Annotated in this window: 86 protein-coding genes and 5 tRNA genes; 56 read left to right on the top strand and 35 right to left on the bottom strand. The window is 52.0% G+C overall.

The window, feature by feature from the left end:
• Positions 1-124 precede the first annotated feature (124 nt).
• From HMPREF0636_RS07950 to HMPREF0636_RS08565, 7 genes are all read left to right on the top strand, one after another.
• On the top strand, positions 125-1,087 hold the full coding sequence (locus HMPREF0636_RS07950; RefSeq protein ID WP_044169660.1) for an ROK family protein: 963 nt from the start codon (positions 125-127) through the stop codon (positions 1,085-1,087).
• Between the two features lie 101 nt (positions 1,088-1,188).
• Positions 1,189-1,731, top strand: a complete 543-nt coding sequence (locus HMPREF0636_RS07945) for an NUDIX domain-containing protein (protein WP_044169658.1) — start codon at positions 1,189-1,191, stop codon at positions 1,729-1,731.
• A gap of 3 nt (positions 1,732-1,734) precedes the next feature.
• Positions 1,735-2,634, top strand: a complete 900-nt coding sequence (locus HMPREF0636_RS07940) for a bile acid:sodium symporter family protein (protein WP_044169656.1) — start codon at positions 1,735-1,737, stop codon at positions 2,632-2,634.
• A gap of 241 nt (positions 2,635-2,875) precedes the next feature.
• Positions 2,876-5,962 carry a glycoside hydrolase family 2 TIM barrel-domain containing protein gene (locus HMPREF0636_RS07935; protein ID WP_044169718.1) on the top strand — a complete coding sequence of 1,029 codons (3,087 nt, stop codon included), beginning with the start codon at positions 2,876-2,878 and terminating at the stop codon, positions 5,960-5,962.
• 1,059 nt (positions 5,963-7,021) lie between these two features.
• The gene (locus HMPREF0636_RS07930; protein WP_044169655.1) at positions 7,022-7,333 is read left to right on the top strand and encodes a hypothetical protein; all 312 of its coding nucleotides are present in this window, start codon (positions 7,022-7,024) and stop codon (positions 7,331-7,333) included.
• Between the two features lie 167 nt (positions 7,334-7,500).
• Positions 7,501-8,841: a hypothetical protein gene (locus tag HMPREF0636_RS07925; RefSeq protein WP_044169653.1), complete on the top strand. Its 1,341-nt coding sequence runs from the start codon at positions 7,501-7,503 to the stop codon at positions 8,839-8,841.
• Between the two features lie 12 nt (positions 8,842-8,853).
• Positions 8,854-8,979 (top strand): hypothetical protein, encoded by a 126-nt coding sequence (locus tag HMPREF0636_RS08565; protein WP_282705274.1) that lies wholly within the window; start codon positions 8,854-8,856, stop codon positions 8,977-8,979.
• A gap of 207 nt (positions 8,980-9,186) precedes the next feature.
• Here the strand turns inward: HMPREF0636_RS08565 and HMPREF0636_RS07920 are convergent, their stop codons facing one another.
• The 5 genes from HMPREF0636_RS07920 to HMPREF0636_RS07905 all read right to left on the bottom strand — a co-directional run bounded on the left by HMPREF0636_RS07920 (position 9,187) and on the right by HMPREF0636_RS07905 (position 13,282).
• Entirely contained in the window at positions 9,187-10,869 is a 1,683-nt protein-coding gene (locus HMPREF0636_RS07920; protein ID WP_044169651.1) for a ComEC/Rec2 family competence protein, read from the bottom strand.
• Positions 10,805-11,473: a ribulose-phosphate 3-epimerase gene (gene rpe / locus HMPREF0636_RS07915; RefSeq protein WP_044169650.1), complete on the bottom strand. Its 669-nt coding sequence runs from the start codon at positions 11,471-11,473 to the stop codon at positions 10,805-10,807. Before rpe ends, HMPREF0636_RS07920 begins: the two co-directional genes overlap by 65 nt.
• Before the next feature lie 16 nt (positions 11,474-11,489).
• A complete protein-coding gene (locus HMPREF0636_RS08560) occupies positions 11,490-11,618 on the bottom strand; it encodes a hypothetical protein (RefSeq protein ID WP_282705273.1) in 129 nt (42 codons plus the stop codon).
• Positions 11,619-11,815: 197 nt separating this feature from the next.
• Entirely contained in the window at positions 11,816-12,799 is a 984-nt protein-coding gene (locus HMPREF0636_RS07910) for an SPFH domain-containing protein (protein WP_005468005.1), read from the bottom strand.
• Positions 12,800-12,817: 18 nt separating this feature from the next.
• Positions 12,818-13,282, bottom strand: a complete 465-nt coding sequence (locus tag HMPREF0636_RS07905; protein ID WP_052328799.1) for an NfeD family protein — start codon at positions 13,280-13,282, stop codon at positions 12,818-12,820.
• Between the two features lie 590 nt (positions 13,283-13,872).
• Here HMPREF0636_RS07905 and HMPREF0636_RS07900 point away from each other — a divergent pair.
• Entirely contained in the window at positions 13,873-15,138 is a 1,266-nt protein-coding gene (locus HMPREF0636_RS07900; RefSeq protein ID WP_044169647.1) for an S-adenosylmethionine:tRNA ribosyltransferase-isomerase, read from the top strand.
• A gap of 129 nt (positions 15,139-15,267) precedes the next feature.
• On the opposite strand, the gene HMPREF0636_RS07895 is transcribed toward HMPREF0636_RS07900, so the two are convergent.
• Entirely contained in the window at positions 15,268-17,001 is a 1,734-nt protein-coding gene (locus HMPREF0636_RS07895) for a hypothetical protein (protein WP_044169646.1), read from the bottom strand.
• A 734-nt stretch (positions 17,002-17,735) separates the two neighbouring features.
• On the opposite strand from HMPREF0636_RS07895, the gene HMPREF0636_RS07890 reads away from it, so the two are divergent.
• From HMPREF0636_RS07890 to HMPREF0636_RS07880, 3 genes are all read left to right on the top strand, one after another.
• On the top strand, positions 17,736-20,021 hold the full coding sequence (locus HMPREF0636_RS07890; RefSeq protein WP_044169645.1) for an outer membrane beta-barrel protein: 2,286 nt from the start codon (positions 17,736-17,738) through the stop codon (positions 20,019-20,021).
• A gap of 926 nt (positions 20,022-20,947) precedes the next feature.
• Positions 20,948-21,634, top strand: coding sequence for a M15 family metallopeptidase (locus HMPREF0636_RS07885; protein ID WP_044169643.1), 687 nt, complete (start codon positions 20,948-20,950; stop codon positions 21,632-21,634).
• Positions 21,635-22,083: 449 nt separating this feature from the next.
• Complete coding sequence (locus HMPREF0636_RS07880) at positions 22,084-22,671, top strand: nitroreductase family protein (RefSeq protein WP_044169642.1); 588 nt, start codon at positions 22,084-22,086, stop codon at positions 22,669-22,671.
• Between the two features lie 300 nt (positions 22,672-22,971).
• Here HMPREF0636_RS07880 and HMPREF0636_RS07875 read toward each other — a convergent pair whose 3' ends face one another.
• The 8 genes from HMPREF0636_RS07875 to HMPREF0636_RS07840 all read right to left on the bottom strand — a co-directional run bounded on the left by HMPREF0636_RS07875 (position 22,972) and on the right by HMPREF0636_RS07840 (position 34,484).
• A complete protein-coding gene (locus tag HMPREF0636_RS07875) occupies positions 22,972-24,195 on the bottom strand; it encodes an ROK family transcriptional regulator (protein ID WP_044169640.1) in 1,224 nt (407 codons plus the stop codon).
• Positions 24,196-24,253: 58 nt separating this feature from the next.
• Complete coding sequence (locus tag HMPREF0636_RS07870) at positions 24,254-25,543, bottom strand: DEAD/DEAH box helicase (protein ID WP_044169639.1); 1,290 nt, start codon at positions 25,541-25,543, stop codon at positions 24,254-24,256.
• 50 nt (positions 25,544-25,593) lie between these two features.
• Positions 25,594-26,436: a 4-(cytidine 5'-diphospho)-2-C-methyl-D-erythritol kinase gene (ispE, locus tag HMPREF0636_RS07865; RefSeq protein ID WP_081748438.1), complete on the bottom strand. Its 843-nt coding sequence runs from the start codon at positions 26,434-26,436 to the stop codon at positions 25,594-25,596.
• A gap of 65 nt (positions 26,437-26,501) precedes the next feature.
• Positions 26,502-26,585, bottom strand: a tRNA-Leu gene (locus HMPREF0636_RS07860).
• 40 nt (positions 26,586-26,625) lie between these two features.
• Positions 26,626-26,708 (bottom strand) — tRNA-Leu (locus HMPREF0636_RS07855).
• A gap of 342 nt (positions 26,709-27,050) precedes the next feature.
• Positions 27,051-30,287, bottom strand: coding sequence for a S41 family peptidase (locus tag HMPREF0636_RS07850; protein ID WP_044169638.1), 3,237 nt, complete (start codon positions 30,285-30,287; stop codon positions 27,051-27,053).
• A 44-nt stretch (positions 30,288-30,331) separates the two neighbouring features.
• Positions 30,332-33,091, bottom strand: coding sequence for a DNA polymerase I (gene polA / locus HMPREF0636_RS07845; protein WP_044169637.1), 2,760 nt, complete (start codon positions 33,089-33,091; stop codon positions 30,332-30,334).
• 412 nt (positions 33,092-33,503) lie between these two features.
• Positions 33,504-34,484, bottom strand: coding sequence for an Acg family FMN-binding oxidoreductase (locus tag HMPREF0636_RS07840; protein WP_044169634.1), 981 nt, complete (start codon positions 34,482-34,484; stop codon positions 33,504-33,506).
• Between the two features lie 964 nt (positions 34,485-35,448).
• Between HMPREF0636_RS07840 and HMPREF0636_RS07835 the strand changes: the two genes are divergently transcribed.
• Complete coding sequence (locus tag HMPREF0636_RS07835) at positions 35,449-36,462, top strand: peptidoglycan DD-metalloendopeptidase family protein (protein WP_044169716.1); 1,014 nt, start codon at positions 35,449-35,451, stop codon at positions 36,460-36,462.
• 172 nt (positions 36,463-36,634) lie between these two features.
• Positions 36,635-40,345, top strand: a complete 3,711-nt coding sequence (gene purL, locus HMPREF0636_RS07830; protein ID WP_044169633.1) for a phosphoribosylformylglycinamidine synthase — start codon at positions 36,635-36,637, stop codon at positions 40,343-40,345.
• A gap of 95 nt (positions 40,346-40,440) precedes the next feature.
• Here the strand turns inward: purL and HMPREF0636_RS07825 are convergent, their stop codons facing one another.
• The 14 genes from HMPREF0636_RS07825 to HMPREF0636_RS07760 all read right to left on the bottom strand — a co-directional run bounded on the left by HMPREF0636_RS07825 (position 40,441) and on the right by HMPREF0636_RS07760 (position 57,755).
• Positions 40,441-40,893 carry an energy transducer TonB gene (locus HMPREF0636_RS07825; RefSeq protein ID WP_044169631.1) on the bottom strand — a complete coding sequence of 151 codons (453 nt, stop codon included), beginning with the start codon at positions 40,891-40,893 and terminating at the stop codon, positions 40,441-40,443.
• A gap of 220 nt (positions 40,894-41,113) precedes the next feature.
• Positions 41,114-43,495, bottom strand: a complete 2,382-nt coding sequence (locus HMPREF0636_RS07820) for a TonB-dependent receptor (RefSeq protein WP_044169630.1) — start codon at positions 43,493-43,495, stop codon at positions 41,114-41,116.
• Positions 43,496-44,094: 599 nt separating this feature from the next.
• Positions 44,095-44,682 carry a hypothetical protein gene (locus HMPREF0636_RS07815; protein WP_044169628.1) on the bottom strand — a complete coding sequence of 196 codons (588 nt, stop codon included), beginning with the start codon at positions 44,680-44,682 and terminating at the stop codon, positions 44,095-44,097.
• Between the two features lie 188 nt (positions 44,683-44,870).
• Positions 44,871-46,100, bottom strand: a complete 1,230-nt coding sequence (sufD, locus tag HMPREF0636_RS07810) for a Fe-S cluster assembly protein SufD (protein ID WP_044169626.1) — start codon at positions 46,098-46,100, stop codon at positions 44,871-44,873.
• A gap of 7 nt (positions 46,101-46,107) precedes the next feature.
• Positions 46,108-46,860, bottom strand: coding sequence for a Fe-S cluster assembly ATPase SufC (gene sufC / locus HMPREF0636_RS07805; protein WP_044169625.1), 753 nt, complete (start codon positions 46,858-46,860; stop codon positions 46,108-46,110).
• 59 nt (positions 46,861-46,919) lie between these two features.
• Positions 46,920-48,365 carry a Fe-S cluster assembly protein SufB gene (gene sufB / locus HMPREF0636_RS07800; protein WP_044169624.1) on the bottom strand — a complete coding sequence of 482 codons (1,446 nt, stop codon included), beginning with the start codon at positions 48,363-48,365 and terminating at the stop codon, positions 46,920-46,922.
• Positions 48,366-48,564: 199 nt separating this feature from the next.
• Positions 48,565-50,148, bottom strand: coding sequence for a ribonuclease Y (gene rny / locus HMPREF0636_RS07795; RefSeq protein ID WP_044169623.1), 1,584 nt, complete (start codon positions 50,146-50,148; stop codon positions 48,565-48,567).
• Between the two features lie 89 nt (positions 50,149-50,237).
• A complete protein-coding gene (locus tag HMPREF0636_RS07790; protein ID WP_005468050.1) occupies positions 50,238-50,573 on the bottom strand; it encodes a cell division protein ZapA in 336 nt (111 codons plus the stop codon).
• Between the two features lie 48 nt (positions 50,574-50,621).
• Entirely contained in the window at positions 50,622-50,924 is a 303-nt protein-coding gene (locus HMPREF0636_RS07785; RefSeq protein WP_005468051.1) for a hypothetical protein, read from the bottom strand.
• Positions 50,925-51,061: 137 nt separating this feature from the next.
• Positions 51,062-53,422, bottom strand: coding sequence for a TonB-dependent receptor (locus HMPREF0636_RS07780; protein WP_044169622.1), 2,361 nt, complete (start codon positions 53,420-53,422; stop codon positions 51,062-51,064).
• Between the two features lie 67 nt (positions 53,423-53,489).
• Positions 53,490-53,816 (bottom strand): hypothetical protein, encoded by a 327-nt coding sequence (locus HMPREF0636_RS07775; RefSeq protein WP_155807315.1) that lies wholly within the window; start codon positions 53,814-53,816, stop codon positions 53,490-53,492.
• A 477-nt stretch (positions 53,817-54,293) separates the two neighbouring features.
• Positions 54,294-55,181 (bottom strand): ACP S-malonyltransferase, encoded by an 888-nt coding sequence (gene fabD, locus HMPREF0636_RS07770; RefSeq protein WP_044169620.1) that lies wholly within the window; start codon positions 55,179-55,181, stop codon positions 54,294-54,296.
• Positions 55,182-55,221: 40 nt separating this feature from the next.
• Positions 55,222-56,676, bottom strand: a complete 1,455-nt coding sequence (locus tag HMPREF0636_RS07765) for an aminoacyl-histidine dipeptidase (RefSeq protein ID WP_044169618.1) — start codon at positions 56,674-56,676, stop codon at positions 55,222-55,224.
• 38 nt (positions 56,677-56,714) lie between these two features.
• Positions 56,715-57,755 carry a lysylphosphatidylglycerol synthase transmembrane domain-containing protein gene (locus HMPREF0636_RS07760; protein WP_044169714.1) on the bottom strand — a complete coding sequence of 347 codons (1,041 nt, stop codon included), beginning with the start codon at positions 57,753-57,755 and terminating at the stop codon, positions 56,715-56,717.
• A gap of 118 nt (positions 57,756-57,873) precedes the next feature.
• Here HMPREF0636_RS07760 and rsmA point away from each other — a divergent pair, with 118 nt between their 5' ends.
• Together rsmA and HMPREF0636_RS07750 are read left to right on the top strand one after the other, a co-directional pair.
• Complete coding sequence (gene rsmA / locus HMPREF0636_RS07755; RefSeq protein ID WP_005468060.1) at positions 57,874-58,656, top strand: 16S rRNA (adenine(1518)-N(6)/adenine(1519)-N(6))-dimethyltransferase RsmA; 783 nt, start codon at positions 57,874-57,876, stop codon at positions 58,654-58,656.
• Between the two features lie 20 nt (positions 58,657-58,676).
• Positions 58,677-59,168, top strand: a complete 492-nt coding sequence (locus tag HMPREF0636_RS07750; protein WP_044169616.1) for a GNAT family N-acetyltransferase — start codon at positions 58,677-58,679, stop codon at positions 59,166-59,168.
• A gap of 155 nt (positions 59,169-59,323) precedes the next feature.
• Here HMPREF0636_RS07750 and HMPREF0636_RS07745 read toward each other — a convergent pair whose 3' ends face one another.
• Together HMPREF0636_RS07745 and HMPREF0636_RS08470 are read right to left on the bottom strand one after the other, a co-directional pair.
• Positions 59,324-60,367 (bottom strand): NAD(P)-dependent alcohol dehydrogenase, encoded by a 1,044-nt coding sequence (locus tag HMPREF0636_RS07745; protein WP_044169614.1) that lies wholly within the window; start codon positions 60,365-60,367, stop codon positions 59,324-59,326.
• Between the two features lie 565 nt (positions 60,368-60,932).
• Positions 60,933-61,085 carry a hypothetical protein gene (locus HMPREF0636_RS08470; RefSeq protein WP_155807314.1) on the bottom strand — a complete coding sequence of 51 codons (153 nt, stop codon included), beginning with the start codon at positions 61,083-61,085 and terminating at the stop codon, positions 60,933-60,935.
• A 108-nt stretch (positions 61,086-61,193) separates the two neighbouring features.
• On the opposite strand from HMPREF0636_RS08470, the gene HMPREF0636_RS07740 reads away from it, so the two are divergent.
• Positions 61,194-64,307 (top strand): SusC/RagA family TonB-linked outer membrane protein, encoded by a 3,114-nt coding sequence (locus HMPREF0636_RS07740; RefSeq protein WP_044169612.1) that lies wholly within the window; start codon positions 61,194-61,196, stop codon positions 64,305-64,307.
• Between the two features lie 14 nt (positions 64,308-64,321).
• Entirely contained in the window at positions 64,322-65,782 is a 1,461-nt protein-coding gene (locus HMPREF0636_RS07735; RefSeq protein ID WP_248616902.1) for a RagB/SusD family nutrient uptake outer membrane protein, read from the top strand.
• Between the two features lie 271 nt (positions 65,783-66,053).
• Here the strand turns inward: HMPREF0636_RS07735 and HMPREF0636_RS07730 are convergent, their stop codons facing one another.
• The gene (locus tag HMPREF0636_RS07730; RefSeq protein ID WP_044169609.1) at positions 66,054-66,905 is read right to left on the bottom strand and encodes an AraC family transcriptional regulator; all 852 of its coding nucleotides are present in this window, start codon (positions 66,903-66,905) and stop codon (positions 66,054-66,056) included.
• A 1,159-nt stretch (positions 66,906-68,064) separates the two neighbouring features.
• Here HMPREF0636_RS07730 and murD point away from each other — a divergent pair.
• From murD to HMPREF0636_RS07695, 7 genes are all read left to right on the top strand, one after another.
• Positions 68,065-69,444, top strand: coding sequence for a UDP-N-acetylmuramoyl-L-alanine--D-glutamate ligase (gene murD, locus HMPREF0636_RS07725; RefSeq protein ID WP_044169607.1), 1,380 nt, complete (start codon positions 68,065-68,067; stop codon positions 69,442-69,444).
• 1 nt (position 69,445) lies between these two features.
• Positions 69,446-70,687 (top strand): FtsW/RodA/SpoVE family cell cycle protein, encoded by a 1,242-nt coding sequence (locus HMPREF0636_RS07720; RefSeq protein WP_155807313.1) that lies wholly within the window; start codon positions 69,446-69,448, stop codon positions 70,685-70,687.
• 6 nt (positions 70,688-70,693) lie between these two features.
• Positions 70,694-71,791, top strand: a complete 1,098-nt coding sequence (gene murG, locus HMPREF0636_RS07715; RefSeq protein WP_044169605.1) for an undecaprenyldiphospho-muramoylpentapeptide beta-N-acetylglucosaminyltransferase — start codon at positions 70,694-70,696, stop codon at positions 71,789-71,791.
• 647 nt (positions 71,792-72,438) lie between these two features.
• A tRNA-Gln gene (locus tag HMPREF0636_RS07710) sits at positions 72,439-72,509 on the top strand.
• A gap of 51 nt (positions 72,510-72,560) precedes the next feature.
• A tRNA-Asp gene (locus HMPREF0636_RS07705) sits at positions 72,561-72,637 on the top strand.
• Positions 72,638-72,695: 58 nt separating this feature from the next.
• A tRNA-Pro gene (locus HMPREF0636_RS07700) sits at positions 72,696-72,770 on the top strand.
• A gap of 192 nt (positions 72,771-72,962) precedes the next feature.
• Positions 72,963-74,585, top strand: a complete 1,623-nt coding sequence (locus HMPREF0636_RS07695) for a THUMP domain-containing class I SAM-dependent RNA methyltransferase (protein ID WP_044169603.1) — start codon at positions 72,963-72,965, stop codon at positions 74,583-74,585.
• A gap of 111 nt (positions 74,586-74,696) precedes the next feature.
• Here HMPREF0636_RS07695 and recG read toward each other — a convergent pair whose 3' ends face one another.
• The 3 genes from recG to xseB are packed head-to-tail and all read right to left on the bottom strand — an operon-like array spanning position 74,697 to position 77,739.
• Positions 74,697-76,790, bottom strand: coding sequence for an ATP-dependent DNA helicase RecG (recG, locus tag HMPREF0636_RS07690; RefSeq protein ID WP_044169601.1), 2,094 nt, complete (start codon positions 76,788-76,790; stop codon positions 74,697-74,699).
• A 5-nt stretch (positions 76,791-76,795) separates the two neighbouring features.
• Positions 76,796-77,497, bottom strand: coding sequence for a 2-C-methyl-D-erythritol 4-phosphate cytidylyltransferase (locus tag HMPREF0636_RS07685; protein WP_044169599.1), 702 nt, complete (start codon positions 77,495-77,497; stop codon positions 76,796-76,798).
• 26 nt (positions 77,498-77,523) lie between these two features.
• Positions 77,524-77,739 (bottom strand): exodeoxyribonuclease VII small subunit, encoded by a 216-nt coding sequence (xseB, locus tag HMPREF0636_RS07680; RefSeq protein WP_005468078.1) that lies wholly within the window; start codon positions 77,737-77,739, stop codon positions 77,524-77,526.
• Between the two features lie 820 nt (positions 77,740-78,559).
• Between xseB and HMPREF0636_RS07675 the strand changes: the two genes are divergently transcribed.
• The 31 genes from HMPREF0636_RS07675 (at position 78,560) to HMPREF0636_RS07515 (ending at position 112,032) form a co-directional block, all read left to right on the top strand.
• Positions 78,560-81,583 carry a SusC/RagA family TonB-linked outer membrane protein gene (locus tag HMPREF0636_RS07675; protein ID WP_248616901.1) on the top strand — a complete coding sequence of 1,008 codons (3,024 nt, stop codon included), beginning with the start codon at positions 78,560-78,562 and terminating at the stop codon, positions 81,581-81,583.
• A gap of 25 nt (positions 81,584-81,608) precedes the next feature.
• Complete coding sequence (locus HMPREF0636_RS07670; protein ID WP_044169713.1) at positions 81,609-83,066, top strand: RagB/SusD family nutrient uptake outer membrane protein; 1,458 nt, start codon at positions 81,609-81,611, stop codon at positions 83,064-83,066.
• A gap of 26 nt (positions 83,067-83,092) precedes the next feature.
• Positions 83,093-83,857, top strand: a complete 765-nt coding sequence (locus tag HMPREF0636_RS07665; RefSeq protein WP_162147898.1) for a DUF4843 domain-containing protein — start codon at positions 83,093-83,095, stop codon at positions 83,855-83,857.
• Positions 83,858-83,862: 5 nt separating this feature from the next.
• Positions 83,863-85,353 (top strand): hypothetical protein, encoded by a 1,491-nt coding sequence (locus HMPREF0636_RS07660; protein WP_044169594.1) that lies wholly within the window; start codon positions 83,863-83,865, stop codon positions 85,351-85,353.
• 326 nt (positions 85,354-85,679) lie between these two features.
• Complete coding sequence (locus HMPREF0636_RS07655; RefSeq protein ID WP_052328797.1) at positions 85,680-88,340, top strand: zinc-dependent metalloprotease; 2,661 nt, start codon at positions 85,680-85,682, stop codon at positions 88,338-88,340.
• A 21-nt stretch (positions 88,341-88,361) separates the two neighbouring features.
• On the top strand, positions 88,362-91,052 hold the full coding sequence (locus tag HMPREF0636_RS07650) for a zinc-dependent metalloprotease (protein WP_052328796.1): 2,691 nt from the start codon (positions 88,362-88,364) through the stop codon (positions 91,050-91,052).
• Positions 91,053-91,621: 569 nt separating this feature from the next.
• Positions 91,622-94,669, top strand: a complete 3,048-nt coding sequence (locus HMPREF0636_RS07645) for a SusC/RagA family TonB-linked outer membrane protein (RefSeq protein WP_081748435.1) — start codon at positions 91,622-91,624, stop codon at positions 94,667-94,669.
• A gap of 14 nt (positions 94,670-94,683) precedes the next feature.
• Positions 94,684-96,339 carry a RagB/SusD family nutrient uptake outer membrane protein gene (locus tag HMPREF0636_RS07640; RefSeq protein WP_044169710.1) on the top strand — a complete coding sequence of 552 codons (1,656 nt, stop codon included), beginning with the start codon at positions 94,684-94,686 and terminating at the stop codon, positions 96,337-96,339.
• A gap of 1,460 nt (positions 96,340-97,799) precedes the next feature.
• A complete protein-coding gene (locus HMPREF0636_RS07630; RefSeq protein WP_162147897.1) occupies positions 97,800-98,276 on the top strand; it encodes a hypothetical protein in 477 nt (158 codons plus the stop codon).
• Positions 98,239-98,814, top strand: a complete 576-nt coding sequence (locus HMPREF0636_RS07625; RefSeq protein ID WP_052328795.1) for an ImmA/IrrE family metallo-endopeptidase — start codon at positions 98,239-98,241, stop codon at positions 98,812-98,814. The genes HMPREF0636_RS07630 and HMPREF0636_RS07625 overlap by 38 nt, the downstream gene beginning before the upstream one ends.
• Positions 98,814-99,923, top strand: a complete 1,110-nt coding sequence (locus tag HMPREF0636_RS08375) for a beta family protein (protein WP_081748434.1) — start codon at positions 98,814-98,816, stop codon at positions 99,921-99,923. The genes HMPREF0636_RS07625 and HMPREF0636_RS08375 overlap by 1 nt, the downstream gene beginning before the upstream one ends.
• Before the next feature lie 37 nt (positions 99,924-99,960).
• Positions 99,961-100,548 (top strand): sce7726 family protein, encoded by a 588-nt coding sequence (locus HMPREF0636_RS07615; protein WP_248616900.1) that lies wholly within the window; start codon positions 99,961-99,963, stop codon positions 100,546-100,548.
• A 243-nt stretch (positions 100,549-100,791) separates the two neighbouring features.
• Entirely contained in the window at positions 100,792-101,199 is a 408-nt protein-coding gene (rpsL, locus tag HMPREF0636_RS07610) for a 30S ribosomal protein S12 (protein ID WP_005468095.1), read from the top strand.
• A gap of 252 nt (positions 101,200-101,451) precedes the next feature.
• Complete coding sequence (gene rpsG, locus HMPREF0636_RS07605; protein WP_005468096.1) at positions 101,452-101,928, top strand: 30S ribosomal protein S7; 477 nt, start codon at positions 101,452-101,454, stop codon at positions 101,926-101,928.
• 15 nt (positions 101,929-101,943) lie between these two features.
• Positions 101,944-104,067 (top strand): elongation factor G, encoded by a 2,124-nt coding sequence (gene fusA, locus HMPREF0636_RS07600; RefSeq protein WP_044169589.1) that lies wholly within the window; start codon positions 101,944-101,946, stop codon positions 104,065-104,067.
• Positions 104,068-104,087: 20 nt separating this feature from the next.
• Positions 104,088-104,393 carry a 30S ribosomal protein S10 gene (rpsJ, locus tag HMPREF0636_RS07595; RefSeq protein WP_005468099.1) on the top strand — a complete coding sequence of 102 codons (306 nt, stop codon included), beginning with the start codon at positions 104,088-104,090 and terminating at the stop codon, positions 104,391-104,393.
• Positions 104,394-104,414: 21 nt separating this feature from the next.
• A complete protein-coding gene (gene rplC / locus HMPREF0636_RS07590; protein WP_005468100.1) occupies positions 104,415-105,035 on the top strand; it encodes a 50S ribosomal protein L3 in 621 nt (206 codons plus the stop codon).
• The gene (rplD, locus tag HMPREF0636_RS07585) at positions 105,036-105,671 is read left to right on the top strand and encodes a 50S ribosomal protein L4 (RefSeq protein WP_044169588.1); all 636 of its coding nucleotides are present in this window, start codon (positions 105,036-105,038) and stop codon (positions 105,669-105,671) included.
• A gap of 10 nt (positions 105,672-105,681) precedes the next feature.
• Positions 105,682-105,978, top strand: a complete 297-nt coding sequence (gene rplW, locus HMPREF0636_RS07580) for a 50S ribosomal protein L23 (protein WP_262501576.1) — start codon at positions 105,682-105,684, stop codon at positions 105,976-105,978.
• Between the two features lie 8 nt (positions 105,979-105,986).
• Positions 105,987-106,811 (top strand): 50S ribosomal protein L2, encoded by an 825-nt coding sequence (rplB, locus tag HMPREF0636_RS07575; protein WP_005468105.1) that lies wholly within the window; start codon positions 105,987-105,989, stop codon positions 106,809-106,811.
• 20 nt (positions 106,812-106,831) lie between these two features.
• Complete coding sequence (gene rpsS / locus HMPREF0636_RS07570; RefSeq protein ID WP_005468106.1) at positions 106,832-107,101, top strand: 30S ribosomal protein S19; 270 nt, start codon at positions 106,832-106,834, stop codon at positions 107,099-107,101.
• Positions 107,102-107,146: 45 nt separating this feature from the next.
• Entirely contained in the window at positions 107,147-107,551 is a 405-nt protein-coding gene (gene rplV / locus HMPREF0636_RS07565) for a 50S ribosomal protein L22 (protein ID WP_005468107.1), read from the top strand.
• Between the two features lie 5 nt (positions 107,552-107,556).
• Entirely contained in the window at positions 107,557-108,309 is a 753-nt protein-coding gene (gene rpsC / locus HMPREF0636_RS07560) for a 30S ribosomal protein S3 (RefSeq protein WP_005468108.1), read from the top strand.
• A gap of 22 nt (positions 108,310-108,331) precedes the next feature.
• Positions 108,332-108,766, top strand: coding sequence for a 50S ribosomal protein L16 (gene rplP, locus HMPREF0636_RS07555; RefSeq protein ID WP_005468109.1), 435 nt, complete (start codon positions 108,332-108,334; stop codon positions 108,764-108,766).
• 8 nt (positions 108,767-108,774) lie between these two features.
• Entirely contained in the window at positions 108,775-108,972 is a 198-nt protein-coding gene (gene rpmC / locus HMPREF0636_RS07550) for a 50S ribosomal protein L29 (protein WP_005468110.1), read from the top strand.
• Positions 108,973-108,984: 12 nt separating this feature from the next.
• Positions 108,985-109,242, top strand: a complete 258-nt coding sequence (gene rpsQ / locus HMPREF0636_RS07545) for a 30S ribosomal protein S17 (RefSeq protein ID WP_005468111.1) — start codon at positions 108,985-108,987, stop codon at positions 109,240-109,242.
• Positions 109,243-109,245: 3 nt separating this feature from the next.
• Complete coding sequence (gene rplN / locus HMPREF0636_RS07540; RefSeq protein WP_005468112.1) at positions 109,246-109,611, top strand: 50S ribosomal protein L14; 366 nt, start codon at positions 109,246-109,248, stop codon at positions 109,609-109,611.
• 20 nt (positions 109,612-109,631) lie between these two features.
• Positions 109,632-109,952 (top strand): 50S ribosomal protein L24, encoded by a 321-nt coding sequence (gene rplX / locus HMPREF0636_RS07535; RefSeq protein WP_044169585.1) that lies wholly within the window; start codon positions 109,632-109,634, stop codon positions 109,950-109,952.
• Entirely contained in the window at positions 109,952-110,512 is a 561-nt protein-coding gene (gene rplE / locus HMPREF0636_RS07530) for a 50S ribosomal protein L5 (RefSeq protein WP_005468114.1), read from the top strand. The genes rplX and rplE overlap by 1 nt, the downstream gene beginning before the upstream one ends.
• Positions 110,513-110,518: 6 nt before the next feature.
• Positions 110,519-110,788: a 30S ribosomal protein S14 gene (gene rpsN / locus HMPREF0636_RS07525; protein ID WP_005468115.1), complete on the top strand. Its 270-nt coding sequence runs from the start codon at positions 110,519-110,521 to the stop codon at positions 110,786-110,788.
• A 674-nt stretch (positions 110,789-111,462) separates the two neighbouring features.
• Positions 111,463-112,032, top strand: coding sequence for an acyltransferase family protein (locus HMPREF0636_RS07515; RefSeq protein WP_044169581.1), 570 nt, complete (start codon positions 111,463-111,465; stop codon positions 112,030-112,032).
• Between the two features lie 117 nt (positions 112,033-112,149).
• Here the strand turns inward: HMPREF0636_RS07515 and HMPREF0636_RS07510 are convergent, their stop codons facing one another.
• Positions 112,150-112,959 carry a Cof-type HAD-IIB family hydrolase gene (locus tag HMPREF0636_RS07510; RefSeq protein WP_044169580.1) on the bottom strand — a complete coding sequence of 270 codons (810 nt, stop codon included), beginning with the start codon at positions 112,957-112,959 and terminating at the stop codon, positions 112,150-112,152.
• Between the two features lie 224 nt (positions 112,960-113,183).
• Between HMPREF0636_RS07510 and uvrC the strand changes: the two genes are divergently transcribed.
• On the top strand, positions 113,184-115,028 hold the full coding sequence (uvrC, locus tag HMPREF0636_RS07505) for an excinuclease ABC subunit UvrC (protein WP_044169579.1): 1,845 nt from the start codon (positions 113,184-113,186) through the stop codon (positions 115,026-115,028).
• The last annotated feature ends 315 nt before the right edge of the window (positions 115,029-115,343 follow it).

The following is a 115,343-nucleotide window of genomic DNA, read 5'->3' as shown; positions in this document are numbered from 1 at the left end:
CCGCTGGTGGTCTTTGGACCATGCCTCTCGTTGATTTACTTGTGCTTTGCTCAGATCTCTAATGTAAAACTATTATCTTTGTCTATGAGACATTGCTAGTTACACATCGTAATAGATAAAAAGAATGGAAAAGCCCTATGTAATAGGTGTAGACCTCGGAGGTACTAACACCGTCTTCGGCGTAGTAGATGCCCGTGGGAACGTCGTCGTTAGCGCCTCAATCAAGACAGGTACGCATAATGACATCGAGCTATATCTCAGCGATCTCGTGAGTGGTCTGAATATGCTCATTGAGCAGGTCGGAGGGAAAGATAAGATCCGAGGTATCGGTATCGGCGCTCCGAACGGGAACTATTTCAGCGGATCAATTGAGTTCGCTCCAAACCTCCCTTGGAAGGGCAAGATTCCCTTGGCACAGATGATCCAGGATCGTATCGGTATCGGGGTCGTACTGACCAATGATGCCAACGCTGCTGCTATCGGTGAGATGACCTATGGTGCTGCTCGTGGGATGAAGGACTTCATCGTCATCACACTCGGTACAGGTGTAGGTAGTGGTATCGTCGTCGGAGGGCAACTCGTCTATGGTCATGATGGCTTCGCTGGTGAGCTGGGGCACATGATCGTACGACGTAATGGACGTATGTGTGGCTGTGGTAGACAGGGCTGTCTAGAGACTTATACCTCGGCTACGGGGGTAGCACGTACGGCTCGTGAATACCTTACCATTCGCTCCGATGAGAGCCTACTTAGGAGCATCGATATAGACGCAATTACCTCTAAGGATGTGTATGATGCGGCTGTCAATGGCGATGCACTGGCCTTGGAGATATTTGAGAGTACAGGGGCTATCCTAGGTGAGTCTTGTGCGGACTTTGTTACCTTCTCTTCACCCGAGGCCATTATCTTCTTCGGTGGTCTGACGAAGGCTGGTGACCTCATCATGAACCCCATCCGTCACCACATGGAGAAGAACCTCCTGACTATCTACAAGGGGAAGACGAAGCTCCTCTTCTCACAGCTGAAGGAAAGTGATGCTGCCGTACTCGGGGCAAGCGCACTTGGCTGGGAAGCAAAGGAGCTCTAAGCCTCATCCCATCACAATAAAAGCGACAAAAGAGTCAGCTAAAGGACGCACAAAGAAGCGTATCCTTAGCTGGCTCTTTCCCTTTCTATCTAAGAATACTAATGAAGAGACAACATCCTCTCTCTAGCTTCCTCTTCTGTCCTCGTTGTGGAGAGGCAGGTCTGGAGCATGTGCATGAGCGTGCGATCCACTGCACGCATTGCGACCTCACCTATTTCCATAATGTAGCCTCTTCGGTAGCGTGCTTCGTACTGGACAAGGATGGGCAAATCCTTACTGTGCGCCGAGGCAGAGAGCCTGCGAAGGGTACACTCGATTTGCCTGGAGGCTTCGTTGATCCTGAGGAGGGTGTAGAGGAGGCTGTCCGCAGAGAGCTGCTGGAGGAAACAGGGCTGAGGGTGCAAAGTATGCGCTACGCCTTCTCGATACCGAATATTTATCCTTACTCTGGCATTGATGTCTACACGGCTGATACTTTTTGGGTCGTACGAGTAGAGAGCTTCGAGGGCGCAGTAGCACAAGACGATGCAGAGGGGCTTGTCATTTGCTCCCCCGAGGAGCTACGAGCAGAGGACTTTGGGCTTGTATCGATACGAGCCTCGATTGAGCGACTGCTTGCTGATCGCTCTGTGCTAGATGACTAGCTCATGACCATCCCGTTTGATCGCCTCAGAGGGTATGCACCGCTGTGCTTCATCACAGCGGGGATTTTACTCTGGCGTATTACTTCACCCTTCTCTAGTATCCTACCGTGGATCATCGCCTCGATGCTCTTCTTTGCGATGCTGAATATGCCTCCGAGGGAGATGCGTCCAAGGCGTCAGCATTTGTTCTTGCTCCTCCTGCAACTAGGTATCGGTGGAACACTTTATGCCCTCCTCTCGCTGTGGGATCAGCGTATTGCATGTAGTCTCTTCATGTGCTTCCTTGCACCAGCAGCTACAGCTGCAGGGGCGATGACCAGTCTGATGGGGGGGGATGTAGGCTTTGCCACGGGCTATACCCTACTTACGCATACGCTTATCTGTTTCCTTGCGCCGTTGCTATTGCCCCTATTGGATGCAACCAGTACGCTTCCCTTCTGGACGCTCTCCGGACAAATTGCCCTGCTGGTAGCACGCATGGTGATTCTCCCAATCGCTCTGGCGTGGCTTGTGCGGGCATTCATGCATCGCTTAGGACGAAAGCCACGACCGCAGAAGAAGCTGACCTATTGGCTCTGGCTCTCATCGCTTATCTTCATCCTTGGGAAGGCGGTGGACTTTGTCGCTAAAGAAGGAGGGGAGAACGTTGTACTACTTCTTGCTTCGTTTGCCGTAGGCTTCTTGGCATGCTTCATCCAGTTCACACTCGGTAGGTTACTTGCTCGGCGGATTGGTATTGAGGAAACAGCTTGTCGTCAGGCTATGGGACAAAAAAACACTGCGCTCGTACTCTGGCTCTGTATATCCTTCCTTCATCCGCTTGTTGCCCCGGGTATTGCAGGCTACATTGCTTGGCAGAACTTCTTTCTTAGCTACTATATGCGCAAGGGGCAAACGGTGTGAGGGGCGAGCCTCTCTCTTGTGTGAATATACGCCAAGTATCTTGTGTTGAATTCGTTGGAACAGCCTCTTAAATCTAATAAATATCCCAGATGATATAATGAAAACACTCTGGAGCTTCAATATTTGCAATATACTGCTTGCGTATGCTCAGGATATGATGAGTAAGGGTGGTGAATATGCTCACCTCTCTACATAGATTATACACACGATATAATAAGATAAACAACATATACACAACATGATGAAGAAATACTTTGCACTACTATTACTTCTTTCAGGTAGTCTCACGCTTGTGGGGCAAGGTCGAGGGAAAGAGCCTTGGCAAGATCCAGAGGTGAATGCCATTAACCGGTTGCCTATGCACACGGCTTTCTTTGCGTTCAAGCAAGGGGAGCAGGCAATGGATAAGCATCAGAGTGAGCATTTCCTTTCGCTCAATGGTCAGTGGCGTTTCCACTGGGTGCGTAATGCCGATGAGCGTCCTCGGGACTTTGGTAGTCTTACCCTCAACGATAAGGGATGGGGGACAATGCCCGTACCTGGTATCTGGGAGATCAATGGCTATGGAGAGCCACTCTATGCCAATACGTTCTACGCTTGGCATAATCAGTTTAAGAATAACCCTCCTTTTGTCCCTACCGAGAATAACCATGTCGGTAGCTACCGACGTCAGATCTATGTACCTGCCTCTTGGCGAGGGAAGAAGGTCATCGCACATTTTGGCTCAGTGACATCGAATATTGATCTATGGGTCAATGGTCGCTCCGTTGGTTATAGCGAGGACAGTAAGCTCGAGGCAGAGTTTGATCTCACACCCTATCTAAAGTTTGGGCAAGAGAATCTAATTGCTTTCCAGACCTTCCGCTGGTCAGACGGGACGTATCTAGAGTGCCAAGACTTCTGGCGTCTGAGTGGTGTCGCCCGAGATTGTTATCTCTATGCTCGTGAGCCTCAGCATATCGAGGATGTGCGTATCATCTCAGATGTTGATACCACGGGCTACACAAAGGGGACGCTGGCTCTTGAGCTACGTAAGACGACACCATCGCTGCCCGTACAGGTCTCGCTACGTGACCGCTCGGGGAAGTCTATTCTACTCGATAAGACCTTCACTGGGAGAAGTGCAACCTTCACAGTTGAAGGTATTCACCTTTGGTCTGCAGAAGATCCATACCTCTACACTCTGGAGCTGGTAGCAGGTGGTGAGGTTATCCGCCAGCGTGTAGGCTTTAGGAATGTGCGTGTGGCGAACGGACAACTGCTCGTCAATGGTCAGCCTATTCTCATTAAGGGAGCAAATCGTCATGAGATGGATCCTGATGGAGGCTATTATGTCTCTCGTGAGCGTATGCGTCAGGATATGCTGGTGATGAAGCAGCTGAACATGAACGCTGTGCGTACCTGCCACTACCCCGATGATGACTACTGGTATCAGCTCTGTGATGAGTACGGACTCTATGTTGTGGCGGAGGCTAATCTGGAGTCTCATGGTATGGGCTATGGGAAGGAGACCTTGGCCAAACGTAAGGACTTCCTTCGGGCGCACCTAGAGCGAAACGAGCGCAATGTAGAGCGTAACTACAACCACCCCAGCGTCATCATTTGGTCACTAGGGAATGAGGCTGGGCACGGGGATAACTTCTGGGCAGCCTATCGTAGAGTTAAGGCTCTTGATCCTACACGCCCCGTGCAGTACGAACGCTCAGGGCTAGAGGCAACCGATATCTATTGCCCGATGTACCGCCAGCCTCATGAGGTCATTCGCTATCTAGAGAGCAAGCCTAAGATGCCTCTCATCCAGTGTGAGTATGCTCATGCGATGGGTAATAGCGAAGGGGGCTTCGACGAGTACTGGGAGCTGATACGTAGGTATCCTCAGTACCAAGGTGGTTTCATTTGGGATTTTGTCGATCAGAGTATCCGCTGGAAGGGTCGTGATGGACGGAGCTTTTATTCCTATGGTGGCGACTTTAATCGCTATGATTACTCTGATAATAACTTCCTAGATAATGGTTTGATTAGCCCTGACCGTAGGCTCAATCCACATGCTCATGAAGTCCGCTATGTGCAACAGAGCCTTCGTCCAGAGCTCATCGATGGTAAGGCAGGGAAGATACGTGTCTACAATGAGTATTTCTTCATTGACCTTGGTCGCTATGATCTCCGCTGGGAGGTCTCGGTGATGGGTCGCCCTGTACAGTCGGGTGTGATTGCCATGCCTGCGATTGCTCCACAGACGAGAGCAGAGCTGAAGCTCCCCTATCGGTTCCCTGAGGCTTCACCATACGAGGATGTGACGCTCCAGCTTTATTTCACTCTACGGGAAGCTGATGGTATCCTGCCTGCTGGTGAGCAGGTGGCTCATGAGCAGTTCGTCTTGCAGCGAGGAACTCTTGCTCCACTTGAGCTGAATACGCTCAGGGCTCAATCTGCTCCTCGCCTTATGACCAATGATACGCGCTATCTAATCATCACGGGTACAGACTGGCGTGTTGATATAGATAGGAATACAGGGTTTATTGCCCGCTATGATGTGGCTGGGCTCTCGCTCCTTGATGAAGGGCATCAGTTGAGCCCGAACTTCTGGCGTGCCCCAACGGACAACGATATGGGAGCAGGGCTACAGCGCAAGTATGCCGAGTGGAGATACCCAGAGCTGAAACTTAGAAGCCTTAAGATGCAAGAAGAGGCTAATCAGGTTATTCGGATAGAAGCGAACTATATCCTCCCTAGCGTTGGTGCAGAGCTCACGCTCCGCTATGGTATAGATGCCTCGGGTCATCTGCTCTATGAGCAAACGATGCACCCTGGGGCAAAGAAAGATGTGCCGAACCTCTTCCGCTTCGGTCTGCGCATGGAGCTTCCTAAGACCTTCAATCAAGTAGATTATTATGGACGAGGTCCAGTAGAGAGCTACCCTGATCGCAAGCTCTCACAGCATGTTGGGCATTATATGGGTACAGTAGAGGAGCAGTTCTATCCCTATATCCGCCCCCAAGAGACGGGGCTAAAGAGTGACCTTACCTTCTTCCGTGTCCTTGATCAAGGAGGGCGTGGGCTTGAGGTGCGCTCTGATTGCTATTTCATGGCCTCAGCCATGAATAGGAGCATGGAGAGCTTAGATGGTTACCCCAAGAAGACCCAGCAACACTCTGAGCTCATCCCTGTAGCTCCATTCACGCAGCTACTCGTTGACTCGGAGCATATGGGGCTGGGCTGCTATGATAGCTGGGGTGCGCTCCCACAGAAGAAGTATCTCCTCCCCTACAAGGAGTATTCTCTGCGCCTTCTCTTTTCTCCAATTATCCCTCTACGCCCAGCCCTCTAAGCTCTACTAACCGCAGTTACTCTCAAAGAAAGGATAGCTGGTATACAAAAGAGCAAGGCACATCGTATCTGATACGGTGTGCCTTGCTCTTTTGTGTCTTGTTAGCTGGTATACTTTGCGATGTGTCTCCTTTGGGAGTATAAGATATAAGCGGTGGATTATCCCATGCTGTAACAGGTTCTTTCTATGTTGTTTATGCGGGAAAGAGACGAGTTACCATAAGTTGTCTCGGAGACTTACCATAACTCTCTGCGACGACTTACCATAACTCGTTCGCACGAGTTACCACAACTTGTTAAGGCGAGTTACCATAACTCGTAGTAGGCACTTTTGGCGTGATATGTAAACGGTTGATTTATAGCTGTATGTGTCTCTTCCTCTAAGGGGGGCTAGAGTGGAGCCCCATCAATCGCCCATGCCATGGTGCTCTAAGGGGAGATAGTGTAAGCTCAACTAGCCAACAAGCTCCGTTCACTATCTCTGCTAAGACAGGTGATATATGCCAAGAGAGGTTGTGTTTAGCACGCATATATGTTATTTGTACATGCATCTCTAGGGTGCTTTGATATAGAGTTTGTTAGAGGGGTGATTTTATTTGGCTGATAATTGGAGGTATGTGTGGTCGGAGGAGGGGTGTTGGTTGGGCCTGATGAGGTGTACTCTGATCCAGAGATGGGCTACATGTTGGTGATGAGTGAGGCTGGTAGGGGCAAGTGTATGATGTGAGGGTGTCATCTGTGCTGTGGAGAGTGGTATTTTATGGCTAGTAATTATTGTGGATGTTTGAATATTATATGAATAATAGTATATAATTATTAAATTATTCAGAATGAGCACGATATTGAGTTATTTTGATATATCTTTGTATCGGAAAAAGATTACTCAAAGTCATGTTCATGGGGTAAGTACCCCATCATAAATCTACCCGCTTCTCTTGGTATTCCCCATTTGGGGATGAAGGGCTTTCCTTACAACATTGGGTGTAAACCCAAAGTAGGTCTAAGGGCCCCCTTAACTATGACTTTCACAATTCACATCCATTATCTCTTAATTTTTAGAATGAGACGTTTTACCATCTCCATCCTCTCCCTGATTACACTGCTCCTCTCGGCGTGTACGCAAAAGGACAATCAGGGCTTAGACAAGCAAAATAAAGTGCAATACCTGCGTATCTCAGCCGAAGTAAAGGCTCCGGATGCGCGCTCCATCGACTACAAACTCGTTTCAGACCGAGTAAGGTACTCTCTAGGGAATAAGACGACGCTCCCCGTCTATACCTGTATCTATGAGGGCTCAAGACTGCTCTTCAATGAGAGGCTCAACTGGACTGAAAGGATGATAAGAAGACCCTATCCTTCGATGGTGATATAAACTTTACCGCTAGCGTAACAAACCCTAGCAGCCTCCGGATACTAGCTGTCATCGGAGACGCCACAGGGACGCCAACAGACCTAACACTTGCGCCTGCCTACAGTGAGGGTCAGGTCATCCCCTTGCTCTCTACCACGACGCCTACTACCATCAATGTCCCCTACATTATGGAGGCAAAGCTCGCAAGAGACCTCGGGGGACACTGGATACCGCAAGGTGAGAATAAAACCTTCAAGCCCTATGGTCATCTACTCCGTGTGCGTATGATCAATAAGACAGGAGCCGCTGTAACTGTCACGGGTGTATCTAGCAACAGAGTACTGGCAGATGGTATCCAATTTCATCCTCGCCTTAGAGAGCTGAAGAGGAAAGAGTATAATACACCTCTGAACCTCAAGCTCTCTAGGGAGGTGACAATCGCAAATGATCAGACAGCCGGTGAGACATTCCTCCTTTGGGTGCCTCGTCTGGATGAGAATGGTACATATCATCGCCTAGACCTAACCCTAAAGAATACAGAGGCCTCTCGTCTATACACTACGATGAGGATTCCCAAGGGAACGGTAGACTATATGGATGGTGTGATCTACAAGGCTGAGGTGACACTCTACAAGACGGCTATCCCCAACCCTCTGAGCCTCCTCTCTGAGGATGTGATAAACAAGGAAGGTACAGACTTCGTCAATCTGCGTAATACATTCCAGATTGATAATCTCGCAACTTATAATGGAGCTGGGAAGGTCGGTTACTTCAAGCACGCCGATGCTATTAATCGCTTCTGTGTCGAGGATACCTATCCCAGCACAGGGGGTATCAATTGGCACCTACCCGACTTCTTCGAGTGGAATACCATCCTCTATGACCCACGAAATGCTGCAGGAACTGGCTATACCGATAGAGAGGAACGGGTGCGTGTGAAGGTCGGGGTCGGCTCACAGGCAAGTCTGCGAAGTGCATATAGCTACTGGAAAACGATCTCGTATAAAGTCCACATCCCCAATGATGCAAAGGGTACTTATGTCCAGAAACCAGGTGACCCAGCAAGACCTACAATCAAGACAGGGAAGTCCTTCTATGTACTCTCTTTTGCTTTGGCTAATGAAAAGCTCCCAGATGATAAGACGCCCCATCGCTTCCCACGTGAAGAGACGAATATCAACCGCTATGCATTCCGCTATACCCTGCATGAGGATCGCTTTGTAATCACCTGTGTACCAATTGGTATTCAGAACATAGCGGTGACGGATCTTCCTAACCTACCTGCGCTCTTCTCAAGTAAGGCTGCTGTAAGTCGGATTATCCCCTTCTACGGTATCTCAAATGCGTCACCCTTCACCTACAAGGATAATACAGCTGGTAACCGAAGAATCATTGACTACGTAACCAATACGCGCGATGAGACGGGAGAACGTATTATTGCAGCCTTCAGTGCTCCGACCAATAAGGTACTCCCCTATCCGCTTGACATTGCGTTCCCCGTCGCCCTCTTCAAGAAAGTAACAGAATAAGCATAAGCCATCATGAAGAAAGAAGAATATCAGCGCCCCATAATGGAGGTCCTCAAGATAAGTAACCGCCTAGATCTCCTCGTCAACTTCTCTGCTGGTGGTGAGCTGGGGGAATGGGAAGAAGATAATACGCCCTAGTAGCATCGGTTAGCGTCAGCTACAATAGTAAATCTCTGCCGTCTGTATAGGCTCTCTATGAGGCCTTACGAGACGGCAGAGATTTCTTTTGTTGCCAGTAAGAGGCTTCTCATATCGTCAGTAAGAGTGTTCTTTTATGGTCGGTAAGAGGTTCCTTTTACTGCTGGTATCAGTGTAGGCTCTCGGTTCCCTCTTTTTCTCGCTCCTTTACCAAGTCTTCTGCTTCTCTCGGTGCAGGCGTAGAGCAATGAGCCCGAGGATAAGGAGGGTGTAGATGAGCAAGAGCTGAGGGAGAGTGAGGGTGTAGTGAATCTGGAGGAAGGGCAACGAGGAATAGGCATTTGCGAGGCTGTGCATCATCTGGGTGGCCCATTCGAGCAAGGAGAGGCATGGCTGTGCGATGGAGAGACCTAGAGCTAAGAGGAGTAGTACGATGAGGAAGGTTGGGATGAGGAGTGAGGCAAGCAGTGTCAGAGGGAGTGCTGTGAAGAGGAAGGAAAGTGAGCTATACCCAAAGAGATAGAGCGATAGCGGAAGGAGCAGGGGCTGTACAGAGAGGGTTAGGGCAAGTATCCCCCAAAGGGTCCCGATGAGTTTACTTCTGATCTTCCCTACACTGAGGTAGATCGGGCGGTAGAAGAGGTGTATACTGAGGATGGCTAGATAGGTTAGAGGCATGCTTGCCGATAGGATACTCATGGGGTTGAGGAGTAGCTGAAAGAGAGCAGGGAGGGCGATGATCTCTGGAAGCGAAGCTGGGCGACCAAGCATCCTCGCCCCATAGTAGAGGCTGAGCATCGCTGCGGCACGTACCGTTGGGATGGCACAGCCCGTCACGAGCGTGAAGCACCAAGCACAGAGGAGCAGGATTACCCAGCATAGTCGTTGCCTTCTTCTGATTCCTGGTAGATGAGAAAGTATGTAGCCTATCGCCCCGACTACCACAGCCAGATGAAAACCACTCACTGCAAGTAGATGAGCCACACCACCAGAGGTAAATTCACTCCGTAGCTGTTTGCCTGCATCGTCCCGAGGTATATATCCCAGAGTAATCCCTACGAGGAGCGTCTCTGCATAAGGCGATAGACGAAGCTCATGTACGTGCTGAAGAAGTAGCTCTCGGTAACGAAGAAAAAAGAGTGAAGTATGAGAAAAGAATAGCTTACTCGACCCCGTAGCGCGAAGGGAAAGGATGCTTGTGCGACCCGTGGCAACGATGCCCTGACTAAGGAGATAGCTTTGGTAACTATGCTGATTGCTGTATGAGGTGAGTGGACGTAGTCTCTCTAGGGAAAGCACAAGGGTATCTCCTATCGAGGGATGCAGATGTGTTTGGGTGTAGAGCCGAAGTGTCTTGCCTTGGTGTGTCCCAGAGACAAGTTGCACGTCCCAACCTTCCCTTTCGGTCGCTGTCCCTAAGCGTTGTAGTAGGACGGCTTTCTCTTCTTGCTCCAAGGAGAGAGAGGGAGGCATGAGCGTGTGCTCCGTCTCCTGATAGTACAGCCTCGAGGTAAGGCATAGCAGAGCGCAGACGCTTGCCACGAGTAATCGGCTACGAAGGAGTATCGGTATGAGTTCTCCTACCCGGTGTATGCGCTGCAGGAGAGCTAGGACAAAACATGTTCCCCCGAGGATGGTAAGAGCAAAGCTTACCCACCCTTGGGGGAACATGCGTGCTGAGGCATAGCCTGCGAGCACAATGAGGAGGAAGAGAAAGAGGGGGCTACGTAGCCAGCGATTTCGGCTTGTGGCAAGACCTCCCTGTCTCCAGCTGTAGCGAGCGAGATCGATGCACCTCTGGAGTCGTCTGCCGTCTAGGGTTACACTACGGACGCGATAGCTCCTTGAGGCTGTGGATGGCTGCCTTAGGATCGGGATGCGAAAAGACATAGCTCCCAGCCACGAGGGCATCAGCCCCTGCCTCGACGAGTAGGGCTCCCGTTGAGGCATTGACACCGCCATCTACTTCGATCAGGGTATGTAGGCCTCGCTCTTGAATCATCGCTTTGAGGCGTCGTACCTTATCCACCGTGCGAGGGATGAATTTCTGCCCACCGAAGCCAGGGTTTACGCTCATCAGGAGAACCATATCGAGGTCATCCAGCACATCGCTGAGTAGCTCTACGGGAGTATGAGGATTGAGTGTGACCGCAGCCTTCATGCCAGCAGACTTGATTGCGCCTATTGAGCGATGCAGATGTGGACTCACCTCGTAGTGCACATTCATGGTGTCGACCCCGAGTGCAGCGAACTCTCGTACGAACTTTGTGGGCTCCACGATCATCAGGTGCACATCCAGAGGCTTCTGGATGATGGGGCGTATAGCCTCTAGGATAGGGAAGCCAAAGGAAATGTTGGGTACGAAGACGCCATCCATGACGTCTATGTGTAGCCAATCCGCTTCACTCTCATTGACCATACGGATTGCCTGCTCGAGATGGAGGAAGTCCGCCGAGAGGAGCGAGGGAGCTACGATTGTGGTCTGGGCACTCATGTCTTAGTGGTGTAGGTTAGATGATGGAGCCCAGTAGGCGTAGACGGCGCAGAGTCTCTTGGTGGCGTGAACGCGTACGTTCGTAGGCGGCTCGTGCGATGAGGTTAAGTTTTTCTTTTTCTGTACGCGGGTAAACTTGCATCATAAGCAGGATACGTAAGTAATTATAATGACCTAAGACAGGGAGTAACACTCCCTACAGAGGAATAACGAGCGGTCTGGCTCGTCTATTATCTTTTTTGTAGGAGCTAGAAGACCTAGTCTCCCTAGAGCCTCTGGTAGCACTATTGCTAGGCTATCTCGGGGCTCTGAGGGGGGCTAGGTCTGCTAGGTTATGTGAGACTAAGACTGCTTGAGCAGCTCCTTGATGCCTCCGAGGGATGATAGTACGCCGGAGGCTTCGTAGGGGAGGTAGACAGTCTTGTTGTCCTTACCTGAAGTCATTTCCTTGAGGGTCTCTAGGTAGCGGACAGCGATGAGGTACTGGGCGGGGTTAGCACCAGAGCCTTCGACGGCCTGTGCGATTTTGCGGATAGCTTGTGCCTCTGCCTCTGCAGTGAGGAGTTTGGCTTCTGCCTCAGCCTTTGCATGGAGTACCTGAGCTTGGCGTTCCCCTTCGGCGTGGTTAATCGCCTGCTGCATGCGTCCCTCCGACTCACGGATGGTTGCTTCCTTCTGCCCTTCGGCATTGAGGATCTGAGCACGCTTGTCTCGCTCAGCACGCATTTGCTTCTCCATCGCATCACGTATATCGCGAGGAGGGTTGATGTCTTGTAGCTCTACACGATTGACCTTTACGCCCCATTTATTCGTTGCTTCATCGAGGATGATGCGGAGCTTGTTGTTGATCGTATCACGACTTGTCAGGGTCTCATCTAGATCCATCTCACCGATGATGTTACGTAGGCTGGTCTGGGTGAGCTTCTCGATGGCATCGGGTAGGTTTTGGATCTCATACATGGCACGCATGGGATCGACGATTTGGAAGTAGAGGATAGCGTTAATCTCGGTGACGACGTTGTCCTTTGTGATCACGCTCTGGCGAGGGAAGTCGTAGACAGTCTCACGCAGGTCAATGTTGGTGATCTCGGTGAAGCGCACATAGGTCTGTCCATTGGGCCCAGGCATCGTGTAGCGCCAGCGCATAGGCCGAGGGCGGTCGATGAAGGGGATGATGATGTTTACCCCTGAGCTGAGTGTGCGGTAGTACTTCCCTAGACGCTCGACGATGACTGTCTGAGACTGCTGTACGATGCATAGCCCCTGGTAGATCGTGATGATTACGAGTAGGGCGATGACGATTGGGATAATCAGTTCGATTGGCATTTGTATTCTTGTTTTGAGTTAGTGATCATGTTCGATAGGCTCTACCTCGAGTACGAGGCTTTGGTGTCCACGGATGCGTACCTCTGTACCTGCTGGGATGTTGCCAGCTGTACCTACGGAGACGGCACGCCAGCTGTCTCCATCTACAGCCACTCGTCCGCCAGCATCTCCGGGGAGAATTTCTTCGCTGACGAAGACTCGGCGACCGATGAGGGCATCCATTCCTGTCCGAGCATCGTGTGACTTAAACCATTTGCACATCAAGGGCTGGAGAAGCCATAGTGCAAGGAGACTCCCCACACAGAAGCAAATGACCTGCACGAGCCAACTTAGCTCGAGTAGTGCCGCTGGGATTGCGATAAGTGCACCCACACCAAAACAGGCTAAGATGAAGCCAGGCGTGACAACCTCTAAGGCAAAGAGGATGAAGGCAACTACGAGCCAGAGCTGCCAAACGGGTATTTGATTAATGAACTCCATCATACGTGAGTGAGCATCTTAAAGGGTTACACAATATATCTCCCGCAAAGTTATGCATTAGACACTACTTTTCCTACACCTATCAGGGGGGAATACTATAAGCACATAAAAGCTCATACCTAAGGGATGGGAAAGTATCTTCACATGTCATACGCCTACGTCAATAGGCGAGCCCTTCATCGATACGCTGGGGTGTATGGTAAGTGTTCGTTTATCAGCTAGATACGAGTGTGCTAAAACAGACCTCTGCGAGTTGTGGTAACTCGTCTCCACGACTTACCACAACTCGCTTACACGACTTACCATAACTCTGTCTAATGAGTTACCATAACTCGCTAAGACGACTTATGGTAACTCGTTGGATGGGTTTGCTAAAGGGTTGAAGATGTGAGTTTTGCGAAGGAGGATTTTGGGGCTTTTATGTGTAAAAAGAAGGTCTTTTATATGCTATCGAAGACAGACTCGAAGGAGCGGGATTTCCCTATCCCCTACCTCTCTACCATCCTTTGCCATAAGGCTTTTTGTATCTTTGCTGGGCAAGAAAAGAGCCTCTTTTCCCGAAGAATAACGTCTCAGCAACAAGCGGAAGCAATATGCCCAGCACGAAGCCCCAAGATATAGCAATAGCAGATTACGACTACGACTTGCCTGACGAGCGCATCGCTCGTTATCCCCTCTCTGAGCGAAGTAGCTCGAAGCTCCTCGTCTACCGCTCGGGGGAGATAAGCACGCATACCTTCCGAGAGCTACCTGATCTCCTTCCCGAGGGAAGCCTTATCGTACGAAATAATTCTAAGGTCATCCGTGCGCGTCTCATCTTCCACAAGGATAGCGGTGCTCGCATCGAGATCTTCTGCTTAGACCCTGCTCTCCCTGAGAGCTATGAGCTATCCCTCTCCTCGACACAGGGCTGTAGCTGGCACTGTATGCTGGGGAATGCCAAACGCTTTAGGCTTGGGACTAGCCTCTCCGCACCTCTCTCTGGGGGGAAGGGGGAAGTTACCCTACAAGCCTGTCGTATAGGAGAGGGGGAGGTGTCCTTCACCTGGGATAATGAGTCCTATACCTTCGGTGAACTGCTGGAACTGATGGGCATTCTACCCATTCCCCCATATCTTGACCGAGAGACTGAGGAGCGAGACCTCGTGACCTACCAGACGGTCTACGCCGAGCGTGAGGGATCGGTGGCAGCTCCCACGGCAGGGCTACATTTCACGCCCGAGGTGTTTGAGGCTCTTCGTCATAGGGGGATTGAGACGCTGGATGTGACACTGCATGTCGGGGCAGGTACATTCCGCCCTGTCAAGGCTGACCACATTGGGGAGCATGAGATGCATGCAGAGCTTATCAGCGTCTCTCGGGAGGCAGTGGAGAAGCTCCGTAAGCGACTTGGCTCAATAATCGCCATAGGTACGACCTCAGTCCGTACGTTGGAGAGCCTGTATCATCTAGGGGCTTCCCTGCTCAAGCATCCCGATACTTCACCTGAGACCCTACATGTTACCCAGTGGCAACCCTATGGAGATGTGGAGGGCGAGCTTCCCCCAGCACAGAGTGGAGAAGCACTGAAAGCCTGCGTGTCCTCCCCGAGTACAGAGGAGGCCTTCGCTGCCCTCATCGATTACATGCAACGCTGGGAACTCACACAGCTGGTCTTCCCTACAAGTATTATCATTGCTCCTGGCTATCGCTACCGAGTTATTCGAGGGATGGTTACGAACTTCCACCAGCCACACAGTACACTCCTCTTGCTGATCGCTGCACTCGTGGGCAGTGATTGGCGACGGATCTATGACCATGCGCTCACTCATGACTTCCGCTTCCTCAGCTATGGAGATAGCTCGCTCCTGCTACCTTGAGATAGCGTAACCCCTCACTGTAACGAGCCGATAAGCCTAAAGGCACGAGACAAAATAACCCCACCGCCTCGCTTGGGACAGCCCAGGGAGACGGTGGGGTAACTTTATGAAGGGATGTGGGTAAGAAAGCTAGCCTTCGTTAATCATGCTGAAGAGTTCCTCTGCTGCAGCTCGGGGCCCAGTCTTGCTCTGACCCTCTACGGCAAGTGAGGTGTGCATTTCCCCAACCTTCACGCCAGTGCTGTAGAGAGCAGCGAAGTACTTGCGGACAAGACCTTCGGCAAGCTCACGCTCCTGCACTGGGCCAAACGGATTGGCAAAGTACGAGGTGACGAGTCCTGTCTCTGTGGTTGTCCCCTTAGCACGACGTGCGCCATCCTCGAAGGTCTTGATGGCGTCATCCATGTTCTCGAAGAGCGAGATCTTTTGAGCTACATCCTCGTAATTGTTTGCGTAGAGGAAGTAGTCAACAGGGAAGCCCTTTGATATGACCTCGTAGGTGGAGATTGGTATAGTTACTCGGGCATTGATCTTGTCAGGGTTGGTGTAGATCCCTCGGTCCAGCTGAGAGAACGCATACATAGGATCGAGGTCATCGGTACGTACGAAAGCTCCAATCTCTGTACCATAGGCACGGATAGAACCATCCTCACGGAGCTTGAGGTAACCCATGTCATCGAAGATCACACGCATGTGGCGGATGTACTTCTCGTTTAGTGTACGGAAGGCTTCGAGGCTCTCGCTCTTACCTGCGCCACTGTCCCCCATGATGATGATGTTTGCCACCCGACTATTCTTCAGCACGATATTGACCATAGCACCATGGATAGGCAGGTTCCCTCGCTCCATTTGTTTGATATTATGCAGCGTGAGAAGCATCTTCTTCATGTAGCCGAAGTAGTCGATCTCATCGCTGTAGTTAGCGTAGCCGATGAGGATGTCGTTCTTACGGTCTTTGTGGTAGAAGGTACGCTTCTCTTCATGACCATCTTCGTAGCCGAAGATATAGATCATGTCGGGCTTCTTGCCAATGTATTCATTAGGCTTGGCGAGCTCGAATAGGTTAGCCAGCCCCAGCCCATGACACATAAAGTCCTTGTGGAAGTACACGAAGGCTAGGAGGTCTCCTACCTTAGCTGGATAGAGGAACCATTCGTCCTCGCTAAGGATCATGTGCGAGACAGGATTGGAGATGTGCTCCTGGAAGATTCCATCACGTGTGTTCTTCTTCGTATAGGAGACGTATGGAGGGTTGATGATGATGGAGTCGATGAAGGGGATCGAGGAGAGTCCCTTATACTCGATGGGGCAGTTCCAAGGGGCATCGTTGAGGATAAGCCCTGCATTCACGCCGGCAGTTGTCTGTCGGTAGACATGGCTAGCGAAGCCATTGACCACCTCCTTGGTACGGCGATAGATGGAGAGGATGAGCTCGTTGAAGAGTTCGTAGGCCTGCACGAAGCGTACGTTTTGTAGTCCCTCACCCTGACGCTGGTTGTGTACGACAGCGATGCGCTCCATACGCCGCCAGTAGTGATAGAGTAGCTCTACAAGCTCGAGGAAGAGGTCACGATCCTTGAAGAACGGAGCGTACTTATTGTTTGTCGCTAGGAGTTCGTCTACATCGCAGACACTCAAGAAGCGAATCACCTCCATAAGAGAGTTGATGAGGTTATCATCTGTCTTGAAGTCTTCGATGAAGGCATCATAGATGATCGGGTTGTCCTTCTTCAGATGAAGGATGAAGGACTCTACCACACGCCCATAGGCATAACTGCTGAGGATCTTGCGACGATTATCGCAATACTTCGAGGTAAAGTTAATGATCGCTCTACCGCGATTGAGGGTGAATTCCTGTAACATTTCTTACGGTTGGATTAATAGATATGCTAGAATGCCTAACACAGGGGCAAATATAGCTTAAATATAATGAATAAAGAATTTTTTAGTCTATATACCTATAAATGGTGACACTGCTCTATCGACTAAGCAAATGAAAAGGCTAAGTATATCCTGTCCCGCTCTCTCTAGATACGTAGCTCTCCCCTATCCGTAGAGCCTAACTATTTGCTTTGGTGTGCTCCTGCCCCTCCGCTCCAGAAGTATGTAAAGACAGTGTAAAGGAAATCGAGAGAGTTACCATAGATCGTACCCCAACGACTTACCATAACTCGTCGTAGCGATTTGCCACAACATTTTGCGACGAGTTACCATAAGTCTTTTTAGCGAGTTACCATAACTCGTCATGACGAATTATGGTAACTCATCAAGGCCTTTTGTGGGCCGTCTGTAAAATGCTATTTACTAGTTAGTTAAATGAGTCTCTTGTGATGTGTGTTTAACCTCTCCTGCTCTTGCCACATTTCACTTTTCTTAATAGGTGTTTTACGCATGCAGAAGAGGGAGAGGTGGAGAATTGAGGGGAGGAGATGGTTTTTCATCCACTGATTGCTAGGCCTTTATCGGACTTTACCCTCACGATGAGGCATGGTGTGAGGTGTTGTTGTAGGGGAAAAACTATTAGTACATTTGCCTGTGTATACTCATTCACTAACGATAGAGGAACATAGTTACCTAACAATACAAAGCATCATCATATGAGACACATCTTACTCGCTCTGCTCCTCACCCTCGTGGGGGGAGTTGCCCTAGCTCAGGGCGTAGATGAGGCATGGCTAGAGGGGACGCTCGTTAGCAAGACGGACAAGAGCCCCCTTGTGAACGCCCTTGTCGCTCTGCGTACAGCCGAGGGGAAAGATACCAGCTTCCGCACGATTACCGATGAAAAGGGCTACTTCCTATTGAAGGCAATACCTGGGAAGTACCTCCTCGGTGCCTCCTTCGCTCAGCAACCGATTGTCCTTCGCCCCTCTCTAGAGCTTCGCTCCGGTAGATTACAGCTGGGCGTCCTTCCTGTAGAACTGACACGTGAGTTATCCTCTGTCGTCGTGCAGCGTCGTGCTCCCCTCGTTCGCTACGAGGGTACCACCCTCATCTTCGGCGAGGCTGCCTTTGCTCATGCTCGTGGCGGTAGCGTACTAGACGGACTGAAGCTCATCCCAGGTCTCCAGCTGGAGGGGGCTAATACCCTCAAGCTCTATGGACTATCAGAGGTCACCGTCTACATCGACGGCCGACAGCAGCGTATGACTAAAGATGAGGTGATTGCCTTACTGCAGAGCATGTCTGTCAGCGAGCTCTCTAGTGTTGAGCTCATCCGTGAGCCGGGTGTGGAGTATGGCGGTGTGACTTCCCCGATCCTCAACATCAAGCGTAAGACGGTTTCTGAGGAAGGCATCAAGGGCTTCACCAGTGCTATCGGGACATACCAATACCTCGTCTCGGAGCAACTCTCCACGAGAGTGAACCTTAGCTCTGGGAATAGCCGCTCCTACATCTCCTATGCCTTCGGTGACAGACGTAAACGGGAGACTACAACCTTCTCCACGGGGTATACGGATGATCTGCGTACCGACTCGCGTCTCTCTCATCAGGTAGGTCTCGGCACAGACCTTACGCTGGGGAAGAGGAATACTCTCGGCGCACAGATCCTATGGAACTACGCTGATGAGAACCTCAAGTTCACCGAGCGTGTGAGTAACACCCTGAAGTGGAAGAATGCCTACGGTACGATTTATCATACCTATCGTGCCGAGAGGTGGGTGCTCCAGACCACAGGTGAGGCTTCGCAAGGGAGCTCCGATATTCGCCGTGGTAATCCCGTGGTGGGCGTGTCAAACAAAGACGATAACCACTTCCTGCGCCTTGCCCTTGCCTACGCTATGCAGCTCTCAAAGGTCTTTACTCTCTATGCTGGAGCAGAGGCAAGCCATGTAGCCATAGACTCAAAGCGGACACTTGCAACGGATAAGTCAACCCTTCGTGAATGGGATATCGAGGGCTATGCTAGTTTGCGCTTCCGTACCCCTCGGCTCTTTGGTAATGCAGGTCTACGCGTCGTAGGTGAAGATCGTACAGGGAATCTAGGGACGGGGATAGGGAGCTTTTCCCATTCAGGGATGGAGCTGCTCCCCTACGCTTCACTAGCTTATCAGCCTGCTCAGGGACATCAAGTGTCGTTGACGCATACCTCAAGTTATACTCGTCCGAGCTATAGAGATCTCCTTGGCTATACCTCAACGGCCTCAGGCCTCCTGACTCGTGGAGGGAATACCCAGCTTGCCACCTCCTATCGTCGAAGTCTCACACTGAACTACAGCTACCTGCGTGCTGCCCAATTGGAGCTGAGCTATGTTGATACCAAAGATCCTGTTGTGGAGGCGATCACTGCCGACCATGGCACCTATGCTCTCCAGCGAATAAATCTCGACTACAGTCGTTACTTGCGTGCGCTTCTCATCCTCCCTATCCCGATTATTCATCATGGAGAGCTGAGCTGGACGGCCTCTACTTATCTTGCTGCCCAGCGTCAGTGGGATGCAGGGAGGGTTGCCTCTGTCGACTATAGCAAGACCTTTAACGCCTACTATGCTCAGCATAAGCATAGCCTTGGCACTCCCTCGGGTTGGACTGCAGAGCTGGGTGTGACCTACTACAGTAGCCTGATGTATGGTCTCTATGCTATGCAACGCCAGTGGTGGGTAGATGCTTCGCTGAGCAAGAGATTCGGAGATCTACGTGTGGCCCTCGCTGCTCATGACCTCTTCAATACGAATGTTGCTCGGGGGGCGTATGAGCTTTTCTCTCCTGCCTTCACCTTCGAGCGCAACTGGCACAGCCCACGCCTACAGCTCACGCTCTCCTATAGCTGGGGTAAGAAGTCTCTGAAGACGAATGAGGAGCGCACTCGCCACGATGATACGAAGCGTCTCTCGACAGAGGCGAATGAAGGGCTGAACCTCTCTACGCAGTCAGCTCAGTAGTTCTTTGGGAGGGGCTTGCTTGCTCTTGTCCAAGGGTATGCCTGCTTTGCTGAGCTCTTGATCCTCTTTCGCTGAAGCTGCCTAATTGCTCTCGTTGCGGCTCTTGGCGTACTTTTTCTCTTGCCTCTGGTACGGTGGTTTATGCATCGAGGGAGAGGGTGGCGGTATGGATTCGCCATCCTCTCCCTCTCCCTTTGTGTGGGCGGTGCAAATGGATTGCGGAGGTTTGCGATGAGCCCATCCTAACGACTTACTATAACTCGCGACAACGACTTACCATAACTTTTTGTGACGAGTTACCATAAGTCTTGACAATGAGTTACCATAACTCGTGACGGGCGAGTTATGGTAACTCGTTCTGATATGTCTCGGATGTTCTTAATGGTTTACTAATCAGCTTGTTATATCTGTCTTCTGGGGTTTAGGTGAGGGCTCCCAGCTGGTGCGCCTCCCCTTGGCGGGGTATACCCCTGTGGGGTTTGAGGGCTGGGGATAGTACGGGTTGTTATAATCCCTGTGGTTTGTTCCATGTGGAACATTGGGGTTTGGCTTGTATTCCTTCTGTTGGGTTGTGGGGTAGAAGGGTTATCTTTGTTGGGTGTCCCTTGTGGTGAGAGTTGAGAGGTCTGGCTGTGTTTTCCCTGCCTTTCTTTGTCGAGGTGGTGCCGTCCTGGGCCTGCTACTTGTGGCTTTTGTGTTCTCCGTTGTGGGGTGCTGTTCTTTTTGGTACTTTGGTGTTGCCTCTTTGCTTTTTATTGCTGGTGCATGGCATGCCTTCTGGTGGAAGGGTGGGTTGATTTGGTGCAGTTTGTCTGCGGTGTTTGTGTTGGGTGTTCTGGGGGTGGTGTTGGGGTTGCTCATGTGCCTCACATGAAGTCTTCCTTTGTTTTGGCTTGTTTCCCAGGGGTGTACTTAGTTTGTTCTATATGTCAAGGTTGTTGCGAAAGTTTGTCGTGTTCCCCTTTGTGGCTCTCTGTGCCTCTGCGGTGGCGTCTCTGAATGCTCAGGGGTATGACTCTCTAATGCGTGCTCATGGGCTTGTAGACGTGCAGTCTGTTGCTCCACGTGTGCAAGTGTCGTTGAAATATGCTACGACGGATAACTTCATGGGGGCAAACGTGTATGGAGATCTGCGTAGAGCCTATCTGCACCCTAACCTTGCGAAAGCCCTCGCTCGTGCTCAGGTGTTATTGGAGAAGGCGTGCCCTGGTTATCGCTTTCTTGTCTATGATGCTGCCCGACCGCTGAGTATGCAGCGGCGTATGTACGAGTGGGTAGCAGGTACGCCAAATCGCATCTATGTGGCAAAGCCTCATCGTGGTGGTCGTCATAACTATGGGGCGGCTGTTGACTTGACGATCGTGGATGATCGGGGGCGTGTGCTTGATATGGGTAGCTCCTTTGATCATTTTGGTGCTACGTCTCATCTCGGTAGGGAGCGCGAGCTTGTGCGTTCGGCGGTCTTTGCTCCCGAAGTGCCACGGAATAGGGCGCTGATGAGGCGTATCCTTGGTCAGGTCGGGCTTCGTCCCTATGCTAAGGAGTGGTGGCACTACCAAGAGCGGATGCCGATGCCCGAGGTGCGCCGTCGTTACCGCCTTCTTGACTTTTAGTCTATCTGATAGGTTGAGGGGTGTGGTTCTTCTTTTCTATCTTAGAGAGTGGGGCTCCTAGGGCGGACGGGCTTCGTTCATCCATTGTTATGATAAGCTTTCTCTCTTGTCTAGATAGCAGAGCTTTGGGGAGGGTAAGACTTCTGCGGTGAGATGCTTTTGTGGAAGGTTGTTAATTGGGACTTTTGCGACTCTTCTAGGGCACCGTTTATATCGTATCGAGAGAGTGATGACGAGTTACCACAACTCTCCTTGAAGAGTTATGGTAACTCGTAGCAAAAGGTTATGGTAAGTCGTTGTGAAGAGTTATGGTAACTCGTAGAGGTAGACTTATGGTAAGTCTTGATGGTCAGTCTTACCCGAGATTTAGATGAAGGTTCAGGGGGAACTTTGGCTTGGGTGTTTTGTTTCCTTGAGGAAGATGATTAAATAAATATTAGACCAATGTTATGGATGTCCTAAAGATCTTACGGGAGCGTTATACAACGAAGCTCTATGACTCTGGGTATAGACTGCAAGTAGAAGAGATCAATCAAATTAAAGAGATACTCCGCCTCGCCCCGAGCTCCATCAACTCCCAGCCATGGGCTTTTGAAATCATTGAGGATGATGTAATAAAGGAGCGACTCTCTGAGCATTCTATGAATAACAGTGAGCGTGTGAGGGCGGCAAGTCATGTTATTGTGTTCCACGTGTATCGGAGTGTTGAGGTTTTTGAACGGGAGCGTATCGGTCGCTTAGCTGAGGGGGCACAGGGCTTCTATCGAGGCTACGTTGCCTCGCGTGGAGAGGTGGCTGTCCGGGCATGGATGGAGCGACAGGTATATATTGCCCTAGGTGTGTTGCTGGCTGCTCTCCCTGTCCTAGGTGTTGATAGTACACCAATGGAGGGGATTGATCTGGAGGCGTATGATGGGATCCTTGGGCACGAGAAATATCGTCCGATTGTCGCCGTTGCACTTGGTCGGCGTGATCCCAAGGATGAAAATCAGCCCTCTATAACGCCTAAGAGTCGCCGTACAGATGTGTTCCTCTAAAGAAAAAGCGGGCAGAGGATAGCAGGCTACACCAAGGTCAAGATGTGTGCAACTCTGCAAAGTGAGTGAACCCTCTACTAGGGCTTAGTACTTGTTCTCAATAGATAGGTATGGTTTTTATAGTAAAATGTCCCTCCAGTAGCTCATTAGAGTCATGGAGGGACATTTTAATTGTCCTTAATCGTTTACCTTGTCTCGTCTTGCTCCCCTACCCTATTTGTCCTTTAGGCGATATAAAAAAGCTACCAGACCAGGTGAAGCCCTGCTGGTAGCTGTGTAATCAAGAGTGAGGGATGAGGGCTATTTGGAGCGCTCTTCGAAGCGTCGTGTGCGAGCAAGCATACATGCACCGATGAGCCCCGCCTTGTCCCCTAGGGTCGCCGTCTCGATGCGCGTATCTTTCGTGACAACGCTCATCGAATAGGTGCGTACAGAGGCCTCGATGTGCTGAGTGAGGAAGCCGTTGGAGTCCGCTAGGCTACCACCAACGATTACCAGCTCGGGGTTGAAGACATTGATCAGATTAGCTATTTGCTTGCCGAGCTGTAGACCCATTTCACTGAGTACCTCGAGGCAAAGCATGTCTTCCTGTGAGCATGCTCGGATGAGGTCTGACATCTTGAGGTCTTCTCCTCGTAAGACAGCTGGCGTGAGGACGGAGTTCTCTCCCCCACGTATGCGAGCCTGTACCTTGCGACACATTGCCTGACCACTTACCTCCGTTTCAAGGCAACCCTTCTTACCGCAGTGGCAGAGTATCTGGTTGTTATAGACGGAGATATGCCCAAGTTCGCCAGAGAAACCTGACTTGCCAAAGTAAATCTGACCATCAAGGATCAGCCCAAGACCTAGCCCCCAGCTGACATTGACGTAGAGGGCAGAGTTCACACCGAGATCCTTTGCACAGCCCTGTGTGAATTCCCCGAAGGCCATGCCACGAGTATCGTTGTCAATAGAGACACGTGTGCCGATCCGCTCACTGAGGATGGACGCTAAGGGGCGGTCAGGGAAGAAGTTAAAGAGATTGTAACTGTGCCCCGTGACGGGATTGATGCGCCCCGGGATATTGACATTGATGTTGAGTATATCTCGTTGCTTTAGCTCGTGGCGCTCGATGAAAAGGAGTATCTCTTCGCAGATGACCTCCAGTGCCTCAGGAGTGTTCTCTAGGCTGTAGGGAATGCCGTAATCTTCATGGGAAATCAGCCCACTCAGATCAATAAGTCCGATATTGATGTAGCTACGCTTTACGTCTACACCAATGAAGTAACCTCCCTTGGGATTTAGCCCAAAAAGTACGGGGAAGCGACCAATACCTATCTCGAGCTTTCCTTGCTCCTGGATGCAGCCTCCCTCCTGTAACTCCTGGAGAATCTTGGCCGCAGTGGGTATGCTGACATATAGCTCCTTGGCGATGTCGGTCATCGTGGCAGTCTGATGGGCAAGCAGGTAGTTGATGACGTGGAGCTTATGTTGTCCTTTCTTGGTCTCCTGCGCGATGTCTTCGAGTAACTGCGGTGTCATGCGGGGGATGGATGTAGTAGAGTTAGTGTATATGTAGTGTAATTAAGTAGGGGTATTCCTAGTGAGTAGACGATGGTTTATTCTGTTGGGGTTTACCTCGTCGTTGCCCTCGTGATCCCCCACGAGAGCTTGTTCTCTTCCCTGAGCCAGGCGAGGGTTTCCCTCCTCGCCTATCGGTGCGTACTCGCAGCTCTGGGTGGTACTCAGGTGTTGGCCCAAACGATGGATCGACAGGGATCTTATAAATGACTTTACCTAGAAACTCTTCGATACGTCCAAAGCCTGGTTGCTCCTTCTCGCTGATGAATGTAATGGCTAAGCCTTCGTCATTCCCCCCACGAGCCGTACGACCTATTCTGTGTACATAGTCCTCGGGGTCATGTGGAATGTCGTAGTTGATGACCATGCGGATGTTGTCGATGTCGATACCACGGGCTACGACGTCCGTTGCTACGAGAAGGTCAATATTGCCTGCCTTAAACTGGCGCATCACCTCTTCGCGCTTCTCTTGTGTTAGGTCAGAGTGCATCTGCTCGACACGTATTGAGAGGCGGTGCATAGCTGCTGCTAGCTCCTTTACCTTCATCTTCGAGGAGGAGAAGATGATGGTGCGTGTAGGCGGTGTCTCCTCGAATAGATGAGTGAGGATACGCATCTTCTGAGCTTCATAGCAGACGTATGCACTCTGGATGATGGTCTCAGGTGGCCGTGAGATGGCTAGCTCTACCTCGGCGGGGTTGGATAGAATGGTACGAGCAAACTTCTTGATTTTCGGTGGCATCGTTGCGGAGAACATCACTCGCTGTGATCTCTTCGGGATGGCATTGTTGATCTGGAGAATGTCCTCCTGAAAGCCCATGTCAAGCATACGATCTGCCTCGTCAAGGACGAAGTAGCTCACGCCAGAGAGGTCTGCATGCTGTAGGTTGATCAGTGAGAGTAGTCGCCCAGGTGTGGCGATGATGATGTCTGCACCCTTTGCGAGGCCTCTGCGCTGTTGTTCCCAAGTAATGCCATCTGTCCCGCCATAGATGGCTACAGAAGAGATGGGCAGGAAGTAGGAGAAGCCCTCTACCTGTTGCTCGATCTGGATAGCTAGCTCACGTGTTGGAGCCATGATGACTGCATTGACCATCTCTTCATCCCCTTCTCCTCGGCTGAGCCTATTGATAATGGGCAGGAGGTAGGCAGCGGTCTTGCCTGTCCCTGTCTGTGCACAGGCAATCATATCCCGTCCCTCTAGAAGCAAAGGAATCGTTGCCTCCTGTACGGGTGTGGTCTCATAGAAGTTCATCGCCTCGAGGCCATCTAGCACTTCATCCTCTAGGTCTAGTTCATCAAAATACATATCCAGAATATCGAATTATAGGCAAATGTACCGCTTTTTCTCCAACTTTCTTAGGTAAGAGGGAGCTTCTCCTGCCAAATAAACCGCCTTGGAGCCTCTAGTTTTGTCAGTGGCAGTGGCTCGTAGGAGAGCGCATAGAGTGATGAGCCTGAGCCAGAGAGCGAGGCAAAGGTTGCCCCTTCAGCATAGAGTAGGTCTTTGATTTCCTTTAACTCTGGATATTTAGGGAAGAGGCTATACTCAAAGTCATTGATGAGCCGATCCTGCCAGTCTGCCACTGGTGAGGTGAGTACTTCCTCTATCGTGTAGGGCTTGGGGCCGACGGAACGTAAGCCTTGGAAGGCTTCTGCCGTAGCGATGTGTAGGTCTGGCTTTATGATTGTCAGGTAGAGCCCTCGCAGGTGTGAGACATCTATCGGTGAGAGCTGCTCCCCTACCCCACGACCTACCTGTGGCTTATTCTGTATGAAGATGGGACAGTCAGCTCCGAGTCTGAGGGCGATACGCTCCAACTCCTCTAGAGAAAGGTCTAAGTCGCAAAGCTCACAAATAGCACGGAGTGTAAAGGACGCATCTGCTGATCCTCCACCTAGTCCTGCGCCCGAAGGGATGACCTTTTTCAGACGAAGGTGGAGAGCGGGGAATGTATGCTCCTCACGTAAGGCGCATACAGCACGTAGCACTAGGTTGTTGCGTATGGTGCCCGTTTCTACTCCGCCTGAGATCTCCAGCACCTCCTCCCTACCCTCAGCATAGTTAATCTCGAGGGTGTCGCAGAGAGGGACAGGCAGGAAGCCTGTCTCAAGCAGGTGATAGCCATCCTCTCGTCTTCCGACGATGAAGAGACCAAGGTTAATCTTCGCATTGGGGTGAACGATCATAACGAAGTCCATTAAGGGATAAAACGAGAGCGAGACTCGCTAAGATTACTCTTAGATGAGTCTCGCTCTAAATCGTGTACGCGGGATGAGATTTGAACTCACACGCCGTAACCGGCACTACCCCCTCAAAGTAGCGTGTCTACCAATTTCACCACCCGCGTATTTGAAGTCTTGCAAACGATAGACTCTCTTCTTCAGGAGTGCCCAGGACAGGAATCGAACCTGCACGTCTTTTGAACACTCGCACCTGAAACGAGCGCGTCTACCAATTCCGCCACCTGGGCTGACCCGTTTGCCCTGCAAAGGTACAACAAAATCTGATACTACCAAATCAGAGGATCAAGCATCCTCCGCGCGCATCTCGGTATAGGCTCCACAACCTTTTCAGAGGGAAGAAAATACGAAGGGTGAAAAACAGAGAAGAGACGAGTTGCCATAAGTCGTCATAAAGAGTTACCACAACTCGCTCAAACGAGTTATGGTAACTCGTCGAGGAGAGTTGTGGTAACTCGTTTGAGCGACTTATAGTAACTCTTTGATTCCCCTCTTATATCCCCCGTGTCTAGGGCGTTTGTAAGGGGGGCAAAATCTGTATGTGGGAGGGGTGAGCTCAAAAGGTCGAGAGGCTACTTCTTCACTTCACTCAGCAAGACCTCTACGGCTCGCTCGAGCTGTGTGTCGTGTCCCTGCAGTACCTTGTGTGGCTCTAGTGGCACAACGACATCTGGGATCATCTCGGTATTCTCCAGATACTTACCATCAGCAGTCAGATAGCCTACGGCTGGGATCCCATAGTAAAGTGCTGGGTCTAGGAGGGTATCCCAATTGACGCTCGTCATAGTGCCTGGTACGGGCATCCCTACGACCTTCCCTATGCCCTGGTGCTGATAGACCCAAGGCGAGCCGTGAGCATTGCTATAGTCGGCTTCGCAGGTAACCATTACGGAGGGGTGGTTCCATCGTCTGCTAGGCATCTCACAGTAGTCCTTACCACGGACGACCTGCTGGAGATACTTCTTACCCGAGAAGAACACCTCAATATCCTCGTGGAGCCTTCCCCCACCATTGTAGCGGATGTCTATGACGATCCCCTTCTTACCATAATACTTACCCAAGACATCGGAATAGACGTTACGGAAGCTGGGGTCTCCCATCGAAGGGATATGGACATAGCCTAGACGTCCACCCGAGAGACGCTCGACCTCGCTAGCACGCTGACGGATCCAACGCTTGTAGAGGAGCGAGGAGAGCGCACCCTGAGAGATGGGGCGGATGACTTCCTCGATGGTCTCTCCCCCTGCCGTACAGAACGTGATAAGTACACGCTTACCTACCTTGTCATTGAGCAGTGGGAAGTAGTCCTGGCCTTCCTTGATTGGCGTGCCATCGATCCCGATGATGAGCGCACCAGCTCGGAGCTTGCTCCAGGAGACATCAAAGGGACCTCCTGCTACGACCTCGTCCACACGTAGCCCATCCCCTCGGCTGGGCGAGGAGAGGAAGAGCCCTAGCTCTGCCGTGGGGAAGCCAGGGCCCGATGCACGATAGCGTCCACCCGTGTGCGAGACATTCAGCTCGCCAAGTAGCTCGCTAAGCATCTCGGCGAAGTCTTGGCTCGTGGTGATGTGGGGGAGGAACTGGCGGTAGTGCTTCGTCAGTTGTGCCCAGTCCACACCATGCATATCTGTACGGTAGAAGCGAGCCGCCTCCTCACGTACGACTTCCTCGTACATCGCCTCACGCTCCTTAACGCGGTCGATGGAGCGAGAGCCCGAGATCGTGATCGCCTTCAGTGCGTCGTTCTTCGGGTCGAGCTTCTGGGGACTGCTGCCGAGGATGAAGAGCGTCTTACCCTCCTTGTCCTTGTCAAAGAAGGGAGAGCTTAGGTCGAGCTTCTTCTGTAGCTGGGTCTTGTGCTTGAGGAGGTCATGTACCCAAAGGTCATAGCCCCCTTCGTGCGAGGCAAAGTAATAGAGCTTCTTCCCGTCGGGAGAGAGAATAGCGTCTGCGAGCGAAGAGGAATTAGGAGTAAGGCGGACAATGCGATCCTCTATCCCCTCTAGCTCCAGCTGGACAGGTTCGGGCTTGGCCTTAGTGGTCTTGGTAGAGTCGGTCTTAGCCTTTGCCTTGGCCTGCTTCTCTGCTTCGTCCAGGAGCTCACGCTCCTCGTCGGTCATGCGGTAGCGTTCGTACCCCTTGCGGGTGAGGAAGACGATCATCACGTCATTCTCCGAGCCCCATGAGGCGTGGTTACGCATCCCATAGCGGTCGGTCATATAGGTAAGCGCCTTGCCATCCTGCGACCAACGAGGGGAGGTGTTGAAGTAGCCGCTATTGGTGATGTTGAAGACAGGCTTACCTCCCTCTGCGCTGACAATCCCTATATCACTATAGGGGGCATGTGCCCGAGCGACATACTGCAGAGCGAACCAATGTCCATCAGGAGACCAAGTGTAGTCTATGCCTCCCGAACGTTCGTGGTGCTGGGAGCCGTCGGTGATGGTACGCAGCTGCTTCGTCTGTAGGTTATAGACCATAAGTTTGGAGCGATCCAGCACAAAGGCGAGCTCCTTGCCATCGGGAGAGAACTGAGGGTACATCTTCTCTCCCTTCACCCCGAGGGAGAGCTTCTCCTCGATGATATTCGTTGCATTGGGGAAGTTGGGATCCTCACTACGTCCGATGCGTGCCCGATAGAGTTCCCAAGAGCCCTCCTTCGTAGAGGCATAGACCAGTGTGCGGTTGTCCGCACCGAAGGTCATCCCACGACCCGTGAACGAGCCATGAGTCACCTGCTTCGTCGTGCTATGGTCTGCCGAAGTGACGAATATATCCCCACGTGAGAGGAAGGCGATCTGCTTCCCATCTGGTGAGACCGCCGAGGAGCCTAGGGAGCGAGACATAGAGAGGTGGAGCTGCTCGTCACTCTCCCTGTCCTTGGTGATGCGCACAGAGATGCGTTGGGGTTCCTTGCCTGGGGTGAGGGTATATAGCTCACCAGCGTAGCCGAAGGCTAGTAGCCCCCCCTTCGACACAGATAGGAAACGTACGGGATCACCTTTGAGGCGAGTCAGAGCCCTGGCCTCGGTGCTCCCTGCCGAGAGGTCTCCCTCATAGACGTTCATCGAGCCTCCACCTCGCTCACTGAGGAAGTAGAGCTTCTTCCCATCAGGAGCATAGAGTGGGTTGCGATCCTCCGCGGGGTGCTGTAGGACGTAGCGGTAGGTCTTCTTGTCCAGATCATACTCCACGAGGTCACGAGCCACAGAGGAGGTATGATGCTTGCGCCATTCGTTCTCAAAGCCCTTGATGTCCTGATAGAGGATGCGCCGACCATCCCCACTCATGCTGATCGCCTCTGCGGGCGTAGCTAGTAGGAGCTCGGGGCGTGCTCCTCCTCGGACGGATACCCGATAGACCTCAGTCAAGATAGAGGTAGGGAAGAGGGCGGAGTGGGCAGGATCCTGGATATGTGCCTTGAAAAGCACATGCGTGCCATCGGGTGTGAAGGCATAGGGGATCTCCGTCCCCGAATGGGTCGTCAGCTGGCGAGCTTCGCCCCCGGTGGCAGGGATAATGTAGATGTTCGTCCCGCTGTTATTTCGGTCACTCGTGAAGGCGATCTGCTTCCCGTCAGGCGACCAGACGGGGTGGCACTCGTAGGCACTACCCGAGGTAAGCCGCAGGGCATCGCCCCCAGAGGTAGGGACGGTGTAGAGGTCACCCTGATAGGTAAAGGCAACCTTTGTCCCATCGGGCGAGATCGCAGGGTAGCGAAGCCAAAGGGGACGCTCCTCTCGGGCTAGGCTCACGAGCGACACCGAGCTAAGGAGCGTAAGAGTAAGGAGGATCTTTCGTGCCATAGTATGATGTGTCATTTAGTTGGGATCTAGGGAAGGGGGAGGCCTTAGTGTGCCTCGAGCCAGTTGGCACCATGCCCGATACTTACCTCGAGGGGCACACGTAGGTCGGGATAGACGGACTCCATCACCTCACGTACGAGGGAGGTCATCTCGGGGAGCTCGGAGAGGGGGACGTTGAAGTTCAGTTCGTCATGTACCTGCAGGATCATCCTACTGCGAAGGCCTCGCTCACGGATGGCCTGCTCTAGGCGAATCATCGCTATCTTGATGAGGTCGGCAGCGGAGCCTTGTAGGGGAGCGTTGATTGCATTTCGCTCCGCATAGCCACGTACCACTGCGTTGGCGCTATTGATGTCGGGCAGGAGACGGCGACGGCCGAGGAGGGTCGTCACATAGCCTCGCTTCTTAGCCTCCTCGACGACCTCAGTCATATAGCGGGCTACACCTGGGTAGGAGGCGAAGTAGCCATCAATCAGTTCCTTGGCCTCTCGCCGTGGGATGGAGAGACGTTCGCTCAGCCCAAAGGCGGAGATGCCGTAGATGATCCCGAAGTTGGCTGTCTTAGCCCTTCGGCGCATATCTGCCGACACCTCGCCGTGGCTCAGGCCGTAGATCTTGGCAGCTGTCGCCTGATGCACGTCTTGACCCGAACGGAAGGCCTCGATCAGTGCAGGGTCTTCGCTGAAGTGCGCCATCAGACGAAGCTCGATCTGCGAATAGTCGGCACTGAGGAACGTACAGCCCTCCTCGGGGACGAAGGCTTCACGGATGGCTCGTCCCTCGGGGGTACGGATGGGGATATTCTGGATGTTAGGATTACTGCTGGAGAGACGACCCGTAGCCGCAATGGTTTGGTTAAAGGATGTGTGGATCTTCCCATCTGGGTAGACCAGCTCAGGGAGCGCCTCTACGTAGGTACTGAGGAGCTTCTTCACTCCTCGGTAGTCGAGGATCTTCTCTACCACAGGGTGCTTGTCTCGGAGCTTCTCCAGCACCTCTTCGCTGGTGGTATAGCCACCAGTCTTTGTCTTTTTGGCCTTCTCCACAATCTGCAGTTCGTCGAAGAGGGCTTCGCCTACCTGCCGACTGCTATTGACATTGATGCTATGCCCGAGCAGGAGACTGATCTCACCCTCGAGACGAGCCAGCTCCCCTTGTAGCTCACCCGCCTGACGGTCGAGGCAGGACTTGTCTAGCCTTACCCCCTCTCGCTCCATCCCTAGGAGGACCTTCACCAGAGGCATCTCCACCTCTGTAAAGAGCTTCATGAGCCCAGCCTTCTCCAGTCGCTCATAGAGGTACTCGTAGAGTAGGTAGGTGATGTGCGTGTCCTCGGCTGCGTAGAACTGGAGGCGAGCGGGCTCAACCTGACGTAGATCAAACTGCCGAGGGCTCTGTGGGGCGATCATCTCCTCAAAGGACATCATCTTATACCCGAGGAACTTGTCCGCCAGCTCGTCCAAGCCGTGACGCATATCGGGATAGAGGAGATAGTGGGCGATCATGGTGTCGAAGAGAGGCCCCTCGACCTCCACACCATACGAACGGAGTACCTGCAGGTCATACTTGAGGTTTTGCCCTACCTTGAGGGTGCTCGCTTGCTGAAGGATCGGGGCAAGTTGCCCCAGTAGCTCGCAAGCCTCCTCTCTTCCCTGAGGGACATCGAGGTAATAGGTAGTCTCAGCATCGAAGGCAAAGGTAACGGCCACCAGCTCTGCCCTCAGAGCATCGACACTCGTCGTCTCGGTATCTAGGGTAAGCACCTTCGCCCCTCGTGCTCGCTCTAGGAAGGCAGGGAGCGTCTCGGCACGAAGTACCTCGATCCGCATTGGGGGGATCGTCGTCGGGGCTGGAGTGTCAGCTTCCTCCGTCTCCTCTAGGCTGGCAAAGAGGTCATCTGGGGGAAGGGTGGGCTTAGCCTTGGCGGGCGCAGGCGACTTGCCAAGCACCCGACTCAGGAGCGTGCGAAACTCTAGCTCCTCGAAGAGGCGACGCACGGCCTCCTCATCCTTCTCTGCCCTCTGATAGTCTCCTGGGGTGTAGTCCAGGGGCACATCGGTGCGGATGGTAGCCAAGTAGTAGGATAGGCGAATGTCTGCCTCGCCCTCTAGGAGCTTCTTACCCGTAGCCCCCTTGATCTCGCTAGCGTGTGCTAGGAGGTTCTCCACCGAGCCATATTCAGCTAGGAGTTTCTGCGCTCCCTTCTCCCCGATGCCTTTGCACCCAGGGATATTATCCACCTTGTCCCCCAGAAGGGCTAGGTAGTCGATGACCTGCTTGGTAGAACTGAGTCCGAACTTCTCCAGTATCTCCTTCTCCCCCCACACCTCGTAGCCACCGCCCTGCATCGGGCGATACATCCGGACGTGCTCCGTGACGAGCTGGCCGTAGTCCTTGTCGGGGGTGACCATATAGACCTCTCGCCCTGCACTCGCTGCCCTATGGCTCAGTGTCCCGATGACGTCATCGGCTTCGTAGTCTGCCACCTCCACAGTGGGGATGCGGTAGGCCTCTAGGAGCTGGCGGATGATGGGTACGGCGATACGTATCCCCTCGGGGGTCTCCTCTCGCTGAGCCTTGTAGTCGGGGTACTCTCTGTGGCGGAACGTCCCGCCCGCAGGGTCGAAGACCACGGCGAGCTCATCGGGCTGTTCCTTCCCCAGCAGGTCCTCCAGCATCAGCACGAAGCCAAAGATAGCACTGGTATTTCGTCCCTGGCTATCGATACGAGGAGCCTTGATGAAGGCATAGTATGCCCGATAGATTAGGGCGTAAGCATCGAGTAGGAATAGTCGCTGTGGCATGAATATGTAGGGTAAAAAGTGGAAGAGAGGGCTGTATGGAGTTTTGTTCAATAGCTACTTCTATGTGAAAAGTGTACTCTAGTCTCCGTCTACACCCCATCACAAAGATACGAAAGCCTTAATTCTCCATTCTGTCGTCGGGGTGGTGGCTACTATGACTTGTGTTGAGATACTGCCCAACTCTAGATGGCCCTATAAGAGAAATGAAATTACCCTATAGGACAACTTTCGTTCTCTTATAGGGTAATTTCATTTCTCCTATAGGATAATACAGTTTCTCCTATAGGGTAATTTTAGGTCTCTTACGGCGGTCAAGCATTGGCCTTTGCGAGAAAGGGTTGATCGTTTGTCTTGCGCTGGGGTAGGGGAGGGGGCGGCTGATGGTAGACACTCCTTAGGTGCTTGGAGAGGCTTAGCCAAGAATACAGGATTCTATAGCTCTTCTCAATGAATACGGCATCTTTTTCCCATAGCCGACACGGATGAGTATGGTGGGATATTCATTGGGGATGCCGAGCTTTTGCGCCATTTCCAAGGCCAATTCGCTGGATTCGTTCGGCTGGTTCAGGTAGGCGTGTGCAATGCCCATTTCGGTGGTCTTCAGTAGGATGCGCTCTAGAGTCCTCCCTAAGTTTACCCACTGCTCAATCGTGTTGTCCGAAGTCGTGAGTAGAATAAAATGAGAAGAGGATGCTATTTTCTTCCGGTCTGTTTTGTTCTGGGACTTCTCATTGATGATGCTACTGATGATTGGCTTGGCGATGAAACGGGGGATGTTGGGTGCTCCGAAGACAGCGTAGCTCAACCCATCGTACGTTGCGTCCTGGTGCTTTTTGTTGTAGCGCATCCAGTGTTGCAGTTCTCGCTTAAACGCTCTGTTGTTTAATTGCAGGCTATTTCCCCGATACACCATATTGGAGATGATCTCATATTCTGGTGAGCCAATCCTAAAGAAGTGTACGCTCACGTCAGCCTCTGTATCGATGCTCTCTAGTGAAGCTATATCATCATCGGGTATGATTTGCCCATTATAGAGGCTTCGATTTGTTTGCCGTATCGGTATTTGGGGAAATAAGGAGGAAGGCTCGTTGGGCGTGGAGTCTTGCGAAAGCATGATTTTTATGACGCCACTTCCAGTAACCACCACATGGGTGCTATATCCTTTGTGGCTGGCTGCTATACATAGGTTCTCGACTGCGCAACCAAGGCTGACGAAGAGCTCTCGGTTGTCTGGGTCTACGACGGGTAGTGCTCTTGTGAAGTCAGGATAAATATCTATCTCTGATTCACTAATTTTAAATGACCATGGCTGGGTATTATGCCCAGATGGGGCTTTTGTCGCATGTCCTATCATGAATAGATAGTCTGCGTTTTGGGCGAATACGTTGCTCATTGTTTTTGTGAAATATGATAAATGTTACAGATATATCTCTCATTGCTGAATATCGCTTATCCATAAGTCTATTATCTATCCCCTTGCTATCCGCTCCCTCTGCTATCGTGTGTAAATCCTAAGAATTACAAGCGAAAGATAGTAAGAATATTGTACAGAAGTAAAGGCAACCTTGATCGCAATCGTGCCTCTGCCACGATGCCCCTCTTTTTCTCTCTGTAGGTGATGGTATAATGCGTTTTTAGTCAGAGGTTTATGCGATCTGATAAAAGTACCTACTGCGAGTTACCATAACTCGCTTCAACGAGTTATGGTAACTCGTTCAAACAAGTTGTGGTAAGTCGCTACGACGAGTTATGGTAAGTCATTGAAACGAGTTATGGTAACTCGTTGACTCCCCTTGTAAACGTAATAAACAGAGGTTGTTACGTCAGAGGTCTCGAGCCTATACCTTTGCCCTCCAAGGGTAATATATAGTCAATGTAACTTACCGATAATTGAACTCGTGGCTATGTGCCTAAGGCTATTGCGTTATCCCCTGGAATTATCCCCTACCTGTCTCTATCTGGTGAAGAAGGTGAGATGATTAATGTATAGAGTTTTAGCCTGTGAATTATCCGAGCCCCTTTCCCTCCCTTCATGCGATTTTATGATGCTGAGTAGGAGAGGGAAGGGCTCTGCTGATCGATAGAACTTGAAGGGCGAAAAGTATATAGAGTGTAATACTTTCTTAATTCTTGCGTTCATTGTTTGTATGCAGAGAGCATCCACTTAGCCCTTCTCTCTATGGGGTATAGACCAGCACAAATGTGGAAATAATGTGCAGGTGTTGCTATTATAAGTATTTGATTATCTTTGCATTCGTCCGTGGTCATTAATTGTGGTGAAGATGGACAACGTGAGAGAAGCGTTCTCACGCCTTTTTAGTGATAAGCAAGCAGATTTTAAGCACTCAAAAGCTGGTATGACAAGTAAAAAAACGCAACTGTTATGCGCATCTCTGTGTCTAGTAGCCCTCAGCCTCACGAGCTGGCGTACGCCTAGTGAGAAGGCTCAGACACCAAGGAAGGAGACACGCACGACAGCCGGTCAGCAGAGCTCCCAGATTCAGTCGGGTGAGCACCTGCTACTAGCCGACCGACTAGAGATCAAGAGCCGACTGCTCAAAGAGAAACAACGCCGGACGGCTGATCTCAAGGCAAGCAAAGAGAAAGAAGATCTCGAAGCCCCTGCCGCCGAAATCTACGGCGAAGACTCCTGGGGAAGCCACGTGAATCCCTTCGCTGGGATGGCAGTGGATATCCCCGACAGGCAGGATATCGACCTACAAGAGTTCGTGATGCCTATTGGTACACGACAGGTAACATCTAATTATGGTTACCGTCATAGCTTCGGGCGTATGCACTACGGTGTGGACCTGAAGCTCAGTACGGGAGATACGATACGTGCAGCCTTCTCGGGCAAGGTCCGTATCCGTTCGTACGAAGGACGAGGCTATGGTAACTACATAGTCATTCGCCACCCTAATGGTCTAGAGACCGTATATGGTCACATGAGCCGAGCCATCGCCCGTGAGGGTACTGTAGTCAAGGCGGGTGATCCCATTGGACTTGGTGGGAGTACAGGACGCTCCACAGGGCCACATCTTCACTTCGAAGCCCGCTTCATGGGTATTCCTCTAGACCCTACGGATCTCTTTGACTTCGTTGCTGGTGTCCCTCGCTTTGACGTCTTTGCCTTCGTTAAAGGTGCTTATCAGACGCCCCGCTCCTTCGCCGTGGCACGTGCAGTAGCCAAGCCAAAGAAGAGTGGAGAGGCAAACGAAGAGCAGTTTAAGACACATCGCATCAAGAAGGGCGAAACAATGTCTACAATCGCTCGTCACTATGGGGTCAGCGTCTCGAAGCTCTGTCGTACCAACGGCATCTCATCCAAGCAGAAACTGAGTATAGGACGTACCCTTCGCATCCCTAGCTAAGGGTGCTATCCTCTCTCCTAAGAGATAATAGATAGATATTAGGCTTCACAGACTACAGAGTAGCAAAGACTCTAGTCTGTGAAGCCTTGCTTTTTAGCTATCTTTGCGCAGAGCTTTGCTAGAGCTCTTAATAGGTATGCTTTCTCGTACATTATCACTATAACCTATCAGAATGATTACCCTCTTCAGAAGGCCAAACACATCACTTCTTTATATTGTCGAGAGCCATAGCCCGCTACGGGCAGAGTGGCTAGAGCGTCTGTCGTGGCTCTTTGGTGGAGCCCTACCTCTCGATGAGATGTCGCTCTCGGGCTACTTCGTCGGTACACGGCGTGAGCTAGTGACGCCATGGAGTACCAACGCTGTGGAGATCGTGAGGAATATGAATATCACGGATGTCATCCGTATTGAGGAGTTCACAGAGGTGAAGGGTGTAGATGCACCCTTTGACCCGATGCTGCAACACCTTTACGAAGGGATTGATCAGAGCGTCTTTGTTACACAGCATGAAGCAGAGCCTATTCGTCATATCACGGATATTCGAGCTTATAGTGAAGTAGAGGGCTTAGCCTTGAGTGAGGAGGAAATCATCTACTTGGAGAAGCTAGCAGAGCGACTAGGGCGACCTTTAACCGACAGTGAACTCTTTGGTTTCTCACAGGTCAATTCAGAGCATTGTCGACATAAGATCTTCGGTGGTACGTTCGTCATTGATGGAGAGGAGCAGGAGGCTTCACTCTTCTCCATGATTAAGGATACAAGTGCAGCGAACCCCAACCACTTAGTCTCTGCCTACAAGGATAATGTAGCGTTCATCGATGGCCCTAAGGATCTGGAGCAATTTGCTCCCGCCTCTGCTGATCGCCCAGACTACTATGAACGAAAAAGCGTAGATAGCGTGCTGAGCCTAAAGGCTGAGACACATAACTTCCCCACAACGGTAGAGCCATTTAATGGTGCCGCTACGGGTACCGGAGGGGAGATACGTGACCGTATGGCAGGTGGTCGTGCTAGTGTCCCTCTCGCCGGTACTGCAGTCTATATGACCAGCTATCCACGCCTCGCAGGGGAGCGTGCTTGGGAGAAGCACTTCCCCGCACGCCCTTGGCTCTATCAGACGCCTCAGCAGATACTCACGAAGGCTTCAAATGGGGCAAGTGACTTTGGTAATAAGTTCGGTCAGCCCTTGGTCTGTGGCTCAGTGCTGACCTTTGAGCATAAAGAGGAAGGCGAAGCAGTCGGCTATGGCTTTGATAAGGTTATAATGCTCGCGGGCGGTGTCGGCTATGCACGACGCTCCGATGCTCAGAAGGGAACACCTGAGCCCAATGAGAAGGTGGTCCTACTCGGTGGTGATAACTACCGGATCGGTATGGGGGGTGGTGCTGTTAGCTCGGTCAATACAGGTCAGTATGCAGGAGCCATAGAGCTGAATGCCGTACAACGCTCCAATCCCGAGATGCAGAAGCGTGTGGAGAATGTTATCCGAAGCCTAGCTGAAGCAGAGGATAACCCCATCATCTCTATTCATGACCACGGGGCAGGGGGACACTTGAACTGTCTATCCGAACTTGTTGAGACGACGGGTGGGCATTTCGATCTATCCAAGTTCCCGATTGGAGATGAAACGCTTTCCTCTCGTGAAATCATTGGCAACGAAAGTCAGGAGCGTATGGGGCTACTTGTCAAGGAAGAAGCCCTAGAGCGCATTGCTCGCATTGCCGAGCGTGAGCGTGCTCCGATGTATGTCGTAGGGGAAACGACAAGTGATATGCACCTTACCTTCGAGGAGAAGGGTGGGGATAAGCCTATTGACCTTGCTCTCTCGGATATGTTTGGATCTGCTCCGAAGACTTACATGTATGACAAGACGGTAGAGCGGCAGTATGCCCCACTAGCCTATGAGTCTACAAAGCTAGAGGAGTACCTCGACCTTGTCCTCCAGCAGGAGGGGGTAGGCTGTAAGGATTGGCTGACAAACAAGGTTGACCGCTCTGTGACGGGGCGTGTAGCACGCCAGCAGTGTCAGGGTCCTATCCAGCTCCCATTGAGTGACTGTGGTGTAATGGCTGTGGATTTCCGTGGGCAGGCAGGGATAGCAACTTCCATAGGTCATGCACCAGCAGCGGCGCTTGTTGATCCTGTTGCTGGCTCACAGCTTGCCATCGCTGAGGCTCTGACGAATATAGTCTTTGCGCCCCTTACCTATGGGCTGGAGGGTGTTTCGCTTAGTGCTAACTGGATGTGGCCCTGTCGGAATGAAGGAGAGGATGCACGCCTTTATGACGCTGTGGAAGCAGCTTCTGCTCTGGCTATTTCGCTAGGAATTAATATCCCCACAGGGAAGGACTCCCTCTCGATGACACAAAAGTATCCCGATGGTACAAAGGTGCTTAGTCCAGGTACAGTAATTATCAGTGCCATTGGTGAGGTGTCGGATGTGAAACAGGTACTCTCACCTGTTCTTGTCCCTAAGCCAGAGTATCCACTTTATCATATTGACTTTAGCTTTGCTCCACTTGCACTCGGAGGCTCGGCCTTTGCTCAAGCACTTGGTAAGCTAGGGGATGAGACTCCTTACATTGGTGAGCCCGAATACTTCCGTGAGGCATTCGCTGCTGTCCAAGAGTTGCTACAACGTGGAGTGCTGGTTGCAGGGCATGATATTTCGGCAGGAGGTATGGTGACAGCTCTTCTAGAGATGTGCTTTGCTAATGAAGAGGGAGGCCTTCAGGTGGATCTAAGTGCTATACCAGAGCCTGACCTTGTTAAGCTTCTCTTCGCAGAGAACCCCGGTGTACTAGTTCAGACCTCTGCTCCCGAGCTGCTCGAAGAGGTGCTGACAAGTGCTAGTATTGGCTTTGCTCGTATTGCTACTCCTACTGTCTCTGGGCGTACACTGGAGATACATCAAGGAAAGCAAGTACTCACACTCAACATTGATGAGAAGCGAGATCTTTGGTATCGCCCATCCTTCCTCATGGATCAGTACCAGAGTGGGGAGAGCCTGGCTAAGGAACGTTATACAAATTATAAGAAGCAACCTCTTCGCTACGTCTTCCCTGAGGGCTTCACAGGAAAATTCAAAGAGCTCCATGCCGATCCAAATCGTACGGCCAAAGCACCAGTCCGTGCAGCCATCCTTCGAGATAAGGGAACGAATGGCGAGCGTGAAATGGCCTATGCACTCTATCTCGCAGGTTTCGATGTCAAGGATGTACACTTGACTGATCTCATTGCTGGGCGTGAGACACTGGAGGATGTACAGATGATTGTCTTCTGTGGAGGGTTCTCAAACTCTGATGTCTTAGGCTCTGCAAAGGGATGGGCAGCAGGTATCCTCTACAACGAGCAAGCAAAGGCTACGATTGACCGCTTCTATGCACGGCCTGATACACTGAGCCTAGGTATTTGCAACGGGTGTCAGCTTATGGCAGAGCTTGGACTTCTCTACCCAGAGCATGAGCAGAAGCACCGTATGGAGCACAATGATTCGCATAAGTTTGAGAGCGCTTTCGTCAGTCTTACAATCCCAGAGAACAGCTCAGTGATGCTGGGTAATCTCTCGGGTACAACTCTTGGTGTCTGGGTGGCACATGGCGAAGGAAAGTTTGCTCTACCTTATGAGCAAGATCGCTACCATGTTATCGCTCGCTATGCATATGATGCCTATCCTGCGAACCCGAATGGATCACCGAGTGGAATCGCAGGGCTATGTAGTGCAGATGGTAGGCATCTGGCTCTAATGCCTCACCCTGAGCGTGCTATCTTCCCTTGGCAGTGTGCGTATTATCCAGATGCTCTCTGCTCTGAACACGAAGCTACTCCTTGGTTGAAAGCTTTCCGCAATGCTTACGACTGGTGTATGAGTCATAAAAACTAAGCCAGAAGGGGCTAAATCATAAAACTAAGTGAGGGGGAACTAGCCAAATAGCTAGCTCCCCCTCGCTTTTTATTTTGACTAGTAGCAGTCCTATTTTAGAGGCGGAAGACTACTGGGAGTATGAAGCGACAGCGTACAGCTTTATCATCCTTTTTCCCAGGTGTCCAACGGGGCATGGAGCGCACGACACGGATAGCCTCTGCGTCTAGTAGTGGATCGGCACCTTGGCGGACACCAATATCCCCTATGGTGCCATCACGTTCAATGACAAATTGTAAGATTACCTTCCCTTGAATCTTACTCTTGACTGCCTCTTTGGGATACTGGATGTTATTGGCTAGATACTTCATGAGAGCCTTAAATCCTCCTGGGAAAATGGGTGACTCGTCCACTGATTCATAGATTTTCTCTGGATCATCTTGGCTTGAGGCAGTCATTTCCTTAGTGGGCTGTGATTTGGTTTGGGCATAGCTCATCGTCATCCCTATGAAGAGGAAAAGGGATGCGAGTATTAAGCGGATGCCTAGGTGACTTTGTTTCTTATCCATACGTTTGATGTGTTTGTGATTAATAATGATTCAAATGTAGCGAAAAAGATATAAATGAATCCAAATCGTGTTTCTTGTCCATGTGTATGGGTTTTTTGTAGATCCTTAGTGTGTAATGTCAATAAAAGAACGACCAACGATTGAGCAAGGTAATAGAAGAGAAATAGGGTAGGGAGGCCCTCAATGCAGCAGGGCGTAGTAGACGATACACATGCTCCTGCTAAATCTTGATGATCAGCCCCAGAGTCGGGAGTACAAGCTTGCTATAATAGTCTAGCTTCCGTAGCTGATGACGGCTGGGATCGGTGGGGTCATCCATCACACGACCCGAAGTATCGAGGTTGGTATAGATAGGGGCACTGACCGAACTGCTCAGATAGGCATTCTGTACATCGACGTAGAGGTTGAGCATCCAGTGCTTGAAGTAGAACTCCTTGTCGAGGCGCAGGTCGAGCTGGTGCTTGTCGGGCAGTCTCAGCGTATTGAAGCGTTCGTAGTCTGGATAGGCACGATGTGTGACAGCCCAAGCGTCTTTATTTGTCGATAGCTCCATATCAATCGGGGTATAGGGTGCTCCACCGATGTAGCGCCAGCGTGCCGAGAGGAACCAGCTCTTGCCCAGACGATAGCTCACTAGGAGGTTGAGCATCTGCCTCGTATCCCATGACGAAGGGCGGTAGATACCCGAGATGTCGGTGAATTCGCTCCTAAACATGGTGTAGGTCGCCGTCGCAGAGAGCTGATGCCAAGGCATCAGGCGTGCCACGAGCTCTACGCCGTAGGCTCGACCTAGCCCCTTAGACAGCACGGCTTCATCCCCTACCTGCCCGTAGTCCGTACCCTTGCTGGCTAGGCTCACCCCCTCTCGCTCAGAGATCGGGTAGCCACTGTAGGACTTATAGAAGCCCTCGGCCGAGAAGCGAAGGTAGTCTCCTGGGTGGTACTCAGCCCCGAGCACGGCTTGGTTCGACATGATGTAGCGTAGACGCTCCTTGTTCACATAGCTCCCGTCCGAGGCTCGGTAGCCCATGGTCGTGTAGGAGGGTTGCATGGCATAGCGTCCGAGGTTAGCATTTAGGTCGATGTCATCCGTTAGGGCAAACGAAGCCGAGAAGCGTGGTGATAGCTGGGGAAGGGGGTTGCTCATCGTGGAGTTGAGCGTATTGCCCACGAGATTGACCCCGAGCGAGAGCTTGAGCCTCTGGTTTAGGTATTCGTCCGAAGCCTGAGCAAAGGCGGAGTAGGCGAAGAGCTTGACACGGGCATCATACGAGACGGGCACGATACGCCCCGACTGGTATATGAGCCTCTCGGCATCATTGCTATAATCAGCGTAGCGGAGGCCAGCACCGAAGCTGAGCTTGAAGGGGAGGCTCGTGTACATACGCTCGTAGCGTAGCTTGTTCTCCGTCTCATCAGACTGGTACTCCGAGAGCTTGCCCTGAGCGGGGTCGTTGCCCTGATACTTCACACCACCATTGCGTAGCATATTGCGACTAAGCATCCAGCTATCCACATGCCCCCTGCCATAGTGCTTGTAGACAGCACCAATCGTGTAGTTCCACTGCTTGTACTCGGGGAGATAGCTCAGGATATACCGCTGTACCTCTGTGCCCGTGGTCTGTAGCTGGCTATTGAGGCGCATATTGTCGATCGCCCCAATACCCACGATGGACAGCTCATGGTGGGCATCGAAGCGATACTTATACTTGAGCTGGAAGTCATTGTAGGTCGGGAGGAAGGGTAGCTTAATGGCCTTGAAGAGCCACTGCAGGTAAGACTGACGAGCCGACACGATGATCGACGACTTACGCCCTAGTGGCCCCTCTAGGGTAAGGGCAGCATCGGAGGCACCAACCGAAGCCTTGATGTGCATGCGGTCTGTGTCACCGTCTCGCTGCTTGATCTCCATCACGGAGCTTAGCGCATTGGTTCGACTTGCAGGGAAAGCACCCGTATAGAAGTTAATCTCTCGGACGAAGTCAGGGTTAATCATCCCCACGCCCCCACCCGATGCACCCTGCGTAGCGAAGTGATTGATCACGGGGATCTCGATACCATCTAGGTAAAAGACATTCTCCGAAGGCCCCCCACCACGCACGATCAGGTCATTACGATTAGGGTCTGTTGCTCCGACACCAGGTAGTGTCTGTACCAGCTTCGAGACATCTCTATTAGCCCCTGCACTCTTCTCGATCTGCTTTAGGCTGAGGGTTTGCAGAGAGAGTGGGCTCTCGGCTCGCTTGAGGAGTCTATTGGGGCGAACGAGTACCTCGGCTAGGCTGGTTGAGGTCTCGTTTAAGGCGATGTCAATAAAGCTCGTTTGGTTACCGAGGACGTGGACTTCCGAGGAAATCGTCGTCTCGTACCCGAGCATACTCACCACGAGGCGGACGAAGCCCGGCTGAACGCTGGGGATAGTGAAGCGCCCGAGCGAGTCCGTTGTCGCTCCTTGGGTCGTACCTTGTACTCGTACGGTGGCGAACTCTAGGGGATCGTGACTTGTCGCGCTATATACCTGTCCTTTGATTGTTCCTTGCTGTGCAAGGAGTGTCGTTGTGGAGAGCACTAGAGCCAGCAAGGCGTAGTATAACCTTATCATTTAAGTCATTTTATGCATACGACCTTCACACACTTGCAGAGCATACTGCGGTCTAATTTTTCGGAGTGCTATAGATGGACGCACCGAAGGAGACCTGCGGATGTACTAAAACCTGAGCATAAAGTTACAAATACATTCATATCTACATGCGGATTGATATTGCTGTATGAAACGTGGAGGCTGGAGGGTATAGAACCAAGTCTGCCTCCGATAACATAAACTCTGTATCTGTAACTTAATCTTTTCGGATGGAACTTATTCTATTCCACCTTGATAAACAGGACGGATAAAAATGTGCTGTGACGAGTTACCATAAGTCGTCATAACGAGTTATGGTAAGTCGGTTTAACGAGTTGTGGTAAGTCATCAAAGCGAGTTATGGTAACTCGTTACAACGACTTATAGTAAGTCTTTGCCCTCCTTTCAGAAGCCCTGTATCTAGGGCGTTTGTGCGGGGCTTGGATATCGCTATGAGGGGGCTAGCTATCCCATAAGTTTAATCCCTCCCTTTCGGCTCAATGCCGATCCCAAGGGAAAGGATTACTCTATCAGAGACCCTGTGGATGCCTCTCTCCCAAATCAGGTGTTATGGAGTCTACTTAGGAGGTACGCTGTAGAGAAACCTTCTTCACGAGTTGTCCATCTTCGAAGAGGAGGATGTTGTAATGCTCATCGTCCTTAGACTGGGTGAGATCTGCGAGGAACTTATCTTGGAAGACAGAGCACCACGTGGTATTATAGTAGCGGAAGTCAATGCTGAGGATCGGCTCTGGATGGAGGAAGATCTCCGACCGCAAGTCCATGGCGACGAAGAGCGGACGTGCACCCAACTGCTCGGCATAATGTGTGACAGATGAGAGCGTAGGGCAGGAAGGTGAGCTACAGCCCTCTTGGTAGATATAGACGAGCCATTTACCACCCTTTCGTGCGATTGCTTCCCATAGCTCACGCCCATTAACGAGGAGCACCGACCTCTGCTGTCGAACTTGGGCTAGAGCTTTATCCAAGTCCGTCAAACTGCCTTGGGAGAAGACGACACGTGCCTGCAGCTCTTTTGGGAGTTGGTTATACCCCGTTGTCAAGCCATAGACACGGATGACACCTGTGCAGAGCAGTAGCGCAAGAAGGGCGATAAGACACCCGATGAATGAGCCTATTCCGATAGACCACTTTGCTAATCGTCGCATAGAGTAAACACCGTATGAGTCGGTAGTTTGGAGATGATCCCATTGTGCCCTCCCCTCAAAGGTAGGATATTTAGAATGAGTTACCCCTTTTATTCCCTCCGTCCAAGGGAATATAAAGAGCCCGCCCCGCAGCTACCATTGGGTAGGTGCGGGGCGGGCTGTATTTAGGGAGGCTCGTGCCGTGGGGGCTACTTGCCGGCGAGGGTGCGTAGACGTTCCTCGGTCTTGGTGCGAAGGTGCTCTGAGAGCTCTTCCTCGGGAATACGCTGGAGGACATCTGCAACGAAGGCATTGCTGAGCATCAGCTTGGCTTCCTGAAGGGCAATCCCTCGCTGACGCATATAGAAGAGTGCATCCTCGCTGAGCTGCCCTGTGGTCATCCCGTGGGAGCACTTCACGTCGTCGGCATAGATCTCCAGCTGAGGCTTGGACTGCATGCGAGCAGAGGGCGAGAGCAGGAGGTTGCGATTGTTCTGATAGGCCTGCGTCTTCTGCGCATCTTGTGCCACGAGGATACGTCCGGTGAAGACACCACGACTCTCATCGAGGAGGATGTACTTGAAGAGCTCATCCGAGGTACAGTGGGGCACTGCGTGCTCGATGAAGGAGAAGTTATCGGTGTGCATACGCTCGCTGGTGAGTGAGAAGCCCGAGACACGTAGGTCGGCCTCCTCTTCGGCGAGGGTGATGAAGTAGTTATTGCGGGTCGTGCCGTTCCTGAGCGTCAGTGTGGAGAGGTCAGCGTGGCTACCGCCCATCTGGCGGACGTAGGCAGAGGTCAAGCGAATATTGTCCGAGCCTGACTCCTCCCGATCAATGAGCGAGAAGCGTGCGCCACGGCCGACATAGACCTCTAGGGTGCGTAGGGTCATCGCCCGTACGTCCTCCTCGGGGCAGTCCTTGTAGTAGACCGCCAGCTCAGCAGCGTCCTCCACAATGAAGAGGGCACGCTCGATCGCTAAGTGCCCCTCTGTGCGAGGAAGGATATAGCGAAGCTCGATATGCCCGGGTACCTTCAGTCCTCGTGGGACATAGACGACGAAGACCTCATTGACCAGCAGGGTAGAGAGGGCGACGAGCCCATCCTTAGAGGCGGGAGCGATACGGGCATAATGCTCCTGAGCGACCTCGGGATAGAGACGAACGAAGTCCGAGATAGAGCCGATGAATACGCCTTCGGGGACGACCTGCGAAGCCCAGTAGGGAGAGCCCTCCTGAGTGAGGAGCTGCCAGTCGTGCTCGAAGAGCTTGGGGAGGTCGGTGCGCTGGTAGTCTTCGCTCTTGAAGGCGGGTAGCCCGAGGCGTGCGAAGGCATCGAAGGCCTCCTCCCGATAGTGCTGTAGGAGGGGCACTCGCTGACGCAGCTCATCGGCGTGCGCTGCGTACAGATCGAGATAGTGCTTAGTCTGTGCGTCCATCGCTCGTCTAGTCCTTTACCTCGTCCTTGATCCAGTCGTAGCCCTTCTGCTCGAGCTCTAGGGCTAGCTCTGGACCACCACTACGCACGATACGCCCCTTGTAGAGGACATGGACGTAGTCGGGGTGGATGTAGTCCAGCAGACGCTGGTAGTGTGTGATGACGATCGTAGCGTTCTCGGGGCTACGGAGCTCATTCACTCCCTTGGCCACGATACGTAGGGCGTCGATATCCAGACCGCTATCGGTCTCGTCGAGGATCGCCAGCTTAGGCTCGAGCATAGCCATCTGGAAGATCTCGTTGCGCTTCTTCTCCCCGCCCGAGAAACCTTCGTTGACGGAGCGGCTAGCGAGCTTATTGTCGAGCTCCACGAGTTCGCGCTTCTGCTTCATGAGCTTGAGGAACTCTGCTGCGGGGATGGGATCTAGCCCCTGTGCCTTGCGCTTCTCATTGAGGGCAGCACGCATGAAGTTCACCATGCTCACCCCTGGGATCTCCACAGGATACTGGAAGCTCATGAAGAGCCCTAGGTGGGCACGCTCCTCGGGCTCTAGCTCTAGAAGGTCTTGCCCCTCGAAGAGGACTTCGCCCTCGGTGACTTCGTAGTTGGGATTACCGACGAGGACAGAGGAGAGGGTACTCTTCCCCGAGCCGTTAGGCCCCATGATGGCATGGATCTCACCCTTCTTGACCTCGAGGTTGATCCCCTTGAGTATTTCCTTATCTGCGATAGCAGCGTGGAGGTTACGTATCTGTAGCATATCTATTGATCGTATCTAGTCTTATTGTATATAATGGGAATGCGAAGGGGGGGGGAGCACTAGCCCACGGAGCCTTCGAGGGAGATAGAAAGGAGCTTCTGCGCCTCGACGGCGAACTCCATAGGGAGCTTGTTCATGACCTCCTTGGCATAGCCATTGACGATCAGCCCTACGGCCTCCTCTACGCCTATGCCTCGCTGCTGGCAGTAGAAGATCTGATCTTCGCTGATCTTGCTCGTCGTGGCCTCGTGCTCGATGATCGCCGTATCGTTGTCCACATGCACGTAGGGGAAGGTATGCGCTCCACAGCGGTCGCTCAGCAGGAGGCTGTCGCACTGGGAGTGATTGCGGGCATTCTCTGCATCAGGGCCTGCGTAGACGAGCCCACGGTAGCTATTCTGACTCTGCCCTGCGGAGATACCCTTGGAGACGATGCGGCTACGGGTGTTCTTCCCGAGGTGGATCATCTTCGTGCCGGTATCTGCCTGCTGGAAGTTGTTGGTCACCGCCACGGAGTAGAACTCTGCCACGGAGTCATCGCCCTGCAGAATACAGCTGGGATACTTCCACGTGATAGCAGAGCCGGTCTCGACCTGCGTCCAAGAGAGCTTAGAGGCAGTGCCACGGCAGAGGCCACGCTTGGTGACGAAGTTATACACACCGCCCTTGCCCTCCTTGTCGCCAGGGTACCAATTCTGCACCGTGGAGTACTTCACCTCGGCATCCTTCTCGACGATGATCTCGACGATAGCGGCATGGAGCTGGTTCTCGTCACGCTGGGGGGCAGTACAGCCCTCTAGGTAACTGACGTAGGCGCCCTCATCGGCGACGATCAGGGTGCGCTCGAACTGTCCTGTATTGATCGCATTGATGCGGAAGTAGGTGGAGAGCTCCATCGGGCAACGTGTCCCCTTCGGGATGTAGACAAAGGAGCCATCGCTGAAGACGGCAGAGTTCAGCGCAGCGAAGTAGTTGTCCTTATACGGGACGACCACCCCAAGGTACTGACGTACTAGCTCGGGGTACTCATGCACAGCCTCGCTGAAGGAGCAGAAGATAATCCCCTTCTCGGCGAGCGTCTCACGGAAGGTCGTCTTGACCGACACTGAGTCCATGACGGCATCGACAGCGATACCGCTCAGCATCTTCTGTTCCTCGAGGGGAATACCCAACTTCTCAAAGGTGCGAAGGAGCTCGGGGTCTACCTCATCGAGACTCTTCGGCCCTTCCTTCTTCTTAGGCGCAGCGTAGTAGATGATGTCCTGATAGTCGATCGGGGGGATCTTCAGGAGTGCCCAGTCAGGCTGCTCCAGAGTCTGCCAGTAGCGGAAGGCCTCTAGGCGAAACTCCAGTAGCCACTCGGGCTCACCCTTCTTCTCAGAGATCAAGCGCACGGTGTCCTCAGTGAGTCCCTTGCCGATGGTCTCTGTATCTATATCTGTCGTAAAGCCGTATTTATAGTCACTCGATGTTACCTCATCGATGATCTGATCGTTATCCTGCATGTAGAAAATCTGAAAGGATTAGTCCTCCACTACTGCTAACACTCTAGTGTACATATTGTTTTGCGTGGAAATGTACTAGGATATGTAACAAACCTCAAAGATAGCCAGACGACTAAGCCCTCCTCAAGTCAGGCGAAGGGACAGCCCCTGCCGTGACCAGATCTGGCTTAGTCGCCCTACTGTGCGCTCTGGGCCCCGCCTACTTGGCGTAGCTCACTGAGCGAGTCTCGCGGATGACGGTGATCTTCACCTGACCTGGGTAGGTCATCTCATCCTGAATGCGCTTAGCGATCTCGGAGGAGAGGGTGGTGATCGTGTTGTCGTCGGTATTCTCTGCCCCTACGATGACACGGAGCTCACGTCCAGCCTGGATGGCATAGGTCTTCACTACGCCAGGATAGGAGAGGGCGAGCTGCTCGAGGTCATTGAGTCGCTTGATGTAGGCCTCTACGATCTCTCGGCGAGCACCGGGACGGGCACCGCTGATCGCATCACAGACCTGTACAATCGGAGCGATGAGGCTCTCCATCTCGATCTCGTCGTGGTGTGCCCCGACGGCGTTGCAGATGGTAGGCTTCTCCTTGTACTTCTCACAGAGCTTCATCCCGAGGAGGGCATGGGGTAGCTCGGGCTCGTCGTCGGGCACCTTACCGATGTCGTGTAGGAGACCTGCACGCTTGGCCTGCTTGGGGTTGAGCCCCAGCTCGGAGGCCATGATGGCGCAGAGGTTGGCGGTCTCACGGGAGTGCTGTAGGAGGTTCTGCCCGTAGGAGGAGCGGTACTTCATCTTCCCGATGAGGCGGATGAGCTCAGGGTGCATCCCGTGGATACCAAGGTCGATGACGGTACGCTTCCCCGTCTCGATGATCTCCTCCTCGATCTGCTTACGCACCTTGGAGACGACCTCCTCGATACGAGCAGGGTGGATACGTCCGTCCTGCACGAGCTGGTGCAGGGCTAGGCGAGCGACCTCACGACGTACGGGGTCGAAGCTACTGAGGACGATGGCCTCGGGGGTATCGTCCACGATGATCTCTATACCAGTAGCAGCCTCGAGGGCACGGATATTACGCCCTTCACGACCGATGATGCGCCCCTTGATCTCGTCGCTCTCGATGTGGAAGACGGTCACAGAATTCTCAATCGCCGTCTCGGTAGCTAGGCGCTGGATGGACTGTACGACGATCTTCTTGGCCTCCTTGTTGGCGGTCATCTTCGCTTCCTCCACGATGTCGTTGATGTAGCCCTGAGCCTGGTCACGAGCCTCGGCACGTAGGCTCTCGATGAGTCGCTCACGAGCCTCATCGGCGGATAGTCCGCCTAGGGCCTCTAGTCGCTTCAGCTCGCTCTGGCGAAGGAGTTCCAGCTCGGCCTTCTTCTCTTCGTATTCACCCTTCTTTAGCTCGTACTCAGTCTTCTTCTCTTCGATGCCTTCGCTCTGCTGTGCTAGACGCTCACGCAGGGTGTCTATCTCCTGATGCTGCTTCTGGAGATCACCTTGTCGCTGGTTGAGCTCTTGCTCTCGGGTCTTGAGTTTGCTCTCTATCTGCTTGAGCTTATTATTTCGTTGAGCTACCTGTTGCTCTAGGTCCCCCTTGAGCTGTAGGAATTTCTCCTTGACCTCTAGTAGTTTCTTCTGCTTCAGTACCTCTGCCTCTCGCTCTGCCTCACTGAGGATGGTGCGTGTCTTCTGTCCAAGCAATCGCTCGGTGACAAACCACATCAGAGCCGCTCCAACGAGGAACGCTACGGCACAAAGGGCAATGATGGTAATTGTTCCCATTCTTTCCGTCTTGTTTAATGATCCTAAGGAAGGATTAGACGCACTTTTGCTCCACTCCCTCCATCGAGGGTGAGGATGTACTCAGGTCTCTAGTGCTGCAGCAAGTCGCAGGAGGAATGGATGAGATTCTCGAGGGCTTCGTTGATCTTCTGTAGGCGAGGCTGTAGCTGTTCAGTTTTGGCCTCCAGAGCCTGCCGAACCTCTTCTTGGCGGACTGCTATATCAACTGCCGCCATCGCTAGGTAGCCCCCCGAGGGGATTTCCGACTGATTGGGATACTTCGCCTTGTATAGACGTACCGTGCGCGTGATTTCTTCACCTGCCTTGCGGTACAAAGCCTCATGCTCGCGGGGCACACGTAGATAGAGTCGTGCGCGCTCCACGATGATTGAGATGCGTTGCAGAGGGCTTCGCTCGGGGTCCATTGTGAGAGTATATAGCGTGAGAGGACTCTAGCCTCTACCGAATTATTCTTACTCAGCGGTGAGCTGTGCGATGCAGAGCTCTACCTCCCTAATGATCTCATCTAAGAGCTTCTTAGCTCGATCTCGCTCCTGGGCTGTTGCACCACCAGAGAGGGCGGTGGCAAGAGCCTCTGTAGAGCCTTGCTGGCGTACCACATCAAGCTCTCCTCGGAGGGAGGAAAGCTCCTGGTCACGAAGGTGGAGCAGCTTCTCTAGCTCCATGATCCGAGAGCTCTGCTGACCGACAATGCCTACGAGTCGTGTGACATTGACCTCTAGGCGCTGGAGTTCTAGGTCTTCGTCCTGAGTCATTTTGTGGTTAAACCTTTAACAGCAAAGGTACGATTTTTCAAGCATATAAGTAAAGAATGAACATTTATTCTGCAAAAATGAAGCGTGCATCAAAGGCAATTGCTTTTGATGCACGCTTTAATGCTTGACAATTGTCCTTAGAAGTCGATCCTGTAGAGCAGATTTAAAATCGTTGTTTTCATCCTTCTTGGCTCAATAGCACCTGTATGTAAGTTATAGGCATGCCCCGAATACTCTCTATAATTAGTGGCGTTCAACCCTTTGAGGGCAAACTCGTGCGAGATCTTTTTGCAGTTAATGCGATAGCTGATGCTGTAATGCAACATGAAGATAGGCGAAAGCTCATTTTGAAAAGCCCTTCTTTCGTCATAGATAGTTTCTTTATCTGGATGTGCTAACGTTTCCGGGATGTTGACAGGCGAATAACGGTCGCCTCCTTGTAAGCTAGCTCGGAGGTTTACACTCAATACATTGCGTTTGCTACGTCCTATCATCCACTCTTTACCGACGAGTCCATTTAGGATGTAGTGCCGATTAAACCGTGTGTTGTACCATTTGCCGTCACCACCTCTATACCTAGAGTCAAATAGGGATGCCGTTACCATATAGTAGAGCCCGTGTGACATATACTTCTCCAGCGTCACATCTACACCATAATTATACCCCCTTCCCTCGCTTACTAATTGCTCACCGATATAGTAGGAGCGTCGGTTGATGAGTGAGTAGGAGCTGCCGGCAACAACGGGGATGTTGGTGAGATACTGATAATAGGGTTCGATCTTGATGCTGAGGTTGTCAGAAAGGCGATGCTGATAGGATAATGATACGTTCTGTGAGCGGGTGAAATCAAGGTCTTTGTTTACCAACGCCTGTCCAGTCGTTGGATTTTTCACAAAGTACACATCGAGCTTTTCCATTCGGCTATATAGTCCGTAGGCGAATCCCAACGAGTTCTTGTCTGTCATTTGCCACTTCAAGGCCAGGCGTGGCTCTAGTGTCCAGCGCTTATTGAGTGTAAGGAATTGACCATTAATACCCACGGTCGCCGATAGGTCGTCGCTGAGATTGAATAACGAGCTACTGTAAACCGATCCCAACACCGTGTTGCCTTGACCCTCTGAAAGGCGTTGCAGTGGCTGTTGATAGTATGGAGCCATATCAAAACGCATGTCGTAGTGCATATTGGTAATTGTGACACCTGTTTTGTTGGTATGGCGCGAGCTGTATTTCTTGTTGAAAAACGAGTTGAGCACCGCGTTGGTGTAGCGCACCTTGAAGTCGATAACGGGCTTGGCATTCATCAGAGCATCGTACACACCTTCCCAGACGTTGGTTTCCGAGAATGTAAGGGCAAGCGTCGTTTTCAGCATCCCGCCATTATTCCATAGATAATGGTGTGACAGCCCCGCCGCAGCTGATGTCTGTTTAGCTCGTGAATCTTTTGCATCTTCAGCGTATTCCCAGTCTGAGGGTTTACGCATTTGGGGTCCCACCTTATCTATAAGTGCAGTAGTCCAAAAAGAGAATGTACCGGCATGAGCAGTCGGAAAATTGAGTTTGAAGTTCAGATCCTGATAGTTTAAGGACTGTGACATGTCTTTGCTTTTGCTCAGCTTGCTCAGCAGCTCTACCGTGGAATAGCGATAGTTGAAGATGTAAGAAGCTTTCCCTTGTTTATCTAGTGGCCCTTCGGATGCTGCATTAATACCAAGAATGCCCAATTGAAATGTATGTTGAAACCTCTGATTGTTCCCATTGCGAAGCCGCATATCAAAGATGCCCGAGATGGCATTGTTGTACTCGGCAGGGAAAGCCGACGTATAAAAGTCGGAGTTACCCAACAGATTACTGCTTAAAGAGGTAAGAAGACCTCCTCCATACGAACCGATGTCGGCAAAGTGATTGGGGTTGGGTATCTCTACATCTTCCAATCGCCATTGTAGGAATCCTGGTGAATTGCCATGAATGGAGATACCATTATCGGATAGGCCTGAGGCTACACCTGCATAGGCACTGACTAGACGTGCGGGGTCATCCATCCCCCCTGCAAAACGGCTGGCTTCTTCCGTGCTGAGCATGCGAGCTCCCGTCAGTGTCATCTTGTTTAGAGGTCGGGATTTATCTACTCGTGCTCGTATGACCACCTCTCCCAGAGTCCCTAAATGCTCTTTCAGACGAATCTCTAGGTTGACTTCCTTAGCTGAGGTAAGTACGATGTCCTTCACAATTTCTGTTTCGTAACCCATGAAAGATACCTGTAAGTCATATCGACCTACGGGGATGTTAGGCAGTACGAACTGTCCTTCTGCATTAGTGGCGGTAGCTGGAATATCTGTGTTGAGGATCTTTATACTTGCCAGTGGCAGTGGTGCATCTGATGCGACATCGGTTACTAGACCTCGTATTGTCTGTGTAGGACGTGTCTCTTGGGCAAATACTGTTTGTGTATTTAACCATCCACACACGATGAAGCAGATGATGAGAAATTGTTTTGCCATGAGTTGTCAAAATGAATGTTTAGGTTTTAGAATCCAGTGTTTGAACGAGGATGTGACTTTAGCGTAATTATCCTTGCGACTGGTAGACGTATTCAGGAATATGAATATGTCTATCTAGAGGGGGCTGTGCTCCTGAGGAGGTGATGAAATTGTGTATCAGGGGTGATGCTTCCTGCGGATGAAAAATCATCATTTTATGTGCTGGGATGATGCTTCCTATTAGGGAGTTGTGGTACAGCCAGCATGCTTTATTCTCTGCTTGAGCTATGTACTTCATTGTGTCACTTAGCATTATAGTGAAGTAGTACCACAAAGGTACAAAGTTTGGAAATGAAACCTGTATGATATCTAAACATCCTGTTGAGAGCACCTGAATGGTCACTTCTTCATCCATTTCTTTTATGCTCTTCACTGCTTTTCTGCCCCGCTATAAAAGCCCTTAGATAAAGGGGGAGTGGAGGGTGGATAAAGAGTTACCATAAGTCGTTGAAACGACTTACCATAACTCTCTTCGGCGAGTTACCACAACTCTTCAGCACGAGTTACCATAACTCTTTGTGACGACTTATAGTAACTCGTCACTTGTTGTTCTTTCTGTCTTTGTATGTGGTTAATTATGAGTGTGATAAAGTTTGGTGATCAAGAGCTGGAGAGGTTACTACCGAGCCTATTTATGAATAAAGGTAGGAGTGCTCTTGGGAAATAATGTGTGTTCGCAGGGATGTGATGCGGTTATGCTTGATCATTAGACGATTGCACGCGGATTGGGAGAGATGAGCTCTGGGATTTCGGCTTCACTAAAAAGGGAAGGGGAGCAGTAGCTGTGGCTACTGTTCCCCTTCTGGGTTCCTTGAGGTGAAGTGATGGTGGCTTATTGTCTTCCCTCGGTCTCTACCTCGGGGGCAATCTTCTTGACAAGCCCCTGCAGGACAGCACCTGGCCCTACTTCGATGAAGCGGCTAGCACCATCTGCGACCATTGCCTTTGCGCTCTCTGTCCAGCGTACGGGAGCGGTAAGCTGTGCGATGAGGTTACGACGGATCGTGTCGATGTCTGTAGTGGGTGCAGCGGTGACGTTCTGATAGATTGGGCAACGTGGAGTATGGAACTCCGTACTCTCGATCGCAGCCTCCAGCTCTACACGGGCTGGCTCCATCAGGGGAGAGTGGAAGGCACCGCCGACGTTGAGGCGAAGGGCTCGCTTAGCACCTGCCTCCTTGAGCAGTTCGCAAGCCTTGTCTACGCCCTCAATGCTGCCCGAGATGACGAGCTGACCTGGGCAGTTGAAGTTTGCAGCTACGACCACAGCTCCCTCGATGCTCTTGACGACCTCCTCGACCTTCTCATCGGGCAGACCGAGTACGGCAGCCATCGTACCGGGGTTAGCTTCGCAGGCAGCCTGCATTGCTAGGGCACGCTTGGAGACGAGGCGAAGCCCATCCTCGAAGCTAAGGGCACCAGAGGCTACGAGTGCAGAGAACTCCCCGAGCGAGTGCCCTGCTACCATGTCGGGCTGGAACTCCTCGCCGAGGCATACGGCACGGATGACCGAGTGTAGGAAGACGGCAGGCTGTGTGACCTTGGTCTGCTTGAGCTCCTCATCTGTCCCATCGAACATGATGTCCGTGATGCGGAAGCCAAGGATCTCATTGGCCTTATCGAATAGCTCCTTGGCGACGGGATGGCTCGAGTAGAGCTCCTTCCCCATGCCTACGAACTGTGCCCCTTGTCCGGGGAATACATAAGCTGTTTTACTCATTTACTTCTCTGTTTGTTTGACTAGTTATGGGTTATGGTGATTATACTAATTCTAACGCTCTGGTGAGGATGCGCCAAGTGCGCTCTACCGAAGCGATGTGTACCTTCTCATCAGGGGAGTGTGGTGAGCGGATGTCGGGGCCGATGGAGATCATATCCATATTGGGCATGGCTCCCTGGATGATACCGCACTCCAGTCCTGCGTGGATGACGGTGACCTCGGGGGTCTTGCCGAGCACCTCTTCGCAGGCTTTGCTCAGGGTCTTGAGGATAGGGGAGGAGGCATTGGGTGCCCAGCCGTTGTAGGCACCGGAGAAGTCTACGTTGGCACCCGCTAGGTTCATGATGCTCTCTATCTCGGAGGCTACTTCCTCCTTCCTCGTCTCGGAGGAGCTACGTACGAAGAACTTCGCCGAGAACTTTCCGTCTCCGAAGGTCACACGAGCCATATTTGTCGAGGCTTCGACTATGCCTGCAAAGTCCGTGAGCATGCTCTGTACTCCATTGACGCACCCTACGAGGGCATTGATGATCGCATCCTGGATCTCCTCGGGGATGACTGTCTTGGGCATCTCAGTGCGCTCTAGGGTCAAGCTGATCGACTCCTCTATGCCCTTGTACTCCGTGCGTAGTGTATCGAGGAAATCTGAGGCGAGCTCCCACAGCCCATCGGCATCTGCCTCGGGGAGGGTAACGACGGCAAAGCACTCACGTGGGATCGCATTGCGAGCCGAGCCCCCGTCGAACGAGACGAGGCGAGCACCATAGTCGGCGATGGCATACTTCAGTAGTCGGGCAAGCTGCTTATTGGCATTGGCACGACCGAGGTGGATATCCATCCCTGAGTGTCCGCCACGTAGCCCTGTCAGGGCGATGCGTATGGCGATGTCGCCCTCGGGAGTGGGCTCTTGGTCCTTATACTCTAGGTTTACATTGACGTCTATCCCACCAGCGCAGCCTACGAAGAGGAGTCCCTCCTCCTCACTGTCGAGGTTGATGAGGATATCCCCCTTGGAGAAGTCTGATTGCAGACCATTTGCCCCTACCATACCGACCTCTTCGTCGATGGTGAAGAGTGCTTCTATGGGGCCATGCTTGAGGGTGTTGTCTGCTAGTACAGCCATAGCGTAGGCTGCACCGATGCCGTTGTCGGCTCCGAGGGTTGTGTCGCGTGCTGTTACCCACTCACCATCGATATAGGCATCTATGGGGTCACGAGTGAAGTCGTGCTGGATGTGGCTGTTCTTTTGGGGTACCATATCTAGGTGTGCCTGTAGGGTGACTACTGGGCGTCCCTCTAGTCCTGTTGTGGCAGGCTTGCGGATGAGTACGTTGCCCGTCGCATCTCGGTGTGTCTCCAGCCCTAGTCGCTTGCCCAGCTCGAGCACGTACTCCTGTACGGCTTGTGTATGGCCAGTGGGGCGGGGGATCTGGGTCAGGTCGTAGAAGAAGCTCCATACGGACTGTGGAGCGAGGGATTTGATTTCTGTTGCCATAGCTTCTGTTCGTTGCGAGGGTGAGTGAATAGGTTTAGTTAGTTATCTGTAGTCTCGGGGCTAGGCTGGGGGCCTCGTACCCGCTTGTAGTGTCTATTGATGATGGGCAGGGCGATGATCGCTCCGAGCCCGATGAGCGTGATCCATAGGGTCTGTGCCGTATGGACGATGAAGGCGAAGTCCTTGGCGGGTTGCTCTGCCATGCCGAAGGTCGTGAAGGTGATGATCACCGCTGCATGCCATGCCCCCATCCCAGCCTGTACCGGTACGATCACCGACATACTGCTCATGGCGAAGGCGATACACGCTACCGAGAAGGGGATGTGCTGGGTCGCTTCAAAGGCAAAGAGTGCCAAGTAGAAGTAGAAGAAGTAGCCTACCCAGATCATCGCCGTGAGGAAGAGGAACTTCCCCCTCTGTGGCATGTGCTGGATACTCACCATCCCCTCCCAGATGTGGACGAAGAAGCGTGCTATCCTGCTCTCCCGACGGCATCTGAGTAGCCACACGAGTAGTGCCAGCGACCCCAGCCCGATGGCTATGAGTAGGAAGAACCATACCGACTGTACGAAGTCCATCAGCCCCAGCCACACCTCGGGGTGTGCTGCGAGGTAGTCTCTGAAGAAGTCTGTACTGCTCAGCACGATCACCACGAGGATCATCGAGAGCATACACACGTCCACCAGACGATCCACAATGAGCGTGCCGAAGAGCCCGGCGAAGGGTAGATCCTCCCGACGCTCCATCTCCACGCACCGCCATACCTCGCCTGAGCGGGGGATGCCCATATTGACTGTATAGGAGCCGAGCACGGTGCAGACAGCATTGATGCGCCTAGGGGGTGCGCCATCGCTGACTATGGGACGAACGAGGAGCTCCCAGCGAAGTCCTCGACAAAGGTTGCTCATCAGCCCAAAGAGTAGACTAAAGATCAGGATAGGATAGTTAACCCCCGTGCGAAGCGTCGTCATCAGCTCCTGCCAGTCCGTATCTCGGTATAGGCCATAGAAGCCCAGCCCACCGAGAGCAAGCGGGATGATGATCCAGAGAATAGACTTCAGCGTGGGGTTAATCTTCATAATTTTATTACGATCTCCGGGGGCGTTTCTCATACCCTCCAAGAGCCGTTCTGTAGCCGTATTATAGTAAAAGTGCTACTTTCGTCCGAACAAATGTAATAAGTTTTATTGATTTCTCATGCAGCAAGTTAAAGCAAAGAAGGCGTTGGGTCAGCATTTTCTCACTGACCTCTCCATTGCGGAGCGTATAGCAGATACACTCACTGAGTATCGAGGGCTACCTGTGCTGGAGATAGGGCCAGGCATGGGTGTGCTGACGCAGTTCCTCCTCCAGAAGGGCTATGACACGCATGTGATTGAACTCGATAGCGAGAGTGTGACCTACCTCAGGGAGCACTTCCCTGCACTAGAAGGACGCATTATCGAGGGGGACTTCTTGCGTATCCCCATTGAGGAATACTTTGCTGGAGACTTCCCCTTTTGTCTTATTGGGAATTACCCATACAATATTTCTTCTCAGATCTTTTTTCGTGTGCTGGACTATAGGGAGCGCATCCCTTTCTGCTCGGGTATGTTGCAGCGGGAGGTTGCCAAGCGTCTGGCCTCTCCCCCGGGCAACAAGGACTACGGCATCCTCAGTGTCCTCCTGCAGGCATGGTATGATGTCGAGTACCTCTTTACGGTGGATGAGCATGTTTTCAATCCGCCCCCTAAGGTCAAGAGTGGTGTAATCCGTCTACGAAGAAATGCACGACAGAGCCTTGGCTGCTCCGAGACGCTCTTTAAGCAAGTTGTGAAGACGGGCTTCAATCAGCGACGTAAGACCCTGCGAAACTCTCTGCGTGGTCTCTTTGGCTCAGATTATGACTACTCTGACTCGATTTTCTCTCAGCGTCCTGAGCAGCTCGGTGTAGAGGAGTTCATCTCGCTCACCCTACGTCTAGAGGCGCATCAAGGGTAGAGCTGACCTATCCCCTGCCTATGATAATCCGTAAGAGTACCCCTGCCGACCTCCCTCGCCTTTTGGTAATCACTGAGCTGGCTCGGCAGTTTATGGCTGAGACGGGTAACCCGAATCAGTGGCGATCAGGCTATCCAACATCGGAGCTTCTCCTCGGGGATATGGCTAAAGGCAATAGCTACGTGTGTGAAGAGGAAGGTCTGGGCATTGTTGCTACGTTTTATTTCGGGATTGAGGAGGAGCCTACCTATGCAGAGCTAAGGGATGGGCAGTGGTTGAATGATGAGCCTTACGGGGTTATTCATCGCCTTGCTTCGGGTGGCGAGGTGCGTGGGGTAGCACGGTTTGTCTTTGACTGGTGCTGCAATCAAGTGGAGAATATCCGTGTAGACACACATGCGGATAACCGAAAGATGCAGGAGCTACTTACCTCGTTTGGCTTCACGCGTTGTGGCGTGATTATAGCCTCCGATGGCTATCCACGCTTTGCCTATCAGCGCATCGTACGCTAGCCTCTACCTCGGCTTCTTAGCTGTACACCTTGTATTAAACGTTATCCTAGTATATAACTTAGGGCTTCTCTTTGCTTAATGACTAAGGCAAAGAGAAGCCCTGAGGTGTTAGAAGTGGAGTAGCAGAGAAGTGGTACGGAAGTATACGGCTTCGCTTAAAGCTCCTTGAGGTCAAGGACGAAGCGGTATCGAATGTCTCCTCGCTCGAGACGATCAAGGGCTTCGTTCACTCGGCTGATAGGCAGGACTTCGCCCTCTGCAACAATGCCATGCTTATAGCAGAAGTCAAGCATCTCCTGTGTCTCTGCGATCCCACCGATGTTTGAGCCCGAGAGGCTATGACGCCCACGTACGACAGCGTAAGCTGCGACTTGAAGTGGTTCGTTGGGGAGACCTACTACGACGACACTACCATCATGACGGAGGAGGTTGAGGTAGCTATTCACATCGTGTCCAGCAGAGACTGTGTCGATGATGAAGTCAATCTTACCACGCATTTGCTTCATCGCGTCGGTGTCAGAGGAGAGGATGGCGTGGTCTGCCCCGAGACGCTTGGCGTCGTTTACCTTCGAGGGGGATGTGGTGAAGACCGTTACCTCCGCACCCATTGCCTTGGCGATACGCACGGCTAGATGCCCAAGCCCACCTATGCCGAGTACACCGATATGCTTCCCTGGTCCTGCCTGCCAGTGTCTGAGAGGGGAGTAGACCGTGATACCAGCACAAAGTAATGGGGCTGCCATCGGGAGATTGTCGAAGGCTGGCATGTGGAGGACGTACTTGTCTTCGCACACATAGGTCTTTGAGAAGCCACCGAATGTCTGCCCGCCCGAGATCTTATCGGCACTATTGAAGGAGAAGGTTACCCCCTCGTCGCAGAACTGCTCCAGACCCTCATGACACGAGTCGCAGTGTCCACAGCTCCCAACGATACAACCTACACCAACGAGCTCGCCGACTTGGAAGTCCTTCACGTCTGCTCCGATAGCCGTCACACGCCCCAGTATCTCGTGTCCAGGGACAAGCGGGAGGAAGGGCTCGCCAAAGTCGCCCTTAATACTGTGTAGGTCGGAGTGACAGATGCCACAGTAGAGTACCTCAAACTCTACGTCCGAGGGGCGTAGGCTACGACGGCTGATGGTGAGTTCCTCCAGCGGTGCGTTTATGGCCTTTGTGCCATAGGCTTTTACTTGCTTCATAGATGCGTCTATCCTTAATTATTCTACTTCTTGAGCAAAGTTAGCGCAATTTTATAAAGACTTTTGGGAGCCTTTGGGCTTGGGGCTATCCCCCCTGTCTCAGGTGGATCGCCTACACCTAATCATATATGGAGAATGGAGAAATAAAAGGGACATCAGGGTGAGCGGATGAAGGGACTTTGGGGATGAGATTTTGACCCTCTGCAAAGTGCCTAAATAAAGGCATTGTGAAAGGGCAGTGGCGAGTTACCATAAGTCGCTTTGACGAGTTATGGTAACTCGCCGAGATGAGTTATGGTAAGTCTTTGTGACGAGTTATGGTAAGTCACAATAACGAGTTGTGGTAACTCATCGAGGCTATTTGAGAGGCCTTTTATAGTATGTTGATTTATAGGGTGTTGTGTTCCGTTTCTGCAAGAGGATTTTACCTCTAACGGAAACTTCAATCGAGGTGTTAGCAGAAGATTTGGATTGTAAATATTTGGTAATATAAAATCTATTATCTACTTTTGCTCACAACGCTTGGGGTATATATCCCCTCGCTCCAGACAGGCAATAAGATTTACTAAGTCAACAGAGCTACTGACAGGATGACGCAGACTATGACGATGAGCATGTGGCGAATGATGATGATTGACATGATGATGTCAGTCCATGTCCCGCATTGCCTCAGTCGAAGCGTTACCTCTAGTCGCATGTAGTCGTTACATAGCCACATACAAGTAAGCCTCCCTTTGGTCAATGCACCGAAGGGAGGCTTCTTGTTTTCTATCCCCTACACATCCAATTCACAAAGCAACACAATCATTAAGCAGACAGAACGAAGATGAAAAGAAGATTATTTACACTCCTCCTCCTAGCTCTCCCCCTTGGGATAGCCGAGGCTCAAGAGGCACATATCACTGCCACAGGTGTGGTGGTCTCTGCCCCAGGTAATGAGCCGATCATCGCAGCTAATGTCGTCGTAACAGGTACACCTAGTATAGGTGCTGTAACAGATGCTAACGGACGGTTCAGCGTCAAGGTACCTGCAGGAACGAAGAGCCTCACTGTCTCTAGCCTCGGCTATACATCCCAGCAGGTGCCCGTCAAGCCCGGTGAGATACGTGTTACCCTCAACGAGGATGACCGTGTGCTTGATCAGATAGTCGTCGTAGCCTATGGCCAGCAGAAGAAGTCTTCGCTCACGGGTGCTGCTACCAACGTTAAGGCATCTAGTCTCGCCACAGCTAAGGTAGAGTCCGTAGACAAGGCACTCTCAGGTAAGGTCGCTGGTCTTCGTGTCTCTTCACAGACGGGGACACCTGGTGCTGCCGGTACGATCCAGATACGTGGTGCCGGGAGTATCAACGGTACGACAGAGCCCCTCTATGTCGTGGATGGTGTGCCCATCACGGTGGGGAACTACGGTATCGGTGGTCTGTCGGGGAGCACACTCTCTACGATCAACTCCGAGGACATCGAGTCGATCTCCGTGCTCAAGGATGCTGCTTCGGCTGCCCTCTACGGCTCACGTGCAGCCAACGGGGTGGTGCTGATCACGACCAAGCAGGGACGTCAGGGCAAGACCCGCTTCACGCTCAATGCTAGTACGGGATTTTCACATATTGCGACCAATTCCTACGAATTGATGAATGCTAGCGAGCACTTCGATTATACCCGTGAGGCCTTCATCAACCGCTACCTCCTGCAGCAGGATGCACTTCTCCCTACGGGCGCTAACTACGCTCAGCGTGCAACCCTGAGAGAGAGCTATGCTGCTACCCTTACCGATAAAGTATTAGCAGAGTCCAAGGAAGTCTTCGTCAATAGCCGTACGACACGCACCGACTGGCGCAAGGAGCTCCTCGGGGGTACGGGCCGACTCAATGACCTCTCCCTCTCTGCCTCGGGGGGTACGGAGGCTCTCCGCTACTTCGCCTCCCTCGGCTACAACGATGCTACGAGCGTCACACCCTATGGAGCCTTCAAGCGTTATTCGGGTGCACTGAACGTAGATAACAAGGCTACCAAGTGGCTCGATCTCGCCTTCAAGGGCCAGGTCTCCTATACCCGCAACGAGGGGAGCCAAGACAATAGCGTACAGCGGGATGCCGTCTACCTCACGCACCCTGTCCTACTGGCCTTCGTCTCTCGTCCCAGCGAGGCTAAGTACAATGCCGATGGCTCCCTCAACACCAATGTCTCTCCGATGACCAAGGGGGATAGTCCGATCTCTCGCCTTAGCCCAGACTCCTATCTTACCGAGGTCGGGACGCTACGTGGTACGGGGAATGTCAGTGCACAGATCCGCTTCACGGACTACCTCTCCTTCAAGACTACCAATGCGATTGAGTACACTCTGCTCAAGGCCTTCCAGTATACCAGCCCCCTCTCCAGCGATGGTGCTCGACAGAATGGCACAGGACAGCGTCTAAGCAATGAACTCGTGGTTAAGACGACCTCCAACGTACTGAACTTCGACCGAGACTTTGGGGAGCACCATGTCGATGCCCTCGCAGGGGTAGAGGCGCAGAGCTTTGACCGGCTCCGTACCCAGATAGCAGTGAACCAGTATGCGACGACCAAGCTCAAGGAGCTGGGCAACGCACAGTTCAACGACGGAGATGCCCAACACTACGGCAGCTTCCTGCTCTCTTACCTAGGCCGTGTGAACTATAACTATGACGGCCGCTACTTCGCTGGTCTCAGCCTGCGTAACGACATCTCCTCCAAGCTCGGTCGTAATAACCGCTCGGGGATCTTCTACAGTCTCTCTGCCGCTTGGCGCTTTGGCCGTGAGAGCTTCCTCAAGGGGAATGAGTTCCTGACCGATGCCAAGCTCCGTGCCTCCTACGGGACGAATGGTAACCTCCCCGACGCAGAGTACTCCTGGCGCTCGCTCTATGCCTTCGGCGGGAGCTATGGCACCGAGCCTGCGATCTCGCTGAGCCAGCTGGCGAACCTTGACCTCGGGTGGGAGAAGAGCCGCAGTGTGAATATCGGGCTTGACCTGACCTTCGCTCGTCGCTTCTCGCTGAGCCTCGAGTACTTCGACAAGCATACGACTGACCTGCTGATGGCTGTCCCTGTGTCCTACAACTACGCTGTGGATACCCGTCAGGGCAATAGTGGGGAGCTATCGAATAGGGGCTTCGAGGCAGAGCTTCACGCTACCGACCTGCTGAACTCCAAGTCCCTGCGCTGGGACCTAGACTTCTCCCTGACGAAGATCCGCTCTCGTGTGGAGTCCCTGCCCAATGGCGATATCATCAACGGCCCCAAGAGTCTCTATGTCTATCGTGCTGGGGAGGATGTCTACTCCTTCTACCTGCCTACTTGGCTGGGTGTCGATCCCACTACGGGGCTGGGTCGCTTCCTCATCGATCCTACCAAGCCCGCAGAGCCTAGCAACATCACCTACCGCTACGACGAGGCAGGGCGTGCCCCCACGAAGTCTGCCTATCCCAAGGTCTATGGGGGGCTGACGAATACCCTCTCCTACGGAGGCTTCACGCTGAGCGCACTCGTCACCTACCAGTTCGGTGGTCATCTGCTGGAGGGCTCTAGCCACTATGTCAAGGGTGATGGTCGCCGTCTCGGGGTGCTCAACCAAGTCAAGGAGCTGGTCGGCAACTACTGGACACCTACCAATACCGGTGCCTCCAACCCCCTACCTATCTTCAACTCTCCCCTCAATAGCGGTGAATGGTCTACCCGTACGATCTACTCTACGGACTTCATCCGCCTCAAGGAGCTGAGCCTCAGCTATGCCCTTCCCAAGAAGGTCACCGACGTGCTTCGCCTCTCTTCGCTCCGTCTCTCGCTGACGGCTAATAACCTCCTCTATCTCTATGCAGCTACCAAGGACAAGGAACTCGAGGTACCCATCAATGGCTTCCGTGCCCTCGATGTCCCCTCGCTGCGTACGATCAGCTTCGGTCTCAATGTCGGATTTTAATGCTCCTCATCACAATGAAAAGAACCCCTCTATATATCGCCCTCACAGCTGCTACGCTCTTCGCCTCCTGCACCAAGCAGCTGGATCAGTTCCCATCGACCTCTCTGCCCGATGATGAGGCGATCGAGTCCGTGGCCTCCCTACACCGTGCCGTCAATGGTGCCTATTCCCCCCTCGTACTGCGCTACGGCTACGGCGGTGATGTCGCCCTCTACCCCGATGCCAAGGGCGGTGATGTCAGGGTCGTCAATCCCGGCTACCAGCAGACGACCGATGCCCACCACTTCACCACGAGGCGTAACTCTGCCTTCTCCGAAGGTGCCTATCGCCAGTTTGCCTTCGTCATTGGACGTGTGAACAACGTGCTCAAGTATGCCCCAGCCGTGCTCAAGGGACTCAAGGCGGGCTCTGCCGATGAGAAGAAGGCTAAGGATGATATTGCGCAGCTCTATGCTCTACGTGCTCTAGCACACTTGGAGCTAGCTCGTCTCTACTGCTACATCCCCACCTCGGGGGTGAACACCACGGCGCAGTACTCAGGTGTGCCCCTCAACCTCGTCAGTGACGACACGCCCCGTACCTTCCAGCGCTCGACCCTCAAGGAGACCTATGAGCAGATCTTCGCCGACTTCCTCAAGGCGCTCGAAGGCAATGCGCTCTCCACTGCCAAGACCTCAGGCTCGGGTCATCTCAATCGCTGGTCTGTCAAGGCACTGCTCTCTCGTGCCTACCTCTACTACGGAGACTATCAGAAGGCTTATGACTATGCTGAGGATGTGATAGCCAATAGCCCCTATGCTCTTTACTCTCGAGATGAGTATCCCAAGGTGTGGAACACCCAAGGGACCTCCGAGTCTCTCTTTGAGGTGCTGACCACAGATAAGTCCAATGCGGGACTGAATAGTCTTGGGAGCTACACCAACCCCAATGGCTACGCCGAGTATGCTGTCTCTGATGACTTCCTCACATGGCTACGAGCCAACCGCTCCGATGATGTTCGCTTCACAGTGGCGATCTCCGAGCGTCAGGGGGGCGACGGGACGAACAAGGCCTACTACACATTGAAGTATCCAGGTCTGCAGGGCTCGACTGCACCCATAGCGGTAAATAACTACAAGGTCATTCGCCTCTCCGAGGTCTACCTGATTGCTGCCGAAGCACTCCTCAAGGGAGCTACCTCCTCTACTGGTAAGACAGTAGTCTCGTACTACAATACCCTGCGCAAGAATCGTATCTCGGGCTACACCCCAGCCTCCTCGGTCACCCTACAGGATCTGCTGGATGAGCGTCGTGTAGAGCTCTTCTGTGAGGGGCACCGTCTCTACGACCTCGTGCGCAACAAAATCAACGTCAAGAGTAGCTACATCTCCAATCCCAACAAGGAGTATGACTACCTCAACCCCGCCCTCATCACCGAGCTTCCCCAGCGTGAGAAGAACCTCTCGCCCGAGCTCGTCCTCGAGGCTGCTAAGTAGACCCTCCGCCCCTTTCCCCTCTCTTCTCTTCCTCTCACTAGAAGAGTCCTCCCTTACCTCCCCCAGCTCTGGGGTATCGCCTCACCCATAGGAGGCTTGTTATACCCTAGGCGGGGGAGAGACCCCCTCGTCGAGATGACGATATTCTCTTAGAGTATTAGAATGAGCGAAGCCCGAGAGCATAGGCCAGTCCTATGTCTCTCGGGCTTTCTCCATTGATCTTGGAGGGTGTCTTATCCTGCCACTTGGTGCGGATTCTATCTAGCTATAGCTACTTGATGGGGATATAGACCTCAGTCTTTAGCTTCTCTGCTGGAGTACGGCGGCTGTCATTGAGATATTTCTCGAACATGGGTTCGTCTCGTAGCTCATATCCGCCATTCACGATCCAGCGTAGGGCAGTATCGTAGACCTCGGAGAGATGGTCGTAGCTCCCTTGGTAGTGGAAGACTGCATACCTTCCCCCTGCGATTGTCTTACAGCTCACCTGCTGGGAGGGTTGTGCCTCCTTGTGTATCACGAGGCATACATCTGAGCGCAGGAGGGAGGATTCGGTAACCTTTGGGTCATCGTAGAAGACACAGATAGATTCTATTCCCTTGGTGAAGAGCTTTTGCTCCTTGACGACAGCCCATAGCTGCTGGTATGCACCCTCGTAGTCAAGCGTGAGATAGGTACCTGTCAGCGAGACATAGAGGACACTCTTAGGCTCTAGGTCTAGGATCTTAGGAGCCTTTAGGGCGAGGTCGTGATTGATGATTTCTCGTTTCATGATGTACTTGTCTTTGTCGTTGCGATACTGGGTGGGGCTAAAGCCGTACTGTAGCTTGAAGGCCTTAGAGAGGGAGGCTGGAGTCTCGTATCCCACATTGAAAGCGATCGCCTCCACAGGTAGTGAGGAGTACCTCAGGAGCTGTGCTGCAGTCTCGATGCGTAGTCGTGCTATGTATGCAATGGGAGACTCACCCCTGAGCGCCTTGAAGACACGGCAGAAGTGGAAGGTGGAGATATTGGCGATGCGTGCCAGCGTAGCCACCTCGATCGGTTCGTCTAGGTGATTGTTGATGTAGTCGATTACCCTATTGATACTCTGGACGTAGCTGTTATGTGTATCAGTTTTCATATATGTGATGTTGAATACCGAAGGCAAAGGTATGGCTATCCAGAGAGAAGGACTTTTCCTATATTGCTAAGTTACAGCCTTTAGCGCTTATAGGTGCGAGATTGAATAAAGCCTGAGAGCACAGGTCTATAATATCTGTGTCTCTCGGGCTTTTGTTATAGCGAGAGCAGGAGATACTCTAGACCACTCACTTGATAGGAGTAGGTCTCCGTGCGGAACTCATCCATTGGAGGATGGCGATAGCTTTGAGGTCTTTCTTGAATGTAGGTTCATCCCGTAGCTCATACTCATTGTTTACAAACCTGTGCATGGCAGTGTCATAGCCTTCGCAGAGATCGGTGTGGCAGCCTTAGGGCTGACGCATGTAATGATGGGGAGGATGTTGTGCACAATAATCCCTTCTCTAAGATTTCCTGTTTCTGTCCTCCAAGAACGCCCTAGATACGAGGGTTGTAAAGGGGTGGTGACGACTTACTATAACTCGTTTTAACGAGTTACTATAACTCTCTTCGACGACTTACCATAACTTTTCATCACGAGTTACCATAACTCTTTGTGACGAGTTATGGTAACTCGCTATTCTGTATTTTTTAGGCATTTGTATTCTGCTTAATGTGAGCTTGTTACAGTCTCCTCCTTATCCGTGATTTCCACCTGATTGATGACCTCTGAAGTAATACGAAATAAACGTAGCCTGCTCCCTTTTGCTCTCTATCATCTTCTGTGCAAGCATCCCTAAGAGTGCCTCTCGGTATACCCTGTCAGATTCTGTCCAAGCAGACGAGGTAAGCCTCTTATGCGGTATTGGAGTTGAATTTTGTAGCGAGGGTGTTGTCGTCCTTCGGATATAGCTTTTCCGTCTTGCTAAGTCCCTTATTGGCGTGTTTAAGGGAGGAGTAAGCCTTTTTATATTGGGTGCTTCTGGAGGCAGTCTACTACTATATGAAGGTATGTCTATGAGAGCGAAGGGAAAAATACAGCAAGTTGTAGGGTGCTGCTCCTTAACCATCGCTGTTGTATGTATGGCTTAATTTGTGGGGAGAAAACAAGCGAAGTGTTTGGAAATGTGCGAGATTTTACCGAAAATTGTAGTTCTGAAAGCCTCTCTGATGCAACGGAAAGTTTGTTGTGAGGCTTCATAAAGACGTCTATAGACATTATGTTTGAAGAGAACTATAAGGTTGTCGTACTTGGCGCTGGCGAGAGCGGTGTGGGTGCCGCACTGCTTTACAAGAGTCGAGGTATCGAAGTCTTTGTATCCGACTACGGCAAGATTGCCGAGAAGTACAAGATTGAGCTAGAGGAACACGCAATCCCTTACGAGGAAGGCACGCATAGCACGAGCGTTATCCTTCGTGCCTCAGAGGTCGTAAAGAGCCCAGGGATCCCAGAGAAAGCCCCAATCATGCAAGCAATACGTGAGCAGGGAATACCTGTCATCTCGGAGATTGAGCTAGCTGGGCGTTACCTCAAGGGTAAAGTGATAGGAATCACGGGCAGTAATGGGAAGACCACGACAACAATGTGGCTACACCACATCCTGAGCGAAGCAGGTCTGCGTGTCGGGCTTGCAGGGAATGTAGGCTTTAGCCTTGCCCGTCAGGTCATCACAGATGATCAGCCAGAGTATTTTGTCGTGGAGCTAAGTAGCTTCCAGCTGGATGATATGTACCAGTTCCGTGTACACATCGCACTTCTGATGAACATCACCCCAGACCACCTCGACCGTTATCACTACAACTTTGAGGAATACGCACTGGCAAAGATGCGTATCCTACAAAACCAAACCGAGGAAGATGCCTTCATCTATTGGGGTGAAGATGAATTCGTATCTCGTTATGTGATGATGCACCAACCGATGCCGATGCATCTACTGCCCTTCCTTACCTACCCACAGGTGGGCTCTGCAGCGGACAAGTCGGATGACAACATGATGCGTCTACACTTCGAGGGTAAGAGTTTCGAGTTCCCGATCGACCAGCTTGCCCTACAAGGGCCTCATAACCTACAGAATGCAATGGCTGCCTCGATCGCAGCTCTGCACATAGGGGTATCGGAGGATGTGCTTACCCGTGCATTGAAAGACTTTGTGAACGTCCCCCATCGTCTGGAGAAGGTCGGTGTGCTGGATGGTGTGCGCTACATCAATGACTCGAAGGCAACGAATATCAGTTCGACCTACTACGCTCTACGCACGATGACCACACCCTACGTCCTCATCCTCGGGGGCGAAGACAAGGGGAACGATTACCTCGACATCACGGAGCAAATTGTCTCAGGAGCTCGTGGTCTGATTTTCCTCACTACTGATGTCCTCAAGCTCTACAAGGCCTTCCATGGCAAGGTGAAGCATATAGCCTCTGCTCTCTCGATGGAGGAAGCTATCGCTCATGCTCGTCAGATGGCTCAGCCAGGCGATACGGTACTCCTCTCTCCAGCCTGTGCGAGCTTCGACCTCTTCACTAGCTACATCCACCGAGGCGATTGCTTCAGAGAGATCGTGCAAGATTTGATACGCAAGCAGGGGAAACATGACTAGCATGCCCGAGCAACAGATATCGCAGCCCCTTGGTGAGCGTCACTGGTACCAGCGAGTCTTCGATGGGAATGGCTTGATGTGGGTCTTATACTTTGCCTTCATCATCGTTTCCCTAGTCACGGTGTCGAGTGCTATTAGTTCGGACTTCTACAAGAGCCTATCAGCAGGAGGGATGAATCCCATCATGAAGCACTGGATCATGCTGGTAATCGGGGGGACGACTGCCGTGGTGATGAGTTCGCTACCTGCCCGATACTATCGAGTGCATGTGCCTCTCTTGATGACGATCGGTATGGTCGTGATGATCATTGCGCTGATTCTCTTCGGACGAGCGACCAACGGTGCAGAGCGATGGATTAACCTCGGGTTTATCACGCTACAACCCTCGGAGTTTATGCGTGTCTATATGGTACTCTGTGGGGCATTGATTGCGAAAAATGATCTCGTGGAGAACCCTAAGAAAGAGAAGGCCTATTACGTATATTGGATTGCTCTGCTCCTGCTCTCTACACCGCTTATCCTTAGCAACCTCTCCACGGGCATTATATTCGTTGCCTTCCTCTTCCTTTATTCTTGGGTGCTGAAAGCTCCCAAAAGAGCGATGCGTCGCTTTGCGCTCGTTGGGGCAGGGGTTGTTGCACTCTTTGCCATCGCTCTATTTACCTTCCCCGATAGCCTTTTGCCAAGTCGTGCTACTACGTGGCGTAATCGTATCGAGCGTGCTGTGAGTGAGCGTGAGGATCGCTTTCAGATAACGGATGAAAACCGTCAGGAGCAAATGGGGCGCATCGCCATCGCACGCTCTCAGCTCATCGGTAAGGGGCCTGGCAACAGTAAGATCCGTGACACGCTGGCAATGGCCTATTCGGACTACCTCTATGCAATCATCATTGAGGAGTATGGTCTCATAGGGTTACTCTTCATCCCCGGGCTCTATGTCATCTGGATGCTCCTTGCCTACAGAGAGGCACGCAAGCAAACAAACGTCTATCGCAGTAACCTGATTAAGGGCTTTGGCATCCTTTACCCCATGCAGGCCATCATCAATATGGTTGTTGCCTCGGGGTTGATCAGCACGGGGCAGACACTACCTCTCCTGAGCTTCGGAGGCTCCTCTATTGTAGCTGCGAGCATGGCTTTTGGTATCATGATTGGAGCAAGCCGAGTAGACAAGGATAAGCGACGCCAAAGGGAGGAAGAGGCCTTAATTGAAGAAGAAACAACTACGCTACTAGAAGTATAAATAGCTATGATACGTAAAGCGATCATCAGTGGTGGAGGCACGGGCGGTCACATCTTCCCTGCTATCTCTATTGCCGAAGCCCTCAGGCGGCGTTACCCTGATATAGATATTCTCTTCATCGGAGCCGAAGGGCGTATGGAGATGCAGCGTGTACCACAGGCTGGCTTCCCTATACAGGGGCTCAAGATCCGTGGTCTAGATCGTAAGCATCTATGGCGTAATATCGGTGTCTTGCGTGACTTTATCCGTGCCTTGGTCTCTGCTCGAGATATTATTCGCTCCTTCCAGCCAGAGGTGGTCATCGGTGTCGGGGGCTATGCTAGTGCCCCTACGTTGAAGGCTGCCCAGAGCCTCGGTATACCCACCCTTATCCAGGAGCAGAACTCTTATGCAGGTGTGACGAACAAGTTCCTCGCACGCCGTGCAACTAAGATTTGTGTTGCTTACCCAGAAATGGAGCGATTCTTCCCCAAGGATAAGATTGTCCTCACAGGGAATCCCCTTCGTCCAGCCATTGAGCATCTCTCGGTGAGTCGTGATGAAGCTCTTTCTTACTTCGGTCTACCTGCGGATACGAAGCGCATAGTACTTGTTGTAGGAGGCAGTCTAGGGGCAAGAAGCATCAACGAAAGCATTGGCTCAAGACTCAAGGAATGGGCTGATAGCGGTGTGGGGCTAATCTGGCAGACGGGTACGAGCTTCGAGGAGAAGGCTCGTCGACTGCTTGAAGGTTACCATTTCCCCGTGTGGTCGGCTGCGTTCATTCAGAGGATGGATCTAGCCTATGCGCTGGCGGATGTCGTCGTCTCACGAGCAGGGGCAAGTGCCATCTCTGAGCTTTGCCATCTGGGAAAGCCCTCGATCCTTGTCCCTTCGCCTAATGTAGCGGAGGATCACCAGACGAAGAACGCTCTGGCGCTCTCGCTGAGAGGGGCAGCCCTGCTCATCCCTGATCGAGATGCCCAGCGTGACCTCACGCCTCATGCACTTGCTTTGCTCGCTGATGAGCAGGCACGGCAGAGTCTCTCCACGGAGATTCGCAAGCTGGCGCTCCCCGCTGCTGCCGATCGGATTGTAGACGAGATTGAGAGCCTGCTTAGCTAGTCTTTTCGGGAAGCCTCTCCTCCATCCTCCATATTATATCAGCCCTTGATCCAGTCTCTTTGGGTCAAGGGCTTGTGCTTTGTCCTGGGGCTATTGTCCGTATAACCAAGGGTGGGGTAGCGGACATGGATGTGTCGCACATTGGGGAGATGTGGAGCCCCTCTTGCGTGCCTATGTTTGGGTTTTCCATGTGCCTCTTTTCAATTCATATAAAACTGCCTATTTAGGGAGCTTTGGGGTAGGGTGAAACAAGTTACCATAACTCGTCGCAACGAGTTGTGGTAACTCTCTTTGGAAAGTTATGGTAACTCGTCGAGACGAGTTATGGTAAGTCATTGCGACGAGTTATGGTAACTTGTTGTGTGTTACTTCAGCTCCTTTTTAATTGGTTGTATTCCTTTGTGTTACGCTTGGTCTTTTAAGTCTGTTATATCTCCGTTTAGAGTCGAGAGTCAAGGTGAGTCTTGTGCCTAGGTTGGCTGGTTGTTGCTTCCTCATTTTTCCCGCTCTAGGTGAGGCTTTCCCCTCCTTTGGGGTGGTCAGACCGGGGCGTGTTACTTGTACATTTAGAAATATGCGCTATCTTTGCACCGCATTTTACGCCCCAAGAGGGATGCGCCCTCGGGGAGGTGTAGAGTGGAACGGCTTGTCTCGTGGTGTAATGGTAGCACAACAGGTTTTGGTTCTGTTTGTCAAGGTTCGAATCCTTGCGAGACAACATAAAGAAAAAAATACTATCTTTGCACCGTCAAAGCGACAAACCAATACTGGTGTGGTAGTTCAGCTGGTTAGAATACCTGCCTGTCACGCAGGGGGTCGCGGGTTCGAGTCCCGTCCATACCGCCAGGATAAATGAACGCTTCCCAAGAGGAAGCGTTACTTAGTTTGTCAGGGAGATGATGCTCGGGATGTAGCGCAGTCCGGTTAGCGCACCTGCTTTGGGAGCAGGGGGTCCCAGGTTCGAATCCTGGTATCCCGACGATACACAAGAGAGGTCTGACGTAGTGCCTACGTCAGACCTCTTGTCATTTATATATGCTACGAAGGCCTATTTATAAGAGGTAACGTACCTTTGGTGTATAAATAGGACAGAAGACGCTTGGACTAAGCCTCTCGGATGAGTCAAGTAATTACCTCCCTCTCGAGCCAGAGGGAGAGAATGGATAGACAAATGGAAGAAAATTATAGATTGATTGCAAAGACGCTCCAGTCACTGGAGCCCGTCCTTGCCAAGGAACTAGAGACGCTGGGGGCGACCGACATCGAGGAAGAACGCCGCATGGTCTCCTTCACAGGCAATAAGGAGATGCTCTACAAGGCAAACTACCACCTGCGTACGGCGCTGCGTATCCTTCGCCCCATAGCCTCCTTTCACGCTTCGTCACCTGATGAGCTGTACGAGGAGCTGCGTAGGCTCGACTGGGGACAATGGATGCGCCCTTCCGACACCTTTGCCTTCGACACCGTTGTCTATTCGGAGACATTCACCCACAGCAAGTACGCTGGCTACCGAGCCAAGGACGCTCTAGCGGACTACTTCCGTGAGAAGCACGGCACGAGACCCACGGTACGTCTAGACAATCCCGACCTACTCTTCCACATCCACATCTCGCATGAGGAGGTAACCCTCGCCCTCGACAGCTCGGGCGAGAGCCTGCACAAGCGTGGCTGGCGTATGGCACAGACCGAGGCGCCGATGAGCGAAGTCCTCGCCGCTGGTATCCTGCTGATGGCAGGCTGGAGTGGGGAGACAGACTTCATCGACCCTATGTGTGGCTCGGGGACACTGCTGGTGGAGGCTGCACTAATCGCTCGTGGTATCGCTCCAGGCTCCTTCCGCAAGCGGGGCTTCGCCTTCCAGCGGTGGAGAGATTACGATGCCGAGCTCTTCGAGCAGATCAAAGCCGATCACACAGGTGAACGCACCTTCGCACACCATATCTACGGCTCCGACAGCTCCATGGAGGCTGTCCAGATAGCACGTCACAATGTCCGTGCTGCAGGTCTCACAGACGAAATTACCATCCTGCACCGCTCGATGCAGCAGTGCCCTGCTCCCGAAGCCCCCGCACTCATTGTCACGAACCCGCCCTATGGCGAGCGCCTTCGGATGCGTGATGCCGAGGAGCTCTACAGCATGATCGGGGAGCGACTGAAGCACAACTATGCAGGCTCTACGGCTTGGATCTTGGCTTACCGCCCCGAGCACTTCGACCATATTGGGCTGCGACACAGTGCCCGCCACAAGCTCCTCAATGGGGCTCTAGAGTGTGAGCTACGAGCCTACGAACTCTTCGCAGGCAAGCGAGATGACTTCAAGCGCAGGGATCGGGAGCGAGACCGAGCCTTCCGCCCCGAGCGTCCCAAGGGCGAGCGTAGCGACCGCCCTAGAGATGAGCGACGTGATCGCCGCTCTGCCTCTGATCGACCCCGCAGAGACTGGGAGGAGCGTCCTCGTAGAGACCGCGACAATCGCCCTCGCCGCGACCGTGACGATCGTCCCCGTCGTGACCGAGAGGATCGCCCCAGGAGACGCTACGACTTCGCAGACGAAGGAGCGAGGGAACGCAAGCAAGAAGGGGGTAAGGAGCGCACCTTTGCTCCACGAGATGAGCACAGACGCCCCAAGCGGACCTCCTCGCCTCGCCCCGAGGGCAAGCCTCGTGAAGAACGTACGGGGTTGTGGCCAAACGACCGCTTCAAGTACCGAGACGAAGAAGGCCGAGAGCGCACAAGGTCCCGCCGCTTCACGCCCTTACAGTCCTTCGGCAGTGACGGCAAGGACAAGGAGTAACTATATAATACAACGACCGCTGATAGCAAATTAGACGCTATCAGCGGTCGTTGTATTAGGGGACGCCTTGGACAAGGGGAGACCATCAGTTTGCTCAGCCTGCCTCCCGTCTTAGGATATTTGGCTCCAGCTAGGACGCTCGTGGTAGAGGGCGTCGAGACGCTGACGGAGGGGCTCGTTCTTCGCTAGGGTAAGGGTGGAATCTTCGGCGAGGATCTCTTCGGCGAGGTCTCGGGTGTACTGCACCATCGCTCCATCTAGGGCGGGGTTGGCGATACGCAGGCTAAGTTGTTGCCCGCTCTGACGTGTACCATCGATCTCCCCAAAGCCCCTGAGACGCATATCTTCCTCGGCGATCTCGAAGCCGTCATTGGTCTCGACCATGATCGCTATCCGTCGCTTGGCATCCTCACCGAGCTCGTTGCCCGTGAGGAGGATGCAGTAGCTCTGGCTAGCCCCTCGCCCTACTCGTCCTCGGAGCTGATGTAGCTGTGAGAGTCCGAAGCGATTAGCCCCTTCGATAACCATGACAGAGGCATTGGGGACATTTACCCCAACCTCAATAACCGTCGTAGCGAGCATAATCTCCGCCTCACCCGAGGCAAAGCGGCGCATCTCCTCGTCCTTCTTCTCAGGCTTCATCTTTCCGTGCACCATCACGACCGTGTACTCGGGGAAACGTTCTCTGTAGCGCACAAGCCCTTCCTCTAGGGCTCGTATCTCCTCCCGTTCGTTCTCCTCAATCATGGGGAAGACGACGTAGGCCTGCCTGCCCTCTGCTATCTGTCGCTCAAGGAAGGCATAGACCTCGAAGATATGACTCTCGGGCTGATGGTATGTCTGGATAGGTTTGCGCCCTGGGGGGAGCTCGTCGATGACGGATATGTCGAGGTCTCCATAGAGTGTCATCGCCAGCGTACGTGGGATAGGCGTGGCGCTCATGATGAGGATATGTGGGTGCTGGGACTCGTTCTTCGTCCACAGGCCTGAGCGTTGGACGACCCCGAAGCGATGCTGTTCGTCGATCACGGCGAGCCCTAAGCGGTGGAACTGCACCACTGGCTCTAGCAAGGCATGCGTGCCGACGATGATCCGAAGGGAGCCATCACCTAGACCCTCGTGTAGCTTGGTGCGCTCCCGCTTCTTCGTACTGCCTAGGAGTAGTCCTACCTCTATGCCCAGTGGGGCGAGGAGCTCTGTGAGGGAGAGGAAGTGCTGGCGTGCAAGGATCTCGGTCGGTGCCATCATGCAGGCCTGATAGCCGTTATCTAGGGCAAGGAGCATGGCGAAGAGTGCCACAAGGGTCTTACCACTGCCCACATCCCCCTGCACCAGTCTATTCATCTGCTTACCGCTGACGACATCGGTCTGTATCTCACGGATTACCCGCTTCTGCGCCCCTGTTAGGTCAAAGGGCAGGGAGCTGTATAGCCCACGGAAGGCTTCACCGACACGGGGCAGAGGGAGGCCTGGCGACGTTGCCTTTCGCTCGTTCTTCATCCCGAGGAGTCGTAGCTGGATGAAGAAGAGTTCGTCAAACTTCAGACGGCGTCGTGTTGCCTCGAGCTCCGTATTGCCCTCGGGGAAGTGTATCTGCTGGATGGCGGTACTGTACGGGATGAGCTGAGCTCGCTGTATGATATGCTCGGGGAGGGTCTCTCGGATCTGACTGCGACAAGCCTCCAATAGGATGTAGAGGAGCTGTCGCATCTGTCGGTTAGCGATGCCTATACGCTTGACCTTCTCGGTGAGCGGGTAGATCGGCATAAGACCTCCGCTGACTGCTTGCTCACGGCTCTCCTCGTCCACCTCGGGATGGTTGATGCTGTACGAGCCATTGAAGAGTACGGGTTTGCCAAAGATGAGATAAGTCTGTCCTACGGGGTAGAGACGCTGGATTGTAGAGAGTGACCGAAACCAAACGAGCTCGATTGTCCCCGTACCATCGGAGAAATACGCTACGAGTCGCTTTCTCCGCCCTTCGCCGATTTCCTTGTAGTCCCTGATATAGCCACGTAGCTGGATGCTGGGCATCTCCCCCCGTAGGTCTTTAATGGTATAGACACGGGAGCGATCCACATATTTGGTTGGGAAATAGTGTAGGAGGTCTAGGTAGGTGTACAGATCCAGCTCCTCGGCGAGTACAGTGGCTCGCTTCGGGCCAATCCCCGGGAGGTACGTCAGAGGAGTCTGGAAGATGTCCACGAGATTTAGGGCAAAGGGTCTTGATCGAGAAGCAGTTCGGCCAACTTCAGGTCTAGAGGGGTCGTGAGCTTGATATTCGTTGCCTCACCGGGGATAAGTGAGATGGTACCCTGCTCTGATGCTTCATAGACCGAAGCATCGTCTGTGAAGGTCGGAGAGAAGGGGGCTTCGTAGGCTCGTTTGATTGCTTTGAGGCAGAAGGTCTGCGGTGTCTGCACGGAGACGTAGGCTGAGCGATCGACAGCCTGACTGACTTCGTCGCCGATACGTATCCTGAGGCTGTCCGTGAGGGGAATAGCAGGGATGGCCGCTCCGCGTCGCTCAGCCATCTGGAAGCATGCCTCGATGAGGGTGGGGGAGGCGAAGGGGCGCACCCCGTCATGGATGGCCACTAGACCCGAGGAAGGTAGCTCAGCAAGTCCATTACGCACGGAGGCAAAGCGTGTCGTACCACCGAGGGCGATCGTGTGTGGGAGATCGAAGTCCTGCTCCTCGCATAGCCCTGCCCAGTAATGGACCTGCTCCGAAGGGAGGACGAGTACAACCTTATCCACGAGACCACGGAAACACTCCATCGTGTGCATGAGTACGGGGCGTCCTCTCAGAGGGAGGAATTGCTTGGGAAGGTCGGTCTGCATCCTGAGGCCCTTACCCCCTGCGACGATGATAGCGTAGCGTGGGGCTTGCTCTTCTTGCCTTGTAGTCATGGAGGGTGCTTTAGAGGGAAGGTTGGTTATCCAGCTTGTGAGGGGTCTTCGGTGAGCTGTGCCATCATGGCTGTGAGCTGTTTGTCAGCTTTGGTCAGCTTCTCACGGCAGAACTTTGAGAGCTCTACAGCCTCAGCCACAAGCGTGGTCAGTTCGTCCACATCGGGGCTATCCTGCTCTATGTAACGGACGATCTCCTCAAGCCGTGCAGCAGCCTCTTTGTACGTCAAGTCTTTCTTCATTCAGTGGGGCATTTATTTACCTAGGACAAAGATACGACACTCTTCCCAACCTGCTTGGTCTTGAGCGAAGGTAAGTTGCGTGCCCAGACATTGGCAAGGGAATGTCATCGGGGTGGGGTGTCGTTGGATGGTGGTGTTGGGGTGGGCTTCTAATTCTTCCTGCAGGTTTGTAACCCGCTGTGAGATAATGGGATGTGATTGTGTGAAAAGGGAGGGCTAACGAGTTACCATAACTCGTCAGAAAGAGTTATGGTAACTCGCTGCGGAGAGTTATGGTAAGTCGTCCGAGAGAGTTATGGTAACTCGTGGAGACGAGTTATGGTAAGTCATTAGGGGTATCTGTTGATGGGTTTGTAATCTGTTTATAATGAGGTGGTTTCGTGAGAGGTGGAGCAGGAGAAAAAGGAGTGTGGTTAGAGGTGTTTTTTACTTATGGGTTGAGGTTGGTGTTGAGGAATAAGAATATAAAATAAAGGGTTATTAAGGACTGAAGTGTGGAATTTTTTATGTTTGATCTAAAAAACGCTAGGAAAACTAGGATAAAACTGCTAATTTTGTAAATCACGGAGTTGCGAGGCTCATAAACATCACTTGATTAAAGGGGATAATGGCCTCTCCCCAAGAGGTGGAGATTAACTTTACTTGTGTAAAGTTTTTGGGGATTTCCCAAAGCTCTGTGAACGCGTGTGTCCGTATTGGTCTGAGAGAGACCATCTCCCCTAGGCATGGGATGCCCCATGCGCTAACCCGAGCAGAGAGGAGATGGTGACCCTGACCCAAATTATCAATGCAACATGAGTATGTAATGAGATTTACAACGTTGTTATTTACCGCGGGATGGCTGACCCTTACCATCCAACCAGCAGCTGTAGCATCTACCTACCAGATAGGGAGGGCAGAGCAACAGGATCAACCCCATTCAACAGCGGGTATCATCAGTGCGACCATCTTGGATGAGAGTGGTGAGCCTATGATGGGTGTCACGGTGCAGGTCAGTGGATCAAAGGCTGTCTACATCACAGATGCTAAAGGGTACTTTGAGTTTAAGACTACTAAGCCCAGCGAGACCATTCGCCTAAGCTTCATCGGCTACAAGGCTAAGAGTATCACCCTGCAGGCAGGGAAGTCCCAGCGCATAGCCCTAGATCCCGATAGCGAGACCCTCACGGATGTCGTTATCACGGGCTTCACGAAGAAGGACAAGAAGAGCTTCACTGGGTCACAGACGACTGTCAAGGCTAAGGAACTGCTCTCGATGGGTACGAAGAACCTGCTTGAGAGCCTAGAGGCGTTCGTCCCAGGGCTACAGATCGTGCAACAGAATAACCTCGGCTCTGACCCAAATGCTCGCCCAGACCTCAACCTCCGTGGCCGTGCAACGTTCTCGGGAGCTGCCAACCTCCCTCTCTTCGTTGTAGATGGTGCTATCGTAGACGTGAACTACATCTACGATATGGATATGAACACCATCGAGAGCGTCACTGTGCTCAAGGATGCCTCTGCCTCTGCTCTCTATGGGGCGAAGGCCGCAGCTGGGGTCATCGTCATCACCACCAAGCCTATTGAGCAGGGAGCTATTCGCCTTAATTATAGTGGTACGCTCCGCCTTACCACCCCAGACCTCAGTGGCTATCACCTACTAAATCCCGAGCAGAAGCTTCGCTATGAGGAGCTAGCTGGGGTCTACACTGGTAGCGACCCTGCTGAGCAGTATCGCAAGGACCTAGAGCGTGATGCCGTGGTACGCATGATCCGTAGTGGGGTGAATACGGACTGGCTCTCTAAGCCCCTACGTATGGGGGTCTCTCACTCTCACAGCCTCAGTGCAGAGGGTGGTGACCAGTTCGTCCGTTACGGCCTGACTCTACGCTATGGTAACGAGCAGGGGGTCATGATCCAATCGGGGCGTGAGCGTGTGTCGGGTAGCTTCAAGCTCTCCTACAACAGACCTAATCGCATCTTCCTATCCAATAACCTTACGGTTAATAGGGTCTCTTCGGACGAGCCGAACTACGGGTCGTTCAGCAACTTCTCCCGTATGAACCCCTATCTCTCGCCCTATGGCACCGATGGTCAGCTCGTCAAGAGCTTCAGAGGTGATCGGGTGAATAACCCGCTTTATGAGGCCAAGCTCGGGAGCTATAATCAGTCGCAGAATATCGACTTGTTGAATACATCTACCCTGCAGGCTTGGATTGGGGACTTCCGAGTAGATGGAGACTTCTCCTTCACGATCCGTAGCGGTAGTGGACGTAAGTTCCGTTCACCTCTCTCCAATGACTTCCGTGGCGACGCTCTCGACCAGCGTGGGGAGATGGTAGAGAATCAGTCGAAGGGCTTCAACTACATGGGGAAGCTGATGGTGTCCTACAACCGCACCTTCCTCGACAAGCTCTATGTCACCTCTATGGCTGGGGCTAATATTGAGTCTTCGTCCGCTGATGCCTCTACCTACACGAGCCGAGGCTTCTACTCAGACAACCTTGGGCACCCCAACTTCGCCCTTGGCTATCGCAGTGGTGCTCGCCCCTCAGGCTCGGATAACTACTCAACGGCAGCAGGCTTCTTCCTCAATGGAAATGCCATCTATGATAACCGTTATTCGCTGGACTTCGTCTTCCGCTATGAGGGCTCCTCGAAGTTCGGGAAGAACCAGCGCTTTGCACCCTTCTGGTCGCTCGGTGGAGGGTGGAATATCCACAACGAGTCCTTCTTCAAGGGCAACAAGAATATCCAACTGCTGAAGCTACGTGCGAGCCTCGGGTATCTAGGGAATATGTCCTTCGAGCCCTATCAGGCTTACACGACCTACGACTACAATAAGAATATCAACTACCTAGTCGGTGCAGGTGCCGTACCTCGTGGCATTGGGAACCCTGACCTCAAGTGGGAGCGTACGCTGAACCAGAACGTAGGGCTTGACCTGACGCTCTTCAAGAGTCGCTGGGATCTGACCTTCGATGCCTACCGTAAGCTGACGGACAACCTCCTGCTGGATGTCACGAAGGCGCCCTCGATCGGTGTCGTCACGGCAAAGCAGAACGTCGGGGAGGTCGTGAACTCAGGGCTGGAATTCTCCACCCGTGTCGTGCCTATTCAGAACCAAGATCTGCAGTGGACGCTCGCTCTGAACTACTCCTATAATAGGAATAAGGTGAAGAAGATCAGTAATGCCCTCAAGGCACTGAACGACTCCTATGCCAAGGACACGGTGCTGAACCGCTCCACGACCCCGCTCCCTCTCTACGAGGAGGGGCAGTCGCTCACAGCTCTGAAGGTAGTCCCCTCGGCTGGAATCGACCCTGCCACGGGTAAGGAGATCTACATCAAGCGTGATGGCTCCTATACCTTCGACTACGACTCCAACGACCGTATCGTCTTCGGTGATACGAGCCCTTGGGCTTATGGGACGCTTTCGTCCTACCTCTTCTACAAGGGCTTCTCGCTCAATGCTAGCTTTGGCTACTCCCTCGGGGCTGTGGTCTACAACCAGACCCTCGCCTCTCGAGTAGAGGGAGCAGACCCCCAGTACAATGCCGATGAGCGTGTCCTGAACGACCGCTGGAAGAAGCCCGGCGATGTCGCCAAGTACAAGGATATCGCCAACCGCGAGAGTCCCTATCAGAGCAGTCGCTTCGTACAGAAGGAGTACTACCTGACCCTACGTAGCCTCTCACTGGCCTACGAGACGGAGGCAGCATGGGTGAAGAAGCTACACCTACGTCGTGCACGCTTCGAGCTCCTCTCCAATGACCTCTTCTATCTCTCCACGGTCAAGCGTGAGCGTGGGCTAGACTATCCCTTCGCACGGAGTATAGAGCTGTCGGCTCGCCTCTCCTTCTAACCACCCACTCCTCAACGATACAATGATGAGAAAGATGATAATCCGCCCCCTGGCTGTGGGTCTACTGACGTTGGCTCTACTGCCTTCCTGCAATAAGTTCCTTGATATCCAGTCCAAGGGTACACTCCTTGAGGATGTACAGTTCTCCACGATACGAGGCTACGAGGATGCTATGTACGGGGTCTATGGCTCTATGGCTGAGCAGGGGCTCTATGGAGGGGTACTCACAGCAGGCTTCCTAGAGAATATCTCCCAGACGATAGGTAATGTGAATAGTGTGTCCATGAACTATCATGTGAACCGCTATCGCTATACCAACCCTCAGGTGCGGGATCAGATTGACGCTATCTGGTCTGCCCAGTACCAAGTGATTTCCTACGTCAATAACATCCTCGCCAATGCTCAGAAGAGTGCCCTCTCGGGGCATGTGCTCCAGCTCGCACGAGGTGAAGCCTATGGGCTACGTGCCTTCCTGCACTTTGATGTCGCTCGTATCTTCGCTGCGGACTACCGCCGAGCTAAGGCTGCTGGTACACTCAAGACGACACGTGGCATTCCCTACTCCTATGACTTCAACCTCCAGAATAAGCATCTCTACAACCTCGAGGATACGTACAAGAATATCCTAGCTGACCTCGACCAAGCAGAGGCACTCCTCAGTGGTGATGAGACGATCAGAGGAGGTGATCTCACGGTGGCGACCTACGAGACAAACCGCATCGTGCACTTCAATAAGTATGCTGTCTATGCGACGAAGGCTCGTGTCTACAATGCTATGGGGGAGACTGCCAAGGCTATCGAATATGCGCAGAAGGTCATCGCTCACAGTGTGGACTTCGGCCTAGCGGATCGCTCTGCCTTCGCTAACGTGACCCGCTTCCCTGCTGATCGGGAGCTTGTCTTTGGGCTGTATGCTCCTAAGTTCCTAGATTGGATATCTACGACCTACCTTTCTACAGGGGGGGCAGGTAATGTCGATCAGGGACGCCTGCTCCGAGCCCTCAATGAGCTCTACACTCCACTAGGCGGGGGAGCCTCCATCGACAATCGTCAGGTAGCCTACTTCCGTCAGATCGACTCCTACACGCAGTTCATCCGTCTGCTTCCAGATAGGGATCTGCTTCGCTCCATCGCGACCTCGAGCAAGGGGATCATGCTCATTCGCCTACCCGAGATGTACTACATCCTAGCCGAAGCGAGCTATCCTACCGATCCTGCTGCAGCTGTAGAGGCACTGAACAAGATACGTGACAGCCGAGGGTTAGCACCACTGACGACTGCTAACTTCTCGAATCAGGCTGCCTTTGACAAGGAACTGATGCGCGAGTACATCCGTGAGACACCTGGAGAGGGGCTATCGTTCCATGCGATCAAGCACTTCTTCCTCGCCTTCCCCTCACTGACTGGGGAGAGTGTGACGCCCACGGAAGAGATGTTCACCCTGCCCTGGCCACAGCTTGAGCTTACCTACGGCAATCACTGATCGATCACCCTCAGATAATGCGAACAATGAAAAGGATCCATATAAAGCTCCTCCTCTGCCTTGCACTCACTGGGCTTACGCTCACGAGCTGTCAGAAGACCGAGGACGAACATATAGAGTATATCAGTCGTGATGGCTTCTATTCAGCCCCACGTAGTGTGTACTTCCACTTTACCAGTGCTGATGACCGGATCATACGGGAGAGCTATGGGACACGTCCCGATGCCCTCACCGAGTTCACGGTGAATATCCCAGTACGTCATACGGGCACGGCTGCCTCTACTCCGCTAGCTTTTAGAGTGCGAGTAGATGAAGCTGCCTCTACGGCACGTGTGGGGCAGCACTTCAAGGCATTGGAGAGCCAATATACCTTCGCTGCGGACTCCCTGAATGGGACGTTCCCTGTGACCTTTATCCGTAGTGCCCTCCAGACCGAGGAGGGTAAGGCCGATACGCTCGTCCTAGTGCTAGAGGCTACCTCGGATCTGAGGACAGCCTTCACCGAGCTGAACCGCATCACGGTGACGGCGAGCAATGGGCTGATGATCACACGAGACTTCTGGGTGAACTCTAGCTACCAGTACTTCTGCGGAGACTTCTCTCTGAAGAAGTACCGAGCTATCCTAGCCCGCTACCATCAGGATGAGATGGAGCTCTATGATGCCTTTAGCCATCTAGGTAATGTAGAGGTCTTCTACCAGCTCTTGGTCAATATCGAGGCTGCTCTCAACGAGATCGGTGAGCCCATCCCCGAGGCGACCAAGCGTGCTCTCCAACAATTCAGACAATAAGACACATGAAGCGACAGACATATAAGCTCAGCATAGCGCTCGCCTCCTTGCTTACCCTCGGAGTCGTCAGCTCGTGCTACAAGGATCACTCTACGGGGGTGACGCATCCCCTAGAGGTGGTAGACCCCACTTCGCAGCTGCAGGAGCTCTACGAGGTAGAGTTTGGCTCTACGCTCACGATACAGGCTCCCCAGTATAAGATCACCAATGGGGCAAATGTGACTCCTACGATCGAGTGGGAAGTGGACTACAAGAAGGTCTCTACGACCAGCACGCTCGCCTATACACCGACTAAGAGCTCGGACTATGGTATTCACCCTGCTCGCCTCAAGATGCAGACCCCTGATGGTACCTACTACCATCGCTTCCGCATCCGTGTGAACTTCAAGTATCGTGAGGGGCTCTATGCCCTCACACAGCAGTCGGGGAAGACGGCTGTCGGCTACTACCCCTTCGGGCAGGCCGCCAATCCCGTTGCGGATATCTTCACCGAGGGTGGCGTAGATCGTGACCTAACGGGGACACCACAGACGCTGAATATGTTTACCCATACCACGGGGGCAGGCAGGACGACCAACTACCTATTCGTCGGTGCCGATACCTGGGGCTATAGAATGAATGCAGACTCTCTGAAGGTCATAGGCTCTCGTATGAACTTCAATGGGCATACCGTCCAGGCGAATGCCTTCTCCCCGCAGGACCTCAATGAGTACGTCGTCGCTGGGGGTAACCTCTACACCGTAGGTCTACAGACGACGCTCCCCCGCCGTCTGAATGACGCTCGCCTTCGGACTGCCTTCTCCGGTACGCTCCCCGTCCTAGCAGGGCGAATCAGTGTATGGCGCAATGCCATCTACTCGGGTGGCTTAGTGCTCTTCGATGAGACTACGGGTACAGCCATCGTGCTGGAGCTCGCTGGCTCGGGGAATAAGGTCTATCCCTTCAAGGCCACCTACAGTGAGCCCGATCCCTTCACTGGACAAGACGTATCTGTCACGGGCAATCCCTTCTCAGGAAGTACCCTCCTTGATATGTCAGGTACTACGACGATGAGCCATGTAGCTCTGCTGACACATAGCGCATCCTCGAGTGAATATACCCTAGCGGTGATCGAGCCTAACCTTTTCCTTAGCTCCTCCAAGGCTGGGACAAGCTACCCCATGCAACGTATCATCTACAAGGGGACAGACAGCCCAACTCACCTCGCTCTGCGTCCTGAGCATAACTCGGCCTATGTAGCTGCTGGCAACAAGATCTACCTCTATGACCTACAGCGTCAAGTCACCTCCTCCCCCGAAGCCTACATCACGCTCGGAGCTTCAGAGACGATACAGAGTATGGTGCTCTCTGGAGGGACACGTCTCTACATCGCTACCTATGACGGCTCGGCAGGAGCGGTCTATAGCTATGATGTCTCGGGTAGTACCGCTCAGCAGCTCTGGCGAGATACCTCGCTGGGCAAGGTGACGAAGCTCGTCTACAGAGAGCCCCGTTAGTATTCCCATCAGTATTGTCCTTCATAGGTGAGGCTGTGTCGTAGGCTTTCCTTAGCACACAGCCTCGCCTCTGCACGAGCCCTACGACCATGGCTATTACAGGCTCTAGAGCTTTCGTCACAATTCTCTAGAAGACTTCTTCAAGACCTCTAGAGAAGCAAAGGGGAAACTCTAGAGAATCTGGGCGGAAGAAAACGAGGCATTGGCGCGATATTGGGACAGACCTAGAGTCAGGGATGTCATCCCCTAGGGTTTACAGGCAGAGGAAGGGAAATATAATAGTTAGTGACACAAGCAAAATCACAAATACAATAAACGATAGATTCATGCACAAGAGCAGCATTCGCACCCTCGTGGTGGCTCTATTCCTACTGGGTGGCTACACGCTCTCCGCCTCGGCTCAGATCGACACACTCAAGACCAAGCCCAAGGAGGTAGAGAAGAAGCAGGAACCCAAGAAGGAAGAGAAGAAAAAGGAAGAAAAGCCGGAGAAGGAAGAGAAGAAGAAAAAGGAGGAGACCCCGTACACCAAGTTCTTTAAGGACAAGAAGGTGGAGAGTGCCCGTGGCAAGTTCGTCTCCCTCCACAAGATCGACGGCGAAGTCTTCCTCGAACTTCCCACGAAATACCTAGGACAGGAGCTGATGATGGGGGCGACGATCACCTCCACTACCGACCCTGACTATCTAGCTGTGGGGTCGAAGAACTCCGCTCCCTTCGTCTTCAGACTGGAGAAGCAGGACAGCGTCATCGTCATGAAGGCTCCCAATACCCTCGTCTACCGCAGGGATGCCTCCCGTCAGCTACAGCAGGCCCTTGAGCTTAACTATCGTGACCCTGTGGTCATGTCCTTCACTCCGAAGGTCTACACTGCCGATAGCTCTGCCGTAGTGCTCAGTCTTAACTCGCTCGTCACGGAGAGCAATCCTTTCTTTGAGATTATCCCCAAGGAGCAGGGACCCTTCAAGCTATCCTCATCCCGCAATGGTAACCTAACCTTCATCCGAGGGCTAAAGGCTTTTGATACCAATGCCAGTGTCAAGGTCGAGATGAACTTCTCCGTAACGGCCTCCCTGATGGGCGTGCTAACCGTCGCCAAGGATATGCCCCTCACGGCAGAGGTTACCTATACCATCCTTCCGGTGAAGCCCTCGCAGGCTATCCCTCGTCTAGCCGATGCCCGTGTGGGCTATGAGACGTCACGTAAGGTCTCCTTCCCCGACTACCTCGACCAGAGTGAGCCTGTGTACCTTGCCCACCGCTGGTGCCTCATCCCCAAGGACAAGAAAGCTTATGCAAAAGGAGTACTCGTAGAACCTGAGAAGAAGATTACCTTCTACCTCGACAACACTTTCCCCGCTACCTGGGCAAAGGCTGTGAGGGAAGGTGTATTGAGGTGGAATAAGGCCTTTGAGGCAGCGGGTTTCCGCAACGTGATCGAGGTACGAGACTTCCCTCGGGACAAGAACTTTGACCCAGACAACCTCGAATACTCCACGATCCGTTACATACCTAACTCGCAGGAGACCGTCTCGGGTGCCTCATGGTTCGACCCACGTACTGGGGAGATCTTCAATGCCTCGCTCCTGATCTATAACAACGTGGAGAACCTCATCCACAAGCAACGCTTCATCGCCACTGCTGCCATCGACCCCGCAGTACGTAGCTCACGCTTGCCCGAGGACCGCTTCCTCGAGTCGCTCTCTGCCCTCGTCACGCAGGAGGTAGGGAAGACCCTTGGCTTGCTCAATAACTATGCTGCCTCCACCGCTTATTCGACTGCGAACCTTCGCTCTGCAAAGTTCACGAGTGAGTATGGACTAGCTCCCTCGATCATGGATGGTGAGTTCTACAACTATGTAGCACAGCCTAGCGACAAGGGTGTCCGTCTCATCAACAACGTCCTCGGCGAATACGACCGCTACGCCATAGAGTGGGGCTACCGCTACTTCCCCGAGGAAGAGGGTGATCCCGCCCGTGAAGCCAAGCGTCTGGTAGAGTTTGTCAATAAGAAGGTCGCTAACCCCATCTACCGATATGCCCCAAGGCAGACCTACTCTGTAGACCCAACTGTCCGTACCGAAGACCTCGGGGATGACCACCTGATGAGCAGCACGCTTGGGATGAAGAACCTTGCGATCATTCGTTCGCAGCTCGGCCAGTGGATCCAGAACGACCCCGACAGTCGCAAGAAGAAGGCGATGTACCTCACAGTCGTCCAGCAGTACTACCTCTACCTCAAGAATGCCATGTCACTCGTCGGAGGTGTGGTAACCCGTGAAGCTCGTCTGTCCACAGGCCTTCCCCGCTACCAGGTTGTACCTAAGGCCAAGCAGCGCGAAGCCTTCCAATGGATCCTAGCGGAGGCTAAGCGCTTCCAGAGCTATGCCGATCGTAGCCTAGAGCGGAAGCTACCGATGGATGTTAGCTACTTTGACCAGCTACTGGAGTTCATCAATAACGACATCCTCAACCTACGTGCCCGTATCATCATCGCTTCGCAGGTAGATAAGAATAGCTATTCGCTCGGAGAGTACTTCGACGACCTCTACAAGGCTATCTTCGCCTCCACTATTGCGGGGACAGCCCCCAACCACATGGAGCGCTTCATGCAGCGTAACTTCATTGACAAGGCAGTAGTTGGTGCTACCAACGCCCGCCAGGCTACCCCCAACATGCCCTATGGCTTCACCAGCGGGCCTATGACGATGGATATGCTTCGTCTCAGTGCCTCTGCCCCTACAGACTTCTCTACGCTCCTCAGCAGAGGTCGTCTCAGCTACGGCGGTGGCGATCCCTCGGCTAACATCTATCCGATGGCCAATGTCCCTGCCCTCGACACCTCTGACCAGTACTTCTACGCAGCACTGGTGAAGATACGTCCTATCCTAGAGCAGCGAGCCAGCTCCACCACCGACAGAGAGCTACGTGCACACTACCAGACACTAGCCTTCAAGGTCAAGAAGCTCCTCGACGATAAGAAGTAGTAGACCAGGATACGAATAGACATGATGAAGAATAGATCAATCGCCCTGCTCCTCTTAGCCGGGTGCCTCACACTCGCTCCTCTCTCGGCTCATGCAGGCATCTTCGACTTCCTTAAGAGGAAGAAGAAGCCAGCCAAGACGGAGAAGCCCGTAGAGAAGACCCCCTACGAGCGTATCCTTACCTCTGGGAAAATTGTCTCCGCTAAGGGGGACTTCCTCACGCTACACAAGACGGATAACAAGCTCTACATCGAGCTACCCGTCAAGACGATCGGCAAGGAGTTCCTCATAGCTGCTACCCTCTCCTCTATCTCCAACCCTCAGCTGGGGATGGTAGGCTTCAAGAACGGCAACCCCATCCACATGCGCTTCGCTCAGAAGGATAGCGCTATAGTGATGGAGGCCATCAATACTGAGCCCTACCTCACCCCAGCCACCGAGAAGGAGCTACGGCCACGTATCGCCTCAAGCTACACGGACCTAGCCGTATATAAGTTCCCCATCAAGGCTTGGAACAAGGACAAGACCACCGTGGTCTTCGATGCCTCCTCCCTCTTCCTAGAGGATCAGAAGTATCTGCCCCTCATGGCTAAGAGCCTTGGTTCATACAGCGTGAACTCCAGCCCACAGCGTAGCCTAACGCATATACGGGAGATCAAGTCTTTTGAGGACAATGTCTCCATCAAGGTTGATCGTAGCTACCGCATCACGCTCTCCTCGTCACGTGGGGGCGGTTCGCCACTGAAGGACTATCCCGTGACCCTCGGGGCGACCTTCACGCTACTGCGCCTGCCTGAGCAGCCTATGACCCCTCGCCTAGCTGACACCCGTATCGGGGTCTTCCAGATCAGCAAGGGGGCATATAACCCCGAGAGCCAGCAGTTCGAGTCGGCACGTTTCGTCAAGCGTTGGCGTCTGGAGCCTTCGGATGTCGAGGCCTTCAAGCGAGGCGAACTTGTACGCCCCAAGAAGCCCATCGTCTACTATGTAGAGAATACCTTCCCCCCAGTCTGGAAGGAAGCTATGAAGGAGGGGACACTACGCTGGAACAAGGCCTTCGAGCTCATCGGCTTCAAGGATGCGATCGAGGTGCGTGACTTCCCCACCGATGACCCTTCCTTCGATCCCGATAACCTCAAGTACAACTGCATCCGCTACGTCCCCATCGCTACCGAGAACGCCATGGGGCCCTCTTGGTCTGACCCTCGCACAGGAGAGATCATCAATGCCTCTGTACTTGTATGGAGCGATGTGTCTAAGCTCAATAACAACTGGCGATTTATCCAGACCGCACAGGCTGACCCAGCCGTACGTGCAGTGAAGCTACCCGATAGCCTCATGTCCAAGTCGCTGAAGTACGTCATCGCCCACGAGATCGGCCATACACTTGGCTTCATGCACAACATGGCTTCCTCGGCGGCTTACACCATCGACTCCCTGCGCTCTCCTTCCTTCTCCGCTACGCACGGTACGACGCCCTCCATCATGGACTATGCTCGCTTCAACTACGTCGTGCAGCCCGGAGACAAGGGTGTGAGCTTCGATCCTCCTACCGTAGGGACGTATGACAAGTACGCCATCGAATGGACGTATAAGTACTTCCCCGATACGAAGGGTGATCTCATTGAGGAGTCCAAGCGTGTCTCGGCACTGATCGACAAGCATGCCCACGACGCTGAGTATCGCTATGGGGTACAGCAGATGGGGGATCGTCGCTATGACCCCTCCGCTATCGAGGAAGACCTATCGAATGACCCTGTCAAGGCAAGTACCCTAGGCCTCTCCAACCTCCGCTATATCCTCAGCCACCTAGACCAGTGGTTCCCCAACGATGACGAAGCAGAGCACCGTGCTACCCTCTACGAAGGGATCGCCAATCAGGCTATGCGCTATGTCTCCAATGTCTTCCTCAACGTCCCTGGGATCTACCTCTATCAGACGAGCGAAGCCTCTGGTCTACCCCGCTACAAGGTCGTACCGAAGGCCGAGCAACGTGCCTCCGCCATGTGGCTCCTAGACCAAGCGGTCTCGATCGATAGTATGCGCAATGAGCCACTAGAGCATACGATGAATGATGTCGCCGCCGACTCTCCCTTCGTGCGCCTAGGTGCTCTCACTCGAGCGATGGCTATCCGCAATATTGCCAACCTCAACCTCTCCTACTACCTAGACTCCACCTCCTACTCGCCCCTCGAGTATGCGGACGATGTCTACGCTCGTGTCTTTGCCAAGACGGAGCAGGGTAAGGAGAACCTCTCCTTTGAGGAAAAGCAACTGCAGGACTACTTCGTGCGCTACCTCATCGGCTACGCCTCTGACCTTGCTCCTAAGGGAGGCGGTCGCTCCTCCCTCTCCATCGCAGAGCTCACAGGCTTTGCAGAGCCTACGGAGCAGGTGCGCACAGAGGGTATGACAGACGAAGAGTTCATCTCGCTCCTGCCTCAGCAGGCTCCACACATCTGCTCCTATGCGCCCTCGAGCTCAGCTGATGCGCATGGGCACTCAGGGGTAGGCTTCCTCAACTTCGGGAAGAGCTATGGCGAACCAGAAGACCTCTTCACCAACGCCATCAATACGACAGAGTCGCTCTACCTCCCACTGCTCTATCGTACGCAGGAGCTCCTGCGTCGAGTAGCGCCCAAGACGGCAGATGCGACCCTACGTCAGCACTATGAGTTCCTACTGCGTAAGCTCGACCAGATCACGAAGTAGGCTTATTTAAAAACAAACCAGAGGCTCGCACCTACACATTTATACTGTGTTGGTGCGAGCCTTTTACGTTCTCTTCTTTCCCTCCCTCTCTTCTTCTTGCGCTGTGGTTGTAATCTTTTGTCCATCAGCTTGTTGCTCTTCTGTTTGGATATGCCTGTTGCGAGTTACCATAACTCGCTTTAACGAGTTATGGTAACTCGTTGTGGAGAGTTGTGGTAAGTCGTTAAAGTGAGTTATGGTAACTCGTAGAGACGAGTTATAGTAAGTCGTTGGCATCGCTCTTTGATGGAGATGTTATTCTTTGTTGTAGAGAGGGTTATGATGGTGTATCTTGTCCTTGTTTTTATCCATGAAGGGGCAGGCCTCCTTGAGCGAATCCAAGGCGTATAGACAAACTGTTTTCTTTTTCTATATTTGGAGCGAAATAGATGTGACTAGATACCACTGATGTGCCTCAAGCGAGAGGGCATCAACGCCCCTCCCTCCCGATGATACCTAAGAGGGGCAGCACCACGGATTGAAGCCCAGTCCGTGCTATACCAATTAACATTTTCATAAGACACAAGTGTATGAAGAAAACATTCACCTTTAGGGCTGTCTTGGTCAGTTGGCTACTGATTTTGACTACCTATCTGGCCCCAGGGCTTATGGCACAGGGGTTGACCATCCACGGCAAGGTCGTAGACGCTAAAAACGAGCCTGTCGTGGGGGCATCTGTTGTAGTCAAGAAGGACTCTTCTCGAGGTACAACGACCAATATCAATGGTGCATTTACCCTCTCGGGCATTGATCGCAATGCGACGTTACAGGTGAGCTTCATTGGGTTCAAGACCCAGGAGGTCGCAGTAGGAGGACGGACTGAGCTCAATATTGTATTGGAGGAGGACTCAAAGCTCCTAGATGACATCGTTATCGTGGGCTATGGCACGCAGAAGAAGGTAAACCTCTCTGGCTCTGTGGCAGCCCTCGACCCAAAGCAGATACAAGCTCGCCCAATCCAAAACCTAAGTAACGGGCTACAGGGGCTTGTCCCTGGCTTAACGGTCACGGGGACCAATGGTGCTCCAGGGCTAGACAATGGTAAGATACGTATACGTGGGACAGGGACACTGAACAACGCTAGTCCCTACATCCTCATCGATGGACTAGAGTCAGGTGCCCTCAATATGCTCGACCCAAATGACATCGAGAGCCTCTCCGTCCTCAAGGATGCTGCCTCCGCTGCCATCTACGGCTCGAAGGCTGCTAATGGAGTCATCCTTGTTACAACCAAGAGAGGGAAGAGTGGAAAGGCTCGGATCAGTTATTCGGGGAGTGCTGGGATGCAAAGCGCAACCCGTCTGATGGAGCGTATGGGGTCCTATGAGTATGCTAAGCTCTACAATGAGGTGAATAAAGCTGCTGGTAAGCAAGAGCCTTTTACCGCAGATGATCTCCAGAAGTTTAAGGACGGGAGTGACCCAGAGGGCCATCCAAATACAGACTGGTATGGCTTAGCTTTCCGCACCGCCCTCATGCAACGCCATAACATCAACATCAGTGGTGGTACAGATCAGGTTCGATACATGGCCTCCGTTGGCTATCTAGGCCAGTCGGGGATTCTTCCCAATGCCAAGCGTAATCAGTTCAATGCACGTACGAACCTAGATATGAACCTAAGCAAGGTCTTCACGGCTCGTATCGGTCTCTCGTACATCAAGAACAAATACGCTGATCCCAACAACTCCTATGTGTCCGGTGGATCCGATCAGATCATTCGCCAGCTCAACATCGTCGCTCCATGGATCTTGGGGCGCAGTAAGGACGGTAAGAGCTGGGGAACGACAGGTGATGGTAACCCTCTGGCTTGGCTAGACTCTGGGCAAACAATCGATCGTGATAACCACAACGTGTCTGCAACGGGTGGTGTAGATCTACGTCTCGTAGATGGGCTAACCCTCACGGCGAATGTAGCTTATGCTGCAAATCTGCAACACTACAAGGCTTTTGTCCAGTACATCAAGTATAATGCGTCCAAGGAGTCAGAACCCAATAAGCTAGACGAACGCTATTACCTTTGGACGCGAGCAAACTTTGACGCACTAGCTAACTACACGAAGAGCTTTGATAAGCACAACCTAAAGGCTCTTGTCGGTTGGCATGCTGAGGACTTCCGTACAGAGCTCCTGAAGGGTGTCCGTCAGAGCTTCCCTTCTAACGACCTTACAGACCTTGACGCAGGCTCTGCGTCTACGCAACAGAACGAAGGGAGATCAGGACAGCTGCGTATGCTCTCTTGGTTCGGTCGTCTCAACTATGATTTCGATGGGAAGTATCTACTAGAGGCAAACTTCCGTGCTGATGCTTCTTCGCGCTTTGCAGAGGGACATCGCTGGGGCTATTTCCCCTCCTTCTCTGCTGCTTGGAGGCTATCGAAGGAAAACTTCATGAAGTCCTTTTATCCTGTACTTAGCGATTTGAAGGTACGTGCTTCATGGGGGCTCCTCGGTAATCAGGAGGCGCTGGATGACTACTATCCTGCTACTAGTACATACAACATTGGGCGTACCTATCCCTTTGGCGGTAATCTATCTTCGGGCTACGCACTCACAGATCCTAAGCTCTCAGACATTAGCTGGGAGAAGAGCCGAAATATCGGTGTCGGTCTGGACTTTGCCTTCTTCTCTGGTCGCCTGACAGGGTCAGTCGATTTCTATAGCCGTAAGACAACAGGCATCCTCATGAAGGTAGATGTGCCCGTGGAGTTCCCATTGAAGCCCTATGTACAAAACGTAGGGTCAATGGAGAATAAAGGGGTAGAAGTATCTCTGCAGTATCAGACAAACATTGGCGACTGGACACTTGGCGTAGGTGGTAACTTCACATACAACAAGAATAAAGTCCTGAATCTGGGAGACAATAAGTACATGAATGGTTCTATAGGGAACACACGTAATGCACTAGGGCGACCCTTCGAGACCTACTACCTCTATAAGGCAAATGGTCTCTTCCAGTCCCAGGAAGAGGCTGATGCTTTCGTTGCGAAGTATGGTACACCCTTTGGCTCTCGTCCTAAGGCTGGGGATATACGCTACGAGGATGTCAATGGCGATGGTAAGATCAATGGTGATGACCGTGTCTATACCAGCCCCGTTGAGCCAGCATATACATTTGCCCTTAACCTAAATGTGGGCTGGAAGTCCTTTGACCTTTCAGCTATGTTTAGTGGTGTAGCCGAGGCTTCTCGTTACTTCTCTGGTGAAGTGTTTGGTACGTTCTCTGGAGACACAGGGCATCCATCTACTGTCTGGCGTGATGCATGGCGTCCTGACCACACCTCGGGGAAGATGCCTCGTGCTTACCTAGATGGTACTGCGCGACACAATGAGGTCGCTTCTACCTTCTGGCTACAGAAGACGCACTACCTCCGTCTTAAGAATCTCCAACTGGGCTATACCCTACCGAAGAGTCTACTTCAGCATTGGGGCGTATCCTCTGTACGTGTGTACTATTCGGCAGAGAATCTTTTCACGCTCGACAACATGCGTGGGAATATAGACCCTGAGGCTACGAGCCAAAGACTATCCTCTTACCCACTGCTGCGTACGCATTCCCTTGGGCTAAATGTTTCCTTCTAACTATGTTCACGACGATGAATAACCTATATAAATGCCTGCTTGTAGGAGCACTCATGATCGGTAGTGTCTCTTGCTCAGGTTTCCTTGATACAGCCCCTCGCAATCAGCTTTCACCCCAGACAACTTGGAAGACTGCTGATGATGCAGAGAAGTTCCTCGTTGGATGCTATGATGGTTGGGAAGACGGAGGTACGCTCCTTTATATGGATTGCCTCTCCGACTTCGGCTATAGCTTCCATGCCCATGAAGGTTTCAACATGATTGGGAATGGGACGATGACACCCAGCGCTCCAGGGGCAAGTTTCTACAACTATAGCATTATCGGCAGATGTAATCATTTGCTAGACAAGATTAAAGATATCCCCTCGATCTCTGATGCTCAGCGTAAGTCCATCGTTGCACAGGCTAAAGCAATACGTGCCTACCAGTACTTCACACTGAACTTCCTCTATGGCGGTGTTCCTATTATTGAATTCCCCGAGACAGCAGAGCAAGCTCAGGTGCCACGTAAGAGCGAAGCTGAGGTGCGTACCTATATCGCTAAGGATCTGGATGAGGCGATAGCCGATCTTCCTAATGAGCCTGCAGCGCGAGGTCGCATTGCTAAGGGTGCAGCCCTTGCGATACGTATGCGTGAGGCTCTTTACTATGGGGATTGGCAGATAGCAAGGGATAAAGCGAAGGCGATTATTGACCTTGGAGTCTACCAGCTAGAGCCAGATTATCAGAAGCTCTTCACAGTGTCAGGACAAGACTCCAAGGAAATCATTGCAGCAGTGCAATATGTTGAGACGACACGTCCGCTATATACCAGTATTGGCTCAATGCTCAATAATGCTGTCGGAGGATGGTCTTCAATGGTTCCTACAGCCAATCTTGTGAACACCTATGAGATGAAGTCTGGGCTTACGATTGATGATCCTAGTTCGGGCTATGATCCTACGCACCCATTTAAGGATCGTGATCCACGGCTTGCGATGACGGTGTGCTTCCCTGGTGCTAACTATATCGCTCCATTACCCTTAGGGGGGACTAAGATCTATAATACATTGGATAGAGAGTTGTCCTCCAAGCCTAACCCAGATTATCCTACGGCTGCCAATAATAGCTCTAAGACAGGTCTTACTTGGAATAAGTACACCTATCCTGCTGATCAATACTCTAATGTGTGGAGTGCGAATGCCTGTCCTATTATTTTCCGCTATGCTGAGGTGTTGCTCTCCTATGCAGAGGCTGAGAACGAATTGAGTGGTCCGTCGGCAGATGTCTATGCGAAGATCAACCTCGTTAGGCGAAGAGCTGGTATGCCTGCTGTAGACCAGTCTAAATATGGCACGAAGGAGACGCTCCGTGAGCTCATTCATCGTGAGCGTGCTGTCGAGTTCGCTGGCGAAGGGCTACGTCGTGCAGATATAGTTCGCTGGAAGACTGCTGATGGAAAGTTGCTTGCCGAGCGAGTGCTAAACGGCCCTCTAGAGCGTATGGTTGGTACGGTTAATATGTCGGGTACTGATCCCTACACTCGTGCTACGATCAATCCTAGTGCATCTGCAACGGAGAAGCTCGTTGAGACACGTGTATTCCGCCCTCATAACCGCTACCTCCCGATTCCTCAGTTTGTGCTAGACCGTAACCCGAAGTTCGGGGCTAACAACCCTGGTTACAACTAGGGAGAGTCATCGCACAAGAAGGTATATTGCTAGCCCCTGCATGTCACTTGATATGCAGGGGCTAGCTCGTCTTTGGGGTGGCTAATCTAATATCATGGAAATCCGCATGCCCTAAGGCTAAGGTCATAGCCCATGCTCGGCTGGGTCATGCCGTAGATGTAGATCCAACGTGAATTTGGGATAAGGATTGAGAGCTACATTGTTGCCATTAGCTTAATGTGTAGTTTTGGCGATGATATACCTATATATTAAGTGGGGTAAATTGTTGTGGCAGGATGCCTACGGGCTGCTTGTTCAACATGGAGCCTACCTTCAGCCTATTATAGGCTTTCTGCTGATGGTATTAGTTGAGTATAAAACTTGGTTGAAGCCGAAGACGTGTCTCATGCTTCCTGATGCTGAACACCCGTTTTTGCATTCGTGGCATAAGTTCCCCTCTCCCTCCTTAGGGTGGTGCTGATGAACTTTAGAGCCATGCCCCGAAAACTCTAGAGAAAATGCTCTTCATCTCTAGAGGATATTCAAGGATACTCTAGAGATTATATTTTCTTCTTCTAGAGAAACACGTCTTCAGGGCAAGTGCTCACCCTTGTGAAGCGAAGATATGCCCCTGCGTAGTACCTCGATGATGCACAAAGAGCCCGCCCAAACGGACTTATAAGTTTCCTTTTGTTTGTGTCGGTTAAGAGTAAAACCTGCTTTAAACCGAGGATGTGCTCCTTTATTCCTTAGGTCGTGCTCACGTTAGATAAGGGATAAATTGCCAGAGGTCTACCTCCTCCGCATAGGCGAAGGGCAGAACTTTAGGCATGCCCCCTCCTGTATAGATCCTATTTCACCACATACTAACACCAATATAACACACTACTCATAGCCAAAGTGTTCTTATTTATACCTATAATTTGCGGTAGCTTATCGTATCCCTAATAACTTCCTTAAAAAAGTTTGTTATAGTAGATTTCAGTCTGGCCTGTATTTTTGTTCCAAGGGAGCTACATGATAAATACAACTTGCAGCTAGTCAACCTTGATACTGGAGAGTAAATATAGGGGGTTTAGTTACGAAGAAGCTCCATTGCCAATAACCAATTTCTTAGCGATATGCCTAAAACGATTATGCTTCAGCCCTCACCTTCCTCATGGAATAGTTTGAATCCTCATAACTTTGTATCTTTGTTTAGGTAATGATGGATGTAAAGTAGAGTCATGAAACCCAGTCGAGAAGGTGTCGGTCAGGAAAAAGAAGGTTCCATAAAATTGGAAGGTGCCTCATCTGTTTGGAGATGGATTGTCGTATACATACTAGGCTTCTCTACAATGGCTATTTTTGTTGTACTCTTTTGCTTGTGTTCTGACCAACATAATCGGACTTGGTCTCGGACACAGATTTACATTATACCTGATTCTGCTCGGCAAACGCAAGTAGCAGATAGTGTTGATGTCTACAACGGATGCGGGGGCGTGACAAACAAACAGATCCTAGAAGAGTTAAGAGGACAAGGAGAACTTATGAGTTCGGATGAGTTTGCATCTCGCATAACTTCCTATTATAACACATTGGTTGCAGTTCTAGGGATAATGGTTGCAGTCTTTACATTTGCCTCCTCTTTTCTTGTGAGCAATTTCTACAGAAATGAGTTTGAGAGAGAACGGCTGAGGATTGTTGCGGACTTAGAGGAAGGAACCATCAAGAAAGTCAGCTGTACTTTAAGAGACTCCATAGAAGTCCGTCGGGCTATCACAGAGGCTATCCGAGGTGATATAGATGCTGATTTTACCCGAGTTGATACTACCGAAGATGTGATAAAACAATTGACTAATCTTGAACAGAGACTGAGCGATATCGAGTGTCAATTAGCTGATCTTCAGGAAACGGTTCCCTTAGAGTGGGAAGTTGTTGATGGAGATGCTGGGAAGCATGGAGATCATGGGTGTTAGAGGAGTAAGAAGACCTAAGAGTAGTCCTGCAGGAGATTTAGATGTAAACTTGCTATTTACTTCCGTAGATAGTCTCCTCGGTATAGCATCACAGAAGGAATTATATGATGGGGACTCCTTAGATATTCTAAAGTTAATTGAACTGAGAGATGATCTTAGGGTTGAGTTTGTATCCTTGGATTCGGCTATATCAGGTAAACTCTCTCGAGATGGAGATAAGTGGGTTATTAGTGTTAATAAAGGACATTCTCGTAACCGACAACGTTTCACTCTTGCACATGAACTGGCGCACTATGTTCTACATAAATCGGAGAAGGAGAGTTTTACGGATACAGTCTTCTTTCGGGGGATGTCAGTGAACAATATAGAATATGCAGCAAATGACTTTGCTGCCAAACTGCTAATGCCCGAAGATAGGGTTCGGCGATTGGTGCGGGAAGGTGTTGCTAGTGTTGAGACGCTTGCAGAGTCTTTTGGAGTATCTGTTGCTGCAATGCTGTATAGAGTCAAGCAACTAGGATTTAGAACCAAGGCATAATGTCTGAAAAGGAAAAGTATTGTCTCATTGTAAAGACAGGAGATTCAGAGTTAAGGGCGATACAAAATTTATCGTCAGAGAGTTTGAGTAAAACCCTTCCTATTGTCGAGCTCACAAGAGGTCGGGCGAGGAATATAGGAACAAAGGAGCTCCCCCAGTATGCTTATCCGTATGACTCTAAGATAAAAAGAATAAAGGAGATATTTGGGGGGCATCGAGTCGCATTAGATGTGACCTCTGATGTGGGTTTGAGCTCTCAGGAGATTGACGACCTCTTTAATTATGAAGGAGGGTATAAGAAATGGATAGAGTTAGTTAGAGAGTTAAGAGGGGCTGGGCTAACCCTAATTCCGTCTATCTTGATAAACAATGCAGATGAGAACCTTGAGGAGAATGTTAAGAGTCAAATTTATGCCCTCTCTTCAGAGTTCCCAGAGGTGATGTATCGGTGTTCTTTAGAGAGCGAGAGCTTTGAATACATTGATGATGTGAGGCTCATCTCTGAGTGTCTCTCTGATGAGAACGTCCTTTGGGTTGTTCTCGATTGTGGATGGGTACCTCCAGCTTCCTATGGAGATCCTGCACGGATATGTATTGAGAGGATAAAGAAAATAAAGGAGATTGCGGGAGATAAGAAGATCAAAATCGTTGTATGTGCAACTACATTCCCTAACAACGTAAGTGAAATTGGAGATGATGTTTCAGATACCATTGACCTTCGAGAAATAGATCTGTATGAAATAGTCAAGGGAGAACATGCTGAGGTTATCTATGGTGACTATGCTTCAATTAATCCGATCCGAAATGATCAAATTCGTATGACCCGTGGCTGGATTCCGCGGATTGATGTCGCTTTAGAAAGAGAGATCTATTATTATCGTGAACGCAGAGGGTCGAGGGAGTATTCGGAGGTATATACCTCTGTAGCTAAGAAGGTAATATTAGATAAGCGATTTAGCTCTGTAGTGGAATCTTGGGGAATTCATCAGATACGAAATTGTGCATACGGGGGGGCTCCATCAGCATCCCCCTCCTTCTGGATCTCTGTACGAATGAATTCTCATATAGAGCAGCAAATCCATCGGCTAGGATTGCGAGACGAGCAATGATATGAGTTTGCAGGTTCGCCCCGCTGATAGGATTAAGATGTCCGTTATAGAGTGGCTCATTCAAAGATGCCCTGGGATCATTATTGGTAGTGAGGTCATGTATGGTACAAGTCAACGAATGGTTGACCTTTTAGCTTTATATGAAGGGTGTACATATGCAATTGAGATTAAGAGCGAAAGAGATAGCACACGGAGACTTTCTTCCCAGTTAAGTGAATATGCTCTCATCTTTGACTATACTATCGTATTTGCTCACTCCAAGCATATTTCTAAGGTCATATCCTTGTCTAGGTCTAAAGTTGCAGTTTTTGAGGTCTCAGATGATGGTATAGTCTTGAAAATACCCCTCAAGAAAAATCGGCCTGTCAAAAGAGAGATGGCCTACTCGATAAGTACATCTTTCTTGAAAAAGTATGTTTCTCTGGGTAAGGATAGATGCACGTCTTCCGATATCAGAGCTCGGCTACTTAGAGGCTACACAAAAGATGCAATTCGTCAAATGCTCTATGACTTTCTAGAGTGGAGGCTGACTGATCGGTTTAACTTATATATGAAGGAATGGAGGGAGAAGAGCTATGATGATCTTTCCTTGTTATCCGCACAACTAAAGTTGATGCCTATTTAGGCTTAATCCCCTCCCCAAATATACAATTAGGCAGGTCAATGGGGTGCCTCATACTTGTGTGTGCTTTTGTATCAGTATTCGCACACGAGTCATGGGGGGGCTACGCAGTATGGACACCGATGAGGGTATCATATTGTATATTCGCAGATTATGTGTATCTTTGTGCACTCGATGGAGTAGGCTTAGGTCTGCTCTGTCCGAAGAATTGAGTAGATAAGTTATTCAAACATAAGTAGAAACGAAATGCCAACTATTCAACAATTGGTAAGAAAGGGACGTGAGACACTCGTCGAGAAGGGTAAGAGCCCAGCTCTGGATTCTTGTCCTCAGCGTCGTGGTGTCTGCGTACGTGTGTACACAACCACCCCTAAGAAGCCAAACTCTGCAATGCGTAAGGTCGCTCGTGTTCGCCTGACCAATGGGAAGGAAATCAACGCCTATATCCCAGGTGAGGGTCACAACCTCCAGGAGCATAGCATTGTGCTGGTACGTGGTGGCCGTGTGAAGGACCTCCCAGGGGTACGCTATCACATCGTACGTGGCTCACTCGATACGGCTGGTGTCAATGGTCGTCTGCAGCGTCGCTCTAAGTACGGTGCTAAGCGTCCTAAGCCAGGTCAGGCAGCTGCTCCAGCAAAGGGTAAGAAGTAGTCTTCCCCCGGCGTGGAGTGACCGCTTGGTCATGCGCCCCCTTCGTCTCCAGTGTCGTCTCGGCCTCGCTTCGTGACTGGCTGGAGAGCCAAACAAAGAGCCTCTCGTGCTAGAGGCAATGCTAAGTGTCAATAGAACCAAGTTTCTTGAGTTCGTTGGATAGGCTAGCAAGGTTGAGTAAATGCTCCAGCGGGAGCGTTGAAGTAAGATCACAGCACAACCAATCGACAGAAACGAAATTTAGATTAAGCAATGAGAAAAGCTAAACCCAAAAAGAGACAGGTACTACCTGATCCCGTATTTGGTGACGTAAAGGTGACGAAGTTCGTTAATCACCTGATGTACGACGGTAAGAAGAGCATCGCCTTCGATATCTTCTACACCGCGCTTGAGATTGTAGGCAAGAAGATCCAGCAGGAGGACAAGACTCCGCTCGAGATCTGGAAGGCCGCTCTCGATAACATCACTCCTCAGGTAGAAGTAAAGAGCCGCCGTATCGGTGGTGCTACCTTCCAGGTGCCAACGGAGATCCGCCCCGAGCGTAAAGAGTCTATCTCTATGAAGAACCTCATCCTCTATGCTCGCAAGCGCGGTGGTAAGACCATGGCAGATAAGCTCGCAGCAGAAATAGTGGATGCATTTAGCAGTCAGGGTGCCGCCTTCAAGCGCAAGGAAGATATGCACCGTATGGCTGAAGCCAACCGTGCATTTGCTCACTTCAGATTCTAAGAAAGGCAAAAGACAATGGCTGACCACAAACACCTAGAACTTACGAGAAATATCGGCATCATGGCTCACATCGATGCCGGGAAGACGACCACGTCCGAACGTATCCTCTTCTACACGGGTCTTACCCACAAGATCGGTGAAGTACATGACGGGGGCGCTACGATGGACTGGATGGAGCAGGAGCAGGAGCGTGGGATCACGATCACCTCTGCTGCTACGACGACCTTCTGGAACTACGACAATACGAAGTACAAGATCAACCTGATCGACACCCCAGGGCACGTAGACTTCACCGTAGAGGTAGAGCGTTCGCTCCGTATCCTCGATGGTGCAGTCGCTACCTTCTGTGCTGTGGGTGGTGTACAGCCTCAGAGTGAGACGGTATGGCGTCAGGCCGACAAGTATCGTGTACCCCGTATCTGCTACGTAAACAAGATGGACCGCTCGGGGGCCAACTTCTTTGAGGTTGTCCGCCAGATCAAGACCATCCTAGGGGCTACCCCATGTCCTATCCAGATCCCTGTCGGTCAGGAAGAGACCTTCCGTGGGGTCGTAGACCTCGTGACGATGAAGGCTCTGGTCTGGGACGACGAGACGATGGGCTCTCACTACGACACGATCGACATCCCCGCTGAGCTCCAGGCCGAGGCCGAAGAGTGGCGCGACAAGATGCTCGAGACGCTCGCTGACTGCGACGATGTCCTGATGGAGAAGTACTTCGATGATCCTTCTACGATCACCGAGGATGAGATCCGTGCTGCCCTACGTAAGGGTACGCTTGCGATGAAGATCAACCCTATGCTCTGTGGCTCGTCCTTCAAGAACAAGGGTGTACAGACGCTCCTCGACGCTGTCGCAGCTTATCTGCCCAGCCCAATGGACAACCCAGAGGTCATCGGTACCGACCCTCGTGATCCTGAGAAGGAGATCGTTCGCAAGGTCGATCCTAGCTCTCCTCTGACCGCTCTTGCGTTCAAGATCGCTACCGACCCCTATGTAGGTCGCCTCTGCTTCTTCCGTGTATATGCCGGTGAACTCCCCGCAGGCTCCTACGTCTACAATGCTCGCTCAGAGAAGAAGGAGCGTATCTCGCGCCTCTTCCAGATGCACTCCAACAAGCAGAACCCCATGGAAGTCATCGGCTGCGGTGACATCGGTGCCGGTGTAGGCTTCAAGGACATCCGTACAGGGGATACTCTTTGTGATGAGAACAACCCCATCATCCTCGAGTCGATCGACTTCCCCGAGCCCGTTATCGGTATCGCTGTCGAGCCTAAGACGCAGAAGGATATGGATAAGATGGGTGTCGGTCTAGCTAAGCTTGCCGAAGAAGACCCCACCTTCCGTGTGCAGACCAACGAAGAGACCGGCCAGACCGTCATCAGCGGTATGGGTGAGCTCCACCTAGAGATCATCATCGACCGTCTGAAGCGTGAGTTCAAGGTAGAGGCTAACCAGGGTAAGCCCCAGGTGTCCTACAAGGAAGCTATCACGAAGCCCGTCGAGCTCCGTGAAGTGTACAAGAAGCAGACTGGTGGTCGTGGTAAGTTCGCTGACATCATCGTACGCGTAGAGCCCGCTGACGAAGGCTTCGAAGGCGACCTACAGTTCGTAGACGAAGTCAAGGGCGGTAACGTACCTAAGGAATTCATCCCCTCCGTACAGAAGGGCTTCCAGAAGGCTATGGCCAATGGTGTGCTCGCTGGCTACGCAGTGGATAAGCTCAAGGTAACGCTCCTCGATGGTTCGTTCCACCCCGTGGACTCTGACCAGCTCTCCTTCGAGATCTGTGCTATCCAGGCGTTCAAGAATGCCTGCGCTCAAGCTGGTCCTGTCCTCCTCGAGCCCATCATGCACCTAGAGGTTGATACGCCTGAGGAAAACATGGGTGATGTGATCGGTGACCTGAACAAGCGTCGTGGCTCTGTAGAGGGTATGGACAGCACACCATCGGGCGCTCGTCTGGTGAAGGCTTCTGTGCCTCTGGCTGAGATGTTTGGTTATGTGACGAGCCTGCGTACGATCACCTCTGGTCGCGCAACGTCCTCGATGACCTTCTCTCACTACGAAGCAGTGTCCTCGTCTATCGCACGCCAGGTCCTAGAGGAAGTCGGCGGTCGTGTAGATCTGATCAAGTAAATAGTATTACAACTAGAGATATGAGCCAAAAGATTAGAATCAAGTTGAAGTCGTACGATCACACGCTGCTCGACAAGTCGGCAGAGAAGATCGTCAAGACCGTCAAGGCCTCTGGAGCTGTAGTCAGCGGACCTATTCCCCTGCCTACGCACAAGCGTATCTTCACGGTGAACCGCTCGACCTTCGTAAACAAGAAGAGCCGCGAGCAGTTCGAGCTTAGCTCCTACAAGCGACTCATCGATATCTACAACTCCACGGCTGAGACCATCGATGCGCTAATGAAGCTCGAGCTCCCCAGCGGTGTAGAAGTAGAAATCAAGGTGTGATCAACTAAATAAGAAACTGAAATGCCAGGTTTATTAGGAAAGAAAATCGGAATGACATCCGTATTCAGTGCCGAGGGGAAGAACATCCCATGCACTGTTATCGAAGTAGGTCCTTGCGTGGTAACGCAGATCAAGTCCCTGGAAAAGGATGGCTACGAAGCTCTACAGCTTGGGTTCGTTGATGCAAAGGAAAAGCACACGTCCAAGCCGCTTCAGGGTCACTTCCAGAGGGCAGGCGTTGCCGCCAAGAGACACTTGGCCGAGTTCAAGGGGTTCGATATCGCCCAGTATCATCTGGGTGATGTGATCGATGTAAACTTCTTCGAGGGCACTGTCTTCGTAGACGTCATCGGTACCTCTAAGGGTAAGGGATTCCAAGGGGTCGTCAAGCGTCACGGCTTCGGCGGTGTCGGTCAGTCTACCCACGGTCAGCACAACCGTCTTCGTGCTCCCGGTTCTGTAGGTGCGTGCTCGTACCCAGCTAAGGTCTTCAAGGGGACACGTATGGCGGGTCAGACAGGTAATGAGCGTGTGACCGTTCAGAACCTCGAGGTGATCAAGGTAATGCCCGAGCACAACCTCCTTCTGCTGAAGGGTAGTGTGCCAGGTGCTAAAGGTTCAATCATTGCAATCGAGAAGTAAATGGAACTGAGTGTATATAACATCAAGGGAGAGGATACGGGTCGCAAGATCACGCTCGATGATGCAGTCTTTGCTGTCGAGCCTAACGACCACGCCATTTACTTGGACGTAAAGCAGTATCTGGCCAACCAGCGTCAGGGTACGCATAAGTCAAAGGAGCGTAGCGAGATTTCGGGTAGTACCCGTAAACTCATCCGTCAGAAGGGCGGCGGAGGTGCTCGTCGTGGGGATATCAACTCTCCCGTGCTCGTCGGTGGTGGTCGTGTCTTCGGCCCTACGCCCCGTGACTACAGCTTCAAGCTGAACAAGAAGGTGAAGGCTCTGGCTCGCCGCTCTGCCCTCACCTACAAGGCTCAGAAGCAGGAGATCATCGTCATCGAGAACTTCGAGCTAGCAGCACCGAAGACTAAGGACTTCATCGCGCTCTCTCAGGCTCTCCAGGTGGCAGACAAGAAGGCTCTCTTCGTCGTAGAGACCCTCTCTGACAACCTCGTACTCTCTTCGCGCAACATCCGCACCGCTCGTGTGATGAACGCCTTCCAGCTCAACACCTACTCGGTGCTTGACTGCAAGAAGCTCGTCCTGACGGAGGCTGCTGTTGCTGTGATCAACGAACAGCTCAAGGCACAATCATAAGGAGAAAAGAATCATGGGAATTATCATCAAGCCCGTTATCACGGAGAAGACAACAGCCCTGACGGAGAAGACTGCTGAGCGCTACGTCTTCCGCGTCTCTCCAGATGCCAACAAGGTCGAGATCAAGAAGGCGATCGAGGCTCTGTATCAAGTAAAGGTCGAGAGTGTAAACACGGTAAACTATAGCGGCAAGCGTAAGGCTCGCTATACCAAGAGTGGACTGATCCGTGGTAAGGTCGCAGCCTTCAAGAAGGCGATCGTTACCCTCGAGAAGGGGCAGACCATCGACTTTTACGCTAATATCTAAGCTGAACAATGGCAATACGTAAACTAAAGCCCACAAGCCCGGGGCAAAGACATAAGGTTATTGGTGCGTTCGATAACATCACTGCCAGCGCACCAGAGAAGTCCCTTGTAGTCGGTAAGAGAAAGTCTGGCGGTCGTAACAACACCGGTAAGATGACCATGCGCTACATCGGTGGTGGTCACAAGCAGAAGCTTCGTCTCATTGACTTCAAGCGGAACAAGGACGGGATCCCTGCTACAGTCAAGAGCATCGAGTACGACCCCAATCGTACGGCTCGTATCGCTCTGCTGTACTATGCCGATGGTGCGAAGGCTTATATCCTCGCTCCTAACGGCCTGCAGGTAGGTCAGCAAGTGATGTCAGGTGCTGAAGCAGCTCCTGAGGTAGGGAACAGCCTCCCACTGGCTAACATCCCTGTCGGTACGATCATCCACAATATCGAGCTTCGTCCAGGTCAGGGAGCTAAGATGGTCCGCTCTGCGGGTGTCTTCGCCCAGCTTACTTCTCGCGAAGGTCTCTATGCGGTCATCAAGATGCCTTCGGGTGAAACCCGCCGCATCCTCTCCGCTTGCAAGGCTACTATCGGTAGCGTAGGTAACTCAGACCACGCCCTCGAGCGTTCAGGTAAGGCAGGTCGCAGCCGCTGGCTCGGTCGCCGTCCTCACAACCGAGGTGTCGTCATGAACCCTGTTGATCACCCCATGGGTGGTGGTGAAGGTCGTGCCTCTGGTGGTCACCCACGCTCACGTACAGGTCTCTACTCTAAGGGCCTAAAGACACGTGCTCCTAAGAAGCACTCGTCTAAGTACATCATCGAGAGACGTAAGAAGTAATCGATTAAACCAACAGAATTATGAGTCGTTCACTAAAGAAAGGTCCATATATCCACCTCAAGCTCGAGAAGAAGGTCTTGGCGATGAATGAATCGGGCAAGAAGTCCGTCATCAAGACTTGGGCTCGCGCCTCGATGATCAGCCCTGACTTCGTCGGTCATACGATTGCCGTTCACAACGGGAACAAGTTCATCCCTGTCTTCATCACGGAGAACATGGTCGGCCACAAGCTCGGAGAGTTCTCTCCCACCCGTACCTTCCGTGGTCATGGTGGTAACAAGAAGAAGTAATTCGGCTGTTGAGTAATTCAGACCTTTAAGTAAGATTAAGAAACAATGGGTGCAAGAAAGAAAATATCAGCCGAAGAAAGAAAGCAAGCCCTGAAGAATACCTACTTCGCCTCGCTGCGTAACGTCCCCACATCGCCTCGTAAGATGCGTCTAGTGGCAGATCTCGTACGTGGTATGGAGGTAGGTCGTGCCCTCGGGGTGCTCAAGTTCTCTAACAAGGAAGCTGCAGCTCGCGTGGAGAAACTCCTCCGCTCTGCTATCGCTAACTGGGAAGAGAAGAACGGACGCAAGGCCGAGGATGGAGAGCTCTATATCTCTCGCATCTTCGTCGATGGAGCAGCTACGCTCAAGCGTATGCGCCCCGCCCCTCAGGGTCGTGGGTATCGCATCCGCAAGCGTTCGAACCACGTCACGATCGTTGTCGATTCACTAAATAATAAAGAGAACTAAACCAGATGGGACAAAAGATTAATCCTATAAGCAATCGTTTGGGATACATCCGTGGATGGGATTCCAACTGGTACGGCGGGAACAAGTACGGCGATAAGCTCCTCGAAGATAGCCGTCTGCGTCGCTACCTGAGCGTCCGTCTGGCTAAGGCAAGTGTCTCTCGTATCGTCATCGAGCGTGCCCTGAAGCACGTGACCATCACGATCTGTACTGCTCGTCCCGGTGTCGTCATCGGTAAGGGCGGTCAGGATGTAGATACGCTCAAGGAAGAGCTGAAGAAGATCACCAACAAGGACGTCCAGATCAATATCTACGAAGTCCGTCGCCCCGATATCGATGCTGCTATCGTAGCCGATAACATCGCTCGTCAGCTCGAGGGTAAGATCGCTTACCGCCGTGCTGTCAAGGGTGCCATCGGTGCTGCTATGCGTGGTGGAGCCGAGGGCATCAAGGTCCAGATCTCTGGCCGTCTGAACGGTGCTGAAATCGCTCGTTCCGAGATGTACAAGGAAGGACGTACTCCCCTGCACACCCTACGTGCTGACATCGACTATGCTCGTGCAGAAGCACTGACCAAGGTCGGTATCCTCGGTATCAAGGTGTGGATCTGCAAGGGTGAAGTCTACGGCAAGCGTGACCTAGCTCCTTCGTTCACCAACCCTCAGCCTGGTCATGGCGCTCGTCGTGACGGTGGCCGTGATCGCCGTGAAGGCGGTCGTCGTGATGCCCGTGGTGGCAGAAGAGGGGGTAATCGCTAACGTATAAGAACAGAAGACAGCAATGTTACAACCTAAGAAAACTAAGTTTAGAAGAGTCCAGAAGGGTCGCGCCAAGGGTAATGCTCAGCGTGGCAACCAGCTCGCCTTCGGTTCTTTCGGTATCAAGTCTCTCGGTACACGCTGGATCACCGGTCGTCAGATCGAAGCCGCTCGTATCGCTGTGACTCGCTATATGCAGCGTCAGGGTCAGGTCTGGGTACGTATCTTCCCCGACAAGCCCATCACGAAGAAGCCAGCTGACGTCCGAATGGGTAAGGGTAAGGGTTCGCCCGAAGGCTTCGTAGCCAACGTTACCCCAGGGCGTATGCTCTTCGAGATCGAAGGGGTATCCTTCGAAGTCGCTAAGGAAGCTCTCCGCCTCGCTGCGCAGAAGCTCCCTGTTACCACGAAGTTCGTCGTCCGTCGTGACTACGATATGTCCAACACTAACCTGTAATAGTAGAGATGAAGTTAGCAGAGATCAAGGCGCTTACCACGCCCGAGCTACAGGAGCGTGTGGTAGCCGAAGAAGCGGCTTACGACAAGAAGCGCATCGACCACGCTGTCACTCCAGCAGATAACCCTGCTGCGATCCGTCAGCTACGTCGTAGCATCGCTCAGATGAAGACGATCCTTCGCGAGCGTGAACTCAACAACAATTAATGTATCCTCCCGATGGAACAGAGAAGATTAAGAAAAGAACGTGTAGGCGTTGTTTCTTCCAATAAGATGGATAAGACTATCACGGTCGCTGTCAAGTGGAAGGAAAAGCACCCTATCTATGGTAAGTTCGTCAATAAGACGAAGAAGTACCATGCCCACGATGAGAGAAATGAGTGCAACATCGGCGATACAGTCCGTATCATGGAGACTCGTCCCCTCTCACGCACTAAGAGATGGAGACTAGTCAGCATTATCGAAAGAGCTAAGTAGTATATGATCCAGCAAGAATCAAGACTCGTAGTAGCAGATAATAGCGGCGCCAAGGAAGCTCTCTGCATCCGTGTCCTCGGTGGCACACGCCGTCGCTATGCCTCTGTCGGAGATATTATCGTCGTAGCTGTCAAGAGCGTTATCCCCTCCTCTGACCTGAAGAAGGGTGTCGTCTCTAAGGCTATCATTGTCCGCACGAAGAAGGAAGTACGTCGTCCCGACGGATCCTACATCCGCTTCGATGACAATGCTTGCGTCCTACTTAACGCTGCTGGTGAAATGCGTGGTAGCCGTATCTTCGGCCCAGTGGCTCGTGAGCTACGTGCAGTGAATATGAAGATCGTTTCTCTGGCGCCTGAAGTCCTCTAATCCTAAAGACGAAAGTAGAAATGAGTAAGTTACATATCAAGAAGGGCGACCAGGTCGTCGTCCTCAGTGGCGTAGACAAGGGCAAGACGGGTCGTATACTCGAGGTTCTCGTCGATAAGCAGCGCGCCATCGTCGAGGGTGTCGCCATCGTCGCTAAGCACGCTAAGCCAAGCGCAAAGAACCCTCAGGGGGGCATCGAAAAGAAGGAAGCTCCTATCCACATTGCTAAGCTCAACGTCCTAGATTCTAAGACGGGGAAGGCTACTCGTGTGGGACGTCGTCTTAACGCCGATGGGAAGCTCGTTCGTTATTCCAAAAAGTCAGGAGAGGAGATTAAGTAATGAGCAACACTGCAAGTCTAAAGAACGAATATAAGGAACGCATCGTTCCTGCACTCATCGAGCAGTTCGGGTATAAGTCTCGTATGCAGGTGCCCGTCCTCAAGAAGATTGTAATCAATCAGGGTCTCGGCATTGCAACTGCAGATAAGAAGATTATTGATGTTGCGATTGCAGAGCTCTCTGCCATCACAGGACAGAAGGCTGTAGCTACGGTCTCTAAGAAGGACATCTCCAACTTCAAACTTCGTAAGAAGATGCCTATCGGTGTCATGGTGACTCTGCGCCGCGAGCAGATGTACGAGTTCCTCGAGCGTCTGATCCGCATCGCTCTGCCTCGTATCCGTGACTTCAAGGGGATCGAAAGCAAGTTCGATGGCCGTGGGAACTATACCCTCGGTATCAGCGAGCAGATCATTTTCCCCGAGATTAACCTCGATGGTATTACGAAGATCCTGGGGATGAACATCACGTTCGTGACCTCGGCTGAGTCTGACGAAGAAGGCTACGCTCTACTCAAGGAGTTTGGTCTTCCATTCAAGAACGCTAAGAAAGGCAACTAAGATACTATGGCAAAGGAATCAATGAAGGCACGCGAGGTAAAGCGTGCAAAGCTCGTCGCTAAGTATGCTGCCAAGCGTGCTCAGCTCAAGGCTGAGGGAAACTACGAAGCACTACAGGCTCTGCCTCGCAATGCTTCTCCCGTACGCCTGCACAACCGCTGCAGCATGACGGGACGTCCTAAGGGCTATATGCGTCAGTTCGGCATTTCTCGTATCCAGTTCCGTGAGATGGCATCTGCCGGTCTCATCCCTGGTGTGAAGAAGGCTAGCTGGTAGAGCTTCTTAATAGTAAGGAGAGAGGGTTATGTCAATTATGGTGTAACCCTCTCTCTTCGTTTTGATTAGGTTCAGTAAAGATTGTCTTAATAAGGCTTAAGGAGGGGGCAGGATGGGAGGTGAAAGCTAGTGTATGCAAGGGTTGTCTTTTGTTTGATATAAGGCCGATTCTTGTTGGTGTATTCTAGGAAAGCTCCTGTTAGGTCCTAGGTTGTTTTAGAGATACTTCCTCTTATGAATTTTTCATCATCCTCGTATGATCTGCCCGTACACGCATCAAGTGCGAGCTCAATACCTTCGCTCTATGTGCTGAAGGCTCTACTGGCCTTCGTTGTTGTGACTTGTCATTCTCCGCTTGCACTGTCGTGGTTACAGATACCAGGAGGTGCGGTGGAGCTTTTCTTCTCTATTACGGGGTATTTTATTTATGTATCTGACCTCTCGAAGGTGCAAGTGCGAATCTGGAAGTCTGTAAAGAAGGTCCTACCTATCATTCTTATCCTTCAGATTTTCTATAACATAATCGCCCCACCTCAACTTGGGTCTATTACCACCTCCTATTGGACCTACTTTCAGTGGGTTTTTATGGGGTTTAGCACTTTTGCTTCGGGGCATTTGTGGTATTTGACAGCCTTATTATTTGGACTACAATTCTTCTCTCTCTCTATTTATATGTGACGAAAGGACGCTGGGTGCCCCTCTTGTTCTTTCTGATTTTACTATGGGCTGCCATTGGGCCTTTTCGTATGTTGCTCTTTGGAAAACCAGAGTCGGTCTTTGTCTTTAACTTCTTGACTCGTGCTGTACCCTATATTGCTTTGGGTTATTGGATACATGCTAATCAATGTCGCCTGCTAAAGTATCGTTGGCTTAATATCTACTTTATACTACTTGTCTTAATGGGGTTAGAGCAGTTGGTGACGTTGTATCTTAGTAACTATACGGCATCACCAAGTCTAATAGGCCTTTTCCCTATTGAGGTTGCGCTTTTTATGCTTTTCCTTTCGCATAGTGAGCTGGGGAGAGGTACATGGCTAGAGATGATTGGAGCTAAGTACTCGGGAAATATCTATTATTTCCATATGGCAGTTATACTGCTCTGGAAACAGTTGAATCCCTACTCGGCTCTGCTATCAGAGGTGTATGAGTACGGTGGCGCGTTGATTGTGTTTATCATCAGCCTAGGTATTGCTTGGGTTATGGTGAAGGTGCAGGATAAGATTGGCTACCACGTTTTAAAGTAATAGTATCAAGATAAAGAAAAGGGCCCACCATAGCTGACGCTATGATGGGCCCCTTTTATGTTCTTCGGGGAGGAAGAGGTTCGTGAAGAGGATAAATACTAGGGAGAAAGGCTAACACTAGCTAGGGAAAAGGAAATGCTCGAGGGCGTAGGCTACACCATCTTCGTTGTTGGTTTTCGTGACGAAAGTTGCTAGCTGCTGAATATCCTTGGGTGCATTCCCCATTGCGATGGAGGTCTCTGCTAGGCGAAGCATCTCGACATCATTATAGTTATCACCGATAGCAATAAGGTCTTTAGAAGTCTTGCCGAGAATCTCAAGTAGTGATGCTAGTGCCGTACCCTTATTCACCCCATGAGGGACGATTTCAAGGAAAATGTCACTTGAGCGGAAGGCATCGATATACTGCCCTAGTTCACGCTTGAGAGCTGCTTCTAGACGGATAAGCTTCTCCGTGGGGCCGACTGCAAGACATTTCGGTAGAGGTTCGGTGAATGTATTCATAAAGTTGGGTAGTACCTTTAGGGACATTCCTGTTATATCTATTTCCTTCTGTGCATACTCATTTGCTGCAGTTTCGATGAGGATATTCTCCTCGGTGTAGCTCAGGACATCTACGTCGTGTGACTTGATAAGGTGGTCGATCTGAGGCAGGAGGTCCTGGCTGAGGAGCTGAGCGTGTAGGGTGTGCCCCGTAGATAGCTCAATAGCCTTACCTCCGTTGTACGGAAGGAGGTAACCACCATATCGCTCTAGCTCTAGAAGCTGTACGAGTTGTTGCAGGGCTGCAGTTGGTCGTCCTGAGGCAAGGATGATGCGTAGGTTGCGAGTGCGTTGTGCTTCGAGGAGGGCGTCCCGCACGGGGGTGGTTACTTGATGTTGGCTATTGACAAGTGTGCCATCGATGTCTAGGGCGAGGAGTTTCATTTGTTTATTCTTTGTTGAGACTTTGTTGTAATAAATAATCAGATGCAGAGAGCCTTTGTTTAGGCTCTCTGCTTTGGGCAAAGATACTTCTTCGACTCGTGATTGTGGCTAGATGGATGTCTGGGGCGTTCTCTCGGATGATTTTGGGTTATTTGGCTTTGAGACAGGTTCGTATGACTTTGTGGTATCTTTGCTGAGAGATTTGCTTTGCCCCGAAAAGAACTATGACGATTGACGAGATTCGTAAGATATTGCCGACGCTGCCCGAGGCTCCGGGTTGCTACAAGTACATTGGGCAGACAGGTGAGATTATCTATGTAGGGAAGGCTAAGAACCTTCGTCGGCGTGTCAGTAGCTACTTCCAGCGAGATATACAGAGCTCCAAGACTCGATTGCTTGTCCGTCAGATCCGAGGGATCGAGTATATCGTTGTCGGCTCTGAAGCAGAGGCACTCATTCTAGAGAATGCCCTGATTAAGGAGCATAAGCCTCGCTACAACATCCTGCTTAAGGATGATAAGACCTATCCCGAGGTCGTCATTCATAGGGAGCACTTCCCTCGTATCCGTGTGGAGCGACGTCCTGCACGTGATGGCTCACAGCACTTTGGCCCTTATCCCAATGCGGGCATGGCTCATGCTGCTGTGGCTATGGTGCGTGATCTCTATCCCATCCGCACGTGTGACCTAGATCTTTCACCACATAAGATAGCTCAGGGGAAGTATAAGGTTTGCCTTGAGTACCACATTGGCAAGTGTAAGGCTCCATGTGTAGGCTATCAGACCGAGGAAGACTACGACCATAATATCCGAGAGATTACCTCCCTACTTCGAGGTAATCTACGTGATGTCATTGAGTTGTATAAGGAGGAGATGCTCCGCCTCAGTGGTGAGCTACGCTTTGAGGAAGCTCAAATCTATAAGGAGCGCCTCCAGTATTTGGAGAACTACCAAGTTAAGCATACCGTTGCTCCTCATCATATCCATAATGTAGATGTCTTCAGCTTCGAAGAGGACGCTGATGGATCGACCTATGTGAACTTCATGCACCTGACACAGGGTATGGTGACGCAGGTCTATACGCTGGAGTACCGTAGCCTTATTGAGGGCGAGACTCGGGAGGAGCTCTTCGCTTCTGCTATCACTGAGCTACGCCAGCGTTTTGCTTCTCGTGCTAGGGAGCTTATCCTTCCCTTTGACCCCGGATGGCGAGACGATGTGAATGTCACGATTACGATTCCTCAGCGAGGGGATAAGAAAAAGCTCCTGGAGCTCTCAGAACGTAACGTCCGGCAGTATAAAGTAGACAAGTACAAGCGGGCGGAGCGACTTAATCCTGACCAGAAGCTCATGCAGGTCGTTGGAGACTTGAAGCAACGCCTTTCCCTAGAGCGTGTGCCGATGCACATAGAGTGCTTTGACAACTCAAATATCCAGGGCTCAGACCCTGTAGCTGCTTGTGTCGTTTTCAAACGAGGCCGTCCCTCTAAGAAGGATTATCGAAAGTTTAATATCCGCTCTGTCGAAGGGCCAGATGATTACGCTTCTATGAAGGAGGTTGTGACACGTCGCTATCGTCGTATGGTGGAGGCACAGGAGGCTCTGCCAGACCTTATCCTCGCAGATGGGGGTAAGGGGCAGGTCGGTGCTATTCGAGATGCGTTGTCTTCTCTGGGGGTGGAGATTCCCGTTGCTGGCTTGGTAAAGGATGATCGTCACCGTACGGCTGCGTTGCTCTATGGGGAAGACGCTTTGAGGGAAATCCCAGTACGTCATCATAGCCCAACCTTTCACCTTCTAGAGCAAATTCAGGCAGAGGTGCATCGTTTTGCCATTACCTTTCATCGTGATAAGCGCAGTAAGAGTCAGCTCTCCTCACGCCTAGACTACATCAAGGGCGTAGGGGCCAAGACAAAGGATACGCTACTCTCTACCTTTCATAGCGTACAGGGAATCTCTTCTGCAACGCTTGTTGATCTCACGCGAGTAATTGGTCCGTCTAAGGCACGTATTGTATATAATGCCTTCCATCCCGATGCATCTGAGGAGTCCTCGGTCTCTGTGGAGTGACGTATAATATAGTCTTAGATATATAGCCTAAATGCGATTGGTGGTAGGGATACCGCCTCATAGCTCTCTCCGACACCTTTGGCCTCAAAGGCTGAGGTTAATCCTCTGTAAGTTTAGCTTTTATCAAGTGTTACCCTTGGATGTGAAGGTGTAAGCTCGTTTTTTTCCTATTGTAATATTCTCTTTTTGAGTTGCTTGTGGGAGCATGTGGCGAGTTACCATAAGTCGTCTCAGAGACTTACCATAACTCTCTGCAACGACTTGCCATAACTCGTTTGAACGAGTTACCACAACTTGTTAAGGCGAGTTACCATA

It is taken from the genome of Porphyromonas catoniae ATCC 51270, assembly GCF_000565015.1.
GTDB classification, from domain to species: domain Bacteria; phylum Bacteroidota; class Bacteroidia; order Bacteroidales; family Porphyromonadaceae; genus Porphyromonas; species Porphyromonas catoniae.
The sequence above is the reverse complement of the archived record's forward strand: the minus strand, read 5'-3'. Positions and strand labels throughout refer to the sequence as shown.

What these genes read in the sequence shown, in the direction of transcription:
- HMPREF0636_RS07950 (WP_044169660.1), top strand. Translation starts at nt 125, where the DNA reads ATGGAAAAGCCCTATGTAATAGGTGTAGACCTCGGAGGTACTAACACC.
- HMPREF0636_RS07945 (WP_044169658.1), top strand. Translation starts at nt 1,189, where the DNA reads ATGAAGAGACAACATCCTCTCTCTAGCTTCCTCTTCTGTCCTCGTTGT.
- HMPREF0636_RS07940 (WP_044169656.1), top strand. Translation starts at nt 1,735, where the DNA reads ATGACCATCCCGTTTGATCGCCTCAGAGGGTATGCACCGCTGTGCTTC.
- HMPREF0636_RS07935 (WP_044169718.1), top strand. Translation starts at nt 2,876, where the DNA reads ATGAAGAAATACTTTGCACTACTATTACTTCTTTCAGGTAGTCTCACG.
- HMPREF0636_RS07930 (WP_044169655.1), top strand. Translation starts at nt 7,022, where the DNA reads ATGAGACGTTTTACCATCTCCATCCTCTCCCTGATTACACTGCTCCTC.
- HMPREF0636_RS07925 (WP_044169653.1), top strand. Translation starts at nt 7,501, where the DNA reads ATGGAGGCAAAGCTCGCAAGAGACCTCGGGGGACACTGGATACCGCAA.
- HMPREF0636_RS08565 (WP_282705274.1), top strand. Translation starts at nt 8,854, where the DNA reads ATGAAGAAAGAAGAATATCAGCGCCCCATAATGGAGGTCCTCAAGATA.
- HMPREF0636_RS07920 (WP_044169651.1), bottom strand. Translation starts at nt 10,869, where the DNA reads ATGTCTTTTCGCATCCCGATCCTAAGGCAGCCATCCACAGCCTCAAGG.
- rpe (WP_044169650.1), bottom strand. Translation starts at nt 11,473, where the DNA reads ATGAGTGCCCAGACCACAATCGTAGCTCCCTCGCTCCTCTCGGCGGAC.
- HMPREF0636_RS08560 (WP_282705273.1), bottom strand. Translation starts at nt 11,618, where the DNA reads ATGATGCAAGTTTACCCGCGTACAGAAAAAGAAAAACTTAACCTCATC.
- HMPREF0636_RS07910 (WP_005468005.1), bottom strand. Translation starts at nt 12,799, where the DNA reads ATGCCAATCGAACTGATTATCCCAATCGTCATCGCCCTACTCGTAATC.
- HMPREF0636_RS07905 (WP_052328799.1), bottom strand. Translation starts at nt 13,282, where the DNA reads ATGATGGAGTTCATTAATCAAATACCCGTTTGGCAGCTCTGGCTCGTA.
- HMPREF0636_RS07900 (WP_044169647.1), top strand. Translation starts at nt 13,873, where the DNA reads ATGCCCAGCACGAAGCCCCAAGATATAGCAATAGCAGATTACGACTAC.
- HMPREF0636_RS07895 (WP_044169646.1), bottom strand. Translation starts at nt 17,001, where the DNA reads ATGTTACAGGAATTCACCCTCAATCGCGGTAGAGCGATCATTAACTTT.
- HMPREF0636_RS07890 (WP_044169645.1), top strand. Translation starts at nt 17,736, where the DNA reads ATGAGACACATCTTACTCGCTCTGCTCCTCACCCTCGTGGGGGGAGTT.
- HMPREF0636_RS07885 (WP_044169643.1), top strand. Translation starts at nt 20,948, where the DNA reads ATGTCAAGGTTGTTGCGAAAGTTTGTCGTGTTCCCCTTTGTGGCTCTC.
- HMPREF0636_RS07880 (WP_044169642.1), top strand. Translation starts at nt 22,084, where the DNA reads ATGGATGTCCTAAAGATCTTACGGGAGCGTTATACAACGAAGCTCTAT.
- HMPREF0636_RS07875 (WP_044169640.1), bottom strand. Translation starts at nt 24,195, where the DNA reads ATGACACCGCAGTTACTCGAAGACATCGCGCAGGAGACCAAGAAAGGA.
- HMPREF0636_RS07870 (WP_044169639.1), bottom strand. Translation starts at nt 25,543, where the DNA reads ATGTATTTTGATGAACTAGACCTAGAGGATGAAGTGCTAGATGGCCTC.
- ispE (WP_081748438.1), bottom strand. Translation starts at nt 26,436, where the DNA reads ATGGACTTCGTTATGATCGTTCACCCCAATGCGAAGATTAACCTTGGT.
- HMPREF0636_RS07850 (WP_044169638.1), bottom strand. Translation starts at nt 30,287, where the DNA reads ATGGCACGAAAGATCCTCCTTACTCTTACGCTCCTTAGCTCGGTGTCG.
- polA (WP_044169637.1), bottom strand. Translation starts at nt 33,091, where the DNA reads ATGCCACAGCGACTATTCCTACTCGATGCTTACGCCCTAATCTATCGG.
- HMPREF0636_RS07840 (WP_044169634.1), bottom strand. Translation starts at nt 34,484, where the DNA reads ATGAGCAACGTATTCGCCCAAAACGCAGACTATCTATTCATGATAGGA.
- HMPREF0636_RS07835 (WP_044169716.1), top strand. Translation starts at nt 35,449, where the DNA reads ATGACAAGTAAAAAAACGCAACTGTTATGCGCATCTCTGTGTCTAGTA.
- purL (WP_044169633.1), top strand. Translation starts at nt 36,635, where the DNA reads ATGATTACCCTCTTCAGAAGGCCAAACACATCACTTCTTTATATTGTC.
- HMPREF0636_RS07825 (WP_044169631.1), bottom strand. Translation starts at nt 40,893, where the DNA reads ATGGATAAGAAACAAAGTCACCTAGGCATCCGCTTAATACTCGCATCC.
- HMPREF0636_RS07820 (WP_044169630.1), bottom strand. Translation starts at nt 43,495, where the DNA reads ATGATAAGGTTATACTACGCCTTGCTGGCTCTAGTGCTCTCCACAACG.
- HMPREF0636_RS07815 (WP_044169628.1), bottom strand. Translation starts at nt 44,682, where the DNA reads ATGCGACGATTAGCAAAGTGGTCTATCGGAATAGGCTCATTCATCGGG.
- sufD (WP_044169626.1), bottom strand. Translation starts at nt 46,100, where the DNA reads ATGGACGCACAGACTAAGCACTATCTCGATCTGTACGCAGCGCACGCC.
- sufC (WP_044169625.1), bottom strand. Translation starts at nt 46,860, where the DNA reads ATGCTACAGATACGTAACCTCCACGCTGCTATCGCAGATAAGGAAATA.
- sufB (WP_044169624.1), bottom strand. Translation starts at nt 48,365, where the DNA reads ATGCAGGATAACGATCAGATCATCGATGAGGTAACATCGAGTGACTAT.
- rny (WP_044169623.1), bottom strand. Translation starts at nt 50,148, where the DNA reads ATGGGAACAATTACCATCATTGCCCTTTGTGCCGTAGCGTTCCTCGTT.
- HMPREF0636_RS07790 (WP_005468050.1), bottom strand. Translation starts at nt 50,573, where the DNA reads ATGGACCCCGAGCGAAGCCCTCTGCAACGCATCTCAATCATCGTGGAG.
- HMPREF0636_RS07785 (WP_005468051.1), bottom strand. Translation starts at nt 50,924, where the DNA reads ATGACTCAGGACGAAGACCTAGAACTCCAGCGCCTAGAGGTCAATGTC.
- HMPREF0636_RS07780 (WP_044169622.1), bottom strand. Translation starts at nt 53,422, where the DNA reads ATGGCAAAACAATTTCTCATCATCTGCTTCATCGTGTGTGGATGGTTA.
- HMPREF0636_RS07775 (WP_155807315.1), bottom strand. Translation starts at nt 53,816, where the DNA reads ATGGATGAAGAAGTGACCATTCAGGTGCTCTCAACAGGATGTTTAGAT.
- fabD (WP_044169620.1), bottom strand. Translation starts at nt 55,181, where the DNA reads ATGAGTAAAACAGCTTATGTATTCCCCGGACAAGGGGCACAGTTCGTA.
- HMPREF0636_RS07765 (WP_044169618.1), bottom strand. Translation starts at nt 56,676, where the DNA reads ATGGCAACAGAAATCAAATCCCTCGCTCCACAGTCCGTATGGAGCTTC.
- HMPREF0636_RS07760 (WP_044169714.1), bottom strand. Translation starts at nt 57,755, where the DNA reads ATGAAGATTAACCCCACGCTGAAGTCTATTCTCTGGATCATCATCCCG.
- rsmA (WP_005468060.1), top strand. Translation starts at nt 57,874, where the DNA reads ATGCAGCAAGTTAAAGCAAAGAAGGCGTTGGGTCAGCATTTTCTCACT.
- HMPREF0636_RS07750 (WP_044169616.1), top strand. Translation starts at nt 58,677, where the DNA reads ATGATAATCCGTAAGAGTACCCCTGCCGACCTCCCTCGCCTTTTGGTA.
- HMPREF0636_RS07745 (WP_044169614.1), bottom strand. Translation starts at nt 60,367, where the DNA reads ATGAAGCAAGTAAAAGCCTATGGCACAAAGGCCATAAACGCACCGCTG.
- HMPREF0636_RS08470 (WP_155807314.1), bottom strand. Translation starts at nt 61,085, where the DNA reads ATGTGGCTATGTAACGACTACATGCGACTAGAGGTAACGCTTCGACTG.
- HMPREF0636_RS07740 (WP_044169612.1), top strand. Translation starts at nt 61,194, where the DNA reads ATGAAAAGAAGATTATTTACACTCCTCCTCCTAGCTCTCCCCCTTGGG.
- HMPREF0636_RS07735 (WP_248616902.1), top strand. Translation starts at nt 64,322, where the DNA reads ATGAAAAGAACCCCTCTATATATCGCCCTCACAGCTGCTACGCTCTTC.
- HMPREF0636_RS07730 (WP_044169609.1), bottom strand. Translation starts at nt 66,905, where the DNA reads ATGAAAACTGATACACATAACAGCTACGTCCAGAGTATCAATAGGGTA.
- murD (WP_044169607.1), top strand. Translation starts at nt 68,065, where the DNA reads ATGTTTGAAGAGAACTATAAGGTTGTCGTACTTGGCGCTGGCGAGAGC.
- HMPREF0636_RS07720 (WP_155807313.1), top strand. Translation starts at nt 69,446, where the DNA reads ATGCCCGAGCAACAGATATCGCAGCCCCTTGGTGAGCGTCACTGGTAC.
- murG (WP_044169605.1), top strand. Translation starts at nt 70,694, where the DNA reads ATGATACGTAAAGCGATCATCAGTGGTGGAGGCACGGGCGGTCACATC.
- HMPREF0636_RS07695 (WP_044169603.1), top strand. Translation starts at nt 72,963, where the DNA reads ATGGAAGAAAATTATAGATTGATTGCAAAGACGCTCCAGTCACTGGAG.
- HMPREF0636_RS07685 (WP_044169599.1), bottom strand. Translation starts at nt 77,497, where the DNA reads ATGACTACAAGGCAAGAAGAGCAAGCCCCACGCTACGCTATCATCGTC.
- xseB (WP_005468078.1), bottom strand. Translation starts at nt 77,739, where the DNA reads ATGAAGAAAGACTTGACGTACAAAGAGGCTGCTGCACGGCTTGAGGAG.
- HMPREF0636_RS07670 (WP_044169713.1), top strand. Translation starts at nt 81,609, where the DNA reads ATGAGAAAGATGATAATCCGCCCCCTGGCTGTGGGTCTACTGACGTTG.
- HMPREF0636_RS07665 (WP_162147898.1), top strand. Translation starts at nt 83,093, where the DNA reads ATGAAAAGGATCCATATAAAGCTCCTCCTCTGCCTTGCACTCACTGGG.
- HMPREF0636_RS07660 (WP_044169594.1), top strand. Translation starts at nt 83,863, where the DNA reads ATGAAGCGACAGACATATAAGCTCAGCATAGCGCTCGCCTCCTTGCTT.
- HMPREF0636_RS07655 (WP_052328797.1), top strand. Translation starts at nt 85,680, where the DNA reads ATGCACAAGAGCAGCATTCGCACCCTCGTGGTGGCTCTATTCCTACTG.
- HMPREF0636_RS07650 (WP_052328796.1), top strand. Translation starts at nt 88,362, where the DNA reads ATGATGAAGAATAGATCAATCGCCCTGCTCCTCTTAGCCGGGTGCCTC.
- HMPREF0636_RS07645 (WP_081748435.1), top strand. Translation starts at nt 91,622, where the DNA reads ATGAAGAAAACATTCACCTTTAGGGCTGTCTTGGTCAGTTGGCTACTG.
- HMPREF0636_RS07640 (WP_044169710.1), top strand. Translation starts at nt 94,684, where the DNA reads ATGAATAACCTATATAAATGCCTGCTTGTAGGAGCACTCATGATCGGT.
- HMPREF0636_RS07625 (WP_052328795.1), top strand. Translation starts at nt 98,239, where the DNA reads ATGGAGATGCTGGGAAGCATGGAGATCATGGGTGTTAGAGGAGTAAGA.
- HMPREF0636_RS08375 (WP_081748434.1), top strand. Translation starts at nt 98,814, where the DNA reads ATGTCTGAAAAGGAAAAGTATTGTCTCATTGTAAAGACAGGAGATTCA.
- HMPREF0636_RS07615 (WP_248616900.1), top strand. Translation starts at nt 99,961, where the DNA reads ATGTCCGTTATAGAGTGGCTCATTCAAAGATGCCCTGGGATCATTATT.
- rpsL (WP_005468095.1), top strand. Translation starts at nt 100,792, where the DNA reads ATGCCAACTATTCAACAATTGGTAAGAAAGGGACGTGAGACACTCGTC.
- rpsG (WP_005468096.1), top strand. Translation starts at nt 101,452, where the DNA reads ATGAGAAAAGCTAAACCCAAAAAGAGACAGGTACTACCTGATCCCGTA.
- fusA (WP_044169589.1), top strand. Translation starts at nt 101,944, where the DNA reads ATGGCTGACCACAAACACCTAGAACTTACGAGAAATATCGGCATCATG.
- rpsJ (WP_005468099.1), top strand. Translation starts at nt 104,088, where the DNA reads ATGAGCCAAAAGATTAGAATCAAGTTGAAGTCGTACGATCACACGCTG.
- rplC (WP_005468100.1), top strand. Translation starts at nt 104,415, where the DNA reads ATGCCAGGTTTATTAGGAAAGAAAATCGGAATGACATCCGTATTCAGT.
- rplD (WP_044169588.1), top strand. Translation starts at nt 105,036, where the DNA reads ATGGAACTGAGTGTATATAACATCAAGGGAGAGGATACGGGTCGCAAG.
- rplB (WP_005468105.1), top strand. Translation starts at nt 105,987, where the DNA reads ATGGCAATACGTAAACTAAAGCCCACAAGCCCGGGGCAAAGACATAAG.
- rpsS (WP_005468106.1), top strand. Translation starts at nt 106,832, where the DNA reads ATGAGTCGTTCACTAAAGAAAGGTCCATATATCCACCTCAAGCTCGAG.
- rplV (WP_005468107.1), top strand. Translation starts at nt 107,147, where the DNA reads ATGGGTGCAAGAAAGAAAATATCAGCCGAAGAAAGAAAGCAAGCCCTG.
- rpsC (WP_005468108.1), top strand. Translation starts at nt 107,557, where the DNA reads ATGGGACAAAAGATTAATCCTATAAGCAATCGTTTGGGATACATCCGT.
- rplP (WP_005468109.1), top strand. Translation starts at nt 108,332, where the DNA reads ATGTTACAACCTAAGAAAACTAAGTTTAGAAGAGTCCAGAAGGGTCGC.
- rpmC (WP_005468110.1), top strand. Translation starts at nt 108,775, where the DNA reads ATGAAGTTAGCAGAGATCAAGGCGCTTACCACGCCCGAGCTACAGGAG.
- rpsQ (WP_005468111.1), top strand. Translation starts at nt 108,985, where the DNA reads ATGGAACAGAGAAGATTAAGAAAAGAACGTGTAGGCGTTGTTTCTTCC.
- rplN (WP_005468112.1), top strand. Translation starts at nt 109,246, where the DNA reads ATGATCCAGCAAGAATCAAGACTCGTAGTAGCAGATAATAGCGGCGCC.
- rplX (WP_044169585.1), top strand. Translation starts at nt 109,632, where the DNA reads ATGAGTAAGTTACATATCAAGAAGGGCGACCAGGTCGTCGTCCTCAGT.
- rplE (WP_005468114.1), top strand. Translation starts at nt 109,952, where the DNA reads ATGAGCAACACTGCAAGTCTAAAGAACGAATATAAGGAACGCATCGTT.
- rpsN (WP_005468115.1), top strand. Translation starts at nt 110,519, where the DNA reads ATGGCAAAGGAATCAATGAAGGCACGCGAGGTAAAGCGTGCAAAGCTC.
- HMPREF0636_RS07510 (WP_044169580.1), bottom strand. Translation starts at nt 112,959, where the DNA reads ATGAAACTCCTCGCCCTAGACATCGATGGCACACTTGTCAATAGCCAA.
- uvrC (WP_044169579.1), top strand. Translation starts at nt 113,184, where the DNA reads ATGACGATTGACGAGATTCGTAAGATATTGCCGACGCTGCCCGAGGCT.